Source organism: Bacillus marasmi, from assembly GCF_902168435.1.
Classification (GTDB): Bacteria; Bacillota; Bacilli; order Bacillales; family Cytobacillaceae; genus Bacillus_BU; species Bacillus_BU marasmi.
This window is the reverse complement of the sequence record NZ_LR656171.1, coordinates 115,344-229,789: the sequence shown is the minus strand read 5'-3', so window position 1 is coordinate 229,789 and position 114,446 is coordinate 115,344. Positions and strand designations below refer to the sequence as shown.

The window sequence follows — 114,446 nt, the reverse complement described above, 5'->3', positions numbered from 1 at the left end:
AGGAGCTCTAAAATAATTTCTGTGATGGTTGAACCTTCCTAAAAATGGAAAATGGGGGTTTTACTTAAAATCGGTCTTTTTTAAAGAAAAAGGGTGGTTGACTTATTTACCATTATACGCTGTCACCGCCCGAAAAATCTTGTTTCACAAAACACCTGTGAAACAAGAAAAACCGGGCGGTGACAGGCACCCAGAAACTTTGTTATACTGGAATTATATTGAGGAATGGAGGCTTCCTGATGATTGATATCCTAGCTTTGAACCGATAATTTTATACGTTCAAAGGCTCTGCTTATGCTCAGAGTAATAGGATAAATCTGTCTTCTAATAGAAACCTTTATTTTGCGTTTGTTTATGGTGAAATCGCCTACTTTTCCGTTTAAAATAAGTGAGAAATCCATTGAAACATACGTTGAACAGGGGACAACAAGAAATTGTTGTTATTTTAATAATAAAGATGAATCCATTAAATTTTTTAACTTCTAGAGCATGGGCAGATTGCCTGTGCTCTTTTTAGGGTTTTAAAAGTACTAAAAATCAACATTTAAGGAGGAGACTATCCTATGTCAGTTAATCATGTTGAAAATTCACGAGTTTGGTTCATCACAGGTGCGAGCAGTGGACTAGGCTATGAATTTGCGAAGAAGGCATTAGAGTCAGGTGATCAGGTTGTTGGTGTTGCGAGAAATATTGAGAAGTTGCACGCTCTAAAAAGCCAATTTGAGGGAATGTTACTTCCTTTGAAACTGGATGTTACGGATCGTAATGCTGTTTTTACTACAGTGGAAACGGCCTTTAAACATTTTGGGAAAATTGATATTGTCGTAAACAATGCCGGCAATATGGTTCTAGGAATGATTGAGGAATTTAGTGAGAATGAAGTTAGGTTTCAAATGGAAACGAATTTCTTTGGTGCTGTTTGGGTGACGCAAGCCGTTATGCCGTACTTGCGGAGTCAAGATTCAGGTCATATTATACAAATCTCTAGTATTGGTGGGTTGATAACTGGTCCGATGTCGGGAGTATACAGTGCTAGCAAGTTTGCATTAGAAGGATTTAGCGAGGCGCTAGCACAAGAAGCTGCTCATTTTGGTGTAAAGGTTTCGATTGTAGAACCTGGAGGTTACTGGACCAATCTTTATTTGAAAATGGGTTTTGCCACACAGAATAACGAGTATGATTCATTACGTGAGGAGCTGGCTAAGCAAAATCCAACCGAATCAGTTGATAGTGATCCGAAGCTAGCAGCAGAAGCTCTGATGAAACTAGTGAATTGTGAGAACCCACCACTCAGATTGATTTTGGGAAGCTTTGTTTATGATATTGCCATTAAAAATACAGAAAAACGGCTTTCTTCATGGAAAGAGTGGGAAGAGGTTAGTCGTTCTGCTGAGCATGGTATACCTGCACCAGATGGGTATGGAGAAAGCGAGCAGTAAAAGAGCAGTTGATGATAAGTTTGGTAAAAATTACAATGAATTGATTATTCTTGGAAAAGTATCCCAATTTATACGATATAGTATAAATATCAACTAGTTAAATTTCTCTTTGAAAATAAAAATAAGTTCATGAAGGGGAGTGAAATATGGACCTTCATATGATTCTATCACTATTGTCAATCATCTTGTTTCTATTATCCACTTTCCAGTTTTACCAAATTTGGAATAGTTTTAGGAGTATCAACATTGGTGATAAGATTTCTAGCGAATTAAGTTATGAAGGTAGAAAAAGAACTAAGTTAGCGATGATATTCATTATTTTGGGTGTAATTTTGAATTTGATAGGAATATTTATCAGGCCATAAATATTGGGATTTTTACAAAAAAGAAATGGATTAGGTGACCTGTCATTAGGAGAGCCTCATCCATTTCTTTCTATCTATCTTCGCAAATTTTAAAAATTACTCCCTTTTTAGTCCTAAACAATCTTCTTCAGGCTTGATGTGTATTTGTATCCACGACTGACTACCTGCTTTACGAAATTGGGCGATTTCAACATCGGTTCCGTTTGTTAAAGTGAAAAAAATAATGCAATAATCTGCCCCATTATGGCCACGGAAGCAAATGTTTTTAATATATCCATTTGTTATAGTTTGGTATCTTTGTTGGATTAACTTACACCACTCACCAAATTTAATATCTACCACATTTTCCCCATCATGGTCCCAGCCGTGATATGGGGCGCACAGAAAATCCTCCACAATCTTACTTATATCTGAAATTCGATAACCGCCTTGCTCGTGAATGAGTTGAATAAATCCGTAATAGTACCCAAAGTATTCCGCTTTTTGTCCCTCAAATCCCTCAATTGTTTCAATTTCATAAAAGAATCTTATTCCACCGCTGTCATCTGGCACTCTACAAAGCTTGATCAAACTTGTATGTCCAATTCCCGCAAACGAATGAACATATTGCTCGTAGCTTAATTTTTTTTGATAAGCCTTTGACAAAAAGTTATAGGCAATTGGAAAAGGACTAGTTCCTTGACCAACTGAACCACAATGTCGCCCAAGTAAATTTGCAGCTTCTCGCAAAATACTAAAATAGTTCAGAAGGGTGTCCTCAGGGGTTTTTGCCAATTCAGCCGGAATTTGAAATTGGTCATAGGCTTTATCATAATATGGTGCGAAGAACTCCCAGGTGTCAAACCTCAGATTGAGAGCTGGAAAGCAAGATGGTCGAAAATATTTTTTATGATACGTAGTTTTGTCGATTTGATTTCGTTGGAACACAATCATCACCCCATAATTAGTTTATGGGTGAATGCTAGATGAGTGAAAAACAAGGTGTTTATGGTACTTTCTGTGTTACAAGTGGTTATAATGGAAATGATAAGGGACCGTAAAACAGTTTTAATGAAAAATGCTGGTGATTTGTATCATGGAGGAGCTCAATGAAACAGTTCCGAGGAAAATTCCACGAGTAATGTTTCATGGCCCAGTTCGATAAAACACTTACAAGGAGAATTAATTATGAAACCACGAATTTCTGTCATTACATTAGGTGTAGATGATTTGAACAGATCATTGGAATTTTACCGAGATGGACTTGGGTTATCGACGGAAGGGATAATCGGCGAGGAGTTCGAACATGGTGCTGTCGCGTTTTTCGATTTACAACCTTCACTAAAACTTGCCCTTTGGAATCGGAAGGATATTGCTTATGACACTAAACTTGGTGTAACTCCAGCTAGTCCTACTGATTTTACGATTGGTCATAATGTTGGTAGTCAAGAAGAGGTTGATATGGTCATGAAGCAAGCTGAGGAGGCTGGTGCGACAATAGTAGTCCCACCTCATGAAACGTTTTGGGGAGGATATTCTGGATATTTTCAAGATCCAGACAAACATGTTTGGGAAGTGGTTTGGAATCCAGCATGGGAGCTAACGGAATAAGCTTATTGACTCCGATTGGTGAAAAAATTTCGAAGGATTCATGAAATTAGGATGAATAGTACCTGATATTATTAGGGGCGGCAAGAACTGGTCACTATTTTATAAAAAAATCCTGTACAAACATAAGCTGTACAGGATTTTTTTAGTATGTGGGATAGTTAATCTCTATAAAAGGTATAACCACATGCCCCAACAATGATTAATAAGATGAACAACACAACAATTAAGACAAAATCATTGCAGTTATCTGGAGGGCAACAATAAGCATAAGCAGGTGCTGGATAGCAATGATCCATAGCAGGAGCTGTATACGTAGGCATTGGAGCAACATTTGGCATTGGTGCAACATTCGGCATAGGCGCAACATTTGGACCCATATTTGGCATAGCGTTTACGTTAGGATACATTTTCAAATTTCCCCTTTGTTTTAGTATTTCTATAACAATAGAATACTCTTAAAGGTGAAAATGGAGCCCGTCTAACATAAAATGGGTTAATGTCATAAGTGTGCCTAAGATTTGAACGGACACAGAGTTCCTTATTTGCCGTAAAAAGCCTTCAAAGAAGAGATTTGCGGACACCAGATACCTTATTTAGGCGAAATCTTGAATGGTTAACCATTTTTTGTGCAAATAAAGGATCCAATGTCCGCTGCCATCTCGACATTGCTGATTTAAGCAAAAATAGCGGATGGTATGTCCGCAAAAATTGTATGTCTTAGTTCATTCCAGATAATATAAATATTGGGCATTCGATATGGCGCTTTTGTTATGGTGCACAACATGATGTTGTAATTTATTTGTTCGATAATCTCTTTGTAGACTTGCCAAACTGGCTAGATGGGTAAAAGAAGGTCTTGTCACTAATCTCGTTAAATAAGCAGATTGATCACTGTCGGATTTTCTCTTTGTATTAAGAAGTCTAATCATTTCATCTCCAGTCCTGATGGAAAACCCATGTCCAAAGAACTTTCCATCATTTAGAAGGACAGCACTAAGTCCATTAAACCATGGAGTTCTTGGCTCATAGTCAGGATTATTAAAGTAAACAACATCGCCAGGTATAAAATAATTTGAATAATTAGTAATGATTTGAAGATCAGAGTCAGTGTGCCAGCTATAAAGATAAAGATTTTGAAACAGAGAATTAAATAGTGTGCTGCCAATACTATATAATACGGCATGGTAAAAAATGATAATCGAAGCGGTTGCGCATTCAAATGCATAAAGTGAACCGTTCCGAAAGATATCTAGAATCGCTACAGAGGGTTTTACACCAGGTTTTAACAGAAATCCACCCGCTGCTGTTAGTTGCCAGTATTTAGGATTACAGCGTGCCCTTTTAAAGCTTCGAAACAAAGCTTTACTTTGATTCATCTCTTTTGCACTCTTTATGATGTTTTTCCGTACGTTTAGTTCAAACAGTAATTCACCGATGGAATGATAAGAATAATTAACAGGTGTCTGCTGCATCGAGCGAATAATCGATTTTTCAATATTCCCAAGCTGCCACTTGTCATCTAGTTGAAACGTAACCCCTGATACTTGTATCATACAATCCTCCATTCCAACTCCATTTTTCATTTCTTTTTACCTATCGTATTCTCAAGACGCTATTATCATGTTTTTTATCCATTCCCTAACGGTTGGCATCTTAGATAAAATGATGCGACCATTCTTTCCCATTTTTCTGAAAATTTAACAGAATAGTCACAAGGATTATGAATGTAAATGGAGAAATTTCAAAGTGAAGGAATTTATTGCAAAATGGTGAGTGCCCAAAGTTGATGGGGGCAGTATTTGTCTAACTGAAATATAGAGGTATTTTCAATAATAAAAACTCGGAAAAAATGAAAATTGAACCGAAGGAAGATGATGATGATGCTTGAAATTCGATTGGTGCCATCCAAATTGAGTTTGCAGGGAAGTCATAAATTATGGAAATAACAATCCTCGATTTCATATCTGAATTAAGCGTATACCCAGCACTGAGCGTAACGACAATCCTTACTTTGGGCGTGATTCTTGTCAATGGGTGGACGGATGCACCGAACGCAATTGCAACCTGTATTTCGACTCGTGCGATGAAGCCAAGACCAGCAATCATAATGGCAGCTGTGTTTAACTTACTTGGTGTTATAGCTGTGACTGTCGTAAATCAGAAAGTGGCAGAGACAATTTACAATATGGTCGATTTCCATGGTGATGTTGATGACGCATTAGTCGCGTTATGTGCCGCTATGACAGCGATTGTACTTTGGGCAACGGCAGCATGGGTATTTGGAATTCCTACAAGTGAGAGTCACGCATTAATTGCCGGGCTATCTGGAGCAGCAATCGCATTACAGGGTGGATTTTCTGGAATTAATGGCAGTGAATGGATAAAGGTCCTCTACGGCTTAGGGCTTTCCACAGTACTAGGCTTTGTGCTGGGATATGTGGTCGTAAAACTGGTTGGATTAATCTGCAGTGGGATGAAGTATCATCAAATGAGCAGTTTTTTTGGAAAAGCTCAGATTACGTCCGCCGCCGGGATGGCTTTTATGCATGGGGCACAGGATGGCCAAAAATTCATTGGTGTATTTTTGCTTGGAATGTTTCTTGCGAAAGGGCAGTCACAAACCGGTGAAGTCGTCATTCCAATATGGCTCATGATCCTTTGTGCAGTGGTTATGGGTCTTGGAACATCTATCGGAGGACAGCGCATAATCAAATCTGTCGGTATGGACATGGTAAAATTAAAAAAATATCAAGGGTTTTCTTCCGATTTTGCAGGTGGATTGTGTCTATTACTCTCAACTGTGAGCGGTATCCCGGTTTCAACAACACATGTAAAAACAACGGCGATTATGGGCGTTGGCGCTGCAAAGAATATTAGGAATGTCAATTTGGCCATTGTCCGTGAAATGGTACTGACCTGGGTGCTCACATTCCCTTGTTGTGGATTGGTCGGCTACTTAATGGCAAAGCTGTTCCTATGGTTATTTTAGTACGAGAAATGGGTATAGACGCATAGATACTAGATTTTGCTTTTCCAAGGATAAGATTGCATACTATTTATATATTAATTTACATGTAAAGGTGGATGGTTCATGTCCAAGCATAGAATTTATACAACGAGTGTTGTAAGTGTTTATCCCCATTATGTTACAAAGGCAGAGAAAAAAGGACGCACGAAGGAAGAAGTTGATGAAATCATTCGTTGGTTGACCGGATATAGCCAGGAGGAGTTAGAGGTTCGACTCGAAGAAAAGACAGACTTTGAGACGTTCTTTGCGGAGGCACCCCAACCAAATCCTTCCAGGGCTTTGATCAAGGGCGTAATCTGTGGTTATCGAGTCGAAGAAATCGAAGAACCGACGATGCGAGAAATACGCTATTTGGATAAGCTAGTAGATGAGCTAGCAAAAGGAAAAGCGATGGAGAAGATTTTACGAAAATAAAAAACTGTTGTTAATCAATATCAGGGACAGGGGGACAGATTTGTTTCCCTGTTTCTTTCATTTTCACGAAAAATATATAGGGTTTTCTTGTTAAATGATTTTTTAATCCTAATATTTTCAAGCTTTTCTCCAAAAACTAACAGGTGAAACCATCACCTGGAGGTATTAACATGAGTAGCAATCAAAATCAAAAGAAGCCCACTTTTCCGGCCCAGCATCAGGACAGGCAGCCTGGAGTCGAAACAGACATGAATCCACGTCCAACCTCAATTAGCCCCACATACAAAGCTAGTGGAAAACTAGCAGGTAAAACGGCGATTATTACCGGTGGAGACAGCGGTATTGGGAAGGCTGTAGCGCTTCATTTTGCCAAGGAAGGGGCAGATGTTGCGATTGTCTATTTGGACGAACACGATGATGCCGGGGAAACTAAACAGCTGATTGAAGCGGAAGGTCGCAAATGCCTGTTGTATGCTGGCGATATCGGCAATGAAGATTTTTGCAAAAGTACCGTAAACAAAATACTATCAGACTTCGGGCAACTTGATATTGTTGTTAACAATGCAGCTGAGCAGCATCCGCAAAATAGCTTGTTGGATATTACATCTGCACAACTGGAGAAAACATTCCGAACCAATATTTTTTCCTATTTTTACATGACCCAACTGGCATTACCCCATTTGAAAAAAGGAGCATCGATCATCAATACAACTTCAATTACAGCCTACCATGGCCATGAACAGCTCATTGACTATTCCGCAACAAAAGGGGCCATTGTTTCTTTTACTCGTTCACTGGCGTTGTCACTTGCTGCCCAAGGAATCCGGGTAAATGCTGTTGCACCTGGCCCGATTTGGACTCCACTCATTCCTTCCACTTTTACAGCCGATCAGGTTGCCACGTTTGGCTCTGACACACCGATGGGAAGAGCCGGGCAGCCGTTCGAGCTGGCACCGGCATATGTATATTTGGCCTGTGATGATTCTAGTTATGTAAGCGGACAGACCCTTCATATCAATGGTGGCACCATTGTAGGCGGATAAGAAAACATCGGACTCTTTCGATGTTTTCTTTTCTAATTTGAAAAAAACCATAGAAACTCGTCGGAAATAGGTTTTCCAATGGAACACAATTGGAATGGTGTTTTAGGGCATAATATCTTTGAGGTGAATCATGTGATTAAAAAGATATTTGGCATCATCATAATATTTCAATTCGTTTCTACGATAGCAAGTGCTCAAACAAACCGACAAATAGAAGTTTTTGAAATAAGTAAAGGCAAAGTGATCGCAATTGTTCAACAGAATCCCCAATTACAACAGGAAGTCAAAACATTTCTTGAGGGGATATCCGGCGTATATGTAAAATATAACCCAATTCCCAAAACAGGATATATGATAAGAGTTCCGTTAGAACCTCCTATAATGGTGAAAAATCAATGGTTTAATGACCTTGTAGATGAAGTAACCATCATCTTTTCCGGTCAGGAAAATCCTTATATTATGGTTTTTGATGATGAAAATAGACTGCATTTCCTTACATTTGAACGCGACACAGCCCACTTCTTAAGGTTATTAGATTATGAAAAATGGATGAGGTGAATCTTAATTTGGCTAGCCTAATCCATTTTTCTACTATGCACCGGGTGTAACCTGTTAACTGTTATTAATCACTTCATTGCTATTCACTAAGCCTTTTAGAAAAATAGATATAAATGATTTCGCTTCTTCATTTAGATTGAATTTGTCACCAAAGGAAAGCCAATCGTAAAGGGTTCCGCGCATACATCTTGAAATGAACAGGCTTGTTTTATCTATTTCTATGGATGTTGGTAGTTCTCCATGATCAACGGCTTCATGAACAAATTGATTTAATATTTTATATAAGCTTCTGTCCGTATTGGCGAAAAAGTTTGCTTCATTTTTGACTAATCCACTCGTATAGACACTTCGCATCAAATCTTCGCCGAGTTCATTTTTCAAGTAAGTCATTTGCGCATCGAAAAGCGCAATGACCTTTTCCTCAAAGTGCAAATCGCTTGGTAAGTTTCGAACAAAATTCTCATAAAATGAATCTATTTCTTTAAATTTTTCGATAAAAATATCGTATTTAGAAGAGAAATGGCCATAGAATGCTCCTTTTGAACTTTTACTTTTCCGAACGATTTCATCGACGCTTACCTGGTTAAATCCTTTTGTTTCAAATAGTTTTAATGCTGTTTGGTAGATTCTTTTTCTAGTTTCTTCAGCTTGTTGCTCTCGTGTTTTCTTCTTCATAACTGAACACCTACTCATTTTTCTTAACACCTATATTAACATAATTCAATGAGCAAACCCAACACTTATTCCGAATTTACAAAATAGTCAGAAAATAATATTGACAATTAAATTGATTCTATATTACATTATTAATAGACTACGGTCTATGAAAAATGAAAACGCTAACAGAAAGGGGAGTTTAAGATGGATATATTAGGGAAAAGAACGCTTCGGTCACTATTAGCCACTAAGGTCAAGCAGCACGAGGATAAAGTGTTTATACATTTTGAAGATGGTCATGAAAAGCGATATAAAAAAACGTATAAACAATTTCAAGAAGAAGTGAACAACTTAAGTCATGCTCTTTTGAATTTAGGGATTCAAAAAGGGGATCATGTTGTCCTGCATTTACCAAATAATATCGAATTTTTAACGACTTGGTTTGCGTTAGCGAATATTGGCGCCATTATGGTACCAACCAATATTTTATCACCGGCTGATGAGATGAAATATATTATTAATCATTCTGAGGCCGTTGTTTTAATGACAGAAGTTGAGTATTTAGATAAGTTTACTCAAATAAAAAGTGAGTTACCAACGATTCAGAATACGATTCTCACACGTTGTGAACAAGCAATCGATGGTGTATTACATTTCAACGCATTATTAAAAGTGTCACCGAACCAGCCAAAAGCTTTACCAGAAGTTAAGTCGGAGGATGTTGTCGCGATGCTTTATACTTCGGGCACAACTTCCAAACCGAAGGGCGTCCAGGTTACGAATGCCAATTATATTTATGCAGGTGAATTATTATCAAAATCTATTAATCTCAATGAGAACGACCGGCCATTCATCGTTTTACCACTATTCCATGGTAACGCGCAGTATTATTCAACGATGTCTGCGCTTGTAGTTGGTGCAAGTATTGCCCTCACAGAGAAATTTAGTGCCACTCGTTATTTTAAACAAGCAAAAGCGCTTGGCGGAACGGTTGGTTCCCTATTTGCTGCCCCATTAAGAATGATTTTAGCAAAGGAATATGATGAAAATGATCGGGATAACTCTATCAGATTAATCCTATTTGCACAGTCGATAGCGGAACACCAAATTGCCGATTTTGAAAATAAATACGATGTAAAGCTCCTACAAATGTATGGGATGACAGAAACGATTGGCGTTCCATTAATCAATCCGATCAACGATATTCGGAAAAATATGAGTATCGGAAAACCAAGTATTGGCTATGAAGTGAAATTACTTGATGAAAACGGGATTGAAGTGCCTGAGGGTGAAGTCGGCCAAATCGCTGTCAAAGGAGTTCGAGGCCGAACGTTGATGAAGGGTTATTTTAAAAATGAAGAAGCAACAAGGCAAACCTTCAACGGAGAGTGGTTATTAACAGGGGATAATGCTTATGTCGGAAGTGATGGCTATTTTTATTTTGTAGACCGGATGAAGGATATGATTAAGCGTTCTGGTGAAAATGTTGCAGCCAACGAAGTCGAGAGCGCGTTAGTCGAGCATGAAGCGGTTTATGAAGCAGCTGTCATTGGTATTCCAGATGAGATGCGTGATGAAGCCATCAAGGCATATGTCATTTTAAATAAAGGTTTTACTGTAACAGAAGAAGCACTAATTGAACACTGCCGCGAAAAACTGGCGAAATTTAAAGTCCCAGAGTTCATTGAATTTGTTGAAGATTTCCCTCGTACACCTGTTGGGAAAATCCAGAAACATATATTACGCAAGTTAATATCCATTTAAGAAAGAAGGGAATTAGATGAAAAATTTTAGGATTTTATTAGCCAGTTTGGCAGGTTCCGTTATTGAATGGTATGATTTCTATCTTTATGGAACAGCAACAGGACTTGTATTTTCTACATTATTCTTTCCGACACAGGATCCGTCTATTTCGATTTTAATTGCCTTTGCCACTTTCGGAGCAGGTTATGCTGCAAGACCACTAGGCAGTATTATTTTTGGACATATGGGAGACCGCATCGGCAGAAAGGCCTCGCTCATGCTGACCTTGATTGGGATGGGGGGAAGTTCGTTCTTAATTGGTTTACTTCCAACCTATGCTCAAGTTGGTTTAATAGCGCCAATCGCGCTGGTTGTTTTACGTTTACTTCAAGGTGTTGCGCTCGGCGGCGAATGGGGCGGAGCCGTATTACTAGCAACTGAATCTGCGACAAAAGGTGTCCGTGGATTCTTTGGTTCAATTCCTCAATTAGGTGTACCGATTGGCTTAGTACTCGGAACATTTAGCTTTACCATGATTAGCTCATTAACGACTGAAGCACAATTTATGGCCTGGGGCTGGAGATTACCATTCTTATTCAGTGCGGTTTTAATTGTATTGGCGATTTGGATTCGTAGCGGGATTGAGGAAACACCAGAGTTCAAGCAGAAAAAGGAACAAGGCGAGCTTGCCAAAGTACCTATTGTAGAAGCTTTTAAAAATAATAAAAAGGATATTCTTCGCCTAATTGGATTAAAACTTGGAGACGGCTTTTTCAATGTATTCCTCATGTCATTTATCTTGGTATATGCAACGACTTATCTAGGCTATAGCCGAGATGTCGCATTAACTGCATTAACAATAAGTTGTGCAACGATGATTCTAACAATTCCGTTGGTTGGGTATTTGTCAGACTTTATCGGCCGTAAAACGATTTATATCAGTGGTGTTGTTGCATTGTTATTACTTGCGATTCCGTATTTCTCATTCATTCCGCAAAGCACAACGATGTTTTACGTTATGCAGGCCTTGATGTTAGGGGTCTTCTGGGCAGCGATTTTCTCAACGCAAGGGACATTTTTCTCGGAGTTATTCCCAGCCAACGTTCGCTATACAGGACTTGGGCTAGGTTATCAGGTCGCTGCTGCTATCGTCGGATTTGGACCGATGCTTTGGACAGAAATGGGTGTATTATATGGGGCATCACCTTATATATTTGGCGGATTTATGGCTGTAGGACTACTGATTTCATTAATCTTAGCGATATATTCACCGGATACACGAAAAGTGACCCAATATAATGATCAAATCGTCATTGCGGATCCAATTCAAAAAACAAATCAAATGTAGGGTTATTTTTCAAAAGTTGCTAGGTTTAAATTTTTTAGTGATTTAAGTTGAAGGTTACGCTTATTCGTAATAAAGGGGATGTTAGAGGTGGATATTTTTGTAAGTGGTGTTGGGATCACACCTTTTGGTAAACACAATGAATCTTCGTTAAAAGAGCTTATGCTAAAAGCAGCAAGGGATGCGTTGAATGATGCGGGACATCCAAAAATCGATGCAGTCATTGTTGGAAACTTTATGGGTGGGGCTATTACCAATCAAGAAATTCTAGGCTCGATGCTTGTCAATGATTTAGGGCTTGGCTATATTCCAGCATTAAAAGTAGAAGGAGCATGCGCATCGGGAGGCATCGCGATTCGTCAAGCTGTCATCGGTATTTTAAGTGGTGCTTATGAAAATGTGTTAGTTGTCGGTGGAGAAAAAATGAAGCACGCTTCAACAGAAGTAGTGACTCAAGCGATTAATGCAGCAATGGATAATAGCTCTAGTGAAAAGAATGCAGGTTTGACCTTTCCTGGTTTCTTTGGATTACTGGCTAATCGATATATGTACGAAAGTGGAGCAACTAAAGAGCATCTCGCCAATGTTGTTTTACAAAATCGTTCCTATGCCGTCAATAATCCACTAGCACAATTTCAAAAGCCGACCACACTAGAAGAAGTGATGCAAGCTAAACAGATAACAAATCCACTTGGCTTGTTTGACTGTTCTCCAATCACAGATGGTGCAGCGAGTGTAGTGTTAAGTAAAAATCCAAGTCCGATTAAAATTCGAGCATCTGTCCAGGTGTCTGGGCCAACAAATATTCAGGATTTAGATTCAGTTCTGCAAATTCCTGCGATTATTGAATCTGGGAAACTGGCGTACGAGCAAGCTGCATTAGGTCCTTCTGACATTGATGTGGTAGAGGTTCATGATTGCTTTTCAATAACTGAGCTTCTAGCAATTGAAGGTTTAGGCTTTTCCAATCGTCTAGAAGCATGGAAATTTATTCAGGAGGGGCATGCTGGATTAAATGGGAAAACACCAATCAATACAAGTGGAGGTCTTCTGTCTAGAGGTCATCCAATTGGAGCAACAGGAGTGGCGCAGTTTATCCAAATTGTCCTTCAATTAAGGGGACAAGCATTTAATCAGGTAGAGCATGCTCGCATAGGGATGGCGCAAAATTTAGGTGGTACTGGAGCATACTCTGTTGTACATGTATTGGAAAGGGTGTGAGTACGATGATGATTTATGAATTTAAAGACAAGAGCTATTTAACAAAGCCCTTTACGTCTGAGTCTGAAAATGAACAAGTTGTGGAACGTGAAATTTCTGGTGAAGGTACTGTTTATTCAGTCACAACGATTTACGTACCACCGGCGGAATTTGCACAAGAAAGTCCTTATACCGTTGCGATTATTCAACTAAATGATGCAGCTCTTAAAGTAACAGCACGAATGGACGAACCAGTTCAAATTGGGGAAACGGTTCATTTTACGAAATTTGAAAATGGGGCGTATCATTTTAGAAAAATATAGATTGATAGTTTGAAGAAACACAACAATTAAATGGTATTACACATGATGAAGGGGGGCTATGTTGCCTCCCTTTTTGCTTGTGGAAGAAAGTGGATTCTACTGAATATTGACTGAGACAATATTTTAAGGTAATATTGTCTTAGACAATATTTTAGGAGGGTTATTATGGTTGGATTAGAGTATATCTTGAACTTATATCATATGGAGCATCAAGTTTTAGCTGATAAGTTAGGAATCAAAAAGCAGAATATTAATTTATGGATCAAGGGAAAACAAAGTATTTCCAAAAAGCATCTCCCGCTTCTTTCTGAGATATTTGGCCATGAGGAAGAATATTTTCAAAAGGAACTCGATGATGTTGATAAATTAATGATCCAAAAAGAAAAGCTGAGACAGGAGTTAAAGCCGCAGGTAGTGGATTATGAAACTGATATTACGCTAGGCAAAGATGCAGAGTTTATAGGGAAACCCATTTATAACAAAGTTGAATTTAACGAAATTAATAAAGAACTAGAAAAAGCGCAGCTCGTTGCAGAATTTAGGGAGGTTGTATCGGGGATCGACAATCCGCTAGAATTGCAACTGATGAGTCAATTAAGCATGCTTTTGAGGGAACGTCGACAGGAAACGATTTTTGAATACACGATAGACGCGTTGTCTCATTATTATGATGTTCTCCCAGATTGGGTTGGTGAGCCAGAAAGTGATGAGTTTGTCGAAGAATTTCTCGAACTTGCGGCTCAGCATGATAAACAAAAAATAGAGGAGAATTAATTTATTTACTAATTGATTTTATGTGTAAAGCCTTATTGAGGAATCAGAACTAAATCAAGCTTTCAATGATAACTGTGATTCATATCATAAAACCCAACCTGGTTACCCGTTATAATAAGTAAAAAAAGGAAAAAGCACACTAGGATGGGGATGGCGTTTTGGAAAATAACAATTCACTTTACACGAAAATTGGCGGCCAGGACACAATTGATAAACTTGTAGATGCTTTTTATCCACGTGTCTATCGAGACCCGGAGTTAAGACCACTTTTTGAAGGCGATATGGAAGAAATCAAGCGGAAGCAGAGATTGTTTCTACCGCAATTTTTAGGTGGACCAGCGCTGTATAGTCAAGAATTTGGACCTCCTGCAATGAGAGAGAGACATCTTCCTTTTGAAGTTACACCAAAGAGAGCAGCCTGTTGGCTTCGCTGCATGAAAGAAGCATTTACAGAGGTTGGCCTTGATTCACACCCGGCAGGACCCGCTTTTTATGATAAGTTAACTCAAGTTGCTGGAATTATGGTTAATAGTCCAGATCAAGATTAGGCAGGCATGCCAAGTTAATAAAGAATTACAAAAAACCAACAGCACTCCTTATTGGAATTGATGCTGTTGGTTTTATTTTTCTTTTACATGATTAGGCTAGCACTTTTAAATAGTTTTCCTCTATTTCTTTTGCAGTTTTAGGTTTGCTAAAATAAAACCCTTGACCGATTGCTGCTTTCAATTTTAATAGATGATTTAATTGCTCTTTTGTTTCAATTCCTTCTGCGACAACCTGTAATCCAAGATTACAACCTATTTCGATAATCGTTTTTACAAGCTGATAATCTTTTGGATCAATTAACAAGTCACGAATGAAGGATTGATCAATTTTAAGAGTATCAATGGGTAAATCCTTTAGAACATTTAGGGAGGAATAACCCGTTCCAAAGTCATCAATCGAAATGTTAATTCCCAATTCTTTTAAAGAACGCAGAGTGGGTAGCATTAACTCCGAATCTTCCACTACACTTTCAGTAATTTCTATTTCAAAGTACTTTGCATCAATATTGTATGACTTCAAGCTTGAAGCAATAACTTTAATTAATTCTTTATCGCGAAATTGTCTCTGAGAAACATTTACGGATACAGGGACTAATGGGAACCCTTGCTCTTTCCAAATTTTTAATTGATTAAACACTTCATGAATGACCCACTTACCGAAATTTGTAATTAGGCCCGTTTCTTCTGCAATCGGGATAAATTCCTTTGGTGAAATGATGCCGAGCTCCGGATGAATCCAACGAAGGAGAGCCTCGAATCCTACGATATCTCCATTAGTTAAATCAAATTTTGGTTGATAGACGATGAAAAGTTCTTTATTCTTCAAAACTTTTCTTAACTCTGTATCGATCAATGCTTTCCGACTTTGTTGCATTTCAAGCTTTTTTGTAAAAAATTTGAATGTGTCTTTTCCAACTAATTTAGCATGGTACATAGCAGTGTCGGCTGTTTTTATAAGGTCGTGGATATGTGTGGTGTTTTCAGGATAACGACTGATTCCAATACTTGCAGTAACATAGAGTTCCTTACCCTTAATGTAATAAGGTTTTTTAGCTTCTAGAATGATAGTACCTGCAAGATTTTTTACAAAATCAACATCCTTTCCTACAACAATCATAATAAATTCATCACCACCATGATGGTAGGCATGAATATAATCGTTTTCAAAGGAAAGAAGTCTGTTTGCAACATTTTTCAATAATTCATCACCAAAGTCATGGCCTAAAGTATCGTTTATTAATTTAAAATGATCTAAATCTAGGAAAAGTAGAGCAGTGTCTGCTTCGATTTGCTGACAAAGTGCTAAATCTGCAAGTAATCGCCGTCGGTTTGGTAAGTCCGTTAGATCATTGTGTTCAGCTATATATTTAATATGCTCTTCATAATTCTTTTGCTCAGTAATGTCTCTAACGAAGCATATCGTATTCTTTGATTCTTTAATATGGGATAAGGAGATTTCGATTGGAAAGGTGGTTCCATCTTTCCGAACGCCGATTAGCTCTCCTTTCCAAATCGAATACTTCATTAATTCGATTATTACATGTTTATTCATATGCTCGGAAATCTTTTGGGGGAAACATTTAGTCCAATTAAGTGTTAAAAATTCATCTTTACTATAACCGTACAAATTGGCATACGCTTCGTTTACGAAGATAAACTGCCCAGCTTCGTTCATAATTCCAATTGCTTCAGCCGCAGAGTCCATGGCAAAAGAATAGTCCAATAATACAGTTTTGGTTGTACCAAGCTCCTTTTTGGAAATGAGATATTTATCAATTTGCAGGCCGATCATCCAACCGATTGCTGTGTTTAATAAATGAGAAAAAATCATTGAAGGGTTAAAATCGCCAAATTGATAGTTAAACACATTTACAAAAAAGACAATTCCAGCTAGGATGATTCGCCAAGTGTATTTCATAACTCTCTCCTTCCTCACTAAAGGATAGGTGGTGGAATTAAATGTTAAATATGGTATCACCTTCATAATAGTAATATAATTTTAATAATTCAATGACTTTTCGCACTATACAAAAGCAATGTGGTTAAAGTGTGTTATGTGGCATCTTTTGAGCAAATATATACGAACGGTGATGTCGTTTTAAAAAATTATGATTCACTAATTAGTTGTCTTATACATATAGATAAAAGAGTATTCTTTGATGAGGAGGACATTGTCATATGTATGAGGACTACGAACAACCATTTTGTGCACAGACAACTGATAAAGCACCCTTATTTGTGGCAGAAGCTTACGACAATGTTGAAAAGAAAATGAAGGAAATTCGCTTACAAAGCTTTATTGGAAAATGGGTCATTTTATTTTTTTATCCTAGTGATTTTACTTTTGTTTGACAGACAGAGTTAGCAGCGGTCGCTGCTATTTATCATCAATTTAGGGCATTAAATGCAGACGTACTTGCCATAAGTACCGATAGTGTAAATTCCCATAAAGTTTTTACCGAAGTTTCTTCTGCTGCAGCTAAGGTGACGTTTCCTTTATTAAGTGATCGGACACAAAAAATAAGTAAAGCATACAGAGTTTTAAATGAAAAAACTGGAGCTACATTCCGCGCAACAATCATTATCGACCCAGAAGGAACGATTGTTACCAGATTTGTAAATCCTCCGGAAGTTGGTCGAAATATTTATGAGATTGTAAGAATTATCCAAGGGGTTCAGTATGGTAGAAGAACTGGGCAAGGAGTCCCTGCTAATTGGGTACCGAGTGATTCTGGTATGATGAGGGATCCATAATTCAATGGCAGAATTTAGAGAGCTTGCAGCGATTTCATGTGATGAAAATAAAAATGATGCTGATTCAAAAATCAACATCATTTAGAAATTAGTCATTAATTTCATCTATAAACTTATCTATGGATAGATCCTTGTTAAGAGTTACTTCCCAACTATTGCCATTACTCCTTTATAGATTAGATAAAGGGAGAAGACTAAGATGGCTATAATACCAATCATGGAAGTGACTGGTGAAATGCTTGCTAAGAAAGTACCTGCTAGTGGAACTTTGATTAGCGCGAAACCTGCTAAAATACAAGCTAACATTAGAAAAATTGTACGATCCATATGCCACCCCTCCTTTCTTACAATATAGTATGTACAAGTTGTACAAGATGTCACTTAATCTATGAAATAATCAATTTACGGAAATAACTGAATTAAAAAGTCTGGCCTATCATAAATCATGGATGGTTGTTAGAAATGGACTTTAGGCACGTATGGATGAAATCAATCCTGACGGGGAAATTAATCTTACCGGATGGAAGGTTTTAGAAAATACGTGTTGGAGGACCGTGATAATGACCCAAAAAAGTATTAGATTTCCCGAAGGATTTTTGTGGGGCGGAGCTACTGCAGCCAACCAGATGGAAGGCGGTTTTCATGAAGGGAATAAGGGTTTAAATATTGCCGATGTTCTGCCAGGAGGCAAAGTCCGTCTTAAAGTATTACATGAGCCGGGCTTCAACTTCGAGATTGATGAATCAAAGTACAGCTACCCAAACCATGAGGCCATCGACTTCTATCATCGTTATAAAGAGGACATCGCACTATTCGCCGAAATGGGCTTTAAAGTTTTCAGATTATCGATTGCTTGGACGAGAATTTTTCCTAATGGTGATGAACTGGAGCCAAATGAGGAAGGCTTAGCCTTTTATGATCGAGTATTTGACGAACTTCATCATTATGGAATTGAACCGGTTGTAACGATTTCGCACTATGAAATGCCGTTAAACCTTGTTAAGGAATATGGTGGGTGGAGAAACCGTGAACTGACTACATTGTTTGAAAGATACGCGAGGGTTATTTTAAAACGCTATCAAACTAAAGTGAAATATTGGATGACTTTCAACGAAATAAATAGTGCGCTGATCATGCCAATCATGAGCATGGGCTTTGCCATTCAAAAAGAGGAAGACCGCTATCAGCCAATATATCAGGCATTCCATCATCAATTTGTCGCAAGTGCCTTAGCCGTAAAAGCCTGTCATGAGATAATCCCTGGTTCAAAAATCGGCTGCATGATTCTATATGCTCCAGTGTATTCGGTTGATGCTAATCCACTTAATCAATTACACGCGCTTCAAGAGGAACGGATATTCAATTATTTCTGCGGTGATGTTCAAGTGCGTGGGGAGTATCCTTCGTTCATTCAGGATTATTTTAATAAACATGGTATTGAACTGGCTATTCAGGCAGGCGATTTAGAGTTAATCCGCGAGTATACGGTTGACTACATTGGCTTTAGCTATTACATGTCTCGGACTGAGAAGATTGATAAAACAAAAGATGATATGACACAAGGAAATATCCTGTTTGGTGTGAAAAATCCATTCCTAAAAGTTAGTGACTGGGGCTGGGAAATTGACCCGATTGGTTTAAGGATTTCCCTAAATAAATTGTATGACAGATACAAGGTTCCTCTATTTGTCGTAGAGAATGGACTAGGAGCCTATGATAAGGTCGAAGAGGATGGCTCAATTCAGGATGATTATCGGATTGATTATATGCGAGAGCATATAGCGGCAATGCGGGATGCGATTCATGAAGATGGGGTTGATTTAATGGGTTATACAAGCTGGGGTTGCATTGACCTTGTCAGTGCCTCAACAGGCGAAATGTCCAAACGCTACGGCTTCATTTATGTCGACAAGCATGACGATGGCAGCGGCACATTGGATCGAAAAAGGAAAAAGTCCTTCTTTTGGTATAAAGACGTTATTGCATCGAATGGTGAAAAATTGTTTTCATGACAGTATTTTTGGGTGGAAATAACGAAACGGATGTCCGCTGGCTTTTTTGGCGGACATAGATGCCCTTATTTTGATAGAAATGGCGTGTTTTTGGATTTAAGCGGACACAGAGGACCTTATTCATGTGAAAATCACAGAAAAATGCCCATTGAGGGTCAAATAACGTACCTGGTGTCCGTTAGCTCTAGCAAAACAGCATTATTTGTGGAAATAACGTACCTGATGTCCGCTAATTTTTTTACCGGACATAGATGACCTTATTTTGATAAAATTGCCGTGTTGTTGGATTTAAGCGGACACAGAAGACCATATTCATGTGAAAATCACAAAAAAATGCATATTGATGGTCAAATAACGTACCTGGTGTCCGTTAGCTCTAGCAAAACGGCGTTTTTTGTGGAAATAACGTACCTGCTGTCCGCTAACATATTAACCGGACATAGATGACCTTATTTTGATAAAATTGCCGTGTTGTAGGATTTAAGCGGACACAGAGGACCTTATTCATGTGAAAATCACAGAAAAATGCCCATTGAGGGTCAAATAACGTACCTGGTGTCCGTTAGCTCTAGCAAAACAGCATTATTTGTGGAAATAACGTACCTGATGTCCGTTAGCTCTAACAAAACAGCATTATTTGTGGAAATAACGTACCTGATGTCCGCTAACATATTAACCGGACATAGATGACCTTATTTTGATAGATTGGCGTGTTGTTGGATTTAAGCGGACACAGGTGACCTTATTCAAGTGAAAATCACAGAAATTAGACCATTGAGGGTCAAATAACGCACCATATGTCCGTTAGCATTAGCAAAACAGCATTATTTGTGGAAATAAGGCACCAGATGTCCGCTGGCTTTTTTGGCGGACACAGATGACCCTATTTTGATAGGAATGGCGTGTTGTTGGATTTAAGCGGACACAGATGACCTTATTTTGATAGATTGGCGTGTTGTTGGATTTAAGCGGACACAGATAACCTTATTTAAGTAAAAATCACAAAAAAATGCCCATAGAGGGTCAAATAACGTACCTGGTGTCCGTTAGCTCTAGCAAAACAGTATTATTTGTGTAAATAACGCACCAGATGTCCGCATAAATCCCTGTCGCTCAACGCAAACTTTCTTTTCATATAATGCCCCCTAAATAGACATTTTGTTTACATACTACCAAATTTATCAGTCGTTTTATTTAATTCTTTTTTGCTATGGAAAAGGAATGTAAATGTTCGGTCTAATGTTTCGTGTTTAACTTTTGTTGGGTCAAACTTGAGCAACTTAAAGGTTGTTTGAACGCAAAATCCTATTGCAAACGCAGAAATAATGGTTCCGAATCCAACCATACCCCCAAGCCTCCATCCGGCCAAGACTGCCAACAGCTCAATCGTTCCCCGACAGACACCAACAGGTAAGCCCGTTTTTCTAGTGAGTGCCACCATCAAACTATCTCTTGGACCTGCACCGAATCCTGACCCTATATAATAGTAGGAAGCCAAAGCGATAATAAACAATCCAACAATCATCATAAAGATACCTAACATATAATTGCTCGCAACGGGAATTAGATGAAATCCAATCAATACATCTAGAAACAATCCGATTAACACCATATTTAGAATCGTACCGAGTCCGAGTTTCTCACCTAATAATACTGTGATAATTCCAATTGCTACGCCTGCAAAAATTGAGACGGTACCAATACTCATCCCGATTGTTTTGGCCAATCCAACATGAAAGACATCCCATGGTGCAAATCCTATATGAGCATTCATGGTGACGACGATACCAAGTGAGTATAAAAATAGTCCAAAAATTAAACGCAATATACGGTTAAAAAATAGTTTCATAGTCATTTCTACTTTCTCTATAAAATAATCAATGCTAGATTGTGTTAATTTTTCATAGTATTGATATGTTATACAAATATATCATAATTAGAAACAAGTAAACATTCTAAAAATTTACAACTTTATCAAACTATGACGATGGACTGAATTGCGGTAGAAATGAGGAAACGGAAAAACAGGAACATAATAACAGTACGGGGAGATTCTGGCTCGCATTCACCGTTTTCGCTTTCGATCATTGGATTTTTTAATTTTCATTAATTTGGTGGGCGGTTGTTTTCGAATCCATTTAATGAATCGGGATAGTTGGTCATCATCTTTTAATTGAGAAATAGTTGTGAGGCGACTGGCAATTTCTGTATTTGTATAAAGAGCGTGGATTTGCTTATGACAGGGAATACATAGGTTGGCAGTTGGGCCAAATGTGCCACCTTCTTCTTTAGGCAGTAGATGATGGACAGTTGTTTCAACTGGTTCGCGGTCACAAAGCTCACATTTCGCCATAAATATGCCTCCTGTCGAATCGTTTACTTTCTATTATGTGTAAATATCCATAATAAGATTAATCTTATGGACATAATTATGACTTGTGCGTTGATGAAATAAAAAGATTTACTTCGATATAGACTAGCGTTATCCGGAATTTTCTGCCTAAATTTCATAACAATAAGCCATGCAACATAAAGGATGCATGGCTTATTGTTTATACGCTTAACAATACGTTTTTTCAAAAAATTTAGTATTAGTTTTCTACCAAAAAAAGAATCGACTTCGCAAATTAATCTAGATTAAACTTCACGGATGTTAGTTGTTCTGAAACAGTCCATAATTTCTCCATGGTTGATTTATGATAGACATGGTGTCGAGGAATTTCAATGGTAGGATTGCCTTTTCGATTGCCTGCACCATCAGGTCCGATATATTCGCCACCTACTAATGTATTATCAGTTGCAGCCATTATTGTAGGTAATGCCCCTTTTTCAGCTGGTTGAGCAATTAGTTTTAAGATTGGCTTGATATACCAAGGTTCTTTTTCCTTTCCAATTCTAAATAGATTGGTTGAGGAAATGCCAGGATGCGCTGCTAAACTAATTGTTTTATACCCATTACGTTTTAACCGTTCGTCAAGTTCTTTTGCAAACAGAAGGTTCGCTAGTTTACTTTGACTATAAAACTTCATTGAGCGATAGCCCTTTGAACCATCAAAATTATCAAAATCAATACTGCCAGTTCGATGGGCAATTGAACTTAGTGTGACAACACGAGGTTGTTTGGCCTTTTCCAATAATGGAAGCATTAAACTGGTTAGAGCAAAATGCCCTAAATGATTGCATCCAAATTGAAGTTCAAATCCTTCTTCCGTTTTGGAGAAAGGGGGGATCATCACCCCAGCGTTATTTATTAATAAGTCTAACGAATCGTATTTCTTGGAAAAAGCGTCTGCAAAATGATGAACCGTTGTTAATTTTGCCAAATCTAAATATATAACATCAACTTTTGCTTGAGGAAATAACTGTAGTAGCTCATTTTTTGCGGCTTCTCCTTTTTTTATATCTCTGACAGCCATGACTACGACATTTCCGGTACTTACAAAATACTTGGCTGTTTCCAGTCCTAATCCACTATTTGCACCTGTAATGACAACAATTTTTTCAGATATATCCATACACCCCTATAAGTTATTCTCGGTATATCGAAATCCTCGTTTGATTAAACAAACGAGGATTTTACTATGGTATTAGGTTTATAGAATACATCTAAAATTAATATTTTTCTACTATAATAATAGCGTTTAATAAAACTTTAATATATTAAGTGCTTTTGTGGCTATTTTTTTCGTTTATCTGTTTATACCATTTGGAGTGCCTGTGTTTTACATATTCTTCATCCACATATCCTGTCATCATACCTGGAAGTAGCTTTCGATTAGCTTTGATGATAAACGCAGCTAAATGAGAGATAATTAAGAAAATTAAGATCATGGTTGCCGCATTATGAATGGTTGTAGAAAGAAAAATCGCTGAATGCGGAATATGGATGAATGCAACGTTTTTAGCGATTTTTATTAAACCAGTAATAACTAAAGCGAGTACAGTTATACCGATTGCTATGTAAGCAAGTCGTTGTTCAGCAAGATACTTATCACTTGGAGGTTCCTCTCCTTTTGTAATCATCGCTTTAATTATTTTTCCAGATTCCTTTACGTCCCCGCGCTTCGGAATTGCATCAAATTCCTTCTTAAAAAAGTGGACAAACATATGATAGAAAACAAAGAATATTAAAGAAATCGCTCCGAGATAGTGCATGACTAGTGTTATAGAATAATCTCCAAGCCACTCTGCGCCTGGTAGTTTGACAATATTATAGCGTTTGTACATTGGCATTTGCCCAAAGCCACTTATGATTAATGAAAAAATGGAAACCGCCACGCCCCAATGGACGAGTCGATTGGACCACGATTGTCTATATATTTTCCCGAGCTTACTATTCTTCATGTTCCTGTTTACCCCCTTTCAGTTTGTGATAAGCTGCAAATCCCGCAGCTGCAATCCCGGCCACTGGTGCAATGGCTGCACTTAGAGCCATTCCACTAAGCGAGTCGAGTTTGTTTTCTATGCTGACTTCCATATTTGGGCGCCCAGGTTTCATATCATTTGCTTGTTTCTTACTTTCCTTAATCGCTTTATCGATTTTCTCAAAAGGAACCTTTGATACATAAAGGGTTGATGTTCCGCCATTTTCTTTTTCGCCATAGACAAAGCCGTTTATTGCCTTTGCTCGTTTATTGGCTAAGTCTATCATTTCTTGTTTAGTTCCAAATGAGATAGCGTTCTTTGGACATGCTGTGACACAGGCAGGTTCTTTTCCTTGGCTCACTAGATCTGCACACATATCACATTTATACATGACGCCTCCACCTAAATATTCTGGGGCTAGTTTCATATATAAACCAACGCCCGCTTGTCTTTGCGGAATGTCCCATGGACAAACATCACGGCATTTTGCGCCTCCCATACAATGCCCATCATTAATAGTTACCGCACCATTTTCATCCTTTTTAATGGCACTAAAAGGACAAACGCCTGCACAAGTAGGGTTATCACAATGCATACATCTTCTAGGAACAAATATTTGTTCAGTGGTTCCATTGTGTTCGACCTCGACTTTATCTACGAACGTCCAATTGTATGGCGTTAGTCGATTTGTCATATCTTGTTTGTCCGACCAGTCTTCATATGTTTTCTGTGGCCAATAAGGTGTAAGTTTCTCTCTATCTACCTTTGGAAATTTATCTTGATTTTTTGTTCGACAGGCGAGTACACAGGCAGGGGTGTTTTTTGCAGAACAACCATCACAAACCGTTAAATCAATAACAGTCCCTTTTTCTAAAGATTGTTTTGGGGCCGCAAATGCTCTGTCAGCTCCGGACAATATAGCCGTTCCAATTAGTACTGCACCACTGGAATTTCTAATAAAGTCACGTCTTGTTACTTGATTACCCATGAGATCCTCCATTCATACCCAACTAGGTATTAAAGTTATATTTATATACTACATAGGGTATGTGCGTATTTCAATATGTTTCTAGTAAAGCAAAGGCAAGCCAAATTACGCAATTTCAAGGTTTGTCGAAAAATTTATGTAACTTTTACATAGGTAAGTGATATAATATGAATAACAATTAACAAAGTGTTAATTAATAAACGCAGAATTAGGTGAGCAATCGATGAGCGAGGATTTGTTGTATTATGATGTGAGCCAATATCGGACTCCTGATGGTTATACGAGTGATATCGCGATTTTTACGATTATTTCAACTGAGGTCGGTCCATATAAACCACCACAAAAATCATTAAAAATCATGCTGATTAAACGAGCTGAAAAAACAAAAGAGGGCGAACCCAATATTGAGGCAGGGAAGTGGGCATTGCCAGGTGGCTTCATTAAACAAGAGGAAACAGCAAATGAAGCAGCGATTCGCGAGTTGCAAGAGGAGACGGGTGTTGAAGGTTTAAAAATCAAGCACTTTGGAGTATACGATCGATTTGGTCGTGACAAAAGGGGATGGATTATTTCGAATGCCCATTATGCAATTGTTCCTGAAAATAAATTGGTGAAAAGAAGAGCCGCAGACGATGCAGCAGAGGTAGAGCTATTCTCGATGGATGAAGTGTTTCAGCTGGATTTAGCCTTTGATCATAGGCAAATTATCGAGGATGCTTTATGGTTCATTAAAAAAGATATGTCATTAACTACGCTCGCCAAAAATTTTTTACCAAAGGAATTTGTGCTTTCCGAACTACAAGGGGTATTGCTTACTGTTATGGATGAATCTTGGCTTAAGCTTGATTCTCAATTTTTCAGAAAAGCACCAACGCTACCATTCATAGAAAAAGTAGAGAAGGATGGGGAGCCGCAAAAAACCAATCGTTGGTCAAAAAATAAAGCTCAGCTATATCGTTTTAATGATTTTGAACCATATGTATCGATATATAATGCTAAATACTAAATTTTTTTCGGTCATATAATTAACAATTTGTTAATTGATAATTAATAAAGGGGCGATGGGGAATGAAGATGTTAAAAGAGTGGAAACTGTTTGAGAAGCTTTGGTTGATTACTTTTACCTTAGTGAATGTGTATTTGTTTTTTGCCTGGGATGATACCTTATTAGGATTTATCACCTCGATTTCAGGCATGCTCTGTGTCGTATTGGTTGCCAAAGGGAAGATTAGCAATTACTATTTCGGCATTATCCAAACTGGAACCTATGCCTATATTTCTTACGGTTATGGCCTATATGGCGAGGTTATGCTTAATGCTCTGTTTTATTTTCCGCTCCAGTTCGTAGGCATCTATTTATGGAAGAAACACAAAACGAAGCAAACTACAAGCGGCGAAGAAATCAAAATCAGCTCTTTAACGAAAAAAGGGTGGACGATAACGCTGTCATTATTTCTAGCAATCTTTGTATTTTACGCTTACTTACTTGAAAAAATCGGTGGCAATGTTGTTTGGATTGATTCGGCTACAACGACCTTATCGGTCATTGCCCAAATACTCATGTTAAAAAGATACACGGAACAATGGCTATTTTGGATTGCTGTGAATGTACTTTCAATCGCACTTTGGTGGAAAGCTTTAATTTCACAAGGTGGGAATGATGTCTCCATGCTTGTGATGTGGTCAGCGTTTCTTATTAATAGCGTCTACGGCTATTACAATTGGTCTAAGGTTCATAAGAAGCAAAAGGGGGAGGGAATGTAATGAAGACGGTTGGATTTTACGGCGGAAAGTTTTTACCTTTGCATCAAGGTCATGTGTACGCGATCATCAAAGCCTCTACGATGGTCGATGAATTATTTGTAGTTCTGTCTCATAGTGTAAAGCGTGATCAGGAATTGTGTGAGGGGAGTAAGCTTACCTATATTCCAAGTCGGATTAGGCTTCGTTGGCTTTCACAGCTGACGAAGGATATGGAGCACGTCCACGTGATTGAAGTTGAGGATGATGATGGTGATGATGATTATAATTGGCACGAGGGAGCTTTGAAAATTAAACAGGCGATCGGGAAGAACATTGACGTTGTGTTTAGTTCTGAGATGGATTATGGTCCGATTTTTAATGAATTATATCCCGAAGCACAGCACATTTTGCTTGATGAAAAAAGAAAACATTGTCCGATTTCAGCAACGGAAATTCGTAAAAAGGGAGTCTTTCACTACTGGGACTACATTCCCGAAGTGGCAAAGCCTTATTTCGTAAAAAAGGTCGTTATTTTAGGAACGGAAAGCTGTGGGAAATCGACGCTGACTCGAAATCTAGCACACATCTACAATACGACATACGTTAAAGAATATGGCAGAGAGTTATGTGAGGATTTAGGTGGTTGTGATGGCATTATTTTAGAGGAGGATTACCCTATTATTGCATATGGCCACAAGATGAGGGAATATGATGCGATTAAAAAAGCAAATAAGGTGGTCTTTATTGATACGGAGGCGGCTGTCACTCAGTTTTACTCAGAGTTATATAATCAGAAACACCAACGTGTTCTTGATGAAATCGCCCAAATTCAAAAGTATGATTTATGCCTATATTTAGAACCTGATGTCAAATGGGTGGATGATGGGTTAAGGGTCCATGGTGAACAGAAGATCCGAGAAGAAAATAATCAACGTTTGAAGGCATTATTGAAAGACAGCGGAATCGAGTTTGTTTGTATTAGCGGGACCTATCAAAAGCGCTTGGAAGAAGCGATTGAGTTGATAGGTGGAATGCTTGAAGGAAAATAGCACGATTCTTGAGCAGTGGTTTGAAATAATCACTGCTTTTTTCTTTTTTTTTGAGCGTTATCGATATAGTACCAGTCAGTGAGAGTCAGATTTTTAGCCGGACATAGAGGCCCTTATTTTGATGAAAAGCTCCTCATTCTAACCCTAAGCGGACACAGAATACCTTATTTTGATGAAAACATTTGAATATAGCCCATTAATAATCAAATAACGAACCTGTTGTCCGTTAAGTAGCTTCAAACCATTTTTTTTATGAAAATAACGGAACTAGTGTCCGCAAAAAACACCAATCCCTAAAATGGAATCCTCACATTTATATTAATCGCAAAAAACACCAATCCCTAAAATGGAATCCTCACATTTATATTAATCGCAAAAAACACCAATCCCTAAAATGGAATCCTCACATTGTTGTTAATCGAAATAATCAACAACATAAAGTGGTGGTCCGAATCCAAATCATGACCACCACTATTGCCGAATGATTGAAATCAGCTTGATTTAATGCCTGCACCGCAAAGCGGAATGACAATTTTTTCTTGTGGTGACTTGTTATATTTTAAATAACCTGCATAGTTCGCTGCAGTAGTTACTTCTACATAGAAGCCTTTTTCGCTAAGCTTCGAGCGCGCACTTAAAATCTCAACTTCTTGAATGTCAATAAAGGTCCCCTTGGTGTCACGGACAGCTTCTAGTATTTGTTTTGAACGTGCGGGCGCTGCAATAGCAATACCTTCTGCTAATGTACCTTGATTCGTAACAGGTTTTGCCAATTCATCTCCATTTTCATATGCACGCACAAGTGGTGCGCAGTTCGCTGCTTGGACAGCGATAATCTTTGGCATTACTTCGATTAATTTGTTTTCATACAACTCTTTGAAGCCATAGTAAGCACCAAGGACAAGAGTACCATTACCAACCGGGATGATGAGAGCGTCTGGCGCTCCGCCAAGTTGCTCGTAAATTTCATAGGCATAGGTTTTGGTTCCTTCATAAAAATAAGGATTGTACACGTGACTAGCGTAAAATACTTTTTCATCATCGACTGCTTTTTGGGCAGCTGCAGCGATGTCCTCCCGGGTACCATGAATTTGTTTAATCGTTGCCCCATGTGCCTTTATTTGAGCGACCTTTTTCGGTGAAGTTTCATCACTTAAATAAATATCGCAGGCAATGTTACAACGGGCTGCATATGCGGCAATCGCGGTTCCAGCGTTCCCGCTGCTGTCGGCAATCACTTTTGATACCGCTAATTCTTTCGCCTTTGTCATTAACACGGCAGCGCCGCGGTCTTTAAACGATAGAGTAGGCATCATATAATCAACTTTTACATATGTATTTGGCTCCGTAGAATCTAAAACAATGAGCGGAGATTGCCCTTCGCCCAATGTGATAGATTCCCATGTTTTGGATTCTTTGACAAATGGCATCGTGTCAAAATAACGCCAAATTGAGTTTGGATAATGACTCCATACACTAGCATCAATTACTGGCATTTCTTTTATTAAATCAAGTACACCACCACAGTCACATTTCCATATCGTTGGTGTAATCTCATGTGTTTTTCCGCAGCTATTGCAAACATATTGTCCCATTAAAAATCGATCCCTTATCGTTAGTTTTTCAGATAAACGGTTTGTAAACCAAATCTGCTGCAAATCTCGCTTGAATTAAAATGGTTAAATATAGGCAATGGCTTCAATTTCAATTTTGAAACCAAAATGTAATTCATTGGTTGGTACGACAGTACGGGCAGGTTTATGATTACCAAAGAATTCTTTATAAACTGTATCGACCTTGTCCCATAACTTCACATCAGGTATGTACAAAGTCATTCGTAAAATTTGCTCTTTTTTACTTCCTAATTCTTCTAATATTAATTCAACATTTTTGAGGGCTTGTAATGTCTCTTGTTCAATCGGGCCGAATTTCTTTTCACGGGTAATCGGATCAATTGCAAATTGTCCTGATACGTAAACGGTATCATTGTGTACTGTTGCTAAAGCATAATGTCCATTTGATTTTAAATTACCTACTTCAAAAATGCTTTTCATTGAAATTCTCCTCAACTGTAGTTATTTTTATTGATTTTTATCGGTCAGTTAGACCCCCATTGATGGAAGTTTTACTTTATTTCATCTAAGTAACTATATACGGTTACTTTGGAAATCCCCATTAATGATGCAACCTTCTCAACGGAACCCTTCATTAAGAAAATACCTTTTTCATCCATAAAGCGAATGAGTTCGATTTTTTCCTGGCGTTTCATTGTTGAATGATTGCTGTTCTCAATTATTTGCGAAATCAGTTGATCAACGATTGCTTCAACATTTTCAATCGTTTCATTACCATCGTCTGTTGCATTTGCTAGAGTTTCATCTTGGGCTGGTAGCATGACATTCAAAAATTGCTGCATTTGATTCAATGCTTCAACATCAAAATTAATACAGAATGCACCGATTACCTTATCTTTAGAGTCACGAATTAATGATGTCGAAGAACGAATCGTCCGATTGTCTTCTGTTAAAAATGTATATCCTGCTAAATAATCTTCCTTAAAATCTGTTGATAGTAATACCGTTTTCACTAGATGGTCAAATGACTGCCCAATTTTTCTTCCAGTTACATGGTTATTTACCGTGAAAATGACGGACGCTTGTGGGTTCGTCAAATCATGAATAACGACTTCACAGTTCTGTCCAAACATTTTCGCAGTCGCTTTTGCTATTGGAATAAAACTTTCTAACACTTTTTTACTTTCTTCCATATCTACTACCTCATTTATTGTCCATTTCTCACAATATATATTTTATTATATAAAATCAAAAAAATATAGAAATTATTATATAAAATATTGCTATTCTTATAAAATTTTATATAATTTAGAGGAAATACAGCCGTTTTATTCGGTTTTTGTATAAGTTTTTATATATCTTAAATAAAGGAGACCAATTAAATGAAATATTTTGAGTTGGATACACCGGCGCTTTTGATTGATAGAGACATCATGATGGAAAATCTTCGTTCTATGCAAAATTATGCTGATATACATAATGTGCAGTTGCGTCCGCATACCAAAACACATAAAATGCCAAAGCTGGCTAGATTACAAGAGGATCTTGGTGCGATTGGAATTACGGTAGCGAAAGTGGGCGAAGCAGAAGTCATGGCTGAAAATGGATTGAAAAATATCTTTATTGCCAATGAGATTGTTGGCAAATCAAAGCTTGAACGAATTAAAACATTAGCTGAAACCATTGACATCTCATTTGGAATTGATCATACCTTTCAGCTGAATCAAATCGAAGAAGTGTTTGAGGGAGCGTCAAAAAAAGCCCAGGTACTCGTGGAGATCGAAGTGGGAGAACAACGCTCCGGAATTATTGAGGAAAGCGATTATATCACATTATTAGAAGCTGTGAAGGCTTGTAAAAATGTAGAGTTTAAAGGGGTTTTTTCCCATGATGGCCATTCCTATAAGGCAGAAAACGTAGAGGAGTGCAAAGCGCTTTATCTAGAAAGTGTAAACCGAACCTTGCATTTTGCAAAACTAGCAGAAGAAATGGGGCTAAATCCAGAAGTGGTTAGCATCGGTTCGACGCCACCGTTTATGCTGAAGTTTAAAATACCAAGCGGTGTAACTGAAATCAGACCAGGTACCTATATTTTCATGGACGCTTCACAAGCAAATGTGATCGGTACATATGACAACTGTGCTGCGTCTGTTCTAACAACTGTCATTAGCAAGCCGACTAATGAACGGGTCATTACTGATGTGGGGGCAAAAGGGATTACGGCACAATCAAGAAGCAAGGGTCATACAACAACAAAGGGCTTCGGACGCATTAAGGGATTTTCCGATACCTATATCCATGGTGTATTCGACGAACATGCTATCATTTATAATGAAGAATTCCGAAATCAGGTGAATATTGGCGATAAAGTGGAAATTATTCCAAACCATATTTGTCCAGTTTGTAATTTATATGAAAATGCGTTTTTAATTTCAGAAAGTGAAGTTATCGAAGCACTACCGGTCGAATGCCGTGGAAAACTGCAGTAGGGGAAAACGCCATAAAAATCATTAGAAATCGAGTGTAGGTAAAAATCGACATTATTGTAGAAAATCGTCGTAAGTTTGAATTATCAAAAAACTCGGTGTGATATAAATCACGTGCTATAATTCAGTTAGCAGTAAAAAACGTATAGGATTAAGAAGAGGAGCTGATTTATATGACATTAGAAAATTTAATTCAACGCTTTATTTCAGAGAAACAACGGAATCCATTACATGTTACTGAATTGCATAATTATATTAAAAAAGGTTATTTGCACGGTGAATTATGTATTGTCGAATATAAAAAGCTTTTCAGTGAATTAGACAAACGGTCCTCAGAGTTAACAGCATAATATAATATAATATAATATAATATAATGTTAATAGTAATCTAAACCGCACGGTGAAATTCACTTGTGCGGTTTTTTGCTTTTATTGAAAGATTTGCGAAATAACGGGAGGAATCTTCTGTTTTAGCTTGTCTTGTTACACCTGGGAAACATTGACTTTTTTATCTATAAATGTAAAAATGTGTAGATGTAACTACGAAACTATTAAGATACGGAGTTTAATTGATATGAATTTTCTTAATATGCAAGAAGGCAAGAATAGTTGGAAACAATATGTTTCATCGTTTATTGTCATCATCTTCTTTATTTTTATCGCAGGTATTCCATATGCAATCATTGGAGAAATGCTGGTTCAATCAGATTGTAATCCAAATAGTTATTACGATGATGAGATAGTAGATTTTGTGGGACTCAATCCATTGGTTAACTTTACCCTCATGAATTCGGTGTTTGTCTTTTGGTTATTAGGCGTCTATATTGCAATTCGTTTCATCCATAAGCGTAAATTTATTACGCTAATTACGCCCAATCGAAAGATAGATTGGAAGAAAATCAGCTTTGGGTTTATCACCTTTTTTCTTATACTCAGCATGACGTTATTCATCGATGCTTTACTAAACCCTGGGGACTATTCATTAAACAGTATTCATTTTTCAGATTTTCTAATGTTGTTTGTCCTTGTGCTAATCTTAACTCCCATCCAAACAACGTGTGAGGAAGTTTTTTTCAGGGGTTATTTGATGCAACTGATTGGAAAGTGGGTTCGGAATCCTATTATATTATCATTGATTGCTGGTGCTATTTTCGGCTCGCTCCATTTTGAAAATCCAGAAATGAAGTATTCTCCTATCCTAGTAGGGGCGGATTACTTATTAACTGGATTCGTATGGTGTTATATAAGCGCGAAAACAAACAGTATTGAATTATCGATTGGTGCTCATGCGGCTAATAACATGTTGCTTGGCTGGTTTCTGACAATGGACGACTCTGTTATGGGAAATATCCCATCTTTATTCGTTGTGAAAGATATTGATCCTTTAACGACCTTGATGTGGACTGCTGTTTCACTTGGGATTTTTCTGTATATATCTTTGAAGAAATACAAGGGAACAGCATTTTATAATTCTAAGAGCCTTCAAAGTGTAACCAATAATAATGAAGAGTCCTGCTGATGATTAATCATTTGCAGGACTTTTTTTTGTCGTAAATTCGCTCCATTACATTTTGTGTTTATCGATTGAGAATCATTGCAATCGTAAATTTGATTGGTAAGGTTGGCCATAAAAAAGTGCTCTTAATCTAGTTATAAAAAATTTCTTTAAAGCGTTCTGGTGATAGGTTAGTAAATTGCTTGAAGGAGCGGATAAAATGGGATTGATCATGGTAGCCTTGATCGAAAATAATTTCTGATAAGTCATAGTTATGGTTTTTTAAGATGATGTTTAAAGCATTTTGGAATCTGACAATGAGACTAAATTGTTTTGGGGAAAATCCGATTTGTTCCTCGAATTTTTTTCTAATATAACGGTCAGTATAGCCAATATCTTTCGATAATGTATCCATTTTAATCTGCCCTTTAGTAGAGTAAATTTTTTGAACTGAATACTCGACGATAAGCTGGGAGGAAGATTTTTCAGATTGGATTTTTTCCATATATTTTTCAAATATATGTATTCTTTCCTGGAAAGATTGAGTCTCTCCGATTTGCACAACAAATGAAGGGTCAACCTGAAAGACATCTGTAAGGGGAATTTTCTGATCTAGCAGTTCTTTCATATGATAATGAAAAGAAAAAAGTTGCTGCTCTGGGTAAAAGCGAACTCCGAAATACTCACAATCCTCGCGAAAGCCATCCTGAACTCGTCGTTTGAACGGGTTTGTCCACAAATATCCTTCAGGACTGTTTGGGTCACAACAAAACAACAAATCAAAAGCTCCATCAGGGATTATGGAAATGAACTGAGCATGATTTTGTTTTACTTTAAACTGATAAAACACCGCAATACTTTGTCTACACAAATAACTATTAGGCTTTTTTTCCAAATAATAATCAGAATTTCTCTCGATTTCTGGCTGAGCAGGGAAATAAGTAACGGCATTTAATGGACTAAAGATATTCAAGCATCATACCCCCTCGATTATTTACCACGTGTAATTTCATTTCGAAAACCTAAATTCTCGAAATTACTAGTTTACAAAAATTATACAAATTATTTACGAAAAATTAAAGTATTTATTCTGAATGTTCCGATTTTTACAATAATTTTAAAAAATACAATGTTATATTAAGCCTAGCAAGATAAGAAATTGTCTTTCGTAACAGGAGGGAGTTCAGAATGAATCAGACTAAAGAAATATCAAAAGAACAAGTTCTCAAGCAATCTATTGAATGGTGGAATCCCGGAAAAACAAAACAATGGCAAGCTGACGGAGTGGATCTAGTAATTGGGAAACGGGAAGGTTACTACTTTTATGATATGAAAGGCAAAAAATTGATGGACGTTCATCTTAATGGAGGAACCTACAACCTGGGTCATCGAAATCCTGAAATCATATCAACCTTGAAGCAGGCTTTAGAAGATTTCGATATCGGTAATCACCATTTTCCATCGATTAACCGGGCACAACTAGCCAAAGTGTTAGCAGAGTGTACGCCTGATAGTTTACATTATTCGATTTTATCCTGTGGTGGAAGTGAAGCGATTGATGTTGCATTAAAGTGTTCAAGGTACGCCACGAAACGAAAGAAATTTGTCTCCATTATTAATGGTTACCATGGCCATACTGGGTTAGCGGTATCTCTTGGGAATGAGCGTTATTCGAAACCATTCTTAAGTGAAGGAAGTCCTTCTGAGTTTATCCATGTACCATTCAATGACTTACAAGCAATGGAAGCTGCATTAAGGAATGAAGATGTTGCCTGTGTCATTATTGAAACGATCCCGGCGACATACGGTTTCCCGCTTCCTGAACCAGGTTATCTTGCAGGAGTAAAGAAATTATGTGAAAAATATGGAACGCTTTACGTTGCCGATGAAGTGCAGACAGGCCTCATGCGAACGGGGAAATTATGGGGGATTGAACATTATGGGGTAGAGCCTGATATTTTAGTTACCTCAAAAGGATTTAGCGGAGGAATATATCCAATTGCCGCTACAATTGTTAGCAAAAAAGCAGGGCAATGGATGAACGAGGATGGTATGGCTCATATTTCAACATTCGGTGGCTCTGAATTAGGATGTCTTGTTGCGATGAAGGTGTTGGAAATTTCACAGCGTGAGGAAGTTGTTCAAAATGTGAATTTTGTTTCCCGCTACCTGGGATACGAATTGGAAAAAATCAAACAGCGTTATCCAGAATTCTTTGTTGGAATTCGCCAACTAGGCGTGGTGATGGGACTTGAATTTGATCATCCAGAAGGTGCCAAACATGTGATGAGTTCACTCTATGAAAATGGTGTATGGGCCATTTACTCAATGCTGGATAATCGAGTTTTACAATTCAAGCCAGGCATTCTATGCGATAAGAACTATTGTGATGAATTACTAGAACGTTGTGAATTAGGAATTAAGCAAGCTGCAAGAAAATTAGGCTACTGATCACTTTACTAGAAAAAGGGGGAGAAAAGAGATGGGGGTTACGAATGAACAATCGTATTCAAATGTATTAAATATCTTTCAAGAGGTTGCCAATCAATCACTTCAATTTTACCCGTCATTAACAAAGGCGCATGTTGAACTGCTGAATTACTCTGAGAACGCTACTTATTTAGTACGAGATTTCGTCAACAATGAGAAATATATTTTAAGAGTCAATCGGCCTGGTTATCACACAAAGGAAGAAATCCAAAGCGAATTATTGTGGTTAAAATCAATCAATCTAGATAGTCCAATCATTGTTTCTCTCCCTTTCCCAGGGGTCAACGGGGAGGACGTCCAAGAAATAATCCTACATGAAAATGAGCCTCCATATTATTGTACGTTATTCTCGTTTTTACCAGGGGAATCACCAAGTGAAGAAAACGAACAAGAGCTAATTGAGCAATTTGAAATCCTTGGGGAAATTACCGCACATCTTCACGAACATAGCATCAATTGGAATCCGCCACAAAATGTCAAACGCCACACTTGGACATTTGAAACCATATTAGGCAGTAACCCGACCTGGGGGAGATGGCAAGATGGGAAGGGCATGACGCCTGAAAGAATAGAAATGTTTCAACAAGTGACAGAGGTCATCAAACAGCGGTTAGATCAATATGGCACATCAAATGAAAAATTCGGTTTAATACATGCCGATCTTCGCCTCCCAAATTTAATAGTTGAGGATAAGAAGATTAAGGTGATTGATTTTGATGACTGTGGATTTAGCTGGTATTTATTTGATTTAGCTTCATCCTTAAGCTTCATTGAACATCAGCCGTATGTGCCAGAACTCATTGACGCTTGGGTTGAAGGATACCGAAAAGTTCGACCACTATCGAAACAAGAAGAGGCAGAGATTCCAACCTTTATCATGATGAGAAGATTAATGCTGATTTCATGGATTGGAAGTCATGACAATCCGACTAGTCAACAACTGGGAAGTAGATATACTGAACAAACCGACGAGCTAGCCATTCGTTATTTAGAAAAATATAGATTGTAAGCGATACCATTCGTGCGAAGTCAGTCGATCCTAAGTCCAATAGCAAAAGTAATCAATACAAATCTACAATATTTGTATTACTGAAACTTAAGGAGGATGTGTATGAAGGACAATCAAAACCAAGAATTAAAAAAGGCATTAACACCACTACATCTTTGGGCGATTGGGGTCGGGATTGTAATCTCAGGTAACTATTTCGGTTGGAACTTTGGATTAGCTGAATCTGGATATGTCGGGATGTTGATTGCTGTTGGTTTCATGGCGATTATGTACACATTCATGACATTTGGAATTTCGGAATTATCGACTGCTTTGCCTTATGCAGGAGGTCCGTATTCTTTTGCGAGACGGGCTATGGGACCATTTGTCGGGTTTATTACCGGAATAGGGGTTATTTTACAGTATATGATTGCCGCTCCAGTCGTCGTTATTGGGATTGGCGCTTATATTAACTTTTTATTTCCATCAATTAGTCCAGTTTTAGCTGCAGCGTTTATGTACATTTTCTTCATGGTGATTCATATCATTGGGGTAAAAGAATATGCAACGCTTGAAACGGTATTAGTTGTCATTGCTTTAGGATTATTGGTGCTAATGTATTTTGTTGGACTGCCGCAAGTGGATACAAGCAGATTATTTGGGGATGGTGAGACTTCATTAATTCCTGGTGGATTCACTGGGATATGGGCATCGTTACCATTTGCCATGTGGCTGTTCTTAGCGATTGAAATGCTACCGATGTTATCAGAGGAATGTCGTGATCCCAAAAAGGATATGCCAAAAGGAATACTATCAGGGATTACTACTTTGGTTATTATTTCGGTATTAACGACAACCGTTGCGATTGGTCTAGGTGGAATTGAAATGATGAGCACAGCATCTGATCCACTTCCTATGGCGGTAGCAGCCGTGTTTGGCGAAACTTATTGGCTTGCCCAAGTATTAGCAACTATTGGACTTGTAGGATTAATTGCCAGCTTCTCCGGGGTTATTTTAGCCTATTCTCGTCAAGTATTTGCTTTATCAAGAGCAGGATATTTACCTAGTTTTCTATCAAAGTTACACAAAACTCGTAAAACACCAGTTGCTGCGATCATTATCCCTGGAGTCATCGGGTTTGTGTTAGTCAACCTATTTAATCCGGATGACTTAATTCTAATTTCTACTTTTGGAGCTTTAGTTTCTTATATTACGATGAACCTTTCTGTTTTAATTTTACGCAAAAAGGAACCAAATCTTGCAAGACCTTATAAAACACCATTGTACCCTGTGGCCCCAATTGTTTCACTCATTCTTGCTGTCGTCGCATTATTTGCTAGCTTCTTTGCAAACATAACCTTCTTCTTTATCTGTTTGGCAACGTTTGGCGCAGCAGTAGTCTACTATTTTGTCTGGGCAAGACACAATATTAACACTGATGCTCCAGAAGAACGATTCTCGCAAAAACAAATTGAAATCGAGGAAACAGCGGGCATTAATGGATAAGGAGATAGCGGGATTGGAATTATATGGAAAAGAAATCAAAACTGTTATTTTTGATAAAGATGGGACATTACTAGATTTACCTTCACTATGGATTCCTTGGTTGATGGATATTTATCAATATTTGGGTGAGCATTTACCATCCTATCGAGTAAATCTTAATGAAATAAAGCTAGCCTTTGGGGTGGGAGTAGAGGACATGGAGGTCGATCCGACGGGACCTCTGGCGATTGGTAGTATTTATGAATCACAAATCATCGTTGCCCTCAAATTATACGAGCATGGTGTTCCATGGGACCTAGCGGTTGTAAATGCAAAAAAAAGTATGGATTATGCAAACGATAGACTAACCCAATCAGTCAATCTCAGGTTGCTGCCAAATGTAAGGTTGTTATTAGAAAAATTAAAACAAAATGGTGTGAGAATGGGCGTTTTGACGGCTGATGATACGAGAAATGCAGTAAAGCAATTAGACTACGTCAATATATCTGAATATTTTGATTTTATTATCGGCAGCGACCAAGTTCAAAATGGAAAACCGTTCCCTGATCTAGTCTATTTAGCGAGTGAACGCTACGAGTTAGCACCTGAAGAAATGATGATAATTGGAGATACAAATGCCGATATGCTTCTAGGTGTAAATGCTGGGATGAACTTAAAAGTAGGCATTGTCCCTAACAAACAAGTCGATACGGATTATTTGCGGAATGCTGATTATATTATTCGGGATTACCTAGATTTGATGAATGGGGGGGAAAACTGAAAATATGAATGCAATGATGATTGAAGAAATTACGAAATTAGTGCTACAAAAGCTTGAGGAGCATTCAGATTATACTCCCGAGAAGCAACATCATCAACAAAAGTGGACTGACAAAGTTCAACAGCGGGCACTTTCGGATGAGGAGATTAGGGAGTGGGGGATTATTTCCCAGAAAATGGGTGATACGAACAAGGGGCATTCAGTGAACCGGCACTTTATTACTCAATCACTCAATCAAGAGGAATTACAGCAGTGGGAGGTTGTCGCATCCAAGATTCGAAAGAAATCTTCGGAGAGTAGTATACAAAGAGAACAACAGGTCAAGTTCTATTCCACTCATTATTAATCGAAGTTAACAGTTTATGAGGAGGTAGTATAGATGACTAGAGTCATAGATGGTGCTTTAGGAATGATTGAAACAAAGGGGCTTGTGGCTGCGCTTGAAGCATCAGATGCGATGGTAAAGGCGGCAAATGTTAATTTAATTGGCAAGGTGCATGTTGGAGGCGGGATTGTCACGGTTTTAGTCACAGGTGATGTAGGTGCTGTGAAGGCAGCAGTGGAATCAGGGACCTCAGCAGCGGAACGTGTTGGCCAGTTATTATCAAATCATGTGATCCCTCGTCCGCATAATGAGTTAGATATTATTTTACCAAGTTTAGAAAAATAAGATTGTTTGGGCGAAGCTTGATGAAGGTTGAGAACTAGATTGTAAACCTTCATCTCGCCCATATTGAGATGAGGGACAGAAAGTGTATGATGCGATTGGCTTAATTGAAACGAATGGTGTTGCAATTTCGATTAAGGCAGCTGATGCCATGTTGAAGGAGGCTGAAGTCTTCATCATCAAACATGAGACAAGAGATGTTGCGCTTGTCACCCTGCTTATAGGCGGAAGTTTGAGCTCAGTAAGAATGGCGATTGATGTTGGAAAAGAAATCGCCAGAGCAGAGGGTGCACTATATACTGCAGGTTTGCTGGCAAATCCTAACGAGGATACTGATTTATTTTATCAAAAAGAGAAAAATACCCGATGGGTTTCCTTATAAACATATTTTCAGCTCTTTACTAAGGTGGTGCTAGGATGGTTACTATTGTCGATCAAGACTTAGTTGCCCTACAGGAAATGCGTGAGGCTGTTCGCAAGGCGAAACAGGCCCAGCTTCAATATATGTCATATTCACAGGAGCAGGTTGATAGGATTGTTAAAGCGGTTGCAGAAGCCGCCTATGCACAATCATACCGGCTAGCAGCTCTCGCTGTTCAAGAAACAGGCATGGGTGTTGTTGAACATAAAACAATGAAAAACGAAGTCGGCTCTAAGGCAGTCTATGAATCCATTAAAAATGAAAAAACGGTAGGCGTTATTCATGAGGACCGAGCCAATCGGATGCTGGAAATTGCTGTACCGTTCGGAGTTATCGCAGCGATTATTCCAACGACGAATCCAACTTCGACGGCTTTTTTCAAAACATTAATTTCGCTGAAAACACGTAATGTAATTGTTGTTAGTCCACATCCATATGCGGTGAATTGTACGATTGAGGCGTTAAAAGTTTGTGAGCAGGCCGCACTTGAAGCAGGTGCACCGGAAGGGTTAATTGGTTGGCTCTCCCATGCGTCTATGGAAGCAACTCAAGCGCTCATGAAGGATAAGGACGTCAATTTAATTCTTGCAACAGGTGGGGGCGGGCTTGTTAAAGCGGCTTATAGTTCTGGAAAACCTGCATACGGGGTCGGTCCAGGGAATGTTCCGGTTTATATTGAGAAAACAGCAAAACTAGCACAAGCCGTTGCAAAGATTGTTGACAGTAAAACATTTGATTACGGTACGATCTGTGCAACTGAACAGGCAATTGTTGTAGATGAAGAAATTGCTTCCATTGTAATTCGTGAATTAAAGCAAAACGGGGCTTACTTCTTAAATCAAGAGGAAAAGAAACGCATGGAAAAAGTGATTTCTACAAGCCCAGGAAAGGTAAATCCTGAAATTGTTGGAAAAAGTCCTGCTAAAATTGCAGCGCTTGCTGGAATCACAATTGACGAGAGTGTTCGATTATTTGTGGCAGAAGAAACTGAAATCGGCAAGCACGTCCCTTTCTCGTTGGAAAAGCTCTCGCCAATTTTTGCTTTGTATCAGGCCAGAAACACAACACATGCCAAGGAAATTTGCGGACGATTGCTTGATTTAGGTGGGAGAGGTCATAGTCTTTCAATTCACACAGAAAATGACGAAGTGGCCAGAGAATTTTCTTTAGACCTTCCTGTGTCTAGAATTCTAGTCAACACTCTCTCGACAATGGGTGCAGTTGGAGGAACGACTAGCTTCGATCCTTCGTTCACACTAGGCTGTGGTTCTTTTGGTGGAAATATCACATCTGATAATCTGTCGGCGCGCCATTTAATCAATATTAAAAGAATGGCTTATGGGATTAAAGAGGTCACAATCCCAAGGGGTGGAGCAAAAGAAGCGCAAGTTAGATATTCTCCAGAGGCAAATCAAGTAGCTGAGGATGTTTTACGAAAAGTTGGCTCTAACAGTCAGTATGATGTTGCTGATGTTGCTCAAATCGTCGAGCAAATTTTAAAACAAATCAATAAAGGGTAACGATCCTTGTTCCTTGTTATGAAGGATAACAATCATTCGGAAAATAAAGATATTAATGAGGAGGAATTGGAATATGGCTAGAGAGATGACGGCACTTGGAATGATTGAAACAAAAGGTTTGGTAGCTTCGATTGAAGCTGCGGACGCAATGGTTAAAGCTGCGAGTGTGCACTTAGTTGGGAAAGTACATGTCGGTGGGGGAATCGTGACGGTTTTAGTGCGGGGGGATGTTGGTGCAGTAAAAGCTGCAACCGATGCTGGGGCATCTGCAGCAGCTCGGGTTGGAGAAATCCTAAGTGTTCATGTGATTCCACGCCCGCATAATGAGCTTGAAGCTATCCTACCGCAAATTCAAGAAGCACAACAACAATCAGTACCACATATTCCAGATGTGAAATAGAGTCAATTATTTTTCCTAATTACGTTTAAAGTGAGGTGAGGAACAATTGGATCACCCTTTTCTACAAACGATTATTGAACAGGTTGTTCAGCAGGTTAAGGAAAAAAATAATGCAGGCATGCGAGTAAATGAAGTTCCGATTGCAGTATCAGCCCGTCATGTCCATCTTTCAGAGCAACATGTGTCCCAACTGTTTGGAGAAAATTATCAATTAACGGTAAAAAAATATCTATCTCAACCCAATCAGTTTGCTGCTGAGGAAACTGTTACCATTGCGGGCCCGAGGGGGGCGATTGAACGAGTTCGAATTCTCGGTCCAGCAAGGGGACAAACACAAGTGGAAGTGAGTTTGACAGATGCGATAAAGCTTGGTTGTAATCCTCCAATTCGGCAGTCTGGAAATCTCGTTGGGTCTAGCCCAGTCACGATAATCGGAACAAAAGGAAGTCTATATTTACAGGAGGGTTTGATTATTGCACAACCGCATATTCATACAAATCCTTCTGATGCGAAAGCATTCGGAGTGAGTGATGGAGATTACGTTTCAGTCGGAGTGGATACGATTCGACCAATTACTTTTGAGCGAGTTCTCGTTCGGGTTTCATCCTCCTATATTACCGAAATGCATATCGACACAGATGAAGCAAATGCTGGCTGGATACAAACCGGACAGCTTGGCAGATTAATAGTTAATAGGATGCATAAGCAAAATCCAATCCATTCCCCAATCATCGAATCGGTTAATGATAATAAGAAGCTTCCTGTTTTTGGAGGGAAGGTACTGTCAGAACATGACGTTCAAAAACATTCAGGAAAAGCCATTGCTATTCAAAAATCTACCATTGTTACCCCGTTGGCAAGAGAAACAGCTCGCAATTCAGGTATAAAGATTGAAATAATCGAAGCGTAAGGTGGGTGAACGATGAAATTAGGGATAATCATTGGCAATGTTTGGGCAACAAGGAAAGAGGAAGGTATGACTGGGTTGAAATTATTGGTCGTGCAGCCGATTCACCCTGATGGATCCTTTATTCATTCGCCAATCATAGCGGCAGATCGCATTGGGGCTGGCATGGGGGATCAAATCATTTATACAGAAGGCAGTTCAGCACGGGCAATTATGCCTGACTGTATTTCACCTCTTGATGCTGCTGTTATCGGAATTGTCGATTCTACAGAAATTCGTAAAAGAGAAGGTGTCGTAAATGGCGAAAGCAATCGGGATGATTGAAACATTTGGCTTAGTAGCATCGATTGAAGCAGCGGATGCAATGCTAAAAGCAGCAAATGTGAGAATCGTAAATCAGGAAAAAATCGACGGGGCGCTTGTATCCGTATTGGTAGAAGGAGATGTTGGTGCCGTACAAGCGGCTGTTGAAGCGGGCAAAGAGGCTGCATATAGAGTTGGAGGCCTGCGATCAGCACATGTCATACCAAGAGTGGATAGCGAAATTTACGGAATAATGAACAAGACGAAATAATAGACTTTTGAAATACTTATCTCATTAAAAGGTGAAAGGAGGAGAAGCATGGGATTTAGACGTCCAAAAATCGCCGTAATTGGTGCTGGCCATACAGGTGCCACGACGGCATTAATGCTCGCCCAAAAGGAACTTGGCGATATTGTTCTTTTAGATATACCAGCACAGGAAAATCCAACAAAAGGCAAAGCACTCGACCTTCTTGAGGCGGGTCCAGTCTTGCGTTTCAATGCTACTATTAAAGGGACATCCAATTTTGAAGAGCTTGATGGAGCCGACCTTGTCATCATTACCGCTGGGTTACCAAGAAAGCCCGGGATGAGTCGAGCCGATCTTATTTCTACTAATGCAAAAATCATTCACTCAATCTCTCTTAATATCGCTAAATACGCGCCTAATAGTTTTATTATCGTATTAAGTAATCCTGTTGATGCAATGACGTATGCGTGTTATAAAGCAACGAATTTTCCACGAAACCGTGTAATTGGGCAATCTGGAGTTTTAGATACAGCTAGATTTAATACATTTGTTGCGGATGAATTGGATATATCGGTAGAAGATGTATCTGGTTTTGTTTTAGGTGGTCATGGGGATGACATGGTACCATTAATCCGTTACTCCTATGCTGGTGGAATACCGCTTGACAAGCTAATTTCGAAAGAACGCTTGGATGCAATTGTCGAGCGGACTAGAAAGGGTGGAGGAGAAATTGTTTCTTTACTAGGGAATGGCAGTGCCTACTATGCTCCCTCCGCCTCACTTGTTATGATGGCTGAAGCCATTATTCGAGATAAAAAACGAATCCTACCAACCATTGCTTATTTAGAGGGGGAGTATGGTTTTACCGACATATGCTTAGGTGTACCGACAATTATTGGTGGAAACGGAATACAAAGCGTCATTGAACTTCCGTTAACATATGAAGAAAAAGCAGCACTGAACAAATCGGCAAAATCAGTAGAGGACATTTTGCCACTTGTAAAATAATAACATATTTTACTACTTTTCATCGAACTAACTATTTTGATAGTTGGTTCTTTTGTTTGTGTACAGGTTATAATGGAAATATTAGGGGATTATCAGGGAGGGGTAGAAAATTGGATTTGGCTCTCATTTATCTCGTTTCCTTTATTGCCATTGTGTTATCGGTATTTATCACGCTATTAGTCAAGAATGAATTAGAGCAATTATTTCGTGAACATCAAGCTGTGATTTCTTTTCATATATGTAATGTGGTGATCACCTTAATGGTTTCTCTCACAGCAAATGCTGTCATGACCATATACGGTTTCGGTAAGGATTACAATTGGTTCCTCCAATTAGCCATCCTTCTGTTTATGACCTTGCCAATTTACTACTTAGGACATCTTGCTTTTGTAAAATATAATTCAATTTACCGGAAATACGAAACATCTGAAAACCAAAAAGTACTAGTTCTAAACGAGAAGTACATAAAAAAGAAAAAGCATTTTAAAAAGTTAAAAACCTATAATGCCGCAGCAAAGCAAAATAAAGCGATGGACAAAAGAAATAGCAGGTTTCCCATAAGTTAAGAAAACTTAGGGAAACCTCTACTTTACTTATTCAAATTAATTGAAGAATGATTGACCTTGTTTCTTGTTTTCGCTAAATTTTTTTCCATTCCATTAAAAGTTCTTCCTCTGCCGTCTGTTCATCTAGTAATTCTTCTTTTATAACAAAGCCATTTTTTGAATAGAAATTTACGGCATTAGTATTCTTTTTGTACACCTTCAATTGTATTTTTTCCCTTCGGCCTTTTATAAAATGTAACAATCGACTACCATATCCTGCACCTTGTTGCTTAACATCAATGAACAAAGCAGCCAAATAATGATCTACCATTGATATAAAGCCAATAACATCTTTCTCATTGCTGATAACATAGGTTTCAGCCATTGGAAGGTACTTTTCTTTCATGTTATTCTTTTGAGATCCCCAAAAATCTTTATCTACAAAATCATGTGCATTTAAGGAAGCTTCGTACCATATTTCTGCTAATTTGCTAATTTCCGTATCTTTACATAATCTAATTTCCACAATATCACCCTTTAAAAAAATAGCATAAGTACATCATTATTCAAAGTTCTGCTTGCAGTGATTTGTACCCTGAAGCGGTCTATAAAACAGTATCAAAGAATTTATATGATCATTACTTCCCATAAGGTAGTCATTACCTTTGTTAATTTTGACTTGACAGAATCTTGAAACAATAGTAACATATCCACTATATTAATGATGTAAAAACAGATGGTAAATAAAGATTGCTTTAGCATAAAGTTAAGTTTTTGACTAGATGAAAAAGTAATCCTATTGATAAAGTTGTTTTAAGATAACCGAGAAAAAATCCACTTTTAAATATCTTATAAAGGTAGACTATGTAAAAAACCAATATTTTGGCTAGTTAATAGTAAACCGACAATTTACGAGTTTAATGGTTTTCAATAACCGTTAAACTCAAAAATTGTCGGTTTTTTTGTTTGTCTCATAATCATCAGAAAGGAAGGTTCAAAATGAAGCATATGATGAAGATGGATTTATTCGGCATTACAGTTACTTCCATCCATATATTGCGATGGGGGAATATCACATGTTAGTTTCCATGCCAATCGTATTTTTTATTTCAGTTGCAGTTTCTGTGATTAGTTCATTATTGTTGTTACACTCAAAGATTCCCTTGCGTTTTGTCCGTATGCATATCGTTTTGCATTCTCTGCCCCCAGTAATCGTCCTTTTTGCCTTGATTTTTCATCATAAGGGAGGAAACTTTGGGCCTTGGCGTTTTGATCACTTATCATGGATTTTAGCATTGTTCGTTCTTACAGTTGGCTTAATCGTACAGCGCTATTCAGTTCATTATTTACTTGGTGATCGACATTATCGAAAATATTTTGCACTTCTCACCATTACAACATCGGCTGACGCACTTGCCTGGCTAAGTGATGATCTTCGTTTACTATTAGTTTGCTGGGGGATAACACTTCTTGGTCTAACCTTGCTCATCGGATTAAGAAAAGAATGGCAAGTGGCAAGACAGGCTGCTGCTTTTACGGGACGAATGTTTGCCCTTAGCTGGATTATTTTGTCGATAGTGATCATTTGGGTGACGCAAGCAACAGGGCACTGGGAGTTGTCTGTAGTCCTATCCGAAAAAAGCTTGGCACAATTAGCTTCATGGGAAAAAACCTTGATTAACTTACTGTTCATCCTAAGTGTAATGATTCCGGCTGCACAATGGCCATTCCAACGCTGGTTGTTAGATTCGGTCGTGGCGCCAACGCCAATATCTGCAGTGATGCATGCGGGAATCGTAAATGCGGGTGGAATCATGTTGACTCGATTCGCACCGTTTTTTAACGGGGACCCAGCCCAAATTGTTTTGCTCGTAATAGCCAGTCTTTCTGTTTTAATTGGAACTGGAATGATGTTAGTCCAAGTTGACTATAAACGGCAATTGGTTGGATCAACGATAGCACAAATGGGATTCATGCTCATCCAGTGTGCATTAGGTGCTTATTTGGCAGCTATCATTCATGCAATATTACATGGGCTGTTCAAATCAACCTTATTCCTACAAGCGGGCTCTGCGATTCGTCATCATGACCCGAATCACGAAAATAATAAGTCAAAGTCATATATATGGTCGATTATGGGAGTTGTATCCAGTGTCATGGTAGGAGTTGGGTATTGGCTTCAAGCACCTTTTGAGGCGTATCGAATGGTAAGCGCAGTGGCGTTAGGATGGTCAGTGTTCCTAGCATGGACGCAACTTGTGGTTAATGGGAACGGACATATCGCACGAATGGTCGGAATTTCTATCTTTGCTGGAGCTGCTTTTGTATATATGTTGATTCATACAGTATTTTATAAATTGTTAGAAGGTACCATTCATACAGGTGAACACCCTCATGCATTTACGGCTATTTCGCTCGTACTAGTCTTATTGATTATCAGTTCATTAGGTGCCTGGCTCACCCGAAATCGTACATCAACAGCCTTCGCGGTCATTTATCTTTGGTTCGTACGACTAGGTGAGCCTCATCGGAATTTGGTCGAAAGCCACCCGAAGTATTTGACTCAAATCTTATCTCGAGGAGGTAAATAACGATGTATACAAGTTTAGCCAAAGTATTAAAATGGGAAAAAGAACCTGTTGAACTTCAGCTTAATATTTACGATTTGGTTCATGTAGCTAGCAAAACAATCGTACCACTGGGGCCCATTAACACATTTGCGGCGCGGAATCCCTGGGTCGGATTAGAAGAACAAACATTTGAACAAGTAGCACGCCGATTTAAATATGCTTGTGATATTGACATGATGCCAAATGAATCAATTTTGTTGTCGGCATGGAAAAACGGTGAGATTCATCAGGAGTTACTTGAAAAAAGTCTTTCACAATGGCTTGATTTTCAAAAATTTGAAATGCCAAGAGAAGATGCTGAACGGTTTTGCAGGGCAAGTTTGAATCTAGAAAAACAATCAATCAATATAAAACCCAGTCCTGAGTCTAAAATTATCGTAAAGAAATTAAGTAGGTTTCAATCCCAAATCACTAAAAATCAGCCTGTCCAAACATCCAGTCAGCGACTCGAAAAGCTAAGCGGTGTAATGACGACAAAGGAACTAAATAGCCATATCATCAAGTGGTGTAAATTGTTTTTGGATCGATCTCACGCTGCCTGGTCCATGCCCAAACGTGAAGAAGGGTTCTATCGTGCTTGGAAGAGACTTGTTCAACACGATCCATCACTGAGCAAAAAACAACGAAATCAACTAAAGAATTTACATAAGGATGCAGACCATGCTTTAAAAGAAGCCTTGTTAGCACTTGGAATTCCGTATTCGGATATACAGGAATATTTGGAAGCTCATTTACTTGCCTTGCCGGGATGGGCAGGAATGATGCTATGGCGCTCTAAGGAATCACCGCCAGAAAACTCACTACTTATGGACTATTTGGCTGTTCGCTTATGCTTGGAGAAGGTTTTGGTCAAGCCCTATCTCCCTTTACCTCAGCCATCAATAGAACAAAACGTAAACTTAGAATCATTGATTTTATCTTGGGAAGAATGGGGGAACTTACCTGTCAAAGCTTGGTCGCAGTTATCCGCCACAGAAATACAGGCCCGATTGACACTGGCTGACCGTTTTGATAGGGTTCTCCGCAATCGATTATGGCTAGAGGCATGGGAAAAAACATACGAAAATCAGCTCATGCAAACGATTGCTTCCAAAAAACATACGATGATGGGAAAAGTAAAGCATGTAAAAGCTCAATTTGTATTTTGTATCGATGTTCGATCAGAGCTTTTTCGCCGAAAACTCGAAGAATCTGGTCCATTTGAGACTTTGGGAACAGCTGGATTTTTTGGATTGCCGATTGAAACTAATAAGCTTGGCAGTAAACACACACATCATTCGTTGCCAGTCATGTTCAAACCGCAATTAAAAGTTAAGGAATCGTCAACTGAGCCTAAATTACATCGATATCAACAACGGAAGCAAGTGGGTAAGACTATAAACTATACATTTAAAACAATGAAACAGAATGTGCTTTCGAGTATGCTACTCCCAGAGATTAGTGGTCCCTGGCAAAGTATTCAAACTTTGGCACGAAGCTTTACTCCGCGGCTAACTGGTGTTGTGTCCCGCAAGTTTCGTGAAAAATGGCTTCATAAACCTAGTACTGAACTATCACTTGAATATAAACATACAGTGGAAACGGAACTTCCGATTGGTTTTACCGAAGAACAGAAAGTGCAATATGTTCATCAGGCGTTAACCATGATGGGGCTCACAGATCATTTCGCTTCTTTAGTAGTTATATGTGGCCATGGAAGTCACAGTACAAATAATCCCTATTCATCTGCATTAGACTGCGGGGCATGTGGCGGAGCATCAAGTGGCTTTAATGCACGAGTATTAGCGTCATTGTGTAATCTTCCACAGGTGAGATTATCACTTGGAAAAAGGGGAATATCAATTCCGAAAGATACTGTTTTTGTTGCAGCAGAACATATTACTACCTTAGATGAACTGCGTTGGCTTTATGTACCAACCTTATCAGATGAAGCGAAAGATGCATTTGAGCAAATCAAAGTGACACTGACTAAAGTGAGGAAGGAAGCAAATGCTGAGCGAATTTCAAAGTTACCAAAAGTTGGATCTGATAAAATAAATCCAATAATTGAAGCCCAGCGCTTGTCAGAAGATTGGAGTGAGGTGCGTCCCGAATGGGGCCTAGCGAGAAATGCCGCATTCATTATTGGTGACCGCAAACTTACTAAAGACTGCCATTTAGATGGAAGAGCATTTCTCCACAATTATAATTGGGAAAAGGATCAAAACGGTGTCATTCTCGAAAATATCATTACTGGCCCGACAACTGTAGCCCAATGGATTAATCTTCAATATTACGCGTCAACCGTGGCACCACATTATTATGGCAGTGGGAATAAAGCGACTCAAACGGTGACATCCGGTATTGGTGTGATGCAGGGGAATGCAAGTGACTTACTATCCGGACTTCCTTGGCAGTCTGTAATGAAGTCGGATCAAGAAATCTATCATGCTCCTTTACGCCTGTTGGTCGTGATTCATGCTCCAAAGGAATTTATTGAACGGTTACTGGATCGAGTTCCAGCATTTCGGCAAAAAATTCAAAACGGATGGATTCGTCTTGCTGTAATAGATGCAGAAGGAAACTGGATGAGCTGGACTTAACAGAGTTATTTAAATAATGAAGGAGAGGGAGTTTAGTATGATTGTTAAATCAAAAGGAGCACTTGAAGCTGAAATAAGTAAAGCATTAACTCATTGGGAAAAGCATTATCTTGGACGTGGTTCAGTATCGGTTAAATCAGATATACTGCGTGACATGATCATCATTGGATTACGCGGAATCTTAACTCCAGCCGAATATGCACTTTGTCAAGATAAAGAAGGATTATTATCTGTTAAATTGAATCGAAATAGCTTGGTGGAAACCGGATTAGAAGAATTAAAGGAAATCATTTTAAACCTTACAGGACAAGAAGTAGTTAGTTTTTTCACTGATCTTAGTACTCAGACAGGTGAACGAATCATAGTTTTTAAGCTTTCAAGTGATTTGCAAAGCAAATTATCCCTAGGTGAACTATAAATCAAGGAGGCGGTGAACGTGTTGAATAAAGATGAAAATACTAAAGTGTTATTTGTGATTGGGATGGAACACAAACTAGAGAATATCATTAAGCAGAAGATGAGTATCAATCCAGAAAGTATCTTATTTATACACGGTTACCGACATGATGCTATTGAGCCTTTTGGTAATTTAATGAGGGAAATCATTTTGGCAGTTTATATGGAAAATGTCGAAGAAATCTATTTAGTTTCCATGCATGATGTTAAAAAGAACGACAGAAGCATCCTTAACAAAATTTGTGAAAGAATTGGATCCCAAGAAGAAATCGAAACAGTAGATTATCTCTTTAAAAATTGTAGGCCCGAGTTTCCTAACAGTAATGTAAAAGAGTGGCTTGAAGGAAGCAAACCGTTGACCACTGCTGAAAGGACCGATGTGATTCGAAATCATCCCTTAATGCCGACCAATGTAAAAGTTACCGAATTATTTATCGATATGGTTGGCGAAAAAATCTATAATGAACCAGTTGATAAAACGGCGGGGAATTTTTAACGATGGAAAACCAAGGGAAAACAAGAGGTGGGAATGACCTTTTGTTTTCCTATTAGAGCACCAGAGTGATTGATTTCTCATGGACAAAATGATACAAAAGCTTTGGGGGATTATTTTCTTAGGCTTTTAGGAATTGCCATTGCTAATAATGTTCTAATCAGTAACCTCCCAGTGATTTCACCGTGTGGTTGGTCAATGTGAGAATCATAATCTTTTCGACGCGTGGAACATCCTGTGAAACAAGATTTTTCGGGGCGTGACAGGTACCACAGATAATAAAGGAGTCTATTAATCTTGAACGCAAAATGTTTGAAATTTTACGAGTTTGGTCGTCCTAGTGATGTCCTCAAAATTGAGAATAAGATTATTGTACCGCCTAAGGATGATGAAGTGCTTGTCCGGATGTTGGCTCGTCCGATTAATCCTTCTGATTTGATACCGATAAGAGGTTCATATGCTCATCGAATTTCTTTACCTAATATTCCTGGGTATGAAGGAGTGGGGATTGTAGAAGAAGTAGGTCCTTTAGTTTCGAAAGATCTTATCGGTAAACGTGTGCTCCCTTTACGTGGGGAAGGGACGTGGCAAGAGTTTGTCAAAACATCAGATCAACATGCAGTCGTTATTCCAGATACAATTGATGATTTTACGGCAGCTCAGATGTATATCAATCCTCTGACAGCATGGGTGGTTTGTACGGAAGCGTTAAAACTGAGACATAATGATGTTTTACTCGTGAATGCTTGCGGGTCTGCGATTGGCCATATTTTTGCACAATTATCGAAGATTTTAGGCTTTCGATTGATAGCGGTGACAAGAAATCATAAGCATACTGAAGATTTGTTGCTACTCGGTGCTTCTGAAGTGATTGATACCTCTAAAATGCCACTCCGCGAAACCGTGATGGAATTAACAAACGGTAAAGGGGCCGATGCCGCAATCGATTCCATTGGTGGTTCAGCCGGGAACGAGTTGGCGTTTTGTGTTCGCCCTAATGGGAACTTTATCACGATTGGACTATTATCAGGGGTACAAGTGAACTGGGCTGATATTGTAAAAAGAGCCAAAGTAAACGCCAATATATTTCATTTGCGGCACTGGAATGGAAAGGTGTCGACAGATGAATGGCAAGGCGCTTTTGAACATCTGATAAGCCTGATCGAGGATGAAAAATTAAGAATGATGGTGGTAGATTCCCATTACGATTTAACTGATATTAAAAGTGCAATTGATGTGGTTGAATCTTCTAAAATGCGAAAAGGAAAAGTGTTTTTGACGAGCTATTGATTTTCGCGTAGAATTCAGAATCCATAGGCGGAGAATTTCCACTTATTTTAAAAATGGAGACAAATGAAGCAAATTTAAGGGGAGAAATTCCGCTTAACTGCTCAAAAAAAGCCAATATCCCAAGATTTAAATCAAATAGACGGAAAAACTCCTCTTATTGTTTAGGAAATATGGGTATTTTCTAATTTAGCAGGAATTTTTCCGTTTATTTTCAATGACAAGGAAATCAAAATTCAGCTATACATAGATGGTTCGCACTACAATAATAAGAGGCAAGCCCATTCAAATGGGCATGCCTCTAACTAACAATCTTATAATATTCTCTTGCTGTTAAGGTATAAACCATTGCGTAAAATCCAGCAAATATTAGAATGGTAGAAGCAGTACACATCATAAAGAGGTCTACGTTCGTTAAGTTTAGTAAGGCTAGTAGTTTTGTAATGACTTTGAAAGCAAAAGCGATGTGCACAACGGCTGCGACAAGCGGTAAGAAAAAGACGAGCAGGACTTGACTCTTAATTGATTTCTTAATTTCAGCTTTACTCAAGCCTACTTTTTGCATGATCGCAAATCGCTCTTTGTCATCGTAACCTTCTGATATTTGCTTATAGTACATAATTAAGACTGTTGCCATGATGAATAATGTGCCTAGGAATAAGCCAAGGAAAAATAGGCCGCCGTAGATGGAATAAAACGATTCTCGTGCTTCTTCCTGACCTTCTGCATGGCCATCGATAGAGGACTCCTGTAATTTTTGCGTTAAAGCTTTGGTAAGGGCGATCTCATCTTTTACACTTCCTTCAGCGTCAAAGCCGTAAAAGAAGGATAAGTCTTTCCAGTCCATCCCTTCCATTTTCTCAGCCGGATACAGGGATTTAAGTGTTTCTTCATCTTTTACGACGACGAAGTAAGTGTCGGCTATCATGGCGGCAGAATCACCGTTGATGGATAGGTTTTTTATTTGAGATTTTACGTTGAATTGCTGTCCTTCGACTGTCATCGTATCCCCAATAGGATCTCCTCTAAACGTGTAGACAAGAACTTCATTGTCCTCAAGTGTAGCAGATTGGTTTTCCAACTGATTAAACTCGTCAACCGTAATCAGTTCAATGACAGAAATATTTGAGAATGCTTTCGAGTTTGGGCGGACCATGTTAAAGCTGTTTTCCGTTCTGATTGTCGGAAAGCCTGCTGATCGATAATGAACGGGATTTTTAATTTCTATTCCATACTCTTTCGCTAAATCATGGATTATTTTTTCAACTTCACGAGACTGCTCCTCAGAAAGATTCCTAGCGGAAACATCCATTTCCTTCGGATAGCGATTTTTTAACAAATCATCCATTCCAATATACATCGACACGGTGGTCGACAGCATCACTAACACCATCGTTGACAAAATACAAATATTTGCGAGGCCGACTGCGTTTTGCTTCATCCGATAAATCATACCTGAAATACTGATAAAATGCTTTGTTTGGTAATAGAAGTTTTTGTTTTTTCTCATTAATTTTAACGCAGCGATCGTACCAGCTGTAAACAAAGCGTAGGTCCCGATAATGACAAGCAGAACAGCAAAGAAAAATTTATTTATCGCAACTAATGGTGACTCTGTCACTAGGGCGATGTAGTATCCATATCCAAGAGTCGCGACCCCGATTAAGACGAGGAACCATTTCGTTTTAGGCTCTTTTTCGCCGACCTGACCGCCTCGCAATAATTCAATCGGTTTCGCCAAGTGAATTTGTCTTAAATTGTTAAGAAGCGTAAGCACAAAAATTCCGATAAATAGAACTAAGGTAATTCCGAGTGATTTTATTGAAACAAAATACGTAAGCGGGATTTCAAAATGTAAAATATAGTTTAATAGTAAAAACATTAATTTACCTACAACAATTCCGCTAACTATCCCCAATACAAGACTCGTAACGGTAACGATGCAAGTCTCCCAAACAATGATTTTGGCAATATGCTTTTTCTCCATGCCAAGTATGTTAAATAATCCAAACTCATTTTTTCGTCGTTTTATTAAGAAGCTATTCGTATAGAACAAGAAAATGAGTGAAAAAATCCCGATAACGATATTGCCTAAATTTAATATCGTGATTAAAGAATCCCCACCAGACATTTCTTTTAGCCCAGGATTTCCAGAAATAAAATGCATCATGTAGAACATGGAGATGGTACAAATACTCGTAAAGATATAAGGAATATACGTTTTTCGGTGCTTATTGATGTTGGTGAGGGCAAGTTTGGTGTAGAAAAACTTACTCATTTCTACCACCGCCCGTTGCAATGATGTTTAATGTATCCGAAATTTTTTGGTACATTGCTTCATTGGATAACGATCCTTTATAGAGTTGATGAAACACGGCTCCGTCTTTGATGAACAATACACGACCCGCATGACTGGCAGCCTTTGTACTATGGGTAACCATTAGAATCGTTTGGCCTTCTTGATTAATTTTGGAAAAAATCTCCAGTAAATCATCAGAAGCTCGCGAATCTAACGCACCAGTTGGCTCATCGGCAAGGACTAGCTTTGGATTCGTAATAAGCGCGCGCGCAACCGCTGCTCGCTGTTTTTGACCACCGGATACTTCATAAGGAAATTTTGCTAAAATATCACTGATTCTTAAGTTTTCAGCAAGTGGCTTTAAGCGCTTACTCATTTCACGATAGGCTTTGCCGGATAAAACGAGTGGTAAAAAGATATTGTCTTGCACTGAAAAGGTATCGAGTAGGTTAAAGTCTTGAAACACAAAACCGAGATTTTGCCGGCGGAAAGCCGAAATTTCTTTTTCACTAATGGCTACGATATCTTTGCCCTGAAGTAAAACTTCGCCGCTCGTTGGTTTATCAAGTGCAGCTAAAATATTTAACAGGGTCGTTTTACCAGAACCGGATTCACCCATAATTGCCACATATTCGCCTTCTTCAACTGAAAAGCTCACATCTGTTAGTGCCTGAACATGATTTCCACTGAAACGAGTGGTGTATACTTTTTTTAGATTTTTCACTTCTAGTAAGGTCATGATTAAATTCCTCCGTCCCTTATGTTGTTTATATGATCAGTATATCAGGGGGCTATCTAGCACAAACATCGCTTTAGCTTACATATCAACGCTCAAACTTACAATAATGTAAGGATGGAAGTTTTTCGGTTATTCCACCCCAATTTCCTTCGTTTCTAAATCAATCATGACCTTTGTTCCTTTTCCCACTTGGGATTCAATTGCGATGTCGTGGGATAATTTGGTTAGGATTTGTTTGCAAAGATACAAGCCGAGCCCGGTAGATTGATTTGATGTGCGACCATTGTATCCTGTAAAACCTTTTTCAAATACCCGGGGCAAATCTTCTTCAAGAATCCCAATGCCCGTATCTTCAATGATGAGTCGGTAATTTTTCATATGAATAGAAATCGAGCCAGCGTTTGTATACTTTAACGCGTTCGATAGAATCTGCTCGATTACAAACTGCAGCCATTTTTTATCTGTTAACACAGTACAGTTTACGTCCGAATAGTTTAGCGAGATTTTCTTGCGGATAAACATTTTTGCATTTTTCCGGATAGCACTTTTCAGAATGTCATCTAAGTCGTATTTTTTAAAAACGAGATCATTGGACATTTTTTCTAATCGTAGATACTGCAGGACAAATTGGACATATTGTTCAATTTTAAACAATTCCATTTCGAGTTCTGAAGTTTGCTCATTTTGTTCTGATTGTAGCAACAGACGCATTGCAGACATGGGTGTTTTGATCTGATGTGTCCATTGGGTAAAATAATCGACTAAATCCTTTTGTTTATTGTCAGCTTGAACCGTCAATTCGTTTTTATTTTCCGATAAAATCTGTAACAATTCCTGATACTGCCGTTCAATTGCATTTTGGGGCGCAGGCAATTGGTCGGTATGCACGATAATCGTTTTCTTTGATTTTTGCAGCTTTTTGTAACGCTTGATAAATATGAAAAAATCAACGACAAAAAAGATGAGTCCAATATAAAAACATAATAGGGTCGAGTAGAGAATCGGGCCGAGGGGGAGATGGCTCAAGGAAAACACGATAGAAAACACGAGGACAAACACGCTGAACAAAGCAATTGGTTTCCAGTTTTTATGTAAATATAGGAGAATGATGTTTTCTGTTTGATTTTTCATATCAGTCCACCAAATAGCCGAGGCCTTTCTTTGTTTTAATATAATCAATCAACCCGAGTAATTCTAATTTTTTGCGGAGTCGATTAATATTGACCGTCAGTGTATTATCATCAATAAAGCTGTCCGTTTCCCACAACCGTGTCATGAGGACATCTCTTGAGACCGCCTTGCCCTTATTTTCAAGCAGAACGTGCAGAATTTTTTGGTCATTTTTCGTTAGTTCGATTTTTTCACCATTAAAGGTAAGGGTTCCGTCACTTGTGTTTAAAATTGCCCCTTTGTGTTCAAGCAAATTGGTTTGTCCCGTAAAATCATAGGTACGACGAAGCAAAGCTTGAACTTTCGAGGTCAAGACGTTTAAGTCGAAAGGTTTGGCAATAAAGTCATCTCCACCCATATTAATCGCCATGACAATATTCATATTATCAGAAGCAGATGAGATGAAAATGATCGGTACTTTGGAAACTTTGCGAATTTCACTACACAAGGTAAATCCATTTACAAAGGGAAGTGAGATATCCAATAACACCAATTGCGGATCAAATGAAACAAATTGGGTCATCACATTCTGGAAATCGGTCACAAATTCCGCTTCAAATCCCCAAGATTGAAGGTGATGACTTACCGTTCTAGCAATGACCATATCATCCTCGACAATTAATAGTTTGTACATAAAAAAACCTCCAATCATAGAGTGTGATACGTTTTCTTTCCCATTTTAGCTTATTAAACTAGATTGTTACAATCTTAATAATTAGAATGGAAAGTCCAAGAAAGCGGCTATTAATAAATTTATCCACAGAAACTTACCAATGTTTGACCATTACCTCGAGAATTCCGGCCATATCCACAGAAACTGAGAGTTATTCTAAGAATAGGTCTTAATTCCTCCTACTATAACGGGTTAGAAAGACGAGAGCCTTAAATAAGCTATTTTTTCCTGTTAGCTTGGTTTAGAACATTTTGATATAGTTGCCATAACCCCCGAAATTTTCTGTAGACTAATCCATGCAAAATACCGCAGCCTTATTCAAACTAGTTAGAAGCAAAAGAACTGGGCCTCGGACATACGATAATCGAGCGGAAAATAATGAATAATAATAATCAAAGCACAGAGGATATAAAGGAAGTTGTGTGAAAAATATTGACCAACTAAACAAACAACGTTCTAACATTTGTTGGACGTTGTTTGTTTAATATTCACATGATGTTGTGAGGAGGGGAAGAAATGGAATTCATTTATAACTTACTTGCTGAAGCTAATATCTCGCCAACATGGGCAGAATATCTTTCGGTATTTATCATGATTTTATTAATAGGAATCATCTGCGTAATCGTCAATTTTATTACCAAAAAAATCGTGATTAGAATCATCACTCATTTCGTCAATAATAACAAATTCACTTGGGACAATATCGTTTTGGAAAGGAAGGTTTTTCATAAGTTATCCCATATTGTTCCAGCGATTATTATTTATTACTTTGCTGCAACTTTTCCCGATTATCAGACGATTATCGAAAAAGGGGCGATTACCTATATCATTATCGTCGGATTACTAGTTATTAATAGTCTGTTAAATGCGATTAATGATATTTATCAAACCTTTGAAATATCGAAAAGTAGGCCGATAAAGGGCTATATTCAAGTCGTCAATATTGTTGTGTTAACGCTTGGAGCAATTTTAGTTATTGCCAATTTAATCGGAGAAAGTCCTTTTATCCTGCTTAGTGGTATTGGTGCACTCTCAGCAGTTTTAATGTTGGTTTTTAAAGATTCATTACTTGGACTTGTAGCAGGTGTGCAGCTGACAGCCAATGATATGGTTAGAGTTGGAGATTGGATTGAAATGACAAAATATGGTGCCGATGGTGAAATTATTGATATTTCTTTAAATACGGTAAAGGTTCAAAATTGGGATAAAACGATTACGACGATCCCTAGCTATGCTCTAATTTCCGACTCTTTTAAAAACTGGAGAGGAATGCAAAGTTCAGGAGGCCGCCGAATTAAGCGTTCTTTATTTATCGATACCAATAGTATTGAATTTTGTAGTGAAGCAATGCTTGAGAAATTTAAAAAAATTGACTATCTATCCCATTATATTATTCAAAAGGAAATCGAAATAGCTGAGTTTAATGCTATGTATGACATCAATCGGGATATCCCTGTGAATGGACGCGCCCTTACGAATATCGGCGTCTTTAGAACTTATATCGTTAATTACTTGCAAAATCATCCTGGTATTAATAAAGAAATGACATTAATCGTCAGGCAATTAGCGCCAACAGAGCATGGTTTGCCCTTAGAAATCTATACGTTTACAAATGATGTACGGTGGAATATATATGAAGCGATTCAATCGGATATTTTCGACCATCTGTTTGCGGTCGCACAGGAATTTGGAATTCACTTATTTCAAAATCCATCTGGAAATGATTTAAAAGGTGTTCTCGATGAAACTAATAAGGACGTTATGATAAAGGAAAGAAATCATTGAAGACAAATATTTGCTTTAACAGTGGATATTTTCTAAGCCGAATAAAAGTTCACAATTAAAATAAGGAGCATACCCATTAGATGAACTCTAATAGGTATGCTCCTTTTATTTGATTATTAGTATTTTGATATAATAACATGAAGGTGATTATCTGGTTGCTTTGGTTGTGAATTGGTGTATCAATTAACTTAATCGGAATTAATATGGATTATTTGCGTTTTGAGTTCTCCATGTTGAAAAGAATGCGTTTTCTTGTTCAGCTACATCATAAAATTCATATGTATTGATACAAGCTTTTGCTTTGGCAAGGTTATGTTCTTTAGAATAAACAGTCCAACTATAGTCTTTTGATTGACCTGGTTGTAAATTAACGTTTTCGGCTTTTCCACCGTATACATCATCATATCCAAAATTGAGTTTAATAGGAAAACCGTCTGCATCATACCCCGTAATTCCTACAGTAATGTTTTTTAATACTTTATCGGTATTGTTTTGTACCACTAAAGTTACCGTATCTTCACCGATGATATCTTTTGACGTATTGATTGCTGTAATTAATACATCTGTTTGGTCTTTTACTTCTTCAACCGGTGCTGTTTCCTCTTTTGCTTCAGTTTTTGCTTCTGTTGCAACCGCTTCCGTTTTTTTAGATGATGCTTTCTCATCTGACGTTGCTTTTTCAGTATCATCCTCAGCTGTTAAAAGACCAATGACAATAAATAAGATAAAAATAGAACCAATTCCAATTAAGATTTTCTTACCAAAGGATTTAACCTTACTCATAATAACCCTCCATTTTTACAGATTGATATTATATTACAATAGCGAAAAACACAACCAATATCTTCAATAAATAACATTAAAGGATAAATTTATAAAATAATTGAAAAAAATGTAAAATAATAACCGTTAAATGGGGATGGATGGGTGTTCAAGTGGATGAATCGTGGTAATAAGGAATACTATATGTAATGGTAAAGCCTCGTTATTCTCTTCCTATTTCAATTATAACATCCTAATAATGGCAATTATAGACTTATAATACTCATTTACTACTGCTAAAATCAATAGAACATTACCGTTAAGGAGAGATGTTGAATGAGTTCATTGGTTCTCGGCTTTCAAGAAATAGAAAAAACACAGCTTATGCTCGTTGGTGGAAAAGGGTTACATTTAGGGGAATTATCAAAAATTGAAGGAATCCAAGTACCAGAAGGATTTTGTGTTACGACAGTCGGATACCAAAAAGCCATCGATAAAAACGAAACGTATCGGGCTTTGTTGGAAGAACTTTCGGAGCTACAAGTTGATGATCGAGAACAAATTGCTATAATCAGCAAACAAATTCGACAACTCCTTAATGATGTAGAAATTCCAGCTGAAGTTGTAAATGAAGTGACTCACTATCTATCGCAGCTTGGTGAGGAACATGCTTATGCAGTGCGTTCTAGTGCCACCGCTGAAGATTTACCACATGCTTCTTTTGCTGGCCAACAGGACACCTATTTAAATAATATTGGTGCAGAAGCAATCCTTGAGCATATCAGCAAATGTTGGGCTTCGCTTTTCACGGAACGCGCGGTGATTTACCGGATTCAAAATGGATTTGACCACAGCAGAGTTTATCTTTCTGTTGTCGTTCAAAAGATGGTGTTTCCACAAGCTTCAGGGATTTTATTTACCGCAGATCCCATTACATCTAACCGGAAGATACTATCCATTGATGCGAGCTTTGGACTAGGTGAAGCGCTCGTTTCTGGCTTGGTCACTGCCGATAACTACAAAGTAAAGGATCAGGAAATCATTGATATGATGATCGCTACTAAAAAATTGGCTATTTATGCCCAAAAAGAAGGCGGAACGAAGACGCAAGAGATTAAGCCTGATCAGCAGCAAATTCAAACACTTACTGACCAGCAAATATTGCAACTTGCCATGCTCGGAAGACAGATTGAAGCATATTTCGGAAGCCCACAAGATATCGAATGGTGCTTAGTTGATGATACGTTTTACATTGTTCAAAGTCGGCCAATCACTGTTCTTTTCCCTATTCCAGAAAATAGTGATGAAGAAAATCACGTTTATTTATCTGTAGGTCATCAACAAATGATGACCGATCCTTTCAAACCATTAGGAATGTCGATATACCTATTAACAGCATTTGGACCTAGATTTATAGCTGGTGGAAGGTTGTTTGTTGATGTCACACCAATGTTGGCTTCGCCTGAAAGTAGACAAGCGCTATTAAATGGAATGGGACAACACGATCCGCTCACAAAAGATGCAATCACGAACATCATCGAACGAGGAGATTTTATTAAAATTTTACCAAATAAGCAGGAACAAAGCTCCGGTAAAAACAATAAAAGTGCTATGTCTGCGGAGCCTCAAGTGCAAATCGAAAACGACCCGACAATCGTTTCTGATTTGATTAAAAGCAGTCAAACATCGTTAGAACAATTAAAACAGGATATCCAAATGAAATCTGGAACGGAATTATTTGATTTTATTCGCGAGGATATTCAAGAGTTAAGGCGAATTATTTCCGACCCACAAAGTACAGCAGTATTCACGGCTGCTATAAATGCTTCATTATGGATCAATGAAAAAATGAATGAGTGGTTAGGTGAAAAAAATGCAGCAGATGTGCTTTCTCATTCAGTACCGAACAATATAACTTCGGAAATGGGTATGGCGTTATTGGATGTGGCAGATGTGATTCGTCCTTATCCAGAAGTTATTGCTTATTTACACCATGTAAAAGAGGATACTTTCTTGGATGATCTAGTACAGCTTGATGGTGGACAGGAAGCCCGAGATGCAATAATGGCTTATCTTAACAAATTCGGGATGAGATGTGTCGGAGAAATCGATATCACGAAAACTCGTTGGAGTGAAAAACCAGTTACGCTTATCCCGATGATTCTTAGCAACATCAAAAACTTTGAGCCCAATGCTAGTCAGCGGAAATTTGAACAAGGGTTGAAGGAAGCCTCGAAAAAGGAACAAGAGTTACTGGATCGATTGAAGTCGTTACCGGATGGTGAACAAAAAGTCCTAGAAACAAAGCGAATGATTGATCTAATCCGGAATTTCATCGGGTTTAGGGAGTATCCAAAATACAGCATGGTTAACCGCTACTTTGTGTATAAGCAGGCACTACTGAAGGAAGCTGAACAACTTGTACAGACAGGCGTTCTTCATAAAAAAGAAGATATTTACTATCTCACTTTAGAAGAATTTCGCGAAGTCGTATCCACAAAAAAACTTGATTACCAGATGATTGACAAACGAAAAGTCGAGTACGCATTATACGAAAAACTTACTTGCCCACGTGTTATCACATCTGATGGTGAAATTGTTACTGGTAAGTACAAGCGAGAAAATCTTCCCCCTAGAGCTATTGCCGGTCTTCCTGTATCTTCTGGAGTTATCGAGGGTCGAGCCCGTGTCATATTAAATATGGAAGAAGCAGATTTGGAAGAAGGGGATATCCTCGTTACAGCTTTTACTGACCCAAGTTGGACACCATTATTTGTATCGGTAAAGGGGCTCGTCACTGAAGTAGGGGGACTGATGACCCATGGAGCAGTGATTGCCCGTGAATATGGCTTACCAGCGGTAGTGGGTATGGATCATGCTACGAAATTGATTAAGGATGGGCAAAGAATTCGTGTGAATGGAACAGATGGGTATATTGAGATATTGTGATTGCTGAGTCCTGAAATGCGCTAACGACCCAATATTTATTTTTCAAGAATGGACGCGGCAGATAAAAAAATTATAGGATATTAGATTTTTAACGCTATTAAAGAATACATATTGAACCTCAAATCTATTCATAATAATTATTGAGGTGAAATTTGTGGATAAGAACAACATACAGCTTACATCAACAGAAATTGGTTCGCTCTGGGGTCAGTTTATTAATGGGACAATGACATATATGGTAAATAAATATATGGTCACTATTATTGAAGATAGGAGAACGAAAGCGATATTTGAGGATGCTATCCAAATTTTTGAAAAACAAAAGCCACAAATTGAAGGATTATTAGAGAGGGATGGATTTCCGATTCCGGTCGGGTTTAATGATGCCGACCTCAATAATAATACCACGAGATTATTTACTGATGTTTTTTGCTTGAATTATTTATATGTAATGACTTTACACGGATTAATGGGACATTCAAAATCAATTGCTGTGTCTATAAGAAAAGATTTAAGAGATTTTTACACAGCCTGTAATCATGATGTATTACGTATGTATAACCAAGTGATCGAGCTATTGCTCACACTAGGAGAATTTCAGAGAGATCCTCTATTTTATCCTGCCAAGAACCCGGAATTCATTACTAGTAAGGATTTTACAGATGGTTTTTTCGGGAAAGGAAGATGTTTGGCTGCTACTGAAGTAATCAGTATGTCTCTAAATTTGAAAAAGAGTATCTTAGCCAAAGCATTATCCATTGGATTTGCACAAGTTTCACAATCGACAGAAGTTCGAAAGTTTCTAGAATATTCCCAGAGCGTTGCTGATAGTAATATACAAGCATTTTCGAAAATCATGTTTAAAGACAATTTGCCAGTCCCTAAATCATGGGAAACTGAGATTACAATCTCGACTGAATCCCCATTTTCTGAGAAATTAATGATGTATCATATGGGTTTCTTATCACAAGTGGCGCAAGCCTATTTTGGCGAGGGACTTGCATCCTCTATGAGAGCTGATTTAATTGCAGTTTATGAAAGCACAATCATAAAGAATCTATCTGTTACAAAAAAATGGTTTAATATTATGGTGAAAAATAAATGGTTAGAACAACCACCGCTAGCACCTAATAGAAAAGAAATCGCAAATGAAAAATGAAAAATTGCATACAAGAATTGAAATGACAGGAACAGATTGTATTAGTCAGTTAAGTTGCGAGGTCATTGATGGTTTAGTGAATTTTCCTCGAATTCTGAATTTTATTTACTAATCCTCGCTCCATATGGTATCTTTTGGGTAATTCAGCTCAAAAGGGGATCAATTTTTATGGAGTTACATGTAAGGAGGAAGTGGGGATGGGCCGACTGGTTTGTGGTCGGTCTTCGTTTTATGGGGTTTTTACTAAGTGTTATTTATATATACAGTTATGCTCCAGATGACCATCGTGGGTTAGTAATTTCTCTTGCTCTCATATCCTATTCCGTTCCTCAGCTTTTTTATTTGCCCGAACACATTCGCCCAAGATGGTTCATTACAACAGAGCTTTTGTTAAGTGCCGGCTACACACTTTATATCATTTCTTTCATTTCCGATGAAGTGAACGCAGTTAGTTATTTTTATATGCCAGTATTTGTGGTTTCCTACTTATCTTCAAAAAAAGTAATCTACTGGGTTGCGCCTCTTTGTATTCTCGTCTTTCCTTTTGCGCTTAAAATAATTGGAGATTACGATTTTTTATATGTTAGTAACCAGATAAGCAATTTAATTTTATTTTGCGCATTCGGGTTTAGCTTTGGGGTATTTTTGCGACAAAAACATAAGCTTGCGGAAAGTATAATCTCAATTGAGGAGAAAAACAAAGAATTGGAACATTATATTTACCAGGTTGAACGGATTACTTTGTTAGAAGAAAGAAATCGAATGTCAAGAGAACTTCATGATACAGTCGGACATTCTTTGACTGCGGTGATCGTGGCGATGGAAGCTGTGCAAACACTCATGGACCGTAATCCTGAGACAGCAAAGAAAAGGCTTGGAGAATTAATTGTGTATAGTCGAAAGACTCTGGAACAGATTCGCCAAACCGTTCATGACATGGCAATGAATGAGTTGAAATGGCCGCTTGATGAATTAATCAGAAAAACAGCTGAAGACTTTTCTCATCAAACTGGAACAGCAGTAATCTTGGAGATTGAGGAAGTCCCTTATGCTACAACGGAAGCTATTAAACTTGTTTACCTCAGATGCCTGCAAGAATCCTTGACCAATGCCAAGAAACATGGGCATGCCACGGAAATAAAAGTTTCATTATCTATATTGAATGAACGTATAAGATTAACGGTTGAAGATAACGGGAAAGGTTTTAAGAATACGAAGGATGGATACGGAATTCAAGGAATGAAGGAACGAATTAATGCGCTCAGAGGTACTTTTCACATTCGATCTGAAGCAGGTATGGGAACAATTGTATTAATAGAAATTCCAATGGGGGGGTAGAGAGCATGGAGCCAATACGCTTGCTACTGGCAGAGGATCAAGAACTGATTCGCTCTAGCTTACAAATCGTTCTAGATATTGAGGAAGATATACAGGTCGTGGCTGCAGTCGAAAATGGGGAACATGCAGTCACGTTTTGTGAAAAAGAACCACCGGATATGGTGTTAATGGATATAAATATGCCAGTGATGGATGGAATTGAAGCAACACGAAAAATTAAAGAAAAGCATCCGTACATTAAAATCATCATGCTTACCACTTTCCAGGAAATGGACTATGTAATTGAAGCTCTACGTATCGGTGCAGAGGGCTATTTACTAAAGGCAATAGACACGAAGGATTTGGTTGCTGGAATTCGAGTCGTCGCCAATGGTGGGAATTTAATCACGCATGAGGTGGCGAAATCGTTATTTTCAAACCATATTGACTCGCCTGGAAAAAATAAAGAAGAAAACGCTCAAAAGTATTTATTAAGTAAAAGAGAGTTAGAGATTCTGAAATGCCTATCAGAAGGTTTATCGAATCAATTTATAGCTGAAAAATTATTCCTGTCAATGGGAACAGTTAAAAATTACATTTCAAGTCTTTATAGCAAGCTAGAGGTCTCGAATCGAGCCGAAGCGATTCGTAAAGCCCAACAGGAAAAGCTATTATAAGTTTTTTTATGAAAAGGAATTTGTTAAACGCGGACGTCTATCAGTAGTCGTCCTTTTTGTGTTTATGACTTTTTATATGACTTCAGACACTAAGTGGGCGTGACTTATTTTCAATAAGATAGGGATATAGAAAGGAAGGGTGAGATTAAATGAATATGAAAGATATATTAGGTTTATTTGGAAAAACGGTGCTTGCGATGATAACAATGTTTGTCCTAATTGGCGTGCTACTTCTAGCGGATCAATTTTTATTAAAAGGGATTAATATGGGAAATGTTATTCCTCATCTCAGTATGTGTTTAACAGCTTTGCTTTTAAAGCTTGTACTTGATAGGAGAAAGGAATGGGCCGTTGGGTGGCAGGACCAATTAGCTGTAAATCATACTATGAGCGGCGCTCTAATTATTACGATTGTGATGGCTGTCGCTATGTCATTCATGCTAATTGCTGGTAATACTGAATTGGTGGAACAAAGCTGGGGAATGAATGTGATGCTATGGCAAGTCATTATATTTCTCTTGGTTGCGATAGGCGAGGAATGGCTGTTTAGAGGATATCTCTTTTGTCTTTATCAACATCATGTAGGTGTGAAAGCAGCGATATTCGTAAACTCCCTCATTTTTACGGGAATCCATTTGATTAATCCAAATGCTTTTTCAAGGCCGCTAGCTTTTATACTAACCGAGATGACAAACATTTTTCTATTGTCGCTATTAATGTCTATTGCACGTGCTTATTCGAGGAGTCTTTGGATGCCAATCGGGCTACATTTCACTATGAATTTCCTTCAATCTTCTATTTTTGGTTTTATCAATGGGGGAAAGAACGTGGAATCATTGTTTTATCTTGTCTATGAAAATAAAACAATATGGAACGGTGCCGGTTATGGCTTGGAATCAAGTTTAATTTTTACAGCGGTATTAATCATTACGAACATAGGCGCTATTATGTTCTATCGTAGGTCAATTTCCAGCTCATTAGACAAACAGACAGGAGGAACAGAACATGCAGGTTAATGTGAAAAGCACAAAAAAATCCGGAGCCATAATAAAATTCTTCAAGGGTTTACTAGCATTGTGCTTAATGTTGACTTTAACAGGGATATTGTATGAGTCAATCTCTAGTTATATCGGCGTCAAAAACAATCTAGCTCCGGGAAAACTAATTGATGCCGGAGAGTTCAAGCTGCATCTCCATCAACAGGGAGAAGGTGGTCCAACGATAATTCTTGAAGGTGGGAGTGCAGCATCAAGTGCTAGCTGGGGGGAGATTCCAAAAGAGCTTTCGAAAACTGCGACTGTCATCACCTATGACCGTGGCGGCTATGCATGGAGTGATAAGGCAAAAACTGAACGAACTGGGGAAAATATTGTAAAGGAACTCTATACCGTTTTGAAAAAGGAAAATATTGAGGGGCCATACATCCTAGTAGGACATTCTCTAGGTGGTATGTACACACGGTTATTTGCCCAAACCTATCCTGATGAAGTAGCGGGTATTGTGTTATTAGATGCCAGAACCGAAGATTTCTCTAAGAGAACGGAAGCCATTTTTCGTGAGGCAGGAGTTGATGAGTTATCAATTGGTACATCCAACCAGTATGTTCTAACTGTACTAAAGTTGACAGGGGTCATCCGCGTCTTGGATCACTTTGATGCGCTTGATGTTAACACAGATGAGAATGGACGAATGATAAACATTGAGCTTCGTCCAAAGGCCTTTCAAGCGATAAATGAGGAGTTGAGTTATCTGACACAATTAGAAGACAGTATTCGCAACCAAGCATTAGGAGATATTCCGATTACTATCATCACTCGAGGAATTGCCATTGATGCAACGCCATTTGGTTTAACAAAAGAACAAAGTGATAAAATGGAAGAAATCTGGCAAGATGAGCAACAAAAAATGCTGAGACTTTCAACAAACAGCAAAATCCTTACCGCGAAAAATTCAGGACACGCTGTGATGGATGATGAACCAGAACTAGTCGTAATGGCAATCATGGATATGATTGAGGAAGTAAATAGTGACGAGAAATCCTAGTATACTCCTTTATAAAGTAAGTTAGTATATCCATTTCGATTGTCGAGAAATCTTAATACTAAAGGATTAATAGGGACGTAGACGTAGTTGCTGTAAAATTAGCTACTACGTCCTTTTTGTCTAGTGGAAAGTATTCCTAATTTCCATGACAAACCATGTTCCTTCCTGAACGCTTTGCAAGATAAAGCGCTGCATCTGCTTGGTGAAGTAAATCTTTATGATTTTCTACTGTCCCAGGATATGATGCTACCCCAATCGAAATAGTAATATTGATTTCTTGACCATTTGAGATTGGAAATTTAGTGTGTTCCACCTTGTGCCGGATTTTCTCAGCAATTTCTAAAGCTCTTTGAAGTGTGCAATCCAATAACAAAACGGCGAATTCTTCTCCACCCTTACGAGCCACTATATCAAAGCTACGAGAAGATTGTTTTAAGGTTGTTCCAAGTTTTTGCAAAACCAAATCTCCGTCAGTGTGACCGTAAGTATCATTTACTTTTTTAAAGAAATCGATATCAATAATAAGAACGGACAATATCTCCTTCTGATTTTCAACAATTCTTATTTGTTCGTTAAACATCTCATCAAAAGCACGGACATTGTGTAATCCTGTTAAAAAATCAATTTTCGACTCTTCCATATATTTCCTAAATAGTTCATTTGATTTTTGGATATAAATGACAACTACATAACTGAAGTAAGCAGTGCATAATGAAATAAGACTGAAATAAAAGAATAATTTTCCAAGTTTTGATGCATCATCAATTAAGTAAATCAGTGAGGAACAATACAAACTAAGGTTTAGAAAAATCATAGTCCAGTATTTTTTCGGGATAGACCATTTATCAATTTTAATAATCAAACTACAACTTATACTTAGTATCATCAGAATAACAATCGCAACAATTGATGCTTCGTTTAGTCCAAATAATGCGACACGGAAAAAGCTGAATATCATTACAAAAATGAAAGAGGCTAGTGGTCCACCGTAAAGTGTAGTAAGTACTAAAGCGATACTTCTCATGTCTAATATGATGGTATCTGACACTTCGATTGAAAACCACATTAGAACTGTGCCCCATATACCCCCAATGATTCCCGCTAGCATTCTAGTAATAATCCTTGCACTTAAGTTCAAAGGAGAGTTCTTAAATATTTGCCCTGCGATAAAAAGAAAAGAAATAATAAGCGACCCATTTGCAATTAAGTCCTCAATCATTGATACCACACCTTAATAATACTTTTTCGCATAGAGTTTTCCATGAAATAGTTTATCAATATTATCGTAATAAAGAAATGCAACTTATCACTAAAAAACATATAGTGCAACAAATTTATGCATAGAGTGATTATTAAAAAAATGACAAATAGATGACGAACAAATCGTAAATAAGGCATTGTATGGTCAAAAACATGATAATATCTGTGGTTTCACGATTTTTAGGAAAAAATGAAGATATTTCAAACTGTGAAGTACGTCACACTAGTTTTTAAAAAAAATCGTGTACGATTAAAACAGACCCTCAATTTAAGAAAAGGAAGAGAGCCTATGGAATTAACGAGAAGAACACTGCTGAAAGCAACCGCTGTTTCGTTAACAATGGCAGCTGCCGGCTGTAGCCAGCAAACTGCAAAAAAACCACTAGAAAAGAACGCCCAAGCAATGGTTGAACCAGATGAATGGAAACAATCAGTTTGCAGATTTTGTGGGACAGGCTGTGGCATCCTCGTTGGAGTAAAGGATGGAAAAATTATCGCCACTAAAGGAGACCCTGATAATCAGTCGAATAATGGCTTGAACTGCATTAAAGGGTATTATGTTGGCAAAATTCTTTACGGAAAAGACCGAATAATTAAACCGTTAATTCGTTCAGACAAATCCACAAAAGGAACAATGAACGGATTCAGAGAAGCAACATGGGAAGAAGCGTTAGACTTGGTTGCCAATAAGTTAAGAGAAGCTCATGCAGAAAATCCGAAGTCGATTGCATTCTGGGGGTCAGGACAGCAAACAATCATGGAGGGATATGCCTCTGTTAAGCTTTGGAAGGCTGGCTTATTAAGTAATAATATTGATCCAAATGCTAGGTTATGTATGGCAAGTGCCGTCGCCGGGTTTATGACAACCTTCCAATCGGATGAACCGATGGGGTCATATAAGGACCTTGATGAGGCAGATGTTTACGTTACTTGGGGAGCAAATATGGCGGAGATGCATCCCGTACTTTATTCTAGGATGACAGCCCGAAAGCTAAAAAATAAAGAAAAAGTGAAACATTATGATTTAACCACTAGAGTATCGAGAACATCGGAAATGGCCGATGTGACCATGATATTCAAACCGCAATCTGACTTGGCTATTGCTAATGCTATAGCAAATTATTTAATCCAAAATCAACTATATGATGAAAAATTCGTGCAGGAGCATGGCCAGTTTAAAGCTGGTACTGAAAACTTGGGTAATAGTTTTGAGGACAATTACGATATGACGGACATCGGTCAAGCAGCCGAAAAGGATTGGGTCATTCCGTTTGAGGAATACAAGAAGATGGTCAGTGCCTATACATTAGACGAGGCAACGCGATTATCTGGTGTTCCGGCTGAGGACATCGAGGGTTTGGCAAAAGAATTTGCTAATCCTAAGAAAAAAATCGTCTCCCTTTGGACGATGGGAGTCAATCAGCATACACGTGGAACGTGGATGAACAATCTTATTTATAACATCCATTTGCTAACAGGAAAAATTGCCCAGCCGGGTAATGGTCCATTCTCTTTAACTGGACAACCGAGTGCGTGCGGTACTGCGCGTGAGGTTGGCGTGTTTTCACATCGTTTACCAGCGGATATGGTAGTCAAAAATCCAGAGCACCGAAAATTCACAGAATTAGTCTGGAATTTGCCGAAAGGGTACTTAGACCCAATTCAAGCACCAGGCTTCCACACGATGAAGATGTTTCGTGAATTGGGGAATGGTAATGTTAAGTTTTTATGGAGTATGTCCAATAACTGGGCACAAACTTTACCGAAATTAAATCGCTTTATTGGAAGAGATGCAAATGGTAAGGGTGTGTTAGATGCCTTTATTGTAGTGTCTGAGGTCTATCCAACAAAATCTACTGAACTAGCAGATGTGGTTTTCCCAGCAGCAATGTGGGTAGAGCGTGAAGGTCAGTTTGGTAATGCAGAGCGGAGAACGGCTATTTTTGAAAAATGTATTGATGCCCCTGGTGAAGCCAAATGGGATTTATGGCAAATCGTTCAGGTTGCTAAACGTGTATTAGAAGGAAAGCAAATTGGTGATAAACCTGCATTTGATGTCTTGTTTGGTTTAGTTTGGGATAAAAAGAAAAACGATTTACTAGAAGATGAAGGAGAAGTCAACCGCCTATTATGGGAGGAATATCGAACCTTTACTAACCCTCATGAGAATACCAATTCTGAGATTCAACAATTAGGGACGACCTTGAAATTAAATGCGAAACAAATGGCTCCATACGATGAGTACCTAAAACAGCATGGAATTTGTTGGCCAGTTCGCAATGTGAATGGCAAGTGGCTCGAAACAAGCTGGAGATACGCACACGGAAAACAAGAGGATGGGTTCGACCAAATCGGTGTAGAGGAATTCGGTTCAGCGTCTAAATATAAGGGAATTGATTTCTATAAATCGACAGAACATCGTCCATCAATCATTTTTCGTCCATTTGAAGAGGCTGCTGAGATTCCAGATGAAGAGTATCCGTACTGGTTATCAACTGGAAGGGTGCTTGAGCATTGGCATAGTGGTTCGATGACAAGAAGAGTTCCTGAACTACACCGTGCCTTTCCAGAGGCGCTTTGTGAAATCCATCCTGACGATGCTAAGAGTTTAGGGATAAAAACGGGAGATAAGATAAAACTTTCTTCCCGCCGTGGTGAAATTGAAATTAAGGTAACAACAAAGGGGCGCGGAAACCCGGCTATAGGTTCTGTATATGTTCCATTTTTTGCTGAAGAAACCTTAATCAATCTATTAACACTAGATTGCTATTGTCCAATTTCCAAGCAGCCAGATTTTAAAAAATGCGCTGTAAAAATTGAGAAGGCATGATAGGAGGCGAAAAATGTGAACCGTAAAACTCTATATTCTATATTTGCAATTGTCGTCGTTGTTGCTTTAGGTGTAGCAGCCTATACCCTAAGCGGAAAAATAAAAGAAGAAACATCCGTGGAATTGGCGTTATTGCCGCAACTACAAGAGAATGGACGACCAGATGCGACTACAATGGAATTACAAGAAGCTCCGCCAATGCAGCATATCAGCCATAAGGATCGTTGGGTTCCAGAAAAGCATCATGAGTCTTGTTTAATGTGCCATGGCAAACAGGGCACAGGTGCACCGACGCCACCGGAGAATCATTTTTATGATAACGATGTTAAGGGACTAATATATCGTGACAATTGTATTCAATGTCACGCAGAGCAACAGGATGTAAAAACCAAAACCGCATTTAAAGAAAAGAAGTAATAAGACTTATTTTCATAGCCAAAAAAGGACAACTGAGTATTGCAATGAAGGAGGATTACACATGGTTATATCTGGAATTTATGTTGAAACTATTCCGGGAAAGGTTGAGGCTGCAGCTAAGAAACTAGCTCTAATCGAAGGGGTAGAGATACACCATCTTCAGGATGATTATAAAATTGTGCTCACCTTAGAAGCGGGTTCAGTTGATCAAAGCTATCAAACGGCCGAAACCTTTAAGGACGTAGAGGGAGTGCTGGGGATATGCCTTGTATACACCCATTTTGAAGATGATCCAAACTATCACTCTGCGGAGCACTTAAATGCCTGAGAAGCTCACACGAAGAGGATACCTGTCAATGAATTGGGATTCGACTGTCGGTTTCCTAAGTAATTTTCTGGCACCCCAATTGGAAATGGAGCGGAATTACATTAGGCCTCCGGGTTCGGTTGAAGAGTTGCAATTTTTAACCTCCTGTTCAAGATGTGGGGATTGCAAATCGGCTTGTCCTGAAATGGTTATTGAGCTTTTTGCGATACAAGATGGGGTGAAAATCACAGGTACTCCATATTTGGATTTTTCCAATGCGGCCTGTACTTTTTGCAATAAATGTATGGAAGTCTGCCCGACGGATGCTCTTAATCGAGCGTCTTTACAGGAGCAACTACGGATAGGTACTGCAGAGATTGACACCAGCCTTTGCTTAGGCTATCAAGATGTATTATGTGACTATTGTGTTCGTGCCTGTCCAATTGATGGTGCCATTAATTTAATTGTTGGAAAGCCTATGATTGATACGGAAACTTGTACGGGCTGTGGAGTTTGCCGATTAAATTGTATTTCAGAGGATAGGGCAATCCAGATAAAGCCTTAAACAAGCTATAGGCAAAAAAAGAGGGTAATATAATGGAAATCCTACCATTATGTTACCCTCTTTTATTATAGTTTTTTTCTTTTAAGATAAGTGACTTAAAATTCACTTGAACGATTTCGAAGTTGTTTTAATGTCCTCATTAGATTGACGTGTGTAATACCAAATAAATTATGCATCTCTTTGTAATAGTTAAAAAGGGTTTCGTAAATAGCGACACTTTCAGCATTTGGATAGTATGTCTTATCAAAAGGTTGGGCCATATGTTCAATAGCCTCTGCAATGTTATGATGCCCACCATTTTCTTTGCCTGCCGCTACTGACCCTAATACAGCAGCACCGATTGCAGGAGCATATTCGGACTGTGAAATTTGAATTGGCATATTAAGAATATCCGCATAAATTTGCATTAAAAGTGCATTGCGTTGTGGCAATCCACCACAAGCCACTACTTTTTCAACATTCATTCCCCATTCTCGGAACGTTTCTATTATGATCTTTGCTCCAAACGCCGTACTTTCCATATACGCACGGTATATTTCTTCAGGTTTTGTATGAAGGGTGAGACCGATTAATACTCCAGACAAATCAGCATCAGATAATATGGAACGATTGCCGTTATGCCAATCGAGCGCAAACATGCCATTTTCTCCTGGTAGGAGCTTACTAGCTTTCTTTTCCAGAAGGTTGAATACGGATAATCCTAGTTCTTGTGCTTCATCATAATAAGATTTAGGCACATGTTTTTTTACATAGCTACCAAATAAATCACCTACGGCAGATTGACCAGCTTCATAGGCATATAGGCCAGGTAAAACCCCATCCTTCATGACACCTGAAATTCCAGGTACTTCTTTTACTTCAGGGTGCAGCATTAAATGACAAGTAGAAGTCCCCATCACCATAAGGAAGGTTCCAGGTTGATAGACCCCAGTCCCTAGTACTGCAGAATGTGCATCAATAATCCCTGTTGCTATAGGCAATCCCTTTGGAAGGGAAAGTTTTTCAGCCCATTCTTTTGTAAGGAATCCAGCGCGTGTACCGATGTTTTTAACTTCACCTTGTAATTTTGTTAGTATTGTTGAACCAAATTCTTCATCTAGTTCTTTAAAGAATTCTTCAGGAAATCCGTCCGTTTCATTCCAAAATGTTTTGAAACCTAATGAGCAATTGTTCCTAATTAAGGTTGCAGTAAGGTTAGAGACTAGCCAATCTACTGCTTCAATAAAATAGGTTGTTGCGCTATATACTTCAGGAGCATCCTCAAAAATCTCTAACATTTTTGGGAGCGCCCATTCTTCTGAGATATTATAACCTAAGCGACGCATCCACTTTTCTTTTCGCTGAGTTGCTAATTTATAGATTTTTTCTGTTTGCGACTTGGTATGATGATGTTTCCAAAGCTTTAACCATGTATGATGGTTATCCTGCCATTCTTTGTGAAGGCATAAAGGTTTTAAGGTTTCATCAACGGGTATTAATGTTGATGACGTTACATCAATTCCAAGGCCAATGATTTGCTCTGGCTTGATACCAGCTTTTGACATTGCTACGGGAATTCCTTGTTCTAAAACCTCAATATAATCATTGGGGTGTTGAAGAGCACTTCCTTTTGGAATCATGATTGATGAATTAGGTATTGTTTCAGTAATGACTCCGTGACGGTATGGAATGACGTGCATTCCTTTTATTTCTCCAGTTGCTATATCTACTATAAGAACCCTTCCAGATTCAGATCCATAATCAATTCCAATTGAGTACTTGTTATTTTCCATATGTGTAGTACCTCCCGCATGAAAACCTTTACAATTCTTTGTATCATTTTAACAGAATCGAGCAATAGTGAGCAATGTTTTTATATAAAAATATTAAATCACAAACATCTTTGAACATATGTCGTTTGATTTTTTTGGAAAATTCAAACAAACGTATAATAACTTTTAAAATCAAGCAATAACAATAAGAAAAATCACTCATTTTTAAGGGGATTTATAAAGAATGTTTGAATTCGGCGTGAATTTATTCGTTTTTGTTCATGTTCGCTTGACGTACTAAGAATATCTCAGTATATTTAAATCGTTAAGTGCAAATGAACAAAAATGAGCAAAAATGTACTAATGTTAAATAATTTTTTGTGATTATTTATAGGGGGAATAGAGATGCAAGATACAAAGTCAGCAGTTCAATCACGAACATTTAGACTACTAAGTCCTGGGAACGTTGAAGAAGTCATGATTGAGCGAGATGTAATGGATGGGGAAGTTGTAGTAGAACCAATTCTTGCAAGCGTTTGTCATGCAGACTTGCGTTATTACATGGGGCTAAGAAGTCCGGAAGTAATGGCGAAGAAATTACCAATGGCTTTAATTCATGAGGGAATTGGTAGAGTTATAGAAAGTAAAGCAGATGGCGTTGAAGTAGGGCAAAGAGTGGTAATCGTCCCTAACATCCCAGGAAATGGCGACTCAGTAGAATGTAGTTCTCTTTGTGAAGATGAATTTATTGGAAATTACAATGAAAAAAATAAATTTTTGGGTAGCGGTTATGATGGCATTGCCCAAAGTCGCCTAGTGATCCCGGCAGAATGCGCGATTCCAGTAGCAGACAGTATACCTAATGAAATTGCTGTACTATCTGAATTGTGCACAGTTTCCTATCAAGCGTTAAGCCGAATAAAGAGCAAATTAAATTCGCCAAATTCTAAAGTAGCTGTTTTCGGTGATGGGCCTGTTGGGTATTTAACTGCAGCGATGATTCATCATATTTATGGATTGGATGCTTCTAGATTAATCGTGTTTGGGGCCATCCCTGAAAAACTTGCGCAATTTGGATTTGCAAAACGCGCATTAGTTCAAGAATATGATTTTAAAACTTCGGAAAAAGTGGATGTTGTGGTTGAGTGTACAGGTGGAAAATTTAGCGAAAGTGCTGTAAACCAAGGAATTGATTTATTAGCTCGTGGCGGTACGCTCGTTCTTATGGGAGTATCAGAGGAAAGGGTGCCGATTAATACAAGAGACGTGCTTGAAAAAGGCCTTACTCTATATGGAAGCAGCCGAAGCGCATATCCGGATTTTCATGCAGTCATCACTGCGATGGAAGACGTTGAGTATCAAAAGACACTAAGAGCCATTCTTCCTGCAGAATTTAATCCGATTCATGATGCAAAGGATTTTATGAAAGCAATGGATTTTGCTGGAGAGCATAGAAGTTGGGAAAGAGTCATTTTAGACTTTAAGTGGTAAAAATAAATATTCATTCAATCCATTTTCCTAGAATTTTTGGGGAAATGGATTTTTTATGTTTTGTCTAAATGATTGGATACAATATTTAGTGGACACCAAAGCCTTTATTTGTGGGAAAATCGGTAGATACGAGGTGGAAGCGGACAGATAAGCCGCTATATGCCCAAGATGCGATCCAACTATCAAGATTTTGCCTAAATAAGGTCCGTGATGTCCGCAAACCTCGAAATTGAGGGCGTTAAACCGCAAATAAGGTCCGTGGTGTCCGCTTAATCTGATGAACAAAATTTAGCGGACATCATAGCCTTTATTTGTGGGAAAATCAAAAGATTCGAGGTGAAAGCGGACACCAAAGCCTCTATTAGCCAAAAATGCGATCCAACTATTAAGATTTTGCCTAAATAAGGTCCGTGTTGTCCGCAAACCTCGAAATTGAGGGCGTTAAACCGCAAATAAGGTCCGTGGTGTCCGCTTAATCCAAAGAACAAAATTTAGCGGACATCATAGCCTTTATTTGTGGGAAAATCAAAAGATTCGAGGTGAAAGCGGACACCTAAGCCTCTATTAGCCCAAAAAACTATCCAACTATTAAGATTTTGCCTAAATAAGGTCCGTGTTGTCCGCAAACCTCGAAATTGAGGGCGTTAAACCGCAAATAAGGTCCGTGGTGTCCGCTTAATCCAAAGAACAAAATTTAGCGGACATCAAAGCCTTTATTTGTGGGAAAATCAAAAGATTCGAGGTGAAAGCGGACACCTAAGCCTCTATTAGCCCAAAAAACTATCCAACTATTAAGATTTTGCCTAAATAAGGTCCGTGTTGTCCGCAAACCTCGAAATTGAGGGCGTTAAACCGCAAATAAGGTCCGTAGTGTCCGCTTAATCCAAAGAACAAAATTTAGCGGACAACCAATCCCTTATTTGTACTAATAACATCCCAAGGTCCGCTTGATTTTTAAAAAAAAATGCAGGAAATACTAACGAACGAGATGTTATTACTTCCTGCAATTACGTTTGTTTACATTACAAGCAAAAACTGGTAATACAACCCCCGCCGAAAAATTATGGTTGTGGAAAAATTTGGTTAGTCGGTACGATGACTTCTACGGTAGTGCCTTCCTGATTGATAAAATGAATCGTTCCACCTAAATCACTACTAACAATTCCTTGTAAAATTGTTAATCCGAGGCTTTCGCCTTGTTTTGAGTTAAAATTGTCAGGTAATCCTATCCCATTATCAGCAACCTGTAATACAATGTTTTCTTCCATTCGTTTGCATTTGATATCAATTTTGCCAGAATCCATACCTTTAAAAGCGTGTTTAAAGCAGTTGATGACTAATTCGTTAATGATAAGGGCAATAGAAGTGGCCTTGTTATAAGGAATTAAAATATCATCTAAGTCTAAGCTGATTTTAATATTGGGGTCCATATTCAACAGGTCAATCACGGCCTCAATAATTTCTTTTACGTTGATAATACTTCTTCCTAATTTGTCTCTCGCCAGAAGATTATGGACAGAGGCGATGCTTTTTACCCTAGAAATGATACTATCTAGAGCATCATCAATCGACATTTCGGGATTTTTTTGCACAAATGATTTTTGTAGATATATCAGTCCAACAATAGATTGAAGATTATTTTTTATTCGATGGTGACTTTCTTGTAAAAAGGCCGATCGACCAATTAATCTAGTATCTTCTATTGCGATTGCAGCATGACGCGCTAATGTCGACAAGTATTTAGCTTCTTCGTTTGAATAAACATATAAATTTTCATAAAATAATTGGATGATTCCGGTTACTTGGTTCCTAATTAATACTGGAATACAAATAAATGTTTTTACATTCTCAATTTTTTCAAACATCAAGTTGAATTCTTTATCATTTTCATTTACATAAAAAATATCGTTGCCTTTAGCAATTTTAATGATTGCTTCATTTGTTAAATGGGCTTTTACATTTTTCTCGTTAATTCCAAATTCATCAATAATACTCCAGGTTTGCTCGTCAATTAATTTGATGGAACAGCCATCAGCATTCATTACCTTATTGCCTTCTTTAGCCAACAGCAATAATACATCCTTCAGCTCATATTCAGAGGTTAAAAATTCGGCAGCTTTAAAAATTGCCTCAAGTACTGCTTGGGTGTCATCATCCTTTTCTAAATGGTCCTCTTTAAACGTGTAATTTTCAATTTCCCGAAGTAATTTATGGGGATCACGCTTAGCTACTTCTGCAGGTATTTCATTCCTAATTTTCCCCTTTGAAAGAATTGAAATTCGATCCGCAACTTTAATGGCTTCTTCCCATTGTTTCGTCACATAAATGATGCTCCCGCCATCTTCCTTAAACTGTTTAAGTACTTTGGATAACTTTGCAGCATAATTTGCCGACAGGCCTTCCATTGGTTCTTGCATAATGATAACTTCTGGTCTGGACATAAATATTCCGGCAATATAAACGATTCTTTTGTTTTCTTCGGTTAATTTATTAACTCTTGTATTTTGATTGATTTGAAAATCTAATAGCGTTAATATATTTTCTGCTCTTTTTCTTACTTTCCACCAATTGATTAATGGGATGAATTTTCGAGTAGGTAAGTTTGCGTAATTAAGATTTTCAGCTACTGTGAAGTTATTGAACAATAATGGTTTTTGTTGCATGATTAAGATCTTATTTTTTCTAAGATTATTATTCATAAGGATATGGTCCTTAAACGTAAAAACGCCTTTTTGACCATGGTCCTCTTGCTTTTCCTTTAAAGAATTAATAAATACATTTTGTTCTGAGCTACTTTTTATGATGACTGCATGGATTTCTCCGTATCCAAGATTCAAACTAACATTTTCCATATTTCCGTCAGGGCTTCTATATGTTAAGTTGTTAATCTCAAAAATATACTTTGACAAGGTAAACCTCCGTAATCCTTTATTCATGAAAAAATCTAATTAATATGTTAATATTATTAACCTAATGAAAAATTTGTGGCAGAAGCGTTTTTTGTAGTTTTTTTGACTAAATATACATGTAAGCAAAAAACTTGATTTTGATATAATAAAATGGATGGGTTTAAGTGCTGAGAAGGAAGCGTTATTATTTTTTATCATAATAGAAAATATCATGAACAACAATAAATAAACTTAACCATTAAATGCGCTGTTAACATGATGATGTGAAAGCGCCTTCTATTCTTTTGGGAATTTCCAAAACCATTATAAATTATTTTTCAATAATCAAATGATGACTTTGGTGGGGAGGATTATATGAAAAAATCTTTACGAGTCGTAATAGCTGAAGATGAATTTTTGATATTAATGTCCTTAAAAGCATATGTTGAAAATTTAGGACATCAAGTGATCGGAGAGGCGACTGATGGGGAGAAAGCGGTAGAATTAGCATTAGAGAAGAAGCCGGATTTAGTCATTATGGATATAAATATGCCGAATCTCGATGGTATTGAAGCAATTAAAAAAATACATGAAAAATTATATATTCCTAGTATCGTAATCAGTGCGTATTCAGATGAAAAACTAATAGATAGGGCTACAGAAGAGGGTGTACTGTATTACTTATTAAAACCTATCGATATTAAGGAATTAAATATTGCGATCAATATTAGTATGGCTAAGTTTGAAGAAATTCAAAAACTTCAAGATGAGTTGAAGGACACAAAGAGCGCCCTGGAGGCTCGTAAACATATTGAAAAAGCGAAAGGCATTCTGATGAAACGAATGAATATCCAGGAAGCAGAGGCTATGAAACGATTACAAAAAATGAGTAGAGATAAAAATAAAAAACTAGTCGTTATAGCGAAAGAACTTATTCAAGCGGAATCATTATTTTATTTTGAATAGAGAATGATTAATATGTTATACTTAACAGGCAAGTAGGTTATACTTAATTGTAAAAATGTTATACTAAAATATATAAAAACCACTTGACTATTGTGTTTGATATTAATATAATTCAATTAACTTAACTAACTGAATTAACATTGTTTCTATTTTTAAGTGAAAAATTAATCTAAATTAAATATTTATAAATTTTATGCTTACGGCTGGTATAAAATTTATAAGGCTATGAGTGCCTTGTTTAATGATCTAATTATGTTTGTTTTTTAAACATAATAGGTCTATTAAATGAGGCACTTTTATTTTTTGTATAAGTTGTAAACGCATTCATTATTTGAAGGGGGGGATGTTAACCAAGAATAGCTGATTTTTAATCTTTTAATGAAAAAATAAAAATATTTTTCGGGGGTTTAACATGAAAAAGAACTCATTGGCGTTTTTGATTGTTTTACTAGTTTCATTTATGTTTGTGGCTGTTGGATGTTCATCTGATAAAGAAGCTGGCGGAGAGAAGAAAGAATCAACAGGTAAGAGTGCTAGTGATGAAGAGTTACTAATTGGTATGTCATTCCAAGAAATGAACAATCCTTACTTTATTTCAATGAATGAAGCTTTTGAAGATGCAGCTAAAGCTGTTGGTGCAAAAACAATTATTGCCGATGCGCAACATGATGTTAGTAAGCAAGTAAGTGATATTGAAGATATGATCCAAAAAGGTGTAGATATCCTTTTAATCAACCCTACTGACAGTAAAGGTGTTGAAAGCGCTGTAATCGCAGCTAACAAAGCTGGTGTTATTGTAGTTGCGGTTGATGCTCAAGCAGAAGGTCCAACTGATTCATTTGTAGGATCTAAAAACTACGATGCAGGTTTCCTTGCTGGTGAACAAATGGCAAAAGACCTTGATGGAAAAGGCAAAGTAGCTATCCTAGATGGTATTCCAGTAGTACCTATCCTAGAGCGTGTTGAAGGATTCAAAGCTGCGATTGCTAAGCATCCTGGTATTGAATTAGTAGATACTCAAAATGGTAAGCAAAATCGTGAAAAAGCAATGAGCGTAACTGAAAATATGTTACAAGCTAACCCAGAACTAAAGGCAATTTTCAGCGTTAATGACGAGGGTGCTTTAGGTTCACTTGGTGCAATCGAAGCATCTGGCCGTGATGTATTACTATACAGTGTTGACGGACATCCAGAAGCAATCGAAGCAATTTTAGCAGATGGTCCATTTAAAGCGACTACTGCACAATTCCCAAGAGACCAAGTACGAATCGGTTTAGGTATGGCTTTAGCTAAATATTGGGGTGCAAAAGTAGTACCAACTGAAGTTCCAATCGATGTTAAATTACAAACAAAAGAAAACGCAAAAGGCTTTAGCTGGTAATTTATCTCCACAGAGAGCGCTTTAAGGTCATTCCTTAGAGCGCTCTAATTAATAAAAGTAGGGGGAAGGTGATTTCATTGGATCATATCCTGGAAATTGAGAATATAACAAAAGAATTCCCTGGGGTTAAAGCGCTTAATGGTGTAAGTTTTAACATAAGACGCGGTGAAGTTCATGCTTTAGTAGGGGAAAATGGCGCTGGTAAGTCAACATTAATGAAAATCCTTTCGGGTGTATACAGCCCTACTCAAGGTAAAATCCGACTAGATGGAAAAGAAGTTATTTTTAAAGATCCTAAGGAAGCGCAAAAGTTAGGAATTAGTATTATCCATCAAGAATTTAGCTTAATACCATATTTAAATGGTGTTGATAACATATTTTTGGGTCGTGAACTAAAGAAAGTTAATGGTCTATTAGACAAACGAAAAATGAAAAAACAGGCTGAGGAAGTTTTACAAAGATTAAATGCCAAAATTGATCTCAATAAACCGGTAACAAGATTAAGTATTGCCAATCAGCAATTTATTGAAATTGCGAAAGCGATTGCCATTGATACGAAAGTGTTAATCTTTGATGAGCCTACTGCAAGTTTGACAGGGAAAGAAATTGATAAATTATTTGAGTTAATTGAGACGTTGAAAGCAAATGGTGTAACCATTATATATATTTCTCATCACTTGGAAGAAATCTTGCAAATGTGTGATCGCTTAACGTGTTTAAGAGACGGAGAATTCGTCGGAACACGAGAAGTTGCTGATTGTACGAAACAAGATATCGTCAAAATGATGGTAGGAAGAGAAATTGTAAATGCTTTTCCTGAGCGGCCAAAACGTGATGAGAAAGACGAGGAAACCCTCTTGGAAGTGAAAAGGTTAAATAATCTTCATGTTAAGGAAGTTAGCTTTTCATTAAAAAAAGGTGAAATTCTAGGGATTGCTGGTTTAGTAGGGTCAGGCAGGACAGAAACTGTTAGAGCGCTAATAGGTGCTGATGATGCAAAAGACAAGGAAGTCTATTTGAATGGTAAAAAAGTAAATATTAAAAACCCTACTGACGCGTTAAATCATGGGATTTGTTTATTACCAGAAAGCAGAAAAACGCATGGGTTAGTTCTTGATATGACAGTAAAGAACAATATCACTTTGCCTATACTTAAGAAACTATCAAAAAGCATTGGTCTAATTGATAAAAAGAAAGAAGAAGAGCTTGTGATGCAATCTATTAAAGAGCTGCTAATCAAAACCCCAAGCTCAAAGCAGAAGGTTAAACATTTAAGCGGTGGAAATCAACAAAAAGTCGTATTAGCTAAATGGCTCAATACGGATTGTAAAATTATTGTTTTTGATGAACCTACCCGTGGAATAGACATAGGGGCTAAGGAAGAAATATATAAATTAATGAGAAATTTAGCAGATAAAGGAATTTCGATTATTATGATTTCATCGGAATTACCTGAGGTTTTAGGAATGAGCGATAGAGTGCTTGTTATGCATAAAGGAAAAATTCAGGCAGAAATGTCTAGTAAAGAAGCAACTTCAGAAAACGTAATGCACTATGCTGTGGGTGGTGTTTCAAAATGAGTGGAATCAAAAAAGAATCAACGTCAATAAAATTAAATAATGCAAAACCATTTAATCTAAAAGAAACCTTTAAACATCCAGAAATGTTAACCTTAATTGGATTTTTTGTTCTATGCGTATTTTTCAGCGTATTTACTGAGGAATTTTTTACAGGAACAAATATTTCAAATATCATCAGACAAGTTTCAATCAACGGAATCTTGGCAGTTGGTATGACATTCGTCATTTTAACAGGTGGTATTGATTTATCAGTCGGGTCAGTATTGGCTTTAACAGGAACAATTATGGCCGGCTTAATGATCAATGTCGGATTGTCACCAATTTTAGCAGTATTAATTGGAATTTTACTAGGTGCATTGCTTGGTTATATTAACGGAATTTTCGTTTCATATGCAAGAATTCCAGCAATCATTGTTACTTTAGCGATGATGGAAGCTGCGCGTGGTGTAGCACTATTGTATACGGGTGGATATCCTTTATCAGGATTACCTAGTGAATTTGCTTTTATCGGTAGAGGATACCTATTTGAGGTAATTCCAATGCCAGCAGTCATCATGATTTTAGTGTTTATTGCGGCTTACGTTATTCTTAATCATTTACCATTCGGAAGACATATTTATGCGATTGGTGGTAACGAAGAAGCAGTACGTTTATCTGGTGTAAAAGTTAAAAGAATTAAAACTTTAGTTTATTTAATCAGTGGAATCACAGCCAGCATCAGTGGTTTAATCATGACAGCAAGACTTTCTTCAGGTCAGCCGATGGCTGGTGAAGGCTATGAACTAGATGCCATCGCCGCAGTAGTGTTGGGTGGAACTAGTATCGCTGGTGGACGTGGCCATATTTTTGGAACATTACTAGGTGCTTTATTAATGGGTGTATTAAGTAATGGACTGAACTTAATGGGTGTTTCACCACACGTTCAAAGGGTATTAAAAGGTGTCATCATCGTTGGTGCTATCTACTATAGCAGCCGAAGCCAAAAGGATTAAGCTGATCGTTAACAGAAAAAATTCGGGTCAGTATGAGGTAGCACTCCATACTGACCTATTAATTAGATACATGAAAACCATTCCTATTTTTATAACTACAAGATGTAGCGGAATTTGGGGAAATTTACGACAACAAGGGAGAAGATTGTTATGGAAGGAAAAATGCAAGCGGCGGTATTACACTCACTTGGTAATTTTCAATCTGAGCAGGTAGATATACCACAAATAAATGAAAATGAAGTCTTAATTAAGGTAGTATATTGCGGAATATGTGGTTCGGATGTGCCTCGTTCAATGGTAAGTGGAGCGCGGAAATATCCGCTTATTTTAGGACATGAATTCACTGGTGTAGTAGCAGAAATCGGCGCAAATGTGAAAAATGTAAAAGTAAACGATCGTGTTGTCGTTGCTCCGCTCGTACCATGCGGTGAGTGCCAATATTGCAAGGCGAGTGACTATGGTTTATGTGAAGACTATAACATAATCGGAACAGGCAGCAACGGCGCATTCGCGGAATATGTAAAAGCACCAAAAGAACATGTATTACAGATTGACGATTCACTAGATTTTGAAACAGCCGCTGGAATCGAACCGGCAACGATAGGTTATCATGGCTTGCAAAAAGCAGACATTCAACCTGGTGAATCAGTAGTCGTTATGGGTTGTGGTCCAATCGGGCAATTGACGATTCAGTGGGCGAAAATCTTTGGGGCATCTACTGTCATTGCCGTAGACGTCTTTGAGGAAAAATTAGAATTAGCAAGAGAATTAGGCGCAGACATTACGATTAATGCTAAAGAATATAATGTTGTAGAGAAAATTCGTGAACTAACGAATGGTGGAGCGGACGTTGTTGCTGAAACGGCAGGAAGTAAAATTACTCAACAGCAATCAATCCTTGCAGCAAAGAAAAAAGGACGAGTAGTTTTAATCGGAATTTCACACTCAGAACTTCCATTAGAAGAAGCAACAATGGAACACATTCTTCGCGGTGAAATTAAAATTCAAGGTACATGGAATTCATATACTGCCCCATATCCAGGAATCTCATGGAAAGCAACTTTAGATTTTATGGCAAAAGGCGATATAAAGTTTAAGCCAATGGTTTCGCATAAAATCTCAGTTGATGAAGTTGGCGAGTATTTAAAAGGCATGGCCGATCGAACTCTCCGATACAACAAAGTATTAGTTTCTTTTGATGAAAAATAGAAACTAGCAGATTGCAAGAATTCAAGAATCAAACTGAAAAAGAATTTATAGCTGGGATGGTGGAGAAACGGTGCTAGAAAAATTAAAACAACAAGTGCTAGAAGCAAATTTAGGATTACCAAAACATGATTTAGTAACGTTTACTTGGGGAAATGTAAGTGGAATCGACCGCGAATCAGGCCTTGTGGTTATTAAACCAAGTGGTGTGGAATATCCAAAGCTTAAAGCTGAGGACTTAGTTGTCGTTGACTTAGACGGAAATGTCGTTGAAGGAAAACTAAAGCCTTCGTCCGACACCGCCACTCATTTAGTGTTATACAAAAACTTTAAAGATATTGGTGGAGTTGTTCATACACATTCAACATGGGCAACCGTTTGGTCACAAGCAACTAAAGATTTACCAGCTCTCGGTACAACCCAGGCTGATACCTTTTATGGTTCAGTTCCATGCACTCGCAGTTTAACCGAAGAAGAAATTAAAGGTGATTACGAGTTAGAAACTGGAAATGTAATTATAGAAACTTTCAATAAGCGCGGTATTAATCCGAATGAAGTACCAGCTGTATTAGTGTATAGTCATGGCCCATTTGCTTGGGGGAAAAATCCGGAGGATGCCCTCCACAACGCAGTCATTTTAGAAGAAGTATGTAAAATGGGATATCACACACTTAATTTAAGCCCTTCAATTCCTTCAATGGACCAAAATTTATTAGATAAGCATTATTTAAGAAAACATGGTGCATTCGCATACTATGGTCAAAAGTAAATAGTACAATTATATAAAGCTGACGACAGTTTCGATTTTTGAAGCTTGTCGTCAGCTTTTTTGTTTTACTGGCATTTTTGATGTAACAAATTTTTGCGGACATACAATCCGTTATTTGAGTTATAACTGGTATTTTCGAGGAGGAAGCGGACATACAATCCGCTATTTGGCACAAAACGGTCTAACTTTCAGATTATGGACCAAGTAAGGTCGCTAGTGTCCGCAAACCTCACAAATGAAGGTTTTTGACAGTAATAATGGTATTCTGTGTCCGCAAAAATAGGTCAGGCTCATTTTATTAATTTTTACCACAATGTTATATTTTGCGCATATGCTTGACATTTATCGTAATTTAAACATAATCTTAATATATCCTTAATATAAACAAACAAAATATTAGTATAAATAGAGATTGTTTTAGGAGATAAAGGAGTGGGAAATATGCTTGCCGCTGAACGAAAACTAAAAATTATCGAGTATGTGAAAAAAAACAATGTTGCATCTGTCTTTCAACTGGCAGAAGAATTTAACGTTCATGAAGCGACAATTCGTCGTGATTTATCGGAAATTGAAAAAGAAGGTCTTTTGCGGAGGACCCACGGCGGCGTCGTTCTAACAGAAGGAGTTCATTCAGAGCCGTCTTTTACCGTCAGGGTTACTGAAAGGGTTGAAGAAAAGCAGCGCATTGGGGCAAAGGCAGCGGAGATGGTTAATGACGGAGAGCATATTATATTAGATTCTGGGACAACCACTCTCCAAATTGCAAAACATCTTGCGAAACGGTCCAATCTGACGGTTGTAACAAATGATATAAATATTGCCGCAGAGTTTAGGGATTCTAAAGATATTAAGGTCATTGTAACTGGTGGAATTCTGTATCCAGAGAGCTTCATGTTAAACGGTATGTTTACCAATGAGGTACTGAAAACGTTACATGTACATAAAGCATTTGTAGCAACACCAGCCATCCACCCGAAATTTGGACTTACTCATTTTGAGGAACAACTAGTAGCGGCTAAAATGGGGATGATCGAGGCAGCTCAAGAGGTTATCGTAGTTGCAGATCATAGTAAAATTGGAGGGATTTCCCTACATACCGTTGCTTCTTCTAGTCGGATTCATAAGCTAGTGACGGGAACTGAAGCAACCGAGCTACAAATCCATCAATTTGAAGAGATGGGAATCAATGTTTTTATTGCTTAATTGTTTTAAAATGTTTAATGATTGTTCGATTTTGTTTGTTTTTATCGATAAAGTGCTTGATTTTTTTGCCTGAAAACATTCATAATACTTATAGGGTTAAAATAATTTTGCTATTTTTGAGAAAGAATTGGAGGAAAGAAAAAATGAAATTTTTCATCGATACTGCAAATCTTGAGGATATTAAAAAAGCATATAAAATCGGGGTTCTAGCTGGGGTGACCACGAATCCTTCTTTAGTTGTAAAAGAAGGGGTTAAATTTGAAGATCGTATTGCTGAGATTTGCCAAGCTGTCCCTGAATGTGAATCAGTTTCTGCGGAAGTTAGCCCAGATGCAGTAACAGCTGAAGAAATGATTGCCGAAGCAGAAGAACTTATTAAAATCAACGGTGGTGATGAGAAAGTAACGATTAAACTACCAATGACACTTGGAGGTTTAGAGGCTTGCCGGTATTTAACTAAAAAAGGCGTTAAAACAAACGTTACGCTTATCTTCACAGTGAACCAAGCGCTATTGGCTGCCCGTGCTGGTGCTACATACGTTTCTCCGTTTTTAGGTCGTCTAGATGACATTTCAGAAAATGGAGTACAATTAGTTGAAAATATTGCGGAAGTATTCCGTGTTCATAACTTAGAATCTCAAATTATTGCGGCTTCAGTAAGACACCCAGACCATGTTACACGTGTTGCGATGGCTGGAGCACATATTGCGACAATTCCATTTTCAGTAATTGAGCAACTAACAAAGCATCCATTAACTGACCAAGGAATTGCAAAATTCGTGGCGGATTGGGAAAAAACAAAACAAATCTAAGGAACCTGCAAAAACTACGGATCATAAGTAATTGCGAAAAAACCACTCACGAAATGTTGAGTGGTTTTTTTTTCGACAAAAGGACTCGCAAAAATGGTATTTCAACAACGTGTGCTACCTCTTAACAGCCTCAATTATAAAGGAGGCAACATAATCTTCAAGATGATGATCTGGGGACCATGAATTGATAATCTCCTTGCTGTTATCCTTTGGTGTTAGACTGATATCTCTAAAACCTGCCTGTTCAATCATTCTTTTTAAGTCCTCATAATATTCAGCTCCACTAACACAGCCTGCAAGTAGTGCGAGATCATCCTTAATTTGTTGAGGTAATTGTGCGGTTGCCACGACATCAGATATCGATAATCGTCCACCTGGCTTAAGGACTCTATATGCATCCTTAAATACTTTCTCTTTGTCTAAAGAGAGATTGATGACGCAGTTGGATATGATAACATCCACTGATGAGTCAGCGACTGGTAAATGTTCAATTTCTCCCAGCCTGAATTCAACATTAGAGTATCCAGTTTTTGTTGCATTTTTTCTCGCTAATTTAATCATATCAGGTGTCATATCAACACCAATTACAGTACCAGTTTCGCCGACCTTCTCTCTTGCAAGGAAACAATCGAATCCGCCGCCACTTCCAAGGTCAAGTACAGTATCGCCTTCCATTAGCGATGCAATGGCGATTGGATTGCCACATCCTAAGCCCATGTTTGCTTCAATTGGCATATTAGCAAGATCGTCTTTTGAATATCCTAGTTTAACGGAAATGTCATGAATGTTAGTAGGGGATTCACTACAGCTACAGCCACCACTACAGCAATCACTTTCAGTACCTTTTAAGGCGATTTCTGTATAGTTCTTGCGAATATGTTCCCGGATTTCTTCTTTGTTTCTCAAAAAGAATCACTCCTCAAATAATTTTTGTCATTTAAGCAGAATGAAATAAAAAATGAATCAATCAGTTAGTAATTTCAAGTATTTTACTTGTTGATTGCAAGTGTTATAATGTGTTTACATCTTCTCCCTTATTTTGGAGAACAACAATTATTTACGGTTTTTTTCAATGCTTTGTCTAATAAATCCATTGATCTAATAACTGTTTCACGCTCGAAATCCGTTAAATTAGATAAGACTTGGTTAAGATATTTATTCATTTCGTCATTAATCTTTTGTTCTGTCATATTTCCTTTAGACGTGAGTGATAGTAGGTTGACGCGGTTATCGTTTGGGTGTGGTGTTTTTTTGACAAGGTCTCTTTCAACTAAAGTTTTTACCTGTCGACTAAAAGTAGTAATATCTACGCCTAGCGCTCCAGCAACTTCTTGCATAGAGGGGGCGTCTTGTCTTGATATTTCATATAAAATTTGACTTTGGATAAGACTGATGTCGTTGCCGCAACAATCTTCACAGCACTGCTCGTTTAAAAATCCAAACCTCCTAACAATCATTTGGAATATACTTCTAAGGTTGTTGTCTTCCATTTTTTTCACCTCTATTATATTTATATCTAATAAAATTGCGATTTGCAACCTATTTTAATTACAAAACGCAAATATATTTTGGTCTTTAGAATTCCAAGTCTAGTTTTAGTTATTCCGATCCTGAATTCGAATATAATGTAAAAAAGACTCTCCGGGGGTACAAATGACAGAAGCATTCGAGACAAGCCTTATGATCTGGATTTATATTTTTGTTGGGATAATCGTTGGTGGATTAGCCGTAGTATTGCTTACAAAAATGATGAAACAAAACTACCTCTTATTAATTGTTTTTTGTGGAGGTATTTTAGCGGGTTTATTAGGGTTTGAGTTGATTCCAGATTTGATAGGAAAATATCAACCAGTTGGGATATTCATTGGAATTACGTTGGGGTTTATGTTTATGTTGTTAATAGATAGATATTTGCATCAGCATCCTAAAATAGTTCATATTGAACATCATGAAACCTTTACTTTATTGTTTTTAGCCCTATTTATTCATAGTATACCTACGGGTTTTGCCTTAGGTTTAAATTTTACTCATCATCATTTCCAAGATCCTTCATTATTTGGCGCTATAATACTTCACCATATTCCAGAGGGAATGGTCATGATGGTTTCGGTCCTCTACTCTAAAATGAAGCTAAAAAGTTTTCTGATTTTTGGATCTTTGTTATCTCTTGCAGTAAGCTTAAATATTTATTTTGGAATTACCTTTGATGTTAATTCGATTCAGCTCCGTACGATTATAATGGGTATCGCAATAGGGTCCTTAGGATACGTTACATTCTTTGAGATTTTGTGGAAAGGACTCAAAAACCACTTAACATTGAAGATGGTAATGAGCGCGTGCCTAGGATTAATTTTTATCAAACTGTATTTTGTATTTGTTTCCTTTGGACATTAATGAAAAAATGTCATGTTACACTTAGCATGATTGATAAATAGATGCTAAATACGAAAAGCACACTCATGACTAATGTTAAAATGGTGGGTGCTTTTTTTATATAAGAAATAATGATTATGGCTAGGAAAAGGAGCGCGAATCCTATCAGACTAACGCTAGTTATGTTCATCGAAAACTGTAATGTCATTTCTGGGAAAAACGGTCCTTCATAAAAAAACTTAAAAAGATTAGAAACTTCTTCATCTATTATGACTGTTTCGTGAGGCGGAGATTGCTGTCCTAATGCAGCTGTTGCTGAAAAAATCAGCAAAATCATGATGCTTTCCATTCTTGTCCAAGCGATTGGATTATATTGGTCATCTATCATTATATTTCTTTTGATAAAAATGCTGTTAATCAATGCGTATATAAGCAGTGGGAGGATTAATAAATGCTTAATTAACAAAGTTTGTCCATAAGGAAGAATCCAGGAATTTGTGTAGTCATTGAAATTCACGACAAACGTCATGAGAATGAGTCCAGAAACTATCGTACTTATGAAACAAAAGCTCGCTGTAGGTGTAAACCATTTTAAGAAATTGGTCCAGTTAGAATGGTTTTTAGAAAACCAACTAATAACAATGAGAATACCGCACCAAACACTAACTGCTGTAAAATGGATTGTATGTGTGAGGAAACCAACCACTTTATTTAGTGAACTCGCATGGCTGGACCATGCTAATGCAAAAATTAATATTAAAACTAAAACCATACCAATATATGAATGTAATGCGCATTTTCGATAATCAGTCCAAATGGCAAATATAAATAATAGGATGGATAAAACGAAAGTAAAGCACCAAGCTTTTCCAACCTCAAACGTTAATAAAACAGACTGTAAAGTATACAAAAATCCCATCCCTGGAGAAAGATATAAAATTAACTGTAAAACCGGTATAAATGAAAAAATAGCTATACCTGCTATAGCTGTCAAAATGGTTCCTTTTGGTACTGATATAGCTGGTCTATATGATAATGGCACCAAGGATAAAATAAAGCTCCCAAGGATAATACCGAAACATACATATATAAGTGCTTGAGTAATGGTGTTTATAAAAGGCATGACTATTGCTTCCTTTTCATTAAAAATAAGAAACTAGCAACGATAATCACAATCAAAACTCCTAAAATTACTGGAATCGGATAAGCTGCTTTATTGGACTGTTGAGCGTCATCAGCTTTAGTTTTATCTTCTTTTACTTCATCGGCTTGAGGCTGTGTTTCATCTTTTTGTGTGAGCTGATCCTGCCTAGGTTCCTGTTCCTCGCTAACGGGTAAATCAACTGAAAAAGTGAATTCACCATCAAGTGGATGTCCATCAGCACCAATTATTTCCCAATTCACGATGTAATTCCCATTGTTTAAGAAGTTAGAGAGATTTCCCACCATTTGATTTTCTGTTATGGCGATGTTATCAACTTGCACAGGTTCTCCGTTAGAATGATTAATTTCCAGCTTACTTCCTTGCTCAATCTTTGTTTCAAAAATTAATCTGATTTGGTTTAATTCATCGTTTATGATTTCCCCGTATTGAGGTGAAGAGCTCTTCAAACCAGTGTGTGCAAGGGCGCCATTAACAAATGCTAGAAAGAAAATTATAGTAAATAACAATAGTTTTTTCATGAAAACAACCTCCGAATGGTATGAATTAGTTCAATACTTCAAAGGATATGGCCACCTAATCAATTATCAAATCTTTAATCTTTTAATGTTCCAAAAAATAGTTTCTAAACCCTTTGAAAAATGAACAATCGGTTTTGATTCAGTAGGTTGTAATTGAAAAGGCGTAAAAAGAGTATTACTAAAAATTTCCGCCTCGACGTTTTGTAACGGCCACTGACTATGATGGATTTCTGCGGTATACAGGTTGTCCCTGTTATCCTTACTGTAAAGACAATATCGCTCAGTAGCCCAGTGCTCAAATGTTCCTTGTTCAGGATAATAAACTCTCGAAAGAGGAACAAATTTCCCCTTAAATTCTATCGGAATTTTAGATTTCCCTCTCCGAATATTTTCCCAATACACAGCTTTATCTTCCATTTTTAACGAGCTTTTTGCAGGTTGATAAGGTAAACGATACCATCTTTTAGCCACCATTAATGAAGCTTTATCCCCAACATCTAGAGACAAAAAATAAACCCCTGGTTTTCCATTGTAATGAACATATGTCCTTACATTTACCTCTGTAAATCTTGGCGTAACGGAAAAGCCCTTTAGTCCACGAAGATATATACCATCCATAACAAATGCGACCACACCTAACCATGCGGCACCATTGAAAGTATCAATTTTTAATGAACTAGGTATATATGATCGTAGAGATTCTTCTGGAATTGGCCAGTGAGCAAATAATAAATTACTCCATTTTTGTTTCATAATCCATATTCCGGACGGGATTGGCCATAGTCGGTGGGAAATGTCGTTCAATAAGTTCATCATAACGTGCCCCTTAATCATATATGTTCATATTTTGGTGAAAAATGAAATTTTAATACGTTAAGATGCCAAAAGACACATGATTTTGTTTTTATTGGTAATAGTAAGAACTGTAATGTGTATGAAATGACATTTATTGTGAGGCGATAAATTTGACCCATATTTTATATTATTTAAGCTTTATCATCCTCACAATGGTTTGTGTGGTTATATTAATCATGCTTTTTGGGTGGCGTTGGTTAGTAAAACGTTTTACAAAGCAAATAGGGAAAATTCTTTTAACAGACAGTTACCCAGAAAATATTGTGGAAATGATTCCTGGCCTTCGACATGTGGGCATTCAGAATGTGCTTGAAAATAACTTTCGAGCAGAATCAGGAATGCTGCTACACCGTCCACTAGGTTCTTCAAAGAAATGGCCCCACCTTGAACCAATTACCTTTATCCCTGTTCAAACATCGCCGTTTCCGATTGATAGTAGTGAAGCTGTTGATGTTACAGTTACGATTGGACCTAAGGCAAAAAAACCATTAACGATAAACATTCCGTTAATGATTAGCGGGATGGGCTTTGGGGTTGCTCTCAGTGAAAAAACCAGAATGGCATTAGTAGAAGGTGCTAAAAAATGCGGAACAGCCATTAATTCAGGCGAAGGAGGAATCTTACCAGAGGAAATAAAAAAGGCAGGAAAATATATATTACAATTTTCAAAAACAGCATGGGCAAAAGAAGAAGCTATTATCAAACGTGCTGATATGATTGAAATAAAACTGGGACAAGGCGCGGTTGTCGGGATGGGTTGGAAAATACCAAATAAAGATTTATCCAATGAAGCTTGCAAAACATTAGGTTTAAATGAAAATGAAGAAGCAGTGATTTATGAAAATTTCTTAGAGAGTCAAACATTAAACGATTTAAAAGAGCTAGTTGATGAGCTTCGAAGTCTATCGGGTGGCGTACCAATTGGAGTGAAAATAGGCGCAGGCGGAAAAATTGAAGAAGACGTTGATCATCTGATTGACATAGGGGTTGATTATATTGCAATTGATGGCGGACAAGGTGGTTCCTATGGTGCACCGCCACTATTGTCTGATGATTTTGGAATACCAACGTTACAAGGAATTGTTCGGGCAGCTAATCACTTGGAAAAAAGAAACATGAAAGGGAAGATCAGTTTAATATCGTCTGCTGGTTTATTTTCCCCAGGTCATTATTTAAAAGTACTAGCACTCGGTGCGGATGCTGTTTATTTAGGTTCTGCGATATTATTTGCTGTCGCTCATAAGCAGAACCTACAAACCTTTCCTTTTGAGCCGCCAACTCAACTTGTTTGGGATAATGGGAAATTTAAGGATCAATTAAAAGTAGACGAAGGGGCAACAGCAGTAGAAAAATACTTAACAGCAAGTGCGGAAGAAATGAAAACGGCACTAAGAGCAATGGGAAAACGGTCTTTACAAGAACTTTCCAAAAGTGATTTAGTGTCTTATGATCAGACGACTGCAAAAATGATTGGAATTCCTTTTTCTTTTGAACCATTTGAGGATAAGCAAAAAGCGGAATAGGGTACTTGTGGTCCGTTTTCTGTTTAAAGGGAGAAGTAAAAATGACCGATATCATTCTATATTTGAATTTTGGCATGATAGTCATATTATTTTCAGCTTCTTTATTCATGCTTGTTGGCTGGCGATGGATTTTGAAAAAAATCGTTAGAGGTACTGGCAAAATTATCCTAACTGACAATTATCAAGAAAACATTATGGAATTGATGCCAGGGCTTCGACATGTAGGTCTTCAAAATGTACTTGAAAATACGATGCGGGCACATACTGGACTTCTTCTTGAGCGTCCGCTCGGCGGCTCGGCTAAAAAATGGCCACATTTAGACTCGATTACATTTATCCCGGCTCAAACGTCCCCTTTTCCAATCGATAAGGAAGAAGATGTTGATGTGGCTGTTACTCTTGGTCCTATGGCCAAAAAGCCAATGAAAATAAACATTCCCTTGATGATTAGCGGAATGGGCTATGGGATTTCACTCAGTGAACAAGCAAGGCTTTCTTTAGCGCAAGCAACCAAAAACGTAGGTACAGCCTTAAACTCTGGGCAAGGTGGGATTTTACCGGAGGAATTAAACGCTGTAGGTAAGTACATATTACAGTTCTCGAAAACAGAATGGGGGAAGGATGAGGAATTTATCAAGCGTGCTGACATGATTGAAATTAGGCTAGGACAAGGTGCTACCGCAGGAATGGGGAAAAAAGTTCTGCCAAAAAATTTAACAGGTCGTGCTCGTGATGTTATGGGTTTAAAGGAAAACGAGGATGCAATCGTTGCTGAAAACTTTTTCGAAAATCAAACTTTAATGGATATAAAACAATTGGTTGATGAGTTAAGAGAATTATCTGGCGGAGTACCAATTGGAGTGAAAATTGGCGCGGGTGGAAGAATTGAAGAAGATATTGATAATTTAATCTCTCTAGAAGTCGATTTTATCGTAATTGACGGTGGTCAAGCGGCGATGGTTGGCGCACCACCTATTATGTTTGATGATTTTGGAATTCCCACCCTACATGCGGTGGTTCGGGCAGCTAACCATTTAGAAAAAAGAAATATGAAAGGGAAAATTAGTCTCATTATCTCCGGGGGAATGCTGGTCCCAGGCCATTTTTTAAAAACACTCGCATTTGGAGCTGATGCCGTTTATTTGGGTTCAGCTATGTTATTTGCACTTGCTCATGAGCAAGTATTAAAAGCAATACCATTTGAACCGCCAACACAAGCACTTTGGTATGATGGAAAGTTTAAGGATCAATTTAAGGTTGAGGATGGGGTACAAGCAGCAGAAAAATTTTTAACAGCGAGCACAGAGGAAATAAAAATAGCACTAAGAGCAATGGGGAAGCGGTCATTAAAGGAGTTATCAAAAAAAGATTTAGTTTCCTTTGATGAATTGACGGCAAAAATGGCAGGAATACCTTTTTCTTTTAAACCTTGGGAAGACTCAGCCGAGAATTAAAAATCCTTATGTATTAATAAAGGGGAAATTCCGTTGAAGCAAAACTCGAAAATCAATAAAATCTTAAAACATTTTAAAGAAAAAAATAACGGAACAGAGACCATTCCTAATCATACCTTAGCGAAGTTTTCGACGAAGCTTGAAGAAAATGAAACAGCGCTAAAAAAGCTATTAGGGAAAAGTCCGGATTTGATTTATCGGAATTTCTCGTTGAATTTTTCCGAAGGTCATTCAGTACAGACGCTTATCATTTTTATTGATGGATTAGTTCTAGAAACTGCAGTACGTCAAAGTGTAATAAAGCCACTCGTCGAAGAAAAATTCCAAGAATGCGAACTAAAATTGCTTAATGAGATAAAAGGAAAAATCTCTTCCAAAAGAGTAACCGAGGAAAGTGATCCATCAAAAGTAATAGAGGAAGTTTTAAAAGGGAAACTATTATTGATGGTTGATGGGGTGGATACCGGTTTAATCATCCATGTTGAAGCTTTCGAATTTCTTCGCGCTGTTGAGGAGCCAACCTCTGAAAAAACGGTTCGCGGGGCACGTGATGGTTTTATTGAGTCTACTTCTGTAAATATTTCCTTGCTTCGTCGCAGGATTGCCCATCCATCCTTAACGTTCGACACGATGAAGATTGGTGAAATTAGCCAAACAAATGTCGTTATTGCCTATATTGAAGGAATTGCAGATCCAGATTTAATAAATCGTGTGAAAGAAAGATTAAAGCAAATTAAAGTCGACGCAATAAATAGTGGAGGGGATATTGAACAATATATTGAGGACCATCCTTATTCGATTTTTCCAACAATCGGAAATACAGAAAGACCCGACAAAGGTGCTTTTTTACTATTGGAAGGAAGAATTTTAGTATTTTGTGATGGAGATCCAGTCAGTTTATTTGTCCCTACTTTTTTTATGGACAACATCAAGGCAATTGAAGATTACTATTCTCGACCATATTTTAGTTCCTTTGTTCGATTATTGCGTTTTGCGGCCTTTATGATTAGTACTATTCTTCCTGCTTTTTATTTGTCAGCATTAAATTTTAACAAAGAACTTATCCCATCCGATTTACTTGTACCGATAATTCAAGCAAGAGAAATGGTTCCGTTTTCGCTGTGGATGGAGTTGTTTTTTATGATTGGTATGTTTGAAGTGGTTCGAGAGGCCGGGGTTCGACTTCCACAGCAAGTAGGAGCAGCATTAAGTATTGTTGGCGCATTAATTCTGGGTCAGGTAGCTGTATCAGCCGGTATTGTTGGTGCACCAACGATTGTGGTTATATCGATCACATATATATCGGCCTTCGTCCTTACCCCTATGATGGAAATCGTATCACTTGTCCGGGTTGGATTGTTAATAACCTCGTTGTTATTTGGACCATTTGGTTTCATTGTTGCATTGCTAGGACTGCTGACACATATGGTTTCCTTGACCTCACTAGGCGTTCCATTTATGTCACCGTTGGCACCCGCAAATTTGCGAGATTTTAAAGATACATTCATTCGTTTTCCGTCTATATTGCTTAAACATCGCCGAAAAAGCGTACCAAACAAACGCGATGTGAAAATCCAGTCATTGCCGGATACAGGTGATAAACAATGAGAAAAGCGATACCATTTCTTCTTTTAATCCAACTATTATTAACTGGTTGCTGGGACTATCAAGAGTTCGAGGAATCGGCCTTTGTTCAGGGGGTTGGGATAGATAAAGAAGGAAAAAGAATTAAAGTATACACCGAAATCACGAAACCTTCAGGCGGTCAAGAAGGAAGCGCTGGCGGACAAAGCAGCGGACAACATGTCATCCTTGAAATAAAGGCTGATACATTAATAGAAGCATTTCGAGGGTTGATTCGGACTGCAAAACGTCGGCTTGATTTTACTCATACGCAAATATTTATTATTAGTGAAAACTTGGCAAAGGACGTAGATATTCCGGTGGAACTCGATTTAATCAGACGAGATACAATGCTTCGCTTAAATAGTTATCTGTTTATCACTGACAAAGATCCTACGGAAATCTTTAATACGCCAACCTTGTATAAAAGTCTTACATCAAATGAACTTGCCTCGGTAATTGAGCACACAAAATTTATTACCGAATATCTACCGGTCTATAATTATGAATTTTATCGTTTTCTTACTGATCATCACAATAATGCCTATATTCCTATTATTTCGATTCAAAAAGCCGGCAAGCAAAAAGTGACGGCTATCACAGGAACAGCGGTCATTAAGGATAACAAAATGGTCGGAAAGTTAAATAAAAAAGAATCGGCAGGACTCAATTGGCTATTAGATTACGTAAAGGGTGGAAGCGTTTCAGTTGAGATTGATCCACAAAGTAGATTTTCTCTCGAAGTAACAGATGCTAAGACTAAAATTAAACCATATATTGAGGGAAATCAGCTTAAAGTCGATATTCATACGAAGGTTGTGGGAACATTTGCGGATAATGTGACCCAAAGGACGCTCAATAAAGCGTTTAAGAAGGATGCAGAATCAAAAATTGCTAAAGAAGTAGAGAAGCTCATGCGTTCATCACTAAAGAAGCTTCAAGGCTTACAAACTGATATCACTGATTTTGAATTGAACTTACGCCGACGAGATCCTAAGGAGTGGCAAAGAGTAAAATCTGACTGGGATGAGCTTTATGCTAATGCTGAGGTGAATTATGATATTGACGTCACCTTTATTCACCGTGGGATGAACAACGAGAGTTGGTTTCCGGAACAGGGGAAACCTACTTACAACCCATACCGGTATCTTAAATTATTATTTGGAAGGTGAAGCGTTTGTTAACAAAGTGGGAAACGATATTCTTAATGATTATGTCTGTTCCAATTATGAGTCATGTTGTGATTCTCCCGCTTTTGCTTGATGTTGTTGGACGAGATGCTTGGATTTCTGTTTTGTTATCGATTCCTGCAGCCCTTCTTTTCGCTTTTGCGATTTATCGGGTTAGGCTTCATTATCCAGATTCATCTATTTCAGACCTCCTAAATCAAGTATTAGGAAAATGGGTGGGGAGAGGTGTAAGCTACATTTTGAGTCTCTACTTTACCTTTTTAATGGTTTTATCTTTTGCATGCTTAACTGATTTAATATTTATCGTTTTTTTGCCAGGAACCCCTCGATATGCTCCTTTGGCTTGGTTTTGGATTTTTGCATTGTATGCTTCCTCGAAAGGTATCAAACGAATTGCCTTAACTGCAGGGGTGTTGACGATGAGTTCCTTGGTTTTGGGACCCATCATCACGCTTTTATCGACAACGAAAAAACATTGGAACCAGCTTCTGCCTATATTAGAGTATGGTTGGACTCCTGTCATATTAGGTACTCTTATTCTTATCAGCGTTTGGATGGAATTGTTGTTTCTTTTATGCGTTCCAGTGAATAATATCGGAGAAAAAAGATTCTTTTTAATATGGGGAGGGGGAATCTTATTTAACGGATATATTATGTTGTCTTCTATTACTGGAGTTATTACCATTTTTGGATTAAGTCTTGCTAATAACTTTGTTTACCCTGCAATTGAATCAATCAGGCTTATCAATATAGGTATCATCGACCGGATGGATGTATATGGATTAGTCGTTATGACGTTTGGAACGTATATCAGATGCAGTCTTTACCTTCGCCTTGCAATTGATGTGAGTCTATCGAAATATAAATCAAAATGGGGGAAACGAGGAGTATTTGCTTTTCTCGGACTTGTGGGCTTTTTTGGAGCTTTGTTTTTTACAAGAAACCACATTCAACTTGACCGAGTCATTATCATATACTCATACATGCTGATTCTGTTTCCTCTTCCATTTTTGTTGTTAGGTGTTTCTCATTTAAAAAGAAAGAAGGAAAGAACTTCGCAAACAAATTCGGTTCAGCAATCAAACTAAATTCAAACTCTAAATTATGTTATAATAAAATTCCTTGGCAGGGGCATAAAAGAAGAAGCAGGGTTTACCTCAATAGAGGGGACCCTGCTTCTTCTTTTATTTGGATTATTAAATAATTAACCGTTCGTTTGTCCTTCTGTCCCGCTTGTAGGAGGTGGAGTCGCTTCATTACCCGGAGGATTATTGGTTCCACCACCGGTTTGGTCACCGGTGCTACCTCCATTATCCGTACCTCCTCCTGATGGAGTGCCTGTTCCACTGTCAGGTGGAGTTTGCGGAGTCCCTGTACCGCCACTAGGTGGAGGAGTGGTGGTATCACCTGGTTGCCCAGTTGTATCTTTTACAGGTGGTGTACTGATTCCTCCGTTGTTGTTCTGTCCATTTGAACCCGAATTATTTTGAGGTGTTTTCTGACTGTTACTTTTTGGAGTAATGTTTGTTTCTTCATCTCCCTGTGTATCGGCTTCTGTATTATTAGTTTGATTATTTTTTTGATTATCTATTTTGCTTTGTTTGCTTGATGGCTTAATCTTAGCTTTTGGTAGTCCAAGATGTTCCCGTAATTGATCGGAAAGCTCTTGTCGTGTTTCGTCAGTTACAATGTAATACCAAATGTCTTGTTTACCATTGAAAATGAGACCGCCAGTACCTTCAATCTCAATTTTCTCCATAAATTCTACAGCTGGTTTGTAATTCTTTTGAATACCAAGCATATCATCCAGTGTTAAACTTGTTTTAATATTTTTTTCTAGTGCTTTTAAAATATTATTATAATTGGTGAGCGCTTTGAGAGAAGTACCCTTATCGATTACTTTAGAAATAACCTCTCTTTGTCGTTCTTGACGACCGAAGTCCCCACGAGGATCCTCTTTACGCATGCGTGCATACATAAGCGCTTCAGTACCGTCTAGATGTTGATCACCTTTTGCGAGAGAAACACCATCCAACTCAAACTCGTATTGATTATTTACATCAATACCGCCAACAGCGTCAACGATATCTCTAAATCCTTCCATATTTACTCCGACATAGTAATCGATCGGAATATTGAGGAAGTTCTCAATTGAGTTAATCGTCATTTCAATTCCACCAAAAGCGTAGCCGTGGTTCATTTTATCATGGGAATGTAGCTTTCCATCACTTTTAATAAGATCTGCTCGAGTATCGCGAGGTATACTGATTAATTTACTTGTTTTTAATGTAGGGTTTAAGGTCATAACAATCATAGAGTCTGTACGACCTGAATCACCATTCCGTTCATCAACTCCGACTAATAAAATTGAAATCGGGTCCTTACGATTGAATTTTATTTCAACTTCTCTTTTGTCGGAAATCTTCCGATCAATTGGTTTATTCATTGTATCTACTGCACTAGCAATATTTGTATACATGTTATATAGATAAGCAGATATACCTACTACAACGGCTACCAAGAAAAATAGAGAAAATCGAATCCACTTACGTTCTAACAAAGTTTTCATTTTAGTTTTCATCCACACAATTCCCTTCGGTTATTAGGGTCGAATTTTGACTTTTTTTATCAAAAACTACAAAAATTATAATACTATCAATCTCAATAGGCAAGGGTAAATAAAAAAAGGAAGAACGTGGCTAAAAAAAAACAGCCCTTTTTTAGTAGGGGCTGACCATCTTTTTCGTGTAGTGAATATTTTTTAAGGCATCAAGTTTCTAGCCGAATAATCGTTACATATTTTTATCATTTCTGAGACGATCATGAAAAATCACCCCTTTTGTTTCTATTTATATAGTAGATACGTTGTTTTTGTGGAGTTTCCAAAATGGTGTGATGTAAATCACTTCGATGGTGTAATTAATATCATATAATCACTGTGTAAATAATGATTATTACATAAGGGGTGTTTTAATTTGTTGAAAAAACAAACAATTGATGTGATTAAATCTACAGTACCAGTTCTAGAACAACATGGTGAGGTGATTACAACTCGTTTCTATGAATTAATGTTTGGAAATCATCCTGAATTATTAAATATTTTTAACCATGCAAATCAAAAACAAGGCAGGCAGCAAAAGGCTTTGGCAAGTGCTGTGTACGCTGCGGCAATGTATATAGATAATCTTGAAGCTATTATTCCAGTAGTAAAACAAATTGGCCATAAGCATCGAAGCCTCGGAATTAAGCCGGAGCATTATCCGATTGTCGGAAAGCATTTATTACTAGCCATTAAGGATGTCTTAGGTGAGGCAGCAACTGATGAAATTATTGATGCTTGGGGACAAGCTTATGGAGTGATCGCGGATGCGTTTATCGGTGTAGAAGCACAAATGTATGATGCAGCAGAGCACCAGGACGGTGGCTGGGAGGGCTTCCGGAACTTTGTTGTTGGTAAAATCGTGAAGGAAAGTGATGTCATTACTTCATTTTACTTAAAATCAGAGGATGGAAAAGACATCGCAACATTCCTTCCTGGCCAATATATCAGTCTTAAAATGGAAATACCTGGGGAAGAGTACACGCATATTCGTCAATATAGTTTATCTGATGCTCCTGGGCGTGATTATTATCGTATCAGCGTTAAGCGTGAAGCAGGGACTGCTAATCCTGATGGTAAAGTGTCCAATTATCTTCATGATCAAATAAACGTTGGAGATATACTCAAGGTGAGTGCTCCAGCCGGAGATTTCGTGCTTGATACAAACAATGATGCTCCGGTTGTTTTATTAAGTGGTGGGGTTGGACTAACACCGATGATGAGTATGTTAAAATCGATTGCTGAAGCTCAGCCAGACCGTCAAGTGACGTTTATCCATGCGTGTGAAAATGGAAATGTCCATGCACTTAGAGAAGAAGTGGAAGTATTGTCTGCCAGTGAAAATGTTACATCATTTGTATTTTATGCAGCTCCTACAGAGGATGATTGTCAAAACAAGCGCTTTGACGAGGAAGGCTATGTGACGCAAGAATGGCTTAAGGAAAATGTGACGATAAATGCTGCTGATTTTTATTTCTGTGGTCCAATACCGTTCATGAAGGGAATTAATCAATCTTTAAAAGCCTTAGGTGTTAGTGAGGATCAAATTCACTTTGAATTCTTTGGACCGAAGGGAGATTTAGAGCAACAACAGCAAGAGGAAGCTGTTGGAGTGTAATATACTGATCGAGACTGGGGCAAAAGTATTTTAACTAAAAAGATCGAACTATGATGCGAAATTCTAACTTTGAATTTCCTAATAGTTCGATTTTTTTAAAATAACTGTGAATTACATTGTGTTTGGCATGAGGGTCTGTTAACCCGAATGTTGATTTCCTTGTTTTTGAAAATTAGCGGAAGAATTCCGCTTATTTTGTGAAATGCCCATATTTCGTTAAGAATAAAGGGAGTTTTTCCGTTTATTTCATAAAAATCACTGGATATTGTCTTTGTGAGAGTGGTTAAGCGGAAATTCTCCTCTTATTTCAGCTCATTTAGCCCCCTTACATACAATAACGGGAAATTCTCCGCTTATTTATTCTCATACGTACATAAAAATCATTCGTTTTTATAGCGGACAATTTAGTTCTGTCCCAGCTTTGTTTTTTTGAATGTCACCTTACCTCGTATTAGAAACAGAGTCTTCAATTCTCGAGTTAACATCACCGTATACTAACTTTCGGAGAATACTTGCTGATTTAATATTGAGGAAATAAATAATCGGTAAATAAGTAATTCTTTTCACTTTCAACATTTTATTTTTTCTCAAAATGAAATCTGCAACAATCATAACTAATAAAGATTTTAGCTTAGCCATGACACTATCGTCCTTTATCCACCATGCAGTCAGTAATGATATAAGAAATACATTAAGTGGAGCGATCTTAAAATGCTCTTTCCAGGATAAAAACGGAGGAATGCCATAACGTACTTTTTTAAATAATGCAAAAATGTACAGAATATTCATCCATGTAACTTGAATGGTATTAGTAAATGAGATAAACAAATAGAATGGATTTCGTTTTATTAGTTGCTGATTCCATTTATCATTTAAAAAAAATGAAAGAAGAATTAACAAAAAAGTATAGCTTGTTTTCCACCATTTGTTTTTATAAACGCCTATTTTAATAAATATTCGTTCAATTAACAAGAAAAGGGTGCTAAATAGTAATTTCATTTTCCATCCAAGTCCAAAGACAGTAATAAAAAGTGCAGCAACTGGGACATAAAAAAATTGTGACCAGACAGCACCAAATATACTATCCACCTTTTTTTGCTTGAAAAAGTTTGGTTTATAAACATAACCATCAAATAATGCAACAACAAAGTATTCGAAGATGTACGCAAAACCTGCATAATTGAGCAATAGAACCACATGTCTTTTGCGGTCTTTACTTTTATAAAACGTGATGATCAATAGAATAAAATAAATAATACCTAGGATGATAAAAGGGTACCTATTAATTGATTTCTTGTTTCGCATCAACGAGACTCCGTCATGTTTTTGTTAGTATTTGTATCTTTTATGACTTCTAAACAATGCGGAGTATATTTCGGTTCATTGTAAACTCAAATGATTTGAGAATTTTCAAAAGGGAGGATTTACGCGTTTTAATTCTGCCTTTAGCTCTCGGACAAAGTTTTTTGTAATCACAGAAAGTTGTTTTTTTTCTGAGCGAACTAAGCCGAGGCAATTCGTGAGGTGATAATCAGTTATGTCAATCGGAATTCCTTCTCCTTGGAGAATGGAAGGGTCGTTTTTTATAATGAATTCTGAACCAACTGTAATGGCCATACCTTCTCTAACAGCACTTCTAATTGCATCTACGTTATTTGTCCAAAATAATACATCGACAGCACCGTATTTTGCTGTGATGTCCTCAATAAACCATTTGACGGATTCTTCCTGATACAAGACAAATGGTTGATGTTTTAGTTCATTAAGGGGGAGAGATTCCAATAAGGCCAAAGGTGAATTTCTACTTACGGCTGCAATCATTTTACCTTTCTTTAAGATTTCAATATGATTTGATTCCGCTTTAAGCTTGTCCGCTGTCATAATGACTACGCCGATGTCTAGTTTGTTTTGCTTAATATCTTCAATTATTTCCCTTGAACTTTTTTCGGTAATTTCAACGTGAACATATGGATAACTCATTTTAAAGTTTGACAATGCTTTAATCATGAATGCCATCGTACCGGGAACGGTTGCTAATCGTAGCTCTCCACTTATCAAATTGGAGTGGACTTCAGCTTCCTCCTTGAGCTCCTGAATTTTCCTTAAGACCTCATAAGCTTTTCTAATGATTGGCTTGCCCTCAGTCGTTGGCTCAGCCCCGAGCCGTGAGCGGCGAAAGACTTTTATCCCTAATTCATTTTCGAAGTTAGTAATAGATTGACTAATAGCCGATTGGGTTACGTGAAGCTTTTGCGACGCAATCGAAAGCGATCCAGTTTTAGCTACCTCAACGATATATTCCAACTGTTCAAGATTAATAATGATCTCTCCCTTTTATTAGTTTGGCTAAAGGAATTATTACTTTTATTAATTTTACTTTAGGAAAAACGAATTGTACAATAAATTTGAAATATTCAGAAAAATACTAAAAGGAAGGATGAAAACGCATACAAATTTAAAGCTAGGTGCTCACTACTAATTGGAATTTAAATAATAGATAACGGAAATGGAGGATTATCATGACCAAAATTCGTAAAGCAGCTGTCATCGGATCTGGTGTTATGGGTTCTGGGATTGCAGCACATTTAGCTAATGTGGGAATTCAAACGCTTTTGTTAGACATTGTCCCTCCGTCCTTAACGGAACAAGATCGTCAAAACGGCCTAACGGTGGTAGACTCAGCCTTTCGCAATCGGTTTTCATTGAAGGCAAAGGAAGCAATGTTAAAGGTGAAACCGAGCCCGCTTTATAGTCGGGAAGATGTAAATTTGATTTCCGTTGGCAATATTGAAGATCATCTTCATCAGATATCCGAAGTGGATTGGGTCATCGAGGTTATTGTAGAAAATCTCCAAGCGAAAAAGGAGCTGTTTCGTAAAATTGAGCAGCATTGGAAACCAGGAACGATTGTTAGCTCGAACACATCAGGTGTATCGATTCAAGCGATGGTGGAGGAATGCTCTGAAGAGTTCCGGAAACTCTTTCTGGGGACACACTTTTTCAATCCACCGCGTTACATGAAGCTTCTCGAAATCATTCCGCACCGTGACACTGATCCCGCTATCATTTCATTCATGAAAGAGTTCAGTGAAAGAAAGCTTGGTAAGGGTGTAGTACTAGCAAAGGATACTCCAAATTTTGTCGCGAACCGGATTGGTACGTACGGATTAATGGTTACGATCGAGGAAATGTTAAAGCGAGAGTTTACCGTCGAACAAGTCGACGAACTTACTGGTCCAGTGCTTGGACGACCTAAAAGTGCAACGTTTAGGACATTAGATCTTGTCGGATTAGATACGTTTGTAAGCGTGGCGAATAATGTTTATCAAAATACGAAAGATGAGCAGGAAAAAACAGTCTTTAAGATACCGGAATTTTTGGAGCAGATGGTCCAACAACGATTGTTAGGTGATAAAACACGAGCTGGATTTTATAAAAAACTAAAGACTGATAAGGGCACTGAAATCAAAGTCCTTGATTACAAAACTTTAGAATATCGACCAAAAAATAAAACAACATTTCCCTCATTAGAAATGGCCAAATCGGCAAAAACATTAGCGGATAAAATTCGTACCCTTCTTTATGCGAAGGACACTGCAGGTGAATTTACTTGGGCGATTACAAAGAAAGTTCTGCTTTATTGTGCTGAAAAAATTCCAGAGATTGCTGATGATATCGTCGCAATCGACCAAGCGATGAAATGGGGCTTCAATTGGGAGCTCGGGCCGTTTGAACTTTGGGATGCCCTTGGTGTCGGAGAGTCTGTCGCCAAAATGAAGCAGGAGGGCGAGCGCATTCCGAGCTGGATAGAGGACATGCTTCAAACTGGACAAGCTTCATTTTATAAAAAAGAAAACCAACATACCTTCTACACTACAATTAACGGAGATCGTTCCTCAATTCAAGAATCAGAGCAAATCATTCAATTATCAAAGTTAAAAGAACAAAACAAAATCATTTTTCAAAACAGTGGAGCATCACTCATTGATATCGGAGACGACGTTGCGTGCTTAGAATTTCATTCACACAGCAATGCAATAGGAGCAGATATTATCCAAATGGTCAATCGCTCTCTAGAGGAGGTGTCAAAAAACTATCGTGGCCTTGTCATCGGGAATCAAGGGAAGAACTTCTGTGTCGGTGCGAACCTTATGATGCTTCTGATGGAGGCACAGGATGAAAACTGGTTTGAAATCGAGCAAATTGTCAAAGCCTTTCAGGATATGACGATGGCAGTTAAGTATTTTGAAAAACCTGTCGTTGCTGCTCCTTTTGCGATGACGCTTGGTGGTGGTACAGAAATCTGCTTACCAGCTTCAAAAATTCAGGCTGCTGCTGAAACGTATATGGGGTTGGTCGAAGTTGGTGTTGGCCTAATTCCTGGCGGAGGCGGTAATAAGGAATTGCTACTTCGTAATATTGAATCAGTCGATGTGGATGGTGTAGTTGACCTGCAGCCATTTGTGAACCGTACCTTTGAAGCAATAGCAATGGGGAAAGTATCAACAAGTGCAAAAGATGCGAGAGACTTAGGGATATTAACAAATGAAGACAAGGTTACTGTTAACAAGGATTATCTCTTATATGATGCAAAACAGTCTGTTCTGGCTCTGGATGCAACTGGTTTTACACCAAAACAACAGAAGAAAGTTCGGGTTGTTGGAACACCAGGAGAAGCGGTGCTGAAGCTAGGAATCTATCAGATGAAATGCAGCGGATTTATCAGCGAGCATGATGAGAAAATTGCTAAAAAACTAGCATATGTACTGGCTGGAGGAGATATAGCAGCTAATTCCTATGTGACAGAACAGTACTTGCTGGATCTAGAACGGGAAGCATTTATTAGTCTTTGTGGCGAACCAAAAAGTCAGCAAAGAATGCAGCACATGCTATTAAAGGGGAAGCCATTGAGAAATTAAATTAGAAAAGCGGAAGCGGCTCGATCAGCCCCGACCAACGGTGGAGGGCAAGCAAATGAAGTCGTATTTTGACTTCAATTGATTGACCGAAGCGTTCGAGGGGCTAGCCGCTGGAGCTAGACAGAAAAGCGGAAACGGCTTGCTCAGCCCCGACCAACGCTGGAGCAAATAAACTAAATCTATATTCAAGGTTAACAGTTGAAGGAGGTTCGTAAATTGAGAGAAGCGGTAATCGTTTCAGGTGTAAGAACGGCAGTCGGGAGGTCTAGGAAGGGCTCACTTCGGTTTACAAGACCAGAGGATTTAGGCGGTATCGTAGTAAAGGAGAGCATTAATCGCGCAAATGGACTGAGTCCGGAAGAAGTAGAGGATGTGATTATCGGCTGCGCGATGCCAGAGGGAGAGCAGGGCTTAAATTTGGGAAGAATTGTTGCCTTACGCTCGGGTTTACCGGCATCTGTTCCAGGTTACGTGATTAATAGATTCTGTTCATCAGGCTTACAAGCCATTGCAATTGCTGCTGAGAGAATCATGGCTGGCTTTGCCGATGTGATTGTGGCTGGCGGTGTGGAAAGCATGAGTCATGTTCCGATGTCTGGCTATAAACCATTACCGAACCCTTATCTTGTGGAGCATGCTCCAGAAATCTACTGCTCGATGGGGCATACTGCGGAGCAGGTTGCGCAAAGGTTTGGTGTGACACGCATTGAGCAAGACCAATTTGCGGTTAGGAGCCATCAAAAGGCGGCACAGGCGATTAATGAGGGCAGGTTTCAGGAGGAAATTGTCCCAGTTGAAGTGACCAACCGTTATACGAACAAGGAAGGGAAGATCGTTAAAGAGAGCTTTATTTTTGACAGTGATGAGGGGGTTCGGCCTGGAACAAATCTGGAGTCACTATCCAAATTAAAGCCAGCCTTTCATGTGCGTGGCAGTGTAACGGCTGGAAATTCCTCGCAAACAAGTGATGGAGCAGCAGCGGTAGTCGTTATGTCGAGAGAAAAGGCAGAGGCTTTGGGGCTGCAACCATTGGCAATTTTTCGTTCATTTGCTGTTGGAGGAGTTGAGCCTGACGTCATGGGGATTGGTCCGGTTGTTGCAATTCCGAAGGCACTGAAACTGGCGGGCATCACGAAAGACCAGGTTGATTTATTTGAAATTAATGAAGCATTTGCGTCTCAGTGCAAATATGTCATCGACCATTTGGAATTAGATGAAGAAAAGGTAAATGTGAATGGTGGGGCGATTGCTTTAGGGCATCCGCTAGGCTGTACTGGAGCAAAGCTGACCGTCTCACTTATGCATGAGGCTCGCAGGCGTCAGAGCAAATACGGTGTTGTATCAATGTGTATTGGTGGAGGAATGGGAGCAGCGGGAGTATTTGAATTCCCGAATCCATAAATCGATTTGCTAAGCGTGACTGGGATTATTTTAAAAAAATAATAAAAATTGGAGGAATCTACTAATGACGGTTAAACAAGAACGCATACGTGGTGGTAGCTTTTTATTGGGAGAAACAAAACCAGAAACTATTTTCACGCCCGAGGACTTAACGGATGAGCACAAAATGATTGCCAAAATGACCTCTGATTTTATTGAGGGCGAAGTGTTCCCGCACGATGAGGAAATTGAAAAGCAAAATCTTGAGCAGACCGTACGTTTACTGAAGCAAGCTGGAGAGCTTGGCCTCCTCGGTGCCGATGTACCTGAAGCCTACGGTGGAACCGGCCTTGATAAAGTAAGCTCATCGATGATTACGGAAAATATGGTGAGAGGCTCCTCGTTTGCACTAAGCCATGGTGCTCATGTCGGCATCGGTAGTCTTCCGATTGTATTATTCGGTAATGAGGACCAGAAATCCAAATATCTTCCGAGTCTTGCGACGGGTGAGAAATTAGCGGCATACTGCCTAACTGAACCTTCATCAGGTTCAGATGCCTTAGGTGCTAAAACGACTGCTGTGCTGAATCAAGAAGGAACGCATTACATGATCAACGGCACTAAGCAATTTATTACGAACGCGGGCTTTGCAGATGTGTTTATTGTCTATGCAAAAGTCGATGGTGAAAAATTCACAGCGTTTATTGTTGAAAAAGGTTACTCAGGTGTCTCAACTGGTGTAGAAGAAAAGAAAATGGGAATTAAAGGGTCATCGACTCGGACGTTAATACTAGAGGATTGCCAGGTTCCGGTTGAAAATGTCCTTGGCGAAGTTGGCCGAGGTCATGTGATCGCTTTTAACATATTAAATATTGGGCGTTACAAATTAGCGGTAGGTACAGTTGGTTCATCCAAATGGGCAATCGAACTTGGTGTCAAATATGCAAAGGACCGCAAGCAGTTTGGAAAGTCACTTACTAGTTTCCCGCTAATCCAAAAGAAATTAGCCGAGATGTCAGTCCGAACTTATGTTGCGGAAAGCTTAGTTTACCGGACAACAGGTCTTATTGACGGGGCAATGGAGTCGATTGATAAGAATTCTGCTGACTATGGTCGAGAGATTGCTAGAGCAGTTGAGGAATATGCAATCGAATGCTCCATTAACAAGGTGTTTGGCTCTGAGTGTCTTGATTTTGTGGTTGATGAAGGGGTTCAAATCCACGGTGGATATGGATTTACACAGGACTATCATATTGAGCGTCTTTATCGTGATTCGCGAATTAATCGGATTTTTGAAGGGACAAATGAAATTAATCGTCTATTAATTCCGGGAACCTTATTGAAAAAAGCAATGAAAGGGGAACTGCCACTATTAGCGGAAGCACAAAAGCTTCAAAAGGAATTAATCTCTTATATGCCAGCGATTGTCGATGATGAAAACTTGTCTAAAGAATCTGCGATGTTAGAAGCTGCCAAGAAGATTTTCCTCATGACAGGTGGAAGTGCCGTGATGAAATATCAGCAATCGCTTGACCGCGAGCAGGAGGTCCTTGAGGCACTGGCTGACATGATTATCGACATCTTTGCGATGGAAAGTGCGATACTGCGTACGAAAAAATCGATTGAAACCGAAGGGCTTGCAAAATCGCAGCTTAAAATCAAAATGACTCAAGTTTATTGCCAAGAGGCGTTTAGCTCCATCGAAGAAAAAGCGAAAACAACTATAGCCGCACTTGAGACAGACGAAATGTTAAGCATGCAATTGTCTATTTTGAAAAAATTAACTCGCTTTAAACCGAGCAACACGATTGCTTTAAAACGTGATATTGCCGGGCAAATTATCGAAGCAGAAAAATATTTAGCCTAGTTTTATCATAAAAAACAAAAATTGATAGTTTCACTCTAGTATAGCTAATTTAAATTTTGAAGGGGGCAGGGGCATTTGGGCTGGAACTTAAACGAGAATCTGAAAAGAATTGCTGGTGATTTCCCCGATAGGACCGTTTATCAATTTATGGACAAAAGCACCACGTATTCAGAATTAGACTTTTTGGTTGATCGTTTCGCAGCGGCACTAACAAGAGAGGGGATTGGTAAGGGAGATGCAGTCGCCTTATTACTAGGGAATACTCCTCATTTTGTTATCGCATACTACGGTATTCTTAGGTCAGGTGCTGCGGCAGTACCGATTAATCCAATTTTTAGCCCAAGAGAAATAGAATATATATTAGCAAATAGTGAAGCGAAAGCAGCCATCTCGATCCCTCAATTACAACCAGTGTTGGCTAACTTGAAGCAGCAGTTGAAACATCTTGATTTTGTCGTATATACAGAAAAAGTCGATACTGAATCGAGCTTCGACCAGTTTATCACCAGTGCCAATCTTAATTTTATCAGCCCGATTATCGATAAGGATGACCTTGCAGTAATCCTTTACACTTCAGGCACAACAGGTGAGCCAAAAGGCGCAATGCTCACACATCTGAATATGGGATCAAATGCCCAAGCCTGTACGAAATTGTTTGAGTTAACCCATGAGGATCGAATTATCACGGTCCTACCCATATTTCATGTTTTTTGTATGACAGTTTGCCTGAATGCGACGATTACCTGTGGTGCAACGATGCTGCTTTTACCAAAGTTTAGCCCTACAGAAGTAGTTAAAACAATCCGCGAACAGGAGGCCACCATTTTCGCTGGTGTACCAACGATGTATAATTTCCTCCTTCAAGTACCTGATGCAACAGCTGAGGATTTCCAATCCATTAGAAGCTGTGTTTCAGGTGGGGCGCCAATGCCTGTAGCGCTATTGAATAAGTTTGAACAGAAATACGAAGTGCAAGTGATGGAAGGCTATGGGTTGTCGGAGGCATCACCTGTAACAGCTTTTAATCCCATCCGAGGTGTACGCAAGCCTGGCTCCATCGGCGTTGATATCCCATACGTAACAAACAAGGTCGTCGACCCAAATGGTCAGGAAGTGCCACGCGGTGAAATCGGTGAATTAATTGTTCAAGGTCCAAATGTGATGAAAGGCTATTTAGGCATGCCGGAAGTGACCGAGATGGCGTTGCGCGATGGCTGGCTCTATACAGGTGATATGGCTCGAATGGATGAAGAAGGTTATCTATATATTGTTGACCGTAAAAAAGATGTGATCCTAGTCGGCGGATATAATGTCTATCCTCGGGAAGTAGAAGAAGTAATCTATGAACATCCCGCGATTATCGAAACAGCAGTTATTGGTGTTCCCGACCCAGAATACGGGGAAGCGGTTAAAGCCTTTGTCGTTTCTAAAGATGCTTCATTGACTGAAAGTGAGCTACTGGAGTTTTGTAAAGGAAAAATCGCAAAATATAAGCTACCAACATATGTAGAGTTTTTGCAGGAATTACCCAAAAATACAACAGGGAAAATTCTTCGAAGACAATTGCAGAACCTATAGTATGAATTTTTTTGAACATGTTTTTTAAAAGCGAGGATAGTATTTTAATAGGATTAAACGATGGCTTGAGAAATTCTCAAGCCATTTATTTCAATATAAAAAGAAAGAAGGCGAAGGAATGGAACATCAAACCTATATAAAAACGAGATATTGTGAAACGGATGCTTTTGGACATGTCAATAATGTTAGTTATTTTATTTATCTAGAACAAGCAAGAGTGGATTTCTTTATTGATACCTGCATACTCGAAAAATCCGACAACTGGAATTTTGTCGTTGCGTCTGCACACTGCGACTATATTGGTCAGGCTTATGTAAATCAGAATCTCGTGGTGAAAACAACAGTAAGTCGGATTGGACGTTCAAGCGTTACCTTGAAACATACAGTGATTAATCAAACAAATGAAGAAATAATTGCTAAGGGGGAAGTCGTCTTAGTTTGTTTTGATTTTACTAAACAAAAAAGTGAACCGTTAGCGGAACGAGTAGTGGGGAAATTAAACAATTATGTACGAGATTAAATAATAATGATGATTTTAGGAAGGGATTCACTAGTTAGGATGGAATTTATATAGGACATCAAATGATAGAAAAGGAGAATGAAATGGAACATCAAACATACATCAAAACGAGATATTGTGAATCGGATGCCTTTGGACATATTAATAATGTTAGTTATTTTATTTATTTAGAACAGGCCAGAGTGGATTTCTTTATCGGTACACATATTGTTGAAACGGTCGAAGAGTGGCCATTTGTTGCCGCAGCGGTACATTGTGATTTCATTCGACAGGCAAAAATAAATCAAGATCTAATTGTTAAAACATGGGTGAGTAAGATTGGACGTTCAAGCGTCACCATCAACCACGTTATCATGGATCAAATTACTGAAGAAGTAATTGCAAGAGGGGAAGATGTGCTTGTTTCATTTAATATGAGCGAGCAAAAAAGTGAACCGTTAAGCGATGAAATGGTAGCAAAATTGCGGGATTATGTTCAAGGTTAAATCGTCATAAAAATGGTCAAAACAAGCCTAAAGGAGCGTGTGAAATGAAATACGTTGATACTTGGGATTTAGATTCTATTTT

Annotated in this window: 104 protein-coding genes and 1 pseudogene (1 of these 105 only partly in view); 73 read left to right on the top strand and 32 right to left on the bottom strand. The window is 38.1% G+C overall.

Features of this window, described 5'->3' with window-relative positions:
• Positions 1 to 563: 563 nt before the first annotated feature.
• Entirely contained in the window at positions 564 to 1,439 is an 876-nt protein-coding gene (locus FXW34_RS12845) for an SDR family oxidoreductase (protein ID WP_147534401.1), read from the top strand.
• A 461-nt stretch (positions 1,440 to 1,900) separates the two neighbouring features.
• On the opposite strand, the gene FXW34_RS12840 is transcribed toward FXW34_RS12845, so the two are convergent.
• Entirely contained in the window at positions 1,901 to 2,731 is an 831-nt protein-coding gene (locus tag FXW34_RS12840) for a hypothetical protein (protein ID WP_147534400.1), read from the bottom strand.
• 240 nt (positions 2,732 to 2,971) lie between these two features.
• Here FXW34_RS12840 and FXW34_RS12835 point away from each other — a divergent pair, with 240 nt between their 5' ends.
• Complete coding sequence (locus FXW34_RS12835; protein ID WP_147534399.1) at positions 2,972 to 3,394, top strand: VOC family protein; 423 nt, start codon at positions 2,972 to 2,974, stop codon at positions 3,392 to 3,394.
• 158 nt (positions 3,395 to 3,552) lie between these two features.
• Here the strand turns inward: FXW34_RS12835 and FXW34_RS23370 are convergent, their stop codons facing one another.
• Both FXW34_RS23370 and FXW34_RS12825 read right to left on the bottom strand, forming a co-directional pair.
• On the bottom strand, positions 3,553 to 3,801 hold the full coding sequence (locus FXW34_RS23370) for a YjcZ family sporulation protein (RefSeq protein WP_246141029.1): 249 nt from the start codon (positions 3,799 to 3,801) through the stop codon (positions 3,553 to 3,555).
• Positions 3,802 to 4,116: 315 nt separating this feature from the next.
• Positions 4,117 to 4,947: a protein-glutamine gamma-glutamyltransferase gene (locus FXW34_RS12825; RefSeq protein ID WP_147534398.1), complete on the bottom strand. Its 831-nt coding sequence runs from the start codon at positions 4,945 to 4,947 to the stop codon at positions 4,117 to 4,119.
• 383 nt (positions 4,948 to 5,330) lie between these two features.
• Here FXW34_RS12825 and FXW34_RS12820 point away from each other — a divergent pair, with 383 nt between their 5' ends.
• From FXW34_RS12820 to FXW34_RS12805, 4 genes are all read left to right on the top strand, one after another.
• The gene (locus FXW34_RS12820) at positions 5,331 to 6,383 is read left to right on the top strand and encodes an inorganic phosphate transporter (RefSeq protein WP_147534397.1); all 1,053 of its coding nucleotides are present in this window, start codon (positions 5,331 to 5,333) and stop codon (positions 6,381 to 6,383) included.
• Positions 6,384 to 6,485: 102 nt separating this feature from the next.
• Positions 6,486 to 6,836, top strand: a complete 351-nt coding sequence (locus FXW34_RS12815; RefSeq protein ID WP_147534396.1) for a DUF2200 domain-containing protein — start codon at positions 6,486 to 6,488, stop codon at positions 6,834 to 6,836.
• A gap of 170 nt (positions 6,837 to 7,006) precedes the next feature.
• Complete coding sequence (locus FXW34_RS12810; RefSeq protein ID WP_147534395.1) at positions 7,007 to 7,879, top strand: SDR family oxidoreductase; 873 nt, start codon at positions 7,007 to 7,009, stop codon at positions 7,877 to 7,879.
• A 132-nt stretch (positions 7,880 to 8,011) separates the two neighbouring features.
• Entirely contained in the window at positions 8,012 to 8,437 is a 426-nt protein-coding gene (locus FXW34_RS12805) for a hypothetical protein (protein ID WP_147534394.1), read from the top strand.
• A 54-nt stretch (positions 8,438 to 8,491) separates the two neighbouring features.
• On the opposite strand, the gene FXW34_RS12800 is transcribed toward FXW34_RS12805, so the two are convergent.
• Entirely contained in the window at positions 8,492 to 9,112 is a 621-nt protein-coding gene (locus FXW34_RS12800; RefSeq protein ID WP_147534393.1) for a TetR/AcrR family transcriptional regulator, read from the bottom strand.
• Positions 9,113 to 9,298: 186 nt separating this feature from the next.
• Here FXW34_RS12800 and FXW34_RS12795 point away from each other — a divergent pair, with 186 nt between their 5' ends.
• The 6 genes from FXW34_RS12795 (at position 9,299) to FXW34_RS12770 (ending at position 15,027) form a co-directional block, all read left to right on the top strand.
• Complete coding sequence (locus FXW34_RS12795; protein ID WP_147534392.1) at positions 9,299 to 10,858, top strand: AMP-binding protein; 1,560 nt, start codon at positions 9,299 to 9,301, stop codon at positions 10,856 to 10,858.
• Between the two features lie 16 nt (positions 10,859 to 10,874).
• A complete protein-coding gene (locus FXW34_RS12790; protein WP_147534391.1) occupies positions 10,875 to 12,185 on the top strand; it encodes an MFS transporter in 1,311 nt (436 codons plus the stop codon).
• A 78-nt stretch (positions 12,186 to 12,263) separates the two neighbouring features.
• Positions 12,264 to 13,403, top strand: coding sequence for a thiolase C-terminal domain-containing protein (locus tag FXW34_RS12785; protein WP_147534390.1), 1,140 nt, complete (start codon positions 12,264 to 12,266; stop codon positions 13,401 to 13,403).
• A gap of 5 nt (positions 13,404 to 13,408) precedes the next feature.
• The gene (locus FXW34_RS12780) at positions 13,409 to 13,705 is read left to right on the top strand and encodes a Zn-ribbon domain-containing OB-fold protein (protein ID WP_147534389.1); all 297 of its coding nucleotides are present in this window, start codon (positions 13,409 to 13,411) and stop codon (positions 13,703 to 13,705) included.
• A 165-nt stretch (positions 13,706 to 13,870) separates the two neighbouring features.
• Positions 13,871 to 14,479 (top strand): helix-turn-helix domain-containing protein, encoded by a 609-nt coding sequence (locus FXW34_RS12775; protein WP_147534388.1) that lies wholly within the window; start codon positions 13,871 to 13,873, stop codon positions 14,477 to 14,479.
• A 158-nt stretch (positions 14,480 to 14,637) separates the two neighbouring features.
• A complete protein-coding gene (locus tag FXW34_RS12770) occupies positions 14,638 to 15,027 on the top strand; it encodes a globin domain-containing protein (RefSeq protein WP_147534387.1) in 390 nt (129 codons plus the stop codon).
• A 91-nt stretch (positions 15,028 to 15,118) separates the two neighbouring features.
• Here the strand turns inward: FXW34_RS12770 and FXW34_RS12765 are convergent, their stop codons facing one another.
• Positions 15,119 to 16,945: a sensor domain-containing protein gene (locus tag FXW34_RS12765; RefSeq protein ID WP_147534386.1), complete on the bottom strand. Its 1,827-nt coding sequence runs from the start codon at positions 16,943 to 16,945 to the stop codon at positions 15,119 to 15,121.
• Between the two features lie 260 nt (positions 16,946 to 17,205).
• On the opposite strand from FXW34_RS12765, the gene FXW34_RS12755 reads away from it, so the two are divergent.
• Entirely contained in the window at positions 17,206 to 17,781 is a 576-nt protein-coding gene (locus FXW34_RS12755) for a peroxiredoxin (RefSeq protein WP_246141027.1), read from the top strand.
• A 141-nt stretch (positions 17,782 to 17,922) separates the two neighbouring features.
• On the opposite strand, the gene FXW34_RS12750 is transcribed toward FXW34_RS12755, so the two are convergent.
• Positions 17,923 to 18,108, bottom strand: coding sequence for a hypothetical protein (locus tag FXW34_RS12750; protein ID WP_147534383.1), 186 nt, complete (start codon positions 18,106 to 18,108; stop codon positions 17,923 to 17,925).
• A gap of 233 nt (positions 18,109 to 18,341) precedes the next feature.
• Between FXW34_RS12750 and FXW34_RS12745 the strand changes: the two genes are divergently transcribed.
• Positions 18,342 to 19,793, top strand: a complete 1,452-nt coding sequence (locus FXW34_RS12745) for a glycoside hydrolase family 1 protein (RefSeq protein WP_147534382.1) — start codon at positions 18,342 to 18,344, stop codon at positions 19,791 to 19,793.
• Positions 19,794 to 20,955: 1,162 nt separating this feature from the next.
• Here the strand turns inward: FXW34_RS12745 and FXW34_RS12740 are convergent.
• The 5 genes from FXW34_RS12740 to FXW34_RS12720 form a co-directional block, all read right to left on the bottom strand.
• Positions 20,956 to 21,648 (bottom strand): YczE/YyaS/YitT family protein, encoded by a 693-nt coding sequence (locus FXW34_RS12740; protein WP_246141026.1) that lies wholly within the window; start codon positions 21,646 to 21,648, stop codon positions 20,956 to 20,958.
• A gap of 210 nt (positions 21,649 to 21,858) precedes the next feature.
• Positions 21,859 to 22,146: an HNH endonuclease gene (locus tag FXW34_RS12735; protein ID WP_147534381.1), complete on the bottom strand. Its 288-nt coding sequence runs from the start codon at positions 22,144 to 22,146 to the stop codon at positions 21,859 to 21,861.
• 274 nt (positions 22,147 to 22,420) lie between these two features.
• Positions 22,421 to 23,308 (bottom strand): oxidoreductase, encoded by an 888-nt coding sequence (locus FXW34_RS12730; RefSeq protein WP_147534380.1) that lies wholly within the window; start codon positions 23,306 to 23,308, stop codon positions 22,421 to 22,423.
• A 145-nt stretch (positions 23,309 to 23,453) separates the two neighbouring features.
• Positions 23,454 to 24,137 carry a formate dehydrogenase subunit gamma gene (locus FXW34_RS12725; protein ID WP_147534379.1) on the bottom strand — a complete coding sequence of 228 codons (684 nt, stop codon included), beginning with the start codon at positions 24,135 to 24,137 and terminating at the stop codon, positions 23,454 to 23,456.
• On the bottom strand, positions 24,127 to 25,146 hold the full coding sequence (locus tag FXW34_RS12720; protein ID WP_147534378.1) for a 4Fe-4S dicluster domain-containing protein: 1,020 nt from the start codon (positions 25,144 to 25,146) through the stop codon (positions 24,127 to 24,129). The genes FXW34_RS12725 and FXW34_RS12720 overlap by 11 nt, the downstream gene beginning before the upstream one ends.
• A 223-nt stretch (positions 25,147 to 25,369) precedes the next feature.
• Between FXW34_RS12720 and FXW34_RS12715 the strand changes: the two genes are divergently transcribed.
• From FXW34_RS12715 to nadR, 3 genes are all read left to right on the top strand, one after another.
• Positions 25,370 to 26,152, top strand: coding sequence for an NUDIX domain-containing protein (locus FXW34_RS12715; protein ID WP_147534377.1), 783 nt, complete (start codon positions 25,370 to 25,372; stop codon positions 26,150 to 26,152).
• 62 nt (positions 26,153 to 26,214) lie between these two features.
• Positions 26,215 to 26,910, top strand: coding sequence for a nicotinamide riboside transporter PnuC (pnuC, locus tag FXW34_RS12710; protein WP_147534376.1), 696 nt, complete (start codon positions 26,215 to 26,217; stop codon positions 26,908 to 26,910).
• Positions 26,910 to 27,938: a multifunctional transcriptional regulator/nicotinamide-nucleotide adenylyltransferase/ribosylnicotinamide kinase NadR gene (gene nadR / locus FXW34_RS12705; protein ID WP_147534375.1), complete on the top strand. Its 1,029-nt coding sequence runs from the start codon at positions 26,910 to 26,912 to the stop codon at positions 27,936 to 27,938. The genes pnuC and nadR overlap by 1 nt, the downstream gene beginning before the upstream one ends.
• Positions 27,939 to 28,429: 491 nt before the next feature.
• On the opposite strand, the gene FXW34_RS12700 is transcribed toward nadR, so the two are convergent.
• The 3 genes from FXW34_RS12700 to FXW34_RS12690 all read right to left on the bottom strand — a co-directional run bounded on the left by FXW34_RS12700 (position 28,430) and on the right by FXW34_RS12690 (position 30,705).
• Positions 28,430 to 29,533: a threonine synthase gene (locus tag FXW34_RS12700; protein WP_147534374.1), complete on the bottom strand. Its 1,104-nt coding sequence runs from the start codon at positions 29,531 to 29,533 to the stop codon at positions 28,430 to 28,432.
• A gap of 84 nt (positions 29,534 to 29,617) precedes the next feature.
• A complete protein-coding gene (locus tag FXW34_RS12695; protein WP_147534373.1) occupies positions 29,618 to 29,992 on the bottom strand; it encodes a RidA family protein in 375 nt (124 codons plus the stop codon).
• Positions 29,993 to 30,063: 71 nt separating this feature from the next.
• A complete protein-coding gene (locus FXW34_RS12690; RefSeq protein ID WP_147534372.1) occupies positions 30,064 to 30,705 on the bottom strand; it encodes a helix-turn-helix transcriptional regulator in 642 nt (213 codons plus the stop codon).
• Between the two features lie 189 nt (positions 30,706 to 30,894).
• Between FXW34_RS12690 and FXW34_RS12685 the strand changes: the two genes are divergently transcribed.
• From FXW34_RS12685 to FXW34_RS12675, 3 genes are all read left to right on the top strand, one after another.
• Positions 30,895 to 32,001: a D-TA family PLP-dependent enzyme gene (locus FXW34_RS12685; RefSeq protein WP_147534371.1), complete on the top strand. Its 1,107-nt coding sequence runs from the start codon at positions 30,895 to 30,897 to the stop codon at positions 31,999 to 32,001.
• Between the two features lie 170 nt (positions 32,002 to 32,171).
• A complete protein-coding gene (gene yppF, locus FXW34_RS12680; protein ID WP_147534370.1) occupies positions 32,172 to 32,348 on the top strand; it encodes a YppF family protein in 177 nt (58 codons plus the stop codon).
• A 224-nt stretch (positions 32,349 to 32,572) separates the two neighbouring features.
• Positions 32,573 to 33,517 carry a CPBP family intramembrane glutamic endopeptidase gene (locus tag FXW34_RS12675; RefSeq protein ID WP_187118942.1) on the top strand — a complete coding sequence of 315 codons (945 nt, stop codon included), beginning with the start codon at positions 32,573 to 32,575 and terminating at the stop codon, positions 33,515 to 33,517.
• Between the two features lie 127 nt (positions 33,518 to 33,644).
• Here the strand turns inward: FXW34_RS12675 and FXW34_RS12670 are convergent, their stop codons facing one another.
• A complete protein-coding gene (locus tag FXW34_RS12670; protein ID WP_246141024.1) occupies positions 33,645 to 34,466 on the bottom strand; it encodes a helix-turn-helix domain-containing protein in 822 nt (273 codons plus the stop codon).
• Between the two features lie 215 nt (positions 34,467 to 34,681).
• Here FXW34_RS12670 and FXW34_RS12665 point away from each other — a divergent pair, with 215 nt between their 5' ends.
• From FXW34_RS12665 to FXW34_RS12600, 14 genes are all read left to right on the top strand, one after another.
• On the top strand, positions 34,682 to 35,944 hold the full coding sequence (locus tag FXW34_RS12665; RefSeq protein ID WP_147534368.1) for a class-III pyridoxal-phosphate-dependent aminotransferase: 1,263 nt from the start codon (positions 34,682 to 34,684) through the stop codon (positions 35,942 to 35,944).
• A gap of 31 nt (positions 35,945 to 35,975) precedes the next feature.
• Positions 35,976 to 36,992 (top strand): phosphotransferase enzyme family protein, encoded by a 1,017-nt coding sequence (locus FXW34_RS12660; RefSeq protein WP_147534367.1) that lies wholly within the window; start codon positions 35,976 to 35,978, stop codon positions 36,990 to 36,992.
• Between the two features lie 102 nt (positions 36,993 to 37,094).
• Complete coding sequence (gene eat / locus FXW34_RS12655) at positions 37,095 to 38,477, top strand: ethanolamine permease (protein WP_147534366.1); 1,383 nt, start codon at positions 37,095 to 37,097, stop codon at positions 38,475 to 38,477.
• A gap of 13 nt (positions 38,478 to 38,490) precedes the next feature.
• On the top strand, positions 38,491 to 39,237 hold the full coding sequence (locus tag FXW34_RS12650) for an HAD family hydrolase (protein ID WP_187118941.1): 747 nt from the start codon (positions 38,491 to 38,493) through the stop codon (positions 39,235 to 39,237).
• 4 nt (positions 39,238 to 39,241) lie between these two features.
• Positions 39,242 to 39,583, top strand: coding sequence for a hypothetical protein (locus FXW34_RS12645; RefSeq protein WP_147534364.1), 342 nt, complete (start codon positions 39,242 to 39,244; stop codon positions 39,581 to 39,583).
• A gap of 33 nt (positions 39,584 to 39,616) precedes the next feature.
• A complete protein-coding gene (locus tag FXW34_RS12640; RefSeq protein WP_147534363.1) occupies positions 39,617 to 39,907 on the top strand; it encodes a BMC domain-containing protein in 291 nt (96 codons plus the stop codon).
• An 82-nt stretch (positions 39,908 to 39,989) separates the two neighbouring features.
• Positions 39,990 to 40,286, top strand: a complete 297-nt coding sequence (locus FXW34_RS12635; RefSeq protein ID WP_147534362.1) for a BMC domain-containing protein — start codon at positions 39,990 to 39,992, stop codon at positions 40,284 to 40,286.
• Between the two features lie 35 nt (positions 40,287 to 40,321).
• Entirely contained in the window at positions 40,322 to 41,845 is a 1,524-nt protein-coding gene (locus FXW34_RS12630) for an aldehyde dehydrogenase family protein (protein ID WP_147534361.1), read from the top strand.
• A gap of 73 nt (positions 41,846 to 41,918) precedes the next feature.
• On the top strand, positions 41,919 to 42,245 hold the full coding sequence (locus FXW34_RS12625) for a BMC domain-containing protein (protein WP_147534360.1): 327 nt from the start codon (positions 41,919 to 41,921) through the stop codon (positions 42,243 to 42,245).
• Positions 42,246 to 42,291: 46 nt separating this feature from the next.
• Positions 42,292 to 43,155: a phosphate propanoyltransferase gene (pduL, locus tag FXW34_RS12620; protein ID WP_147534359.1), complete on the top strand. Its 864-nt coding sequence runs from the start codon at positions 42,292 to 42,294 to the stop codon at positions 43,153 to 43,155.
• A gap of 12 nt (positions 43,156 to 43,167) precedes the next feature.
• A complete protein-coding gene (locus FXW34_RS12615; RefSeq protein WP_147534358.1) occupies positions 43,168 to 43,476 on the top strand; it encodes a EutN/CcmL family microcompartment protein in 309 nt (102 codons plus the stop codon).
• Entirely contained in the window at positions 43,451 to 43,726 is a 276-nt protein-coding gene (locus FXW34_RS12610) for a BMC domain-containing protein (RefSeq protein ID WP_147534357.1), read from the top strand. Before FXW34_RS12615 ends, FXW34_RS12610 begins: the two co-directional genes overlap by 26 nt.
• 48 nt (positions 43,727 to 43,774) lie before the next feature.
• On the top strand, positions 43,775 to 44,713 hold the full coding sequence (mdh, locus tag FXW34_RS12605) for a malate dehydrogenase (RefSeq protein ID WP_147534356.1): 939 nt from the start codon (positions 43,775 to 43,777) through the stop codon (positions 44,711 to 44,713).
• Positions 44,714 to 44,823: 110 nt separating this feature from the next.
• Positions 44,824 to 45,279, top strand: coding sequence for a hypothetical protein (locus tag FXW34_RS12600; protein WP_147534355.1), 456 nt, complete (start codon positions 44,824 to 44,826; stop codon positions 45,277 to 45,279).
• A gap of 73 nt (positions 45,280 to 45,352) precedes the next feature.
• Here the strand turns inward: FXW34_RS12600 and FXW34_RS12595 are convergent, their stop codons facing one another.
• Positions 45,353 to 45,784: a GNAT family N-acetyltransferase gene (locus FXW34_RS12595; protein ID WP_147534354.1), complete on the bottom strand. Its 432-nt coding sequence runs from the start codon at positions 45,782 to 45,784 to the stop codon at positions 45,353 to 45,355.
• A 550-nt stretch (positions 45,785 to 46,334) separates the two neighbouring features.
• On the opposite strand from FXW34_RS12595, the gene FXW34_RS12590 reads away from it, so the two are divergent.
• From FXW34_RS12590 to FXW34_RS12570, 5 genes are all read left to right on the top strand, one after another.
• Positions 46,335 to 47,849 (top strand): NADH dehydrogenase subunit 5, encoded by a 1,515-nt coding sequence (locus FXW34_RS12590; protein WP_147534353.1) that lies wholly within the window; start codon positions 46,335 to 46,337, stop codon positions 47,847 to 47,849.
• Positions 47,850 to 47,851: 2 nt separating this feature from the next.
• Complete coding sequence (locus FXW34_RS12585) at positions 47,852 to 50,470, top strand: DUF2309 domain-containing protein (RefSeq protein ID WP_147534352.1); 2,619 nt, start codon at positions 47,852 to 47,854, stop codon at positions 50,468 to 50,470.
• Between the two features lie 37 nt (positions 50,471 to 50,507).
• Positions 50,508 to 50,888 (top strand): Na-translocating system protein MpsC family protein, encoded by a 381-nt coding sequence (locus FXW34_RS12580; protein WP_147534351.1) that lies wholly within the window; start codon positions 50,508 to 50,510, stop codon positions 50,886 to 50,888.
• Between the two features lie 18 nt (positions 50,889 to 50,906).
• Positions 50,907 to 51,422 carry a carbonic anhydrase gene (locus FXW34_RS12575; protein WP_147534350.1) on the top strand — a complete coding sequence of 172 codons (516 nt, stop codon included), beginning with the start codon at positions 50,907 to 50,909 and terminating at the stop codon, positions 51,420 to 51,422.
• A 294-nt stretch (positions 51,423 to 51,716) separates the two neighbouring features.
• The gene (locus FXW34_RS12570) at positions 51,717 to 52,709 is read left to right on the top strand and encodes a zinc-dependent alcohol dehydrogenase family protein (protein WP_147534349.1); all 993 of its coding nucleotides are present in this window, start codon (positions 51,717 to 51,719) and stop codon (positions 52,707 to 52,709) included.
• A gap of 298 nt (positions 52,710 to 53,007) precedes the next feature.
• On the opposite strand, the gene FXW34_RS12565 is transcribed toward FXW34_RS12570, so the two are convergent.
• From FXW34_RS12565 to FXW34_RS12550, 4 genes are all read right to left on the bottom strand, one after another.
• A complete protein-coding gene (locus tag FXW34_RS12565) occupies positions 53,008 to 54,984 on the bottom strand; it encodes an FtsX-like permease family protein (protein WP_147534348.1) in 1,977 nt (658 codons plus the stop codon).
• Positions 54,977 to 55,744, bottom strand: a complete 768-nt coding sequence (locus FXW34_RS12560) for an ABC transporter ATP-binding protein (RefSeq protein WP_147534347.1) — start codon at positions 55,742 to 55,744, stop codon at positions 54,977 to 54,979. Before FXW34_RS12560 ends, FXW34_RS12565 begins: the two co-directional genes overlap by 8 nt.
• 129 nt (positions 55,745 to 55,873) lie before the next feature.
• Complete coding sequence (locus FXW34_RS12555; RefSeq protein ID WP_147534346.1) at positions 55,874 to 56,875, bottom strand: sensor histidine kinase; 1,002 nt, start codon at positions 56,873 to 56,875, stop codon at positions 55,874 to 55,876.
• A 1-nt stretch (position 56,876) separates the two neighbouring features.
• A complete protein-coding gene (locus tag FXW34_RS12550) occupies positions 56,877 to 57,548 on the bottom strand; it encodes a response regulator transcription factor (RefSeq protein ID WP_147534345.1) in 672 nt (223 codons plus the stop codon).
• Between the two features lie 555 nt (positions 57,549 to 58,103).
• Between FXW34_RS12550 and FXW34_RS12545 the strand changes: the two genes are divergently transcribed.
• Positions 58,104 to 59,372 (top strand): mechanosensitive ion channel family protein, encoded by a 1,269-nt coding sequence (locus tag FXW34_RS12545; protein ID WP_147534344.1) that lies wholly within the window; start codon positions 58,104 to 58,106, stop codon positions 59,370 to 59,372.
• 198 nt (positions 59,373 to 59,570) lie between these two features.
• On the opposite strand, the gene FXW34_RS12540 is transcribed toward FXW34_RS12545, so the two are convergent.
• Positions 59,571 to 60,155 carry a DUF5780 domain-containing protein gene (locus FXW34_RS12540; RefSeq protein ID WP_147534343.1) on the bottom strand — a complete coding sequence of 195 codons (585 nt, stop codon included), beginning with the start codon at positions 60,153 to 60,155 and terminating at the stop codon, positions 59,571 to 59,573.
• A 315-nt stretch (positions 60,156 to 60,470) separates the two neighbouring features.
• Here FXW34_RS12540 and ppsA point away from each other — a divergent pair, with 315 nt between their 5' ends.
• The 6 genes from ppsA (at position 60,471) to FXW34_RS12510 (ending at position 68,279) form a co-directional block, all read left to right on the top strand.
• Positions 60,471 to 63,083 carry a phosphoenolpyruvate synthase gene (ppsA, locus tag FXW34_RS12535; protein ID WP_147534342.1) on the top strand — a complete coding sequence of 871 codons (2,613 nt, stop codon included), beginning with the start codon at positions 60,471 to 60,473 and terminating at the stop codon, positions 63,081 to 63,083.
• Between the two features lie 154 nt (positions 63,084 to 63,237).
• Entirely contained in the window at positions 63,238 to 64,242 is a 1,005-nt protein-coding gene (locus FXW34_RS12530) for a DUF3231 family protein (protein WP_147534341.1), read from the top strand.
• 168 nt (positions 64,243 to 64,410) lie between these two features.
• Positions 64,411 to 65,580, top strand: coding sequence for a sensor histidine kinase (locus FXW34_RS12525; RefSeq protein WP_147534340.1), 1,170 nt, complete (start codon positions 64,411 to 64,413; stop codon positions 65,578 to 65,580).
• A 5-nt stretch (positions 65,581 to 65,585) separates the two neighbouring features.
• Positions 65,586 to 66,236 carry a response regulator transcription factor gene (locus tag FXW34_RS12520; RefSeq protein WP_147534339.1) on the top strand — a complete coding sequence of 217 codons (651 nt, stop codon included), beginning with the start codon at positions 65,586 to 65,588 and terminating at the stop codon, positions 66,234 to 66,236.
• A gap of 149 nt (positions 66,237 to 66,385) precedes the next feature.
• Positions 66,386 to 67,252 carry a CPBP family intramembrane glutamic endopeptidase gene (locus tag FXW34_RS12515; RefSeq protein WP_147534338.1) on the top strand — a complete coding sequence of 289 codons (867 nt, stop codon included), beginning with the start codon at positions 66,386 to 66,388 and terminating at the stop codon, positions 67,250 to 67,252.
• A complete protein-coding gene (locus FXW34_RS12510) occupies positions 67,242 to 68,279 on the top strand; it encodes an alpha/beta hydrolase (RefSeq protein WP_147534337.1) in 1,038 nt (345 codons plus the stop codon). The genes FXW34_RS12515 and FXW34_RS12510 overlap by 11 nt, the downstream gene beginning before the upstream one ends.
• Before the next feature lie 136 nt (positions 68,280 to 68,415).
• Here the strand turns inward: FXW34_RS12510 and FXW34_RS12505 are convergent, their stop codons facing one another.
• On the bottom strand, positions 68,416 to 69,498 hold the full coding sequence (locus FXW34_RS12505; RefSeq protein ID WP_147534336.1) for a diguanylate cyclase: 1,083 nt from the start codon (positions 69,496 to 69,498) through the stop codon (positions 68,416 to 68,418).
• A gap of 330 nt (positions 69,499 to 69,828) precedes the next feature.
• Here FXW34_RS12505 and napA point away from each other — a divergent pair, with 330 nt between their 5' ends.
• The 4 genes from napA to FXW34_RS12485 all read left to right on the top strand — a co-directional run bounded on the left by napA (position 69,829) and on the right by FXW34_RS12485 (position 73,658).
• On the top strand, positions 69,829 to 72,369 hold the full coding sequence (gene napA, locus FXW34_RS12500; protein WP_147534335.1) for a nitrate reductase catalytic subunit NapA: 2,541 nt from the start codon (positions 69,829 to 69,831) through the stop codon (positions 72,367 to 72,369).
• Positions 72,370 to 72,384: 15 nt separating this feature from the next.
• On the top strand, positions 72,385 to 72,786 hold the full coding sequence (locus FXW34_RS12495; RefSeq protein WP_147534334.1) for a nitrate reductase cytochrome c-type subunit: 402 nt from the start codon (positions 72,385 to 72,387) through the stop codon (positions 72,784 to 72,786).
• 61 nt (positions 72,787 to 72,847) lie between these two features.
• The gene (locus FXW34_RS12490) at positions 72,848 to 73,114 is read left to right on the top strand and encodes a chaperone NapD (protein ID WP_147534333.1); all 267 of its coding nucleotides are present in this window, start codon (positions 72,848 to 72,850) and stop codon (positions 73,112 to 73,114) included.
• Between the two features lie 28 nt (positions 73,115 to 73,142).
• Positions 73,143 to 73,658 (top strand): 4Fe-4S dicluster domain-containing protein, encoded by a 516-nt coding sequence (locus FXW34_RS12485; RefSeq protein WP_187118940.1) that lies wholly within the window; start codon positions 73,143 to 73,145, stop codon positions 73,656 to 73,658.
• 95 nt (positions 73,659 to 73,753) lie between these two features.
• On the opposite strand, the gene FXW34_RS12480 is transcribed toward FXW34_RS12485, so the two are convergent.
• Positions 73,754 to 75,430, bottom strand: a complete 1,677-nt coding sequence (locus tag FXW34_RS12480) for a ribulokinase (protein ID WP_147534332.1) — start codon at positions 75,428 to 75,430, stop codon at positions 73,754 to 73,756.
• 384 nt (positions 75,431 to 75,814) lie between these two features.
• Between FXW34_RS12480 and FXW34_RS12475 the strand changes: the two genes are divergently transcribed.
• Positions 75,815 to 76,900 carry a zinc-binding dehydrogenase gene (locus FXW34_RS12475; protein WP_147534331.1) on the top strand — a complete coding sequence of 362 codons (1,086 nt, stop codon included), beginning with the start codon at positions 75,815 to 75,817 and terminating at the stop codon, positions 76,898 to 76,900.
• Between the two features lie 1,061 nt (positions 76,901 to 77,961).
• On the opposite strand, the gene FXW34_RS12470 is transcribed toward FXW34_RS12475, so the two are convergent.
• Positions 77,962 to 79,809 carry a histidine kinase dimerization/phosphoacceptor domain -containing protein gene (locus FXW34_RS12470; RefSeq protein WP_187118939.1) on the bottom strand — a complete coding sequence of 616 codons (1,848 nt, stop codon included), beginning with the start codon at positions 79,807 to 79,809 and terminating at the stop codon, positions 77,962 to 77,964.
• Positions 79,810 to 80,163: 354 nt separating this feature from the next.
• Between FXW34_RS12470 and FXW34_RS12465 the strand changes: the two genes are divergently transcribed.
• From FXW34_RS12465 to fsa, 8 genes are all read left to right on the top strand, one after another.
• Entirely contained in the window at positions 80,164 to 80,754 is a 591-nt protein-coding gene (locus tag FXW34_RS12465) for an ANTAR domain-containing response regulator (protein WP_147534329.1), read from the top strand.
• A 412-nt stretch (positions 80,755 to 81,166) separates the two neighbouring features.
• Entirely contained in the window at positions 81,167 to 82,135 is a 969-nt protein-coding gene (locus FXW34_RS12460; protein ID WP_147534328.1) for an ABC transporter substrate-binding protein, read from the top strand.
• 71 nt (positions 82,136 to 82,206) lie between these two features.
• Positions 82,207 to 83,715: a sugar ABC transporter ATP-binding protein gene (locus tag FXW34_RS12455; RefSeq protein WP_425457432.1), complete on the top strand. Its 1,509-nt coding sequence runs from the start codon at positions 82,207 to 82,209 to the stop codon at positions 83,713 to 83,715.
• An 83-nt stretch (positions 83,716 to 83,798) separates the two neighbouring features.
• Positions 83,799 to 84,707 carry an ABC transporter permease gene (locus FXW34_RS12450; protein WP_147534409.1) on the top strand — a complete coding sequence of 303 codons (909 nt, stop codon included), beginning with the start codon at positions 83,799 to 83,801 and terminating at the stop codon, positions 84,705 to 84,707.
• 150 nt (positions 84,708 to 84,857) lie between these two features.
• Entirely contained in the window at positions 84,858 to 85,916 is a 1,059-nt protein-coding gene (locus tag FXW34_RS12445; RefSeq protein ID WP_147534326.1) for a galactitol-1-phosphate 5-dehydrogenase, read from the top strand.
• Positions 85,917 to 85,986: 70 nt separating this feature from the next.
• Positions 85,987 to 86,682, top strand: a complete 696-nt coding sequence (gene araD, locus FXW34_RS12440) for an L-ribulose-5-phosphate 4-epimerase (RefSeq protein WP_147534325.1) — start codon at positions 85,987 to 85,989, stop codon at positions 86,680 to 86,682.
• 441 nt (positions 86,683 to 87,123) lie between these two features.
• Positions 87,124 to 87,885, top strand: a complete 762-nt coding sequence (locus FXW34_RS12435) for a DeoR/GlpR family DNA-binding transcription regulator (RefSeq protein ID WP_147534408.1) — start codon at positions 87,124 to 87,126, stop codon at positions 87,883 to 87,885.
• 143 nt (positions 87,886 to 88,028) lie between these two features.
• Complete coding sequence (gene fsa, locus FXW34_RS12430; protein WP_147534324.1) at positions 88,029 to 88,697, top strand: fructose-6-phosphate aldolase; 669 nt, start codon at positions 88,029 to 88,031, stop codon at positions 88,695 to 88,697.
• Positions 88,698 to 88,811: 114 nt separating this feature from the next.
• Here fsa and FXW34_RS12425 read toward each other — a convergent pair whose 3' ends face one another.
• The gene (locus tag FXW34_RS12425; RefSeq protein WP_147534323.1) at positions 88,812 to 89,603 is read right to left on the bottom strand and encodes an arsenite methyltransferase; all 792 of its coding nucleotides are present in this window, start codon (positions 89,601 to 89,603) and stop codon (positions 88,812 to 88,814) included.
• Between the two features lie 128 nt (positions 89,604 to 89,731).
• On the bottom strand, positions 89,732 to 90,187 hold the full coding sequence (locus FXW34_RS12420; RefSeq protein WP_147534322.1) for a MarR family winged helix-turn-helix transcriptional regulator: 456 nt from the start codon (positions 90,185 to 90,187) through the stop codon (positions 89,732 to 89,734).
• A gap of 190 nt (positions 90,188 to 90,377) precedes the next feature.
• Between FXW34_RS12420 and FXW34_RS12415 the strand changes: the two genes are divergently transcribed.
• A complete protein-coding gene (locus FXW34_RS12415; protein ID WP_187118937.1) occupies positions 90,378 to 91,091 on the top strand; it encodes a ZIP family metal transporter in 714 nt (237 codons plus the stop codon).
• A 10-nt stretch (positions 91,092 to 91,101) separates the two neighbouring features.
• Here the strand turns inward: FXW34_RS12415 and FXW34_RS12410 are convergent, their stop codons facing one another.
• The 3 genes from FXW34_RS12410 to FXW34_RS12400 all read right to left on the bottom strand — a co-directional run bounded on the left by FXW34_RS12410 (position 91,102) and on the right by FXW34_RS12400 (position 93,566).
• Positions 91,102 to 92,193 (bottom strand): copper resistance D family protein, encoded by a 1,092-nt coding sequence (locus FXW34_RS12410; protein ID WP_147534320.1) that lies wholly within the window; start codon positions 92,191 to 92,193, stop codon positions 91,102 to 91,104.
• A gap of 2 nt (positions 92,194 to 92,195) precedes the next feature.
• Entirely contained in the window at positions 92,196 to 92,753 is a 558-nt protein-coding gene (locus FXW34_RS12405) for a copper resistance CopC family protein (protein WP_147534319.1), read from the bottom strand.
• 66 nt (positions 92,754 to 92,819) lie between these two features.
• Positions 92,820 to 93,566, bottom strand: coding sequence for a YqjF family protein (locus FXW34_RS12400; RefSeq protein WP_147534318.1), 747 nt, complete (start codon positions 93,564 to 93,566; stop codon positions 92,820 to 92,822).
• Positions 93,567 to 93,718: 152 nt separating this feature from the next.
• Between FXW34_RS12400 and FXW34_RS12395 the strand changes: the two genes are divergently transcribed.
• Genes FXW34_RS12395 through FXW34_RS12375 form a run of 5 tightly spaced genes read left to right on the top strand, consistent with a single transcriptional unit; the run spans position 93,719 to position 100,486 of the window.
• Positions 93,719 to 95,131 carry an FMN-binding glutamate synthase family protein gene (locus tag FXW34_RS12395; protein ID WP_147534317.1) on the top strand — a complete coding sequence of 471 codons (1,413 nt, stop codon included), beginning with the start codon at positions 93,719 to 93,721 and terminating at the stop codon, positions 95,129 to 95,131.
• A gap of 41 nt (positions 95,132 to 95,172) precedes the next feature.
• Positions 95,173 to 96,585 carry an FMN-binding glutamate synthase family protein gene (locus FXW34_RS12390; protein ID WP_147534316.1) on the top strand — a complete coding sequence of 471 codons (1,413 nt, stop codon included), beginning with the start codon at positions 95,173 to 95,175 and terminating at the stop codon, positions 96,583 to 96,585.
• Between the two features lie 33 nt (positions 96,586 to 96,618).
• A complete protein-coding gene (locus FXW34_RS12385) occupies positions 96,619 to 98,193 on the top strand; it encodes a spore germination protein (protein WP_187118936.1) in 1,575 nt (524 codons plus the stop codon).
• Complete coding sequence (locus tag FXW34_RS12380; protein WP_147534314.1) at positions 98,190 to 99,380, top strand: Ger(x)C family spore germination protein; 1,191 nt, start codon at positions 98,190 to 98,192, stop codon at positions 99,378 to 99,380. The genes FXW34_RS12385 and FXW34_RS12380 overlap by 4 nt, the downstream gene beginning before the upstream one ends.
• A gap of 5 nt (positions 99,381 to 99,385) precedes the next feature.
• A complete protein-coding gene (locus tag FXW34_RS12375; RefSeq protein ID WP_147534313.1) occupies positions 99,386 to 100,486 on the top strand; it encodes a GerAB/ArcD/ProY family transporter in 1,101 nt (366 codons plus the stop codon).
• A 536-nt stretch (positions 100,487 to 101,022) separates the two neighbouring features.
• Here the strand turns inward: FXW34_RS12375 and FXW34_RS12370 are convergent.
• Positions 101,023 to 101,967 (bottom strand): annotated as a pseudogene (locus FXW34_RS12370) (LCP family glycopolymer transferase); the annotation flags it as partial.
• Between the two features lie 406 nt (positions 101,968 to 102,373).
• Between FXW34_RS12370 and hmpA the strand changes: the two are divergent.
• Entirely contained in the window at positions 102,374 to 103,615 is a 1,242-nt protein-coding gene (hmpA, locus tag FXW34_RS12365) for an NO-inducible flavohemoprotein (RefSeq protein ID WP_147534311.1), read from the top strand.
• Positions 103,616 to 104,056: 441 nt separating this feature from the next.
• On the opposite strand, the gene FXW34_RS12360 is transcribed toward hmpA, so the two are convergent.
• Both FXW34_RS12360 and FXW34_RS12355 read right to left on the bottom strand, forming a co-directional pair.
• The gene (locus tag FXW34_RS12360) at positions 104,057 to 104,920 is read right to left on the bottom strand and encodes a hypothetical protein (protein WP_147534310.1); all 864 of its coding nucleotides are present in this window, start codon (positions 104,918 to 104,920) and stop codon (positions 104,057 to 104,059) included.
• Positions 104,921 to 105,025: 105 nt separating this feature from the next.
• Positions 105,026 to 105,919 (bottom strand): LysR family transcriptional regulator, encoded by an 894-nt coding sequence (locus FXW34_RS12355; RefSeq protein ID WP_147534309.1) that lies wholly within the window; start codon positions 105,917 to 105,919, stop codon positions 105,026 to 105,028.
• A gap of 212 nt (positions 105,920 to 106,131) precedes the next feature.
• Between FXW34_RS12355 and FXW34_RS12350 the strand changes: the two genes are divergently transcribed.
• The 7 genes from FXW34_RS12350 to FXW34_RS12320 all read left to right on the top strand — a co-directional run.
• Positions 106,132 to 108,534 carry a 3-hydroxyacyl-CoA dehydrogenase/enoyl-CoA hydratase family protein gene (locus tag FXW34_RS12350; protein ID WP_147534308.1) on the top strand — a complete coding sequence of 801 codons (2,403 nt, stop codon included), beginning with the start codon at positions 106,132 to 106,134 and terminating at the stop codon, positions 108,532 to 108,534.
• Positions 108,535 to 108,750: 216 nt separating this feature from the next.
• Positions 108,751 to 109,935 (top strand): acetyl-CoA C-acetyltransferase, encoded by a 1,185-nt coding sequence (locus tag FXW34_RS12345; RefSeq protein ID WP_147534307.1) that lies wholly within the window; start codon positions 108,751 to 108,753, stop codon positions 109,933 to 109,935.
• 64 nt (positions 109,936 to 109,999) lie between these two features.
• Positions 110,000 to 111,781, top strand: a complete 1,782-nt coding sequence (locus tag FXW34_RS12340; RefSeq protein ID WP_147534306.1) for an acyl-CoA dehydrogenase family protein — start codon at positions 110,000 to 110,002, stop codon at positions 111,779 to 111,781.
• A 75-nt stretch (positions 111,782 to 111,856) separates the two neighbouring features.
• Positions 111,857 to 113,359, top strand: a complete 1,503-nt coding sequence (locus tag FXW34_RS12335) for a long-chain-fatty-acid--CoA ligase (protein ID WP_147534305.1) — start codon at positions 111,857 to 111,859, stop codon at positions 113,357 to 113,359.
• Positions 113,360 to 113,477: 118 nt separating this feature from the next.
• The gene (locus FXW34_RS12330) at positions 113,478 to 113,879 is read left to right on the top strand and encodes an acyl-CoA thioesterase (RefSeq protein ID WP_147534304.1); all 402 of its coding nucleotides are present in this window, start codon (positions 113,478 to 113,480) and stop codon (positions 113,877 to 113,879) included.
• An 83-nt stretch (positions 113,880 to 113,962) separates the two neighbouring features.
• Positions 113,963 to 114,364 (top strand): acyl-CoA thioesterase, encoded by a 402-nt coding sequence (locus FXW34_RS12325; protein WP_147534303.1) that lies wholly within the window; start codon positions 113,963 to 113,965, stop codon positions 114,362 to 114,364.
• Between the two features lie 44 nt (positions 114,365 to 114,408).
• A protein-coding gene (locus tag FXW34_RS12320; protein WP_147534302.1) for a M3 family oligoendopeptidase crosses the window boundary here: on the top strand, positions 114,409 to 114,446 show its 5' portion. The gene runs 1,768 nt beyond the window's last position; only the first 38 of its 1,806 coding nucleotides appear in the window; the start codon lies at positions 114,409 to 114,411; the stop codon falls past the right edge of the window.

Bases quoted from the DNA above. Each gene is read 5' to 3' on its own strand.
- FXW34_RS12845 (WP_147534401.1), top strand. From the start codon at position 564: ATGTCAGTTAATCATGTTGAAAATTCACGAGTTTGGTTCATCACAGGT.
- FXW34_RS12835 (WP_147534399.1), top strand. From the start codon at position 2,972: ATGAAACCACGAATTTCTGTCATTACATTAGGTGTAGATGATTTGAAC.
- FXW34_RS23370 (WP_246141029.1), bottom strand. From the start codon at position 3,801: ATGTATCCTAACGTAAACGCTATGCCAAATATGGGTCCAAATGTTGCG.
- FXW34_RS12825 (WP_147534398.1), bottom strand. From the start codon at position 4,947: ATGATACAAGTATCAGGGGTTACGTTTCAACTAGATGACAAGTGGCAG.
- FXW34_RS12820 (WP_147534397.1), top strand. From the start codon at position 5,331: ATGGAAATAACAATCCTCGATTTCATATCTGAATTAAGCGTATACCCA.
- FXW34_RS12815 (WP_147534396.1), top strand. From the start codon at position 6,486: ATGTCCAAGCATAGAATTTATACAACGAGTGTTGTAAGTGTTTATCCC.
- FXW34_RS12810 (WP_147534395.1), top strand. From the start codon at position 7,007: ATGAGTAGCAATCAAAATCAAAAGAAGCCCACTTTTCCGGCCCAGCAT.
- FXW34_RS12800 (WP_147534393.1), bottom strand. From the start codon at position 9,112: ATGAAGAAGAAAACACGAGAGCAACAAGCTGAAGAAACTAGAAAAAGA.
- FXW34_RS12795 (WP_147534392.1), top strand. From the start codon at position 9,299: ATGGATATATTAGGGAAAAGAACGCTTCGGTCACTATTAGCCACTAAG.
- FXW34_RS12790 (WP_147534391.1), top strand. From the start codon at position 10,875: ATGAAAAATTTTAGGATTTTATTAGCCAGTTTGGCAGGTTCCGTTATT.
- FXW34_RS12785 (WP_147534390.1), top strand. From the start codon at position 12,264: ATGTTAGAGGTGGATATTTTTGTAAGTGGTGTTGGGATCACACCTTTT.
- FXW34_RS12780 (WP_147534389.1), top strand. From the start codon at position 13,409: ATGATGATTTATGAATTTAAAGACAAGAGCTATTTAACAAAGCCCTTT.
- FXW34_RS12775 (WP_147534388.1), top strand. From the start codon at position 13,871: ATGGTTGGATTAGAGTATATCTTGAACTTATATCATATGGAGCATCAA.
- FXW34_RS12765 (WP_147534386.1), bottom strand. From the start codon at position 16,945: ATGAAATACACTTGGCGAATCATCCTAGCTGGAATTGTCTTTTTTGTA.
- FXW34_RS12750 (WP_147534383.1), bottom strand. From the start codon at position 18,108: ATGGATCGTACAATTTTTCTAATGTTAGCTTGTATTTTAGCAGGTTTC.
- FXW34_RS12745 (WP_147534382.1), top strand. From the start codon at position 18,342: ATGACCCAAAAAAGTATTAGATTTCCCGAAGGATTTTTGTGGGGCGGA.
- FXW34_RS12740 (WP_246141026.1), bottom strand. From the start codon at position 21,648: ATGACTATGAAACTATTTTTTAACCGTATATTGCGTTTAATTTTTGGA.
- FXW34_RS12735 (WP_147534381.1), bottom strand. From the start codon at position 22,146: ATGGCGAAATGTGAGCTTTGTGACCGCGAACCAGTTGAAACAACTGTC.
- FXW34_RS12730 (WP_147534380.1), bottom strand. From the start codon at position 23,308: ATGGATATATCTGAAAAAATTGTTGTCATTACAGGTGCAAATAGTGGA.
- FXW34_RS12725 (WP_147534379.1), bottom strand. From the start codon at position 24,137: ATGAAGAATAGTAAGCTCGGGAAAATATATAGACAATCGTGGTCCAAT.
- FXW34_RS12720 (WP_147534378.1), bottom strand. From the start codon at position 25,146: ATGGGTAATCAAGTAACAAGACGTGACTTTATTAGAAATTCCAGTGGT.
- FXW34_RS12715 (WP_147534377.1), top strand. From the start codon at position 25,370: ATGAGCGAGGATTTGTTGTATTATGATGTGAGCCAATATCGGACTCCT.
- pnuC (WP_147534376.1), top strand. From the start codon at position 26,215: ATGAAGATGTTAAAAGAGTGGAAACTGTTTGAGAAGCTTTGGTTGATT.
- nadR (WP_147534375.1), top strand. From the start codon at position 26,910: ATGAAGACGGTTGGATTTTACGGCGGAAAGTTTTTACCTTTGCATCAA.
- FXW34_RS12700 (WP_147534374.1), bottom strand. From the start codon at position 29,533: ATGGGACAATATGTTTGCAATAGCTGCGGAAAAACACATGAGATTACA.
- FXW34_RS12695 (WP_147534373.1), bottom strand. From the start codon at position 29,992: ATGAAAAGCATTTTTGAAGTAGGTAATTTAAAATCAAATGGACATTAT.
- FXW34_RS12690 (WP_147534372.1), bottom strand. From the start codon at position 30,705: ATGGAAGAAAGTAAAAAAGTGTTAGAAAGTTTTATTCCAATAGCAAAA.
- FXW34_RS12685 (WP_147534371.1), top strand. From the start codon at position 30,895: ATGAAATATTTTGAGTTGGATACACCGGCGCTTTTGATTGATAGAGAC.
- yppF (WP_147534370.1), top strand. From the start codon at position 32,172: ATGACATTAGAAAATTTAATTCAACGCTTTATTTCAGAGAAACAACGG.
- FXW34_RS12675 (WP_187118942.1), top strand. From the start codon at position 32,573: ATGAATTTTCTTAATATGCAAGAAGGCAAGAATAGTTGGAAACAATAT.
- FXW34_RS12665 (WP_147534368.1), top strand. From the start codon at position 34,682: ATGAATCAGACTAAAGAAATATCAAAAGAACAAGTTCTCAAGCAATCT.
- FXW34_RS12660 (WP_147534367.1), top strand. From the start codon at position 35,976: ATGGGGGTTACGAATGAACAATCGTATTCAAATGTATTAAATATCTTT.
- eat (WP_147534366.1), top strand. From the start codon at position 37,095: ATGAAGGACAATCAAAACCAAGAATTAAAAAAGGCATTAACACCACTA.
- FXW34_RS12645 (WP_147534364.1), top strand. From the start codon at position 39,242: ATGAATGCAATGATGATTGAAGAAATTACGAAATTAGTGCTACAAAAG.
- FXW34_RS12640 (WP_147534363.1), top strand. From the start codon at position 39,617: ATGACTAGAGTCATAGATGGTGCTTTAGGAATGATTGAAACAAAGGGG.
- FXW34_RS12630 (WP_147534361.1), top strand. From the start codon at position 40,322: ATGGTTACTATTGTCGATCAAGACTTAGTTGCCCTACAGGAAATGCGT.
- FXW34_RS12625 (WP_147534360.1), top strand. From the start codon at position 41,919: ATGGCTAGAGAGATGACGGCACTTGGAATGATTGAAACAAAAGGTTTG.
- FXW34_RS12615 (WP_147534358.1), top strand. From the start codon at position 43,168: ATGAAATTAGGGATAATCATTGGCAATGTTTGGGCAACAAGGAAAGAG.
- FXW34_RS12610 (WP_147534357.1), top strand. From the start codon at position 43,451: ATGGCGAAAGCAATCGGGATGATTGAAACATTTGGCTTAGTAGCATCG.
- mdh (WP_147534356.1), top strand. From the start codon at position 43,775: ATGGGATTTAGACGTCCAAAAATCGCCGTAATTGGTGCTGGCCATACA.
- FXW34_RS12590 (WP_147534353.1), top strand. From the start codon at position 46,335: ATGTTAGTTTCCATGCCAATCGTATTTTTTATTTCAGTTGCAGTTTCT.
- FXW34_RS12585 (WP_147534352.1), top strand. From the start codon at position 47,852: ATGTATACAAGTTTAGCCAAAGTATTAAAATGGGAAAAAGAACCTGTT.
- FXW34_RS12580 (WP_147534351.1), top strand. From the start codon at position 50,508: ATGATTGTTAAATCAAAAGGAGCACTTGAAGCTGAAATAAGTAAAGCA.
- FXW34_RS12565 (WP_147534348.1), bottom strand. From the start codon at position 54,984: ATGAGTAAGTTTTTCTACACCAAACTTGCCCTCACCAACATCAATAAG.
- FXW34_RS12560 (WP_147534347.1), bottom strand. From the start codon at position 55,744: ATGACCTTACTAGAAGTGAAAAATCTAAAAAAAGTATACACCACTCGT.
- FXW34_RS12555 (WP_147534346.1), bottom strand. From the start codon at position 56,875: ATGAAAAATCAAACAGAAAACATCATTCTCCTATATTTACATAAAAAC.
- FXW34_RS12550 (WP_147534345.1), bottom strand. From the start codon at position 57,548: ATGTACAAACTATTAATTGTCGAGGATGATATGGTCATTGCTAGAACG.
- FXW34_RS12545 (WP_147534344.1), top strand. From the start codon at position 58,104: ATGGAATTCATTTATAACTTACTTGCTGAAGCTAATATCTCGCCAACA.
- FXW34_RS12540 (WP_147534343.1), bottom strand. From the start codon at position 60,155: ATGAGTAAGGTTAAATCCTTTGGTAAGAAAATCTTAATTGGAATTGGT.
- ppsA (WP_147534342.1), top strand. From the start codon at position 60,471: ATGAGTTCATTGGTTCTCGGCTTTCAAGAAATAGAAAAAACACAGCTT.
- FXW34_RS12525 (WP_147534340.1), top strand. From the start codon at position 64,411: ATGGAGTTACATGTAAGGAGGAAGTGGGGATGGGCCGACTGGTTTGTG.
- FXW34_RS12520 (WP_147534339.1), top strand. From the start codon at position 65,586: ATGGAGCCAATACGCTTGCTACTGGCAGAGGATCAAGAACTGATTCGC.
- FXW34_RS12515 (WP_147534338.1), top strand. From the start codon at position 66,386: ATGAATATGAAAGATATATTAGGTTTATTTGGAAAAACGGTGCTTGCG.
- FXW34_RS12510 (WP_147534337.1), top strand. From the start codon at position 67,242: ATGCAGGTTAATGTGAAAAGCACAAAAAAATCCGGAGCCATAATAAAA.
- FXW34_RS12505 (WP_147534336.1), bottom strand. From the start codon at position 69,498: ATGATTGAGGACTTAATTGCAAATGGGTCGCTTATTATTTCTTTTCTT.
- napA (WP_147534335.1), top strand. From the start codon at position 69,829: ATGGAATTAACGAGAAGAACACTGCTGAAAGCAACCGCTGTTTCGTTA.
- FXW34_RS12490 (WP_147534333.1), top strand. From the start codon at position 72,848: ATGGTTATATCTGGAATTTATGTTGAAACTATTCCGGGAAAGGTTGAG.
- FXW34_RS12485 (WP_187118940.1), top strand. From the start codon at position 73,143: ATGAATTGGGATTCGACTGTCGGTTTCCTAAGTAATTTTCTGGCACCC.
- FXW34_RS12480 (WP_147534332.1), bottom strand. From the start codon at position 75,430: ATGGAAAATAACAAGTACTCAATTGGAATTGATTATGGATCTGAATCT.
- FXW34_RS12475 (WP_147534331.1), top strand. From the start codon at position 75,815: ATGCAAGATACAAAGTCAGCAGTTCAATCACGAACATTTAGACTACTA.
- FXW34_RS12465 (WP_147534329.1), top strand. From the start codon at position 80,164: ATGAAAAAATCTTTACGAGTCGTAATAGCTGAAGATGAATTTTTGATA.
- FXW34_RS12460 (WP_147534328.1), top strand. From the start codon at position 81,167: ATGAAAAAGAACTCATTGGCGTTTTTGATTGTTTTACTAGTTTCATTT.
- FXW34_RS12450 (WP_147534409.1), top strand. From the start codon at position 83,799: ATGTTAACCTTAATTGGATTTTTTGTTCTATGCGTATTTTTCAGCGTA.
- FXW34_RS12445 (WP_147534326.1), top strand. From the start codon at position 84,858: ATGGAAGGAAAAATGCAAGCGGCGGTATTACACTCACTTGGTAATTTT.
- FXW34_RS12435 (WP_147534408.1), top strand. From the start codon at position 87,124: ATGCTTGCCGCTGAACGAAAACTAAAAATTATCGAGTATGTGAAAAAA.
- fsa (WP_147534324.1), top strand. From the start codon at position 88,029: ATGAAATTTTTCATCGATACTGCAAATCTTGAGGATATTAAAAAAGCA.
- FXW34_RS12420 (WP_147534322.1), bottom strand. From the start codon at position 90,187: ATGGAAGACAACAACCTTAGAAGTATATTCCAAATGATTGTTAGGAGG.
- FXW34_RS12415 (WP_187118937.1), top strand. From the start codon at position 90,378: ATGATCTGGATTTATATTTTTGTTGGGATAATCGTTGGTGGATTAGCC.
- FXW34_RS12410 (WP_147534320.1), bottom strand. From the start codon at position 92,193: ATGCCTTTTATAAACACCATTACTCAAGCACTTATATATGTATGTTTC.
- FXW34_RS12405 (WP_147534319.1), bottom strand. From the start codon at position 92,753: ATGAAAAAACTATTGTTATTTACTATAATTTTCTTTCTAGCATTTGTT.
- FXW34_RS12400 (WP_147534318.1), bottom strand. From the start codon at position 93,566: ATGAACTTATTGAACGACATTTCCCACCGACTATGGCCAATCCCGTCC.
- FXW34_RS12390 (WP_147534316.1), top strand. From the start codon at position 95,173: ATGACCGATATCATTCTATATTTGAATTTTGGCATGATAGTCATATTA.
- FXW34_RS12380 (WP_147534314.1), top strand. From the start codon at position 98,190: ATGAGAAAAGCGATACCATTTCTTCTTTTAATCCAACTATTATTAACT.
- FXW34_RS12360 (WP_147534310.1), bottom strand. From the start codon at position 104,920: ATGCGAAACAAGAAATCAATTAATAGGTACCCTTTTATCATCCTAGGT.
- FXW34_RS12340 (WP_147534306.1), top strand. From the start codon at position 110,000: ATGACGGTTAAACAAGAACGCATACGTGGTGGTAGCTTTTTATTGGGA.
- FXW34_RS12330 (WP_147534304.1), top strand. From the start codon at position 113,478: ATGGAACATCAAACCTATATAAAAACGAGATATTGTGAAACGGATGCT.
- FXW34_RS12325 (WP_147534303.1), top strand. From the start codon at position 113,963: ATGGAACATCAAACATACATCAAAACGAGATATTGTGAATCGGATGCC.